Here is an 81,469-nt window from a genome sequence, read left to right on the forward strand (position 1 = left end):
GGACGGCCGCGGCGACGCCGACGAGGACGGCGAGGACGGCGACGACCCCGGCACCGCACGCCACGTCGGCCGGCACCGGGGAGCCGAGGAGGTGCCCGATGTCGGACCCCACTGAGGCCACGGCGCAGGGCCGCAGCGTCATCCACGACCTCGGCTACCGGCCGTACACCGGGCCGCGGCTCGGCCCGGGCGCCATCGCCCGCTCGCTGGCGCTCACCGGTTTCCGCAACGCGTTCGGGCTCGGGCGCTCGGCGCGCTCGAAGGTCCTGCCCTTCGTCCTCCTCGGGCTCAACCTCCTGCCGGCCGTCATCGTCGGCGGCGTGATGGCCTTCGGCGGCCTCGACCGGCTGCCCATCGGGTACGCCGAGTACGCGTCGACCACGCAGGTGCTGCTGGGGGTGTTCGTCGCCTCGCAGGGGCCGGTGCTCTTCTCGCGCGACCTGCGGCACGGCACCATCGCGCTCTACATCGCGCGGCCGCTGCGCTCGAGCGCCTACGCCGTGGCGCGGTGGGTGGCCCTGCTCGCGGCGACGCTGGTCTTCCTCGTCCTGCCGATCGTCATCCTCTACGCGGTCGCCCTGCTCGTCGAGCTCGACGTCTCGGACCAGACCCGGGAGGCCGGTATCGCCCTCGGGCTCGCGGTGCTGCTGGCCCTGGCGCTCACCGGGGTGGCCGGGCTCATCTCGTCGTGGTCGACCCGGCGCGGCTTCGCGGTCGTCGCGACGATCGCCCTGCTCGTCATCGGCAACGGCGTCGTCACCGCCGTCCAGGGCATCTCCAGCGACGAGGGCCGCCCGCAGGTCGGCGAGATCGCCGGGCTGTTCTCGCCCTACTCCCTGTACCGCGGGCTGATGGCGGCCTGGACCGACGCCGACGCCCTCACGCCGCCCACGAGCACCGGGATGCAGCTCGCGTACGTCGGCGTCCTCGTGGCCATCGCCGGCGGATGCCTCGGCGCCCTCGTCCTGCGCTACCGGCGGGAGGCGACCTCGTGAGCGAGCTCGTCCTCGACCAGGCCTCGCGCTGGTACGGCAACGTCGTCGCCGTCAACGGCATCTCGATGACCGTGCGCCCCGGCATCACCGGCCTGCTCGGCCCCAACGGCGCCGGCAAGACCACTCTCATCGCCCTGATGTCCGGCTTCGTCGCACCGTCGGCCGGCAGCGTCACTCTCGACGGTGACCCGTTGTGGCGCAACACCTCCGCGTACCGCACCATCGGCCTGGTCCCCGAGCGCGAGGTCAGCTTCGGCTACCTCACCGGCCGCCAGTTCGTCCTCGCCAACGCCGAGCTGCACGGCCTCCCGGACCCGGGCGCCGCCACCGAACGGGCGCTCGAGGTCGTCGAGATGGTCGAGCCGGCCGCGCGCCGCATCGGCACCTACTCCAAGGGGATGCGCCAGCGCGTCAAGCTCGCCTCCGCGCTCGTCCACGACCCCGCCGTGCTGCTCCTCGACGAGCCTTTCAACGGCGTCGACCCGCGCCAGCGCCTCCACCTCATGGCCCTGCTGCGGCGGATGGGGGCCGAGGGCCGCACCGTGCTCTTCAGCTCGCACATCCTCGAGGAGGTCGAGCAGGTCGCCCGCCAGATCGAGGTCGTCGTCTCGGGGCGGCACGCCGCGTCCGGGGAGTTCGGGGAGATCCGGCGGCTGATGACCGACCGGCCCGTCCAGTACGTCGTGCTCGCCGACGACGACCGCACGCTCGCCTCGCGGCTGATCGCCGAGCCGTCCGTCGTCGCGGTCTCGCTGCGACCCGAGGGCGGTGTCGCCGTGTCGGTCGCTGACTTCGGGACCTTCGCCGTCCGGCTTCCCCGGGTGGCCCGCGACCACGGCATCCGGGTCCTCGAGCTCGCGCCCACCGACGACTCCCTCGAGAGCGTCTTCTCCTACCTGGTGGGTGGCTGACCGTGAACCGCACGATCCTGCGCCTCTCGCTCCAGGCGGTCCTCGGCCGGCGCCGCGGCCTGGTGCTGCTCCTCGTGCCGCTGGCGCTCGTCGCGCTGGCCGTCGTCGTCCGGCTGCTGACGGGGGACGACACCGGCCTCGACGCCACCGTGGGGCTCGGCCTCACCCTGGCCCTGCCGCTCGTCGCGCTGCTCGCCTCGACCGCCGTGCTCGGCCCGGAGATCGACGACGGGTCGGTCGTGTACCTGCTCGCCAAGCCGGTGAGCCGGCACGTCATCGCGGTCAGCAAGTACGCGGCCGCCTGGCTGACCACGATGGTCCTGGGCGCCGTGCCGCTCGCCCTCGTGGCCCTGCTGCTCGACCCCTCCGAGCCCGGGCGGGCGGTGGCCCTGCTCGTCGGTGGGGCGGTGGCGGGCACCGCGTACGCCGCCCTGTTCCTCGCCCTCGCCGCCCTGACGCGCCACGCGGTGGTCGTCGGCCTGCTCTACACCCTCTTCTGGGAGGGCCTGCTCGGGTCGGTGCTGTCGGGCATCCGGTACCTCTCGGTCGGGGCGTGGGGGCGCGAGGTGGCGCACGCGCTGAGCGACCTCGTCGACCCGGCCGACACCGGCACCGTGTACTCGCTGGTCGCCGCGGCCGTCATCACCGTCGGCGCGGTGTGGTTCACCGGCGACCGGCTGCGCTCGTTCACCCTGCGCGGCGACGAGTAGCGAGCGGGCCCGTGCCGATCCCCGACCCGGCGCTCGTGGTCCTCGTCGGCGCGTCCGGGTCCGGCAAGTCGACCTGGGCCGCCGCGCGCTACCGGCCCGAGGAGGTCGTCTCCTCCGATGCGCTCCGCGCGGTCGTGGGCAGCGGCCCGGCCGACCTCGACGCGTCGGACGACGCCTTCGCGGTCCTCGAGGCGGTCGTCGCGGCCCGCATCGGGCGCCACCTGACGACCGTCGTCGACACCCTGGGGTTCGACCCGGGCCGGCGCCGGTCGTGGCTCGCCGCGGCGCGGGCGAGCGGGGTGCCCGCCGTCGCGGTCCTGGTCACGGCTCCGGATGCGGTGTGCCGCAGCCGTAACGCCCTCAGGGACCGCCCGGTGCCCGCGAAGGTCCTCACCCAGCAGCTGCGACAGTCGGCGCGGGTGCAGGCCGAGCTGGCCGACGACGGGTGGGACGAGGTCCTCGTGGTCGACACGGGTGACACCGAACCCTCGGCCGGCCCGGTGGCGCCGCCGCCCGGGCCGGCCCGCGCCACGCCGGGCGAGCGCACCGCATCGACCGGTGTCGAGGTCGTGCTCCAGCTCTCCCGCTTCCCCTGGGGCGAGGACCCGTTCGGGTGGCTGCGCGCGATGGCGCTGGCCGCCGACGAGGTCGGCTTCTCCGGCATCGCCCTGATGGACCACCTCGTGCAGGTTCCCCAGGTGGGTCGCGCGTGGGACCCGATCCCCGAGCCGTGGGTGGCGCTCGGGGCCCTGGCCGGGCTGGGGACCGGGCTGCGGCTGGGCACGCTCGTCACGCCGGTCACCTTCCGGCCGCCCGGGGTGACCGCCAAGGCCGCGGCCACGCTGTCGGCCCTGACGGGCGGCCGGACCTTCCTCGGGGTCGGGGCCGGGTGGTGGGAGCGCGAGCACGCCGCCTTCGGGGTGCCCTTCCCACCCGCAGCCGAGCGCCTCGACGACCTCGACGCCGCGATCCGCACCATGCGGGCGCTGTGGGCGGCCGGGACCAAGCCGTACGACGACGGCCACGTGGCCCTTCCCGAGACCACCTGCTACCCGCGGCCGACGTCACCGGTCACCGTCGTGGTCGGGGGCGGTGGGGAGCACCGGACCCTGCGGATCGCGGCCGAGCTCGGCGACGCGTGCAACCTCACGACGACCGACCCGGAGGTGCTCTCGCACAAGGTCTCCGTCCTCCGCCGGCACTGCGCCGACCTCGGGCGGGACGAGGCCGAGGTCGCCGTCACCGTGCTCGACGTGCCCGTCGTCGGGCGGGACCGCGACGACGTCTGGGCCCGGGTCGAGCGGATGCGGGGTCGGACGTCCGCCGCCACGTACGCCGCCCGGTCGCACGCCGGCACGGTCGGGCAGCACCGCGAGCGCCACGCCGCCCTGGCGGCCCTCGGGGTCTCCACCGTCTTCCTCACGACCCCGGACCTCGCCGGTCCCGAGGACGTCCTCGCCCTGGCCGACCTCGTGCGCTGAGGCCGGGGGCCTCCCCTCATGCGCGGAAGCGGTCCCCCCGACCGATCCGCACGGGGCCCTTGGCGCCCCGCTCCACCGGCTCGCCCTTCTGCAGCACGGTCAGCTCGCCCGCGTCCGCGAGGTCGAAGGCGTTCTCGCGCACCGACGCCGACAACGCGCGCCAGCCCTCTCCCCCGACGATGCGCGCCGCCTCGCTCGGGCAGGTCGTGCCCTCCGGCCGGTGCCGGAGCAGCGCCCGGAAGGCAGCCGCCACCCGCTCGGCCCGACCGGCCTCCGACGGCTCCTCCCACCACGGCTCGCCGCGCTCGCCCAGGGCGACCTTGGCGTCCTGCACCCGGTGCCGCACGGCGTCGCCCTCGGTACGGACGAGGCGGCGGGCATCCATCAGCTCGGCGACGAGCTCGGCACGCAGCTTCTCGGGGATGCCCGGGTCGCTCGCGCGCCAACGGCGCCCGTTCACCACGATGTGGCGGCCGTCGGGAGTGCGCTGCGGTCCGTCGTCCTCGCTCACCCCGCCGACGCTACGTGCTGCACGCTCCCCAGACGGGCGAAGCGCGCACGCCGGGCGGCCAGCCGGTCGGCGTCGGGGGTCGCGAGCAGGTCCGCGAGCTCGTGGGTGAGGACGGCACCCATCCGCAGGCAGAAGGCCTCGGGCTCGGTGGCCGCGTCGGGGCGCTCGGGCACGACCAGGTCGACGAGGCCCGCCCGCAGCAGGTCCGTGGAGCGAACGCCCTGTGCCGCAGCCATCTCCGGTGCGTGCTCGGTGTCGCGGTGCACGATCGCCGACGCGCCCTCGGGCGGGAGCGGCGAGAGCCAGCCGTGCTGCGCCGCGACGGTGCGGTCGGCCGGCACCAGGGCCAGCGCACCCCCGCCGGTGCCCGGGCCGAGCAGCACCGACAGGGTCGGCGCCTCCAGCTCGACGAGCTCGGCGAGGCAGCGGGCGATCTCGCCGGCCATCCCACCCTCCTCGGCCTCCCGCGAGAGCGCCGCACCGGGGGTGTCGATGACGGTGACCAGCGGCAGCCGCAGCTCGCGCGCCAGTCGCATCCCGCGGCGGGCCTCGCGCAGGGCGGCGGGCCCCATCGGGCGCTCCTCGGTCTGGCCGCGCCGGTCCTGGCCGAGGACGACGCACGGCACGTCGCCGAAGCGGGCGAGGGCGAGGAGCAGGCCGGGGTCCAGCTCGCCGGCGCCGGTCCCGCTGAGCGGCACCACGTCCCGGGCGGCGTAGCGCAGGAGGCGGCGGATGCCGGGCCGCTCCTTGCGCCGCGAGGTGGTCACCGACTCCCAGGCCGGGACGTCCTCGACCTCGCCGCGCACGTCGTCGGGCAGCGACGGCACGTTCGGCGTCCGGGAGGCCGTGAGGACGGCGAGGGCGCGGTCGAGGACGTCGGCGACCCGCTCGGGTTCGAGCACGGCGTCGACGATCCCGTGCGCGAAGAGGTTCTCCGCGACCTGGACCCCCTCGGGGAAGGGTCTGCCGTACAACGCCTCGTAGACGCGGGGGCCGAGGAAGCCGATGAGGGCCCCCGGCTCCGCGACCGTGACGTGGCCGAGCGAGCCCCAGGACGCGAGGACGCCGCCGGTCGTGGGGTTGCGCAGGTAGACGAGGTACGGGAGCCCGGCCGCCTTGTGGGCGGTGACGGCGCCGGTGATGCGGAGCATCTGGAGGAACGCGACGGTGCCCTCCTGCATGCGCGTGCCCCCGCTGACCGGCGCGGCGAGCAGCGGCAGCCCCTCGCGGGTGGCCCGCTCGACGGCACGGGTGAGCCGGTCGGCGGTGGCGACCCCGATGCTGCCGGCGAGGAAGGTGAACTCGCCGGCCACGACGGCCACCCGGCGGCCGCGCAGCAGCCCCTCGCCCGTGACGATCGCCTCGTCGACCCCGGACCGCTCGGCGGCGGCAGCGAGCTCGGCGGCGTACGCCGGCCCGGCCCCGACGTCGACGGGCGCCTCGTCCCACGAGGTCCACGAGCCGGTGTCGAGGACGAGCCCGAGCAGCGCGTGGGCCGACAGCCGGCGGGTCATGCGCGGTCCAGCCAGGCGAGGACGCTCTCACGGTCGCCGTCGAGGATCGGCGGCGCGGAGTGCGCGGTGCGGGTGGTCTCGGCGCCCGAGCCGTCGAAGAAGCGCAGCGGCGGACCGGGCAGCGTGACCGGCCCGAGGACGGCGTGGTCGACGTCGACGAGCAGGCCCTGCGAGCGCACCTGGTCCCAGGCGTAGACCTCGTCGAGGGTGCGGACCCGGCCCGCCGGGATGCCGGCCGTGGCCAGCCGCCCGAGCAGGTCGGCCGACGCGTACGGCGCGAAGGCCGCCTCCACGACGTCGATGACGGCGTGCCGGTTCGCGGCGCGCTGGGGGTTGGTGGCCATCCCGTCGGCGTGCGGGTCGAGGTCGAAGGCCGCGCAGAACCTCTGCCACAGGCCTTCGCTCCCCACCGCGATCTGCACCGCGCCGTCCTTGCAGCGGAACAGGCCGTACGGCGCGATCGACGGGTGGTGGTTGCCCTGGGCGAGACCGGTCTCCCCCGCGACGGTCTGCCGCGTGCCCTGGAAGGCGTGGATGCCGACGACGCCGGCGAGCAGCGAGGTCCGCACGACCTGGCCGCGGCCGGTGCGCTCACGCTCGAGCAGGGCGGCCAGCACGCCGTAGCCTCCCCACATCCCGGCGAGGAGGTCGGCGATCGGCACACCGACGCGCTGCGGGTCCTCCGGGCCGGAGCCGGTGACCGACATCAGGCCGGCCTCGCCCTGCGCGATCTGGTCGTAGCCGGCGCGTCCGCCCTCGGGGCCGTCGTGCCCGAACCCGGTGATGGACAGGACGACCAGCCGCGGGTTGAGCTCGAGGAGCCGCTCGGTGGTGAAGCCGAGCCGGTCGAGGACGCCGGTGCGGAAGTTCTCGACGAGGACGTCGGCCCGCTCGACGAGCGCGGTGAGCACGTCGCGCCCCTCGTCGGACTTCAGGTCGAGGGCGATCGACTCCTTGTTGCGGTTGCAGGAGAGGAAGTACGTCGAGACGCCGTCGGCGGGACCGGTGGCCGGCCAGTCGGCGGCGACGAACGGCGGCCCCCATCCGCGGGTGTCGTCCCCGTGCCCGGGCGACTCGACCTTGACCACCCGGGCGCCGAGGTCGCCGAGCATCATCCCGGCGTGCGGGCCGGCCAGGGCGCGGCTGAGGTCGACGACGACGGTGCCGCTCAGCGGGCCGGCGCTCACAGCCATCCGGGCACCACCAGCAGGCCCCAGGTGACGAGCGGTGCGACGACGACCAGGCTCATGCCCCAGCGCATCAGCTGGCGGAAGACGCCGTCACGGTCCTTGTCCTCGGCGTTGGCGACGCACAGGGCACCGTTGGTCGAGAACGGGCTGATGTCGACCACCGAGGACGAGATGGCCAGCGCGATGACCAGCCCGACCGCACCGACCTGGCCGGTGAGCAGGAACGGCACGGCGAGCGGGATGAGCGCGCCGAGGATACCGGTGGTCGACGCGAACGCCGAGACCACGGCGCCGATGACGCAGATGAGCAGCGCGGCGACGAGCGGTGCGCCGACCGCGGCGACCTGCTGGCCGAGCCACTCGACGGTGCCCTGGTCCTGCAGGAGCGATACGTAGGTGACGATGCCGCCGACGAGCAGCACCGTCCCCCAAGCGATCTTGTCGACGGCGCCCTTGGCGGACTGCGGGAAGACCAGCGTCAGGACGACCGCCACGCCGAGGGCGGTGAAGCCGACGTCGAACTTCAGGAGCAGGGCCGAGATCGCGAGGAAGGCGAGCCCGACGAGGGTGAGGATGCGCTCGGGGTTGAGGCGCGAGTCGTCGTCCTCGGGGTCCGGGGCGGTCGTCGTCGGCGCCCCACCCGTGCGTGCGTGCTCGACGGCCGACTCCGGCGTGCCGGTCACGGTGGTGCGGGTGGCCGTGCGGCTGGCGGCGGTCGCGGCCTCGCCGATGTGCTCCTCGGCCTCGGCGTCGCGGCCCCGGCTCATCAGCTCGCGGCCGCCGAAGAGGACGAAGGCCACGACGGTGATGACGAAGCAGGCGAGGACGGACATCGCGAACAGCAGCGCCGGGTTGCCGGGGAGGTCGTTGTCGGAGACGACGCCGTTCGTGATGGCACCGAAGATGCCGATCGGCGAGAACGAGCCACCGGTGGCGCCGAGCGTGATGGCCATCCCCATGAGCACCGGGCTGATGCGGTAGCGGGCCGCGAAGCCCATCCCGACCGGCGCGACGATCGCCACGGTGGCCGGGGTGGCGGCGCCGATGCCGGCGATGACCGCGCAGATGCCGAACATCGCCCACGGCACGAGGGCCACCCGGCCGCGCACGGCGCGGACGCTGGCGTGGACCATCCAGTCGACCGTGCCGTTGTTCTTGGCGAGCGCGAAGAGGTAGGTGACGCCGACCAGGATGACGAAGAGCGAGGCCGGGAAGCCGCCGACGACCTCGTCCGGGCCGACCCCGAAGACGGTGACGCCGACGACGGCGGCCGACACCAGCGCGAGGGCGCCCATGTTGATCGATCGCACGGTGGCGACGAGGAAGACGAGGGCCAGGACCCCCAGGGCGATGACGTCGTGCATGCGAGCTCCTTTGCTCGGGCCGACCCGGCGGGTCGCTCGTGGTTCAGTGGCCTAGCCTCTTGGCCAACGAGCCATCTGTCAATAGATTGACCTCATGACGTGCGCGCGGAGCCCGAGGACGGTGCGATGACGAGCACCGACCCGCAGGCTGCCCTCACCGACGTCGGTGCAGGTCAGGGGACTGCCGGGAGCGGCCCGAAGCCGCTCGCCCGACCGCGCCTCTACGAGCAGCTGGCCGATCACATCGGCGACTTCATCGAGGCCCAGGGCCTCTCCCCCGGCGACCGGCTGCCCCCCGAGCGGCGGCTGGCCAAGGACCTCGGGGTCAGCCGCGCCACCCTCAGCCGGGCGCTCGTGGCGCTCGAGGTCCGCGGCCGGCTCGAGGTGCGGCACGGGGACGGCGCGGTGGTGCGCGACCCGCAGGCGCGAGTGGTCCTGCCCCCGCTCGACGACGCCCCGCTCCACGAGCTGCGCCGGGCCCGGGCCGCGACGATGGCCGCGCTGGCCGCCGAGGCCGCCGGCCACCCGGACGCCGCGCTGCGCTCGGCCCTGCTCGCCGACGACGGCGGCGTCCGCGGGCTCGACGACGTCTGGTCGTGTGTCCTGCGGCTCGTCGACGACGGCTCGCTCCTGGCGCGGCTCGACCTCGCGCTCTCCGAGCGGATGCGCCAGCTCGGCGACGCCGGCGCCGACCCCGCAGCGGTGCGGGCCCTCGCCGAGGCGGTCCGCCGGGGCCGGGTCGAGTCGCTCCCGGGCGCGGTCGCCGCGGTGCTCGGCGGCTGAGGGCGGGCGGGTGGAGGCCGCGCAGGTCGTCGCCGTCCTCGCCGCCGGCCTCGTGGCCGGGGTGCTGACCTCCACCGTGGGGGTCGCCTCGCTCGTCAGCTTCCCGGTGCTCGTCGCGGTGGGTCTCCCGCCCGTCGTCGCCAACACGTCGAACACCCTCGGGATGGCACCCGCCGGCGTCAGCGGGTCCTTCGGGTACAGGCGCGAGCTGCGTGAGGCGCCCGCCCTGACCCGGGTCGTCCTCGTCACGTCCGCGCTGGGTGCGGTGGGCGGTGCGGCGCTGCTGCTCGGCCTGCCGGGGTCGGTCTTCGAGGTGGTCGTGCCGTGGCTCGTCCTCGGCACCTCGCTGCTCGTCGGCGTCCAGCCCCGGCTCCGGGCGTGGGTCGCGCGGCGTGCCGGTGGACCCGCTGCGGACCCGTCGTCGGTGTCGCGGGGCACGCGGGTGGCGGCCGTGCTGACCGGGGTCTACGGCGGCTACTTCGGCGCCGGCTCGGGGGTGATGCTGCTCGCCGTGCTCGGGCTCGGCACAGCGGTGGAGTTCCGGATCCTGAACGCGCTCAAGACCTTCGGCGTCATGGTGGCCAACCTGGTGGCCGCGGTGGTGTTCGTCCTCGTCGCGCCGGTCGACTGGTCGGCCGTGCTGCTGCTCGCCGCCGGGTCGGTCGTCGGCGGGTACGTGGGCTCGCACATCGGCCGGGCGCTGCCCGAGGCCGTGCTGCGGGCCCTCGTCGTGCTCGCCGGCACGACCGCGGCCGTCCTCCTCTGGCTGCGCTGAGCCGGGTCAGACGACGGGGTCGGCGAGCAGGGCGGTCAGGGAACGACGCTGCTCGGGGGCCAGCGCCCCCGGCTCGCCGGTGAGGGTCGCGAGCGCCTTCCACAGCGCCCAGCCCCTCGCCCGGCGCCACGTCGCCACGTCGAGACCGACGGCGTCGGGCAGGGCGCGACGGGCATCGGCGTCGCACCAGGTCCAGGCGATGACGAGGTCGCAGGCCGGGTCCCCGATCCCGCTCTGCCCGAGGTCGATCAGGGCTGTCAGGTCGCCCTCGTCGTCGACGAGGACGTTGCCGGGCGCGAGGTCACCGTGGACCCAGACCCCGGGGCGCGTCCACGCAGAGGTCATCGCGTCGTGCCAGATCTCGCGGCCGAGCCCCGGGTCGATGGGGCATCCGGGCTCCTCGAGGTACTCCTGCACCTCGTCCGCGTAGGCGCTCGGGTGGCAGCCGCGGTGGAAGGAGGCGGCACCCGCCCACGGCCCGCCGTCGGTCGGCGCGGCGTGCATCGCCCCGAGGGTCTCGCCGAGCCTGCGCGCCACGCGGATCCGGTCGGGCACCGTGGCATCACCGAGCGTCGTGCCGGGGATCCAGCGGCGGACCGACCACGGCCGGTCGAAGGCCGGCGAGGGCTCACCCCGGGCGAGGACCCGCGGCAGCCGCACGGGGAGCCGCCCGTCGAGCAGGGCGAGCGATGCCTCCTCGCGCCGCACCCCCGGCACGTAGCCGGGCGCACTCGGCAGCCGCACCGTCATCTCGTCGCCGAGGCGGAAGGTGCGGTTGTCCCAGCCCTGGCGCGGCACCGGCTCGACGGCGAGGTCGCCCCACTGCGGGAACTGCTCGCGCACGAGCCGGGTCACGAGCTGCGTGGTGATGTCGTCGGCCACGGCCTCGACGCTGCCACAGGGGGATCTGGCCCGCACCCGCTTTCCGGGCCGGGCCGTGGCACCGGTCAGCGCCGCATCCTCCGGTGCGCGTCGCGGTACACCTGCCAGACCCACCCCAGCCCGACGACCACGTAGGCGGCGAGCGCGACGAGGCCGAGCACGGCGATCCCGACGACCGCCTCGCGGCGGAGCGACTCGCGCAGGGGGATGAGGAGGACGAAGACCCCGAAGATCGGGTACGGCGCCAGGACCAGGAACCGCCACATCCGGCGGTGCCGCTCGCGCCAAGCAATGTCGAGGACCTCCGAGCCGTCGCGCTCGTCGGTCATCGGACCGGCCCCGCGGACGCGGCCCGTCGCCGGGCCCGGTGGTCCTCAGGGGGCCCGGCGAGCAGCGCCCCCACGCCGGCGAAGAAGGACGCGGCGGCCAGTGCTGCGGCCTGCGAGCGGGCCACGAGCGACCGGTAGCCGTCCTCGTCGAGGCATTCGCGCGTGCCGTGGTCGACCTGGACGAACGGACAGGCGCGGTCCGCACTCCGTTCTGGGACACCGCCGGCGAGTCCCGTCAGACCCACCACCAGCACGACCCACGCCCCGAGCGCCAGGCCGCCGATGACCACCACCCGCGCCGTGGACGGGTGGCCCAGGAGCGCACGCAACCCCTTGCCCGACCGGTCCCCGCGTTGCGGCCCGGCCGTCCGCCGCACCACGGCCACTAACCCGTGGACGAAGGACACGGCGGAGGCCGCCGCCACGAGCGCCAGCACGGCCGTCGGGGGGCGGCGCGAGGCGGCCAGCACGGAGAGTGCCGCCGCGAGCGCAGCCACCGCGACGACCGCCCCGAACGACCTCCTCACCGCGCGCCCTCGTCCACAGCGCCCGTAGCGGAGCCGGGTGGGGAGTGGCCCTCGGCACCGACCACGCGGAGGGTGAGGACGAGCTGCTGACCTGCCTCCACGTCCAACGACTCGATCTTCACGACGTCGCGCCCGTCGGGTCCGGCGAGCGAGCGGGAGTCGGTGCGGTCGGGGAGGAGGCGGCCGGCATCCTGCGTCACGGTGCACGCACCTCCTGGGTGACCGAGTGCGGGAAGAACCAGCGCGGCCGGCGGAGCAGGGTGATGGTCACGCTGGCACCGAAGCAGACGACGAGGAGGACGAGCGACCAGAACGCCGCGCGCACCCAGAAACGGTAGGCCTCGGCCGTCGAGCCCGCGCCGTAGCGCTGCTCGGCAAGCAGGAACCCGAGCAGCCCCAAGCCCTCAGAGACCAGCCCGACGCTCAGGGGCAGCATGCCGCCCACGGAGCCCTCGGCAGTGGCCGGCGACACCACGCCGGAGAACGCCGCGGCGTTCCGGCGCCAGACCCGCTCGCTGCGGTGCGACGCCACCCACAAGGTCACGCTCGCCAGCCCGAGCAGCGCCAGCGCGGCCGCCCCGAGAACCTCCATGGGCAGATGGTGCCACCTCGGGAACCACGGGCGCCGAGCGTCGGGTCAGCGCAGGCTCAGGGCCCGGACCCGCTCGCGCAGCACCTCGACCTCGCGCCCGACGCGCTCTGCGGCCAGCGCGTGCGGGTCCGCCCGCCAGTCCTCGAGCTGCGGCCCCCACGCGACCGGAGGCAACCCGAGGGTCAGGAACTCCACCCGGGAGCCGGACCGCGTCGTCATCACCACGTGGCCTCCGAGGTCGTCGACGATCTCCGTCACATCGTCCCAGGCAACCTCCCTGCGCGAGAACCTGACCCGCTGCGTGAGTCCGGCGGGCGTGGCGAGGATGGCGCCGCTCCCCCCGAGCCGCCGTGCGAGCGGGTAGACCAGCACGAGCGCGAACAGCAGAGCCACCCACCCCCCGGGGCTTCCCTCGCCCAGCGCGGTCACACCGGCCCACAGGAAGAGCCCGAAGCACGCCACCATGACGACGATTCCCGGGATGTCGCGGATGAACGACCGCACCTCGATGCCGCCCCGTCGCACTCGAACCATTGAGCGTGTGGATCGGTGGAACAGCGTCCAGAGGGCTTGTGGCACAGGCGTCAGTGTGCCCGAGGAGGGCCATTGGCAACGCGATGAACGGTTGTGGGCGAGCGTCAGGAGAGGAACCACTCCCCGAGCAGCTCCCGCATCGCGGCCACGTGTGCCCCACGGTCGCCCGCGGTCATGCCCTGCGGTACGGCGCCACCGCGCCCGCTGGTCCGCACGCGCTCGACCGGCGTGCCCGTGGGGCGTACGGTGGCGGGACGGTCGCACGCGTCGAGACACGGCGGGTGGCACCGGGTCCGGAGCCGCTGATGTCCGACACGACCGCGTCCGAGCGTGCCCTCGCCGAGCACGTGGCCGGCGTGGCGGCAGCGATCCTCACGGCCGAGCACGAACCCGTCTCCCCGGACCTGGTGGTCCGCCTGGCCGGCATCGCCGTCCCCGACGCCGGGCACGCCGGGCTGACCCTGCTGCGCGGCGAGCGGCACCCGGTGACGGTCGCGGCGTCCGGCCCCGTGCCCCTGGCGGTCGACGAGCTCCAGTACGCGAGCCGTGAGGGGCCCTGCCTCGACGCGGCCGCCGGTCCGACGGTCACCCTGTCCGCCGATGTCGGGGCCGACGACCGCTGGCCGGACTTCGGCCCGGCCTGCGTGCGCGACACCGGGGTGCACTCGGTGCTCGCGCTCCGGCTCCCCCTCGGTGGCACCGACCACGCCGCGCTCAACCTCTACGCGGAGGCCACGGACGCGTTCTCACCCGCCGATGTCGTCACGGGGTCGGTCCTGGCGCCGCTCGCCGCCCTGGTCCTCGAGGCACACCTACGCCGGCAGGACGTCGGCAACCTGCGCGCGGCACTGGAGTCCAGTCGCACCATCGGGATGGCCGTCGGCATCCTCATGGCCAACCACCGCGTCGGGCGCGACGAGGCGTTCAGCCTCCTGCGCGAGGCGAGCATGGCGCTGAACACCAAGGTGCGCGACGTCGCCGCGGAGGTCACCGACACGGGCACCCTGCCCGAGGTCCCCGACTGACGAGCCCGGCGTCAGTCCGGACGGTCGAGCCGGTCGGCGCGCTCCTCGGCCGCGTCGACCGACACGACGTAGGGCGTGCCGGAGGCGACGGCCGAGGAGACCGCCTCGCGCCATCGTGGCGGCATGTCCGTGAAGCCCCCGGCCGCGAGCGCGCGGTCGACCTCGGCCAGCACCTCGCCCTCGGGGCGTCCGTGCAGGCGAGCGGTCAGGTCGTCCAGCAGCCGTTGGAGCGCGACCTCGCGCACCCTCCGGTCGGCCTGGTCCTGCCCGTCCGGGTCCTCGTACGGTGATCCCTGGTCACTGGCCACGTCGTGCCTCCTCGGTACCGGGTCGCGGGCGCCGGTCGGGCGCCTCGTCGAGCAGTGCGGTGCCCTCGAGCGGGTTCCGCCAGCCGGGCGGGGGTGGCGGGTCCCGCAGCAGCGGTCCCTGCTGCGAGAAGACGGGCGCACTGCCCGGCTCCTCGTGGTCGGTGTCGGGCTCGGCGACGTCCACCACCGTGTGTCCTCCTCGGGGGCCGGTCCGTCCCGACCCACGAGGTCGACTACCCCGGAGGTGGCATGACCAACCGGGGCGACCTCGGCGACCTCTCAATGCGGCAGCCGGCCCGTGTGCACGACGTCCTCGGCCACGTCTCGCAGCTTGCGGTTCGCGGTCGAGCTCGCGTCGCGCAACAGCCGGAACGCGTCCTCGTCGGACAGCCGGCGGCTCGCCATCAGCACGCCGACGGCCATGCCGATGGTGCGGTTGGTGCGCAGCGCCACCTCGAGGTTCTCGGCCCGGGACCGCTCGTGCTCGGCGGCGCGCACGTCGGTGAGCAGCGCGGTCAGCTGCCGCGCGAGCAGGGTCACGAACGTCTCGTAGGGACGGTCGTCGGGGCGGTAGGGGTTCAGCCCCACCGAGAGCACCCCCTCGAGCGGGCCGTCGGGCGAGCACAGCGGCACGTGCACGACGTCGGTCGGCACGAGCGCGCCGAGCGGCGACGGCTCGGCCACCAGCTCACCGTCGATGGTGTGCACGGACCGGGGACCGCGGGCGCGCGCGGCGTCGGCCACGGGATGTGCAGCGCCGGACGGAACGCGCTCGGGCAGTGCGCGGCTGCCGTCGACGATGCCGTGCGCCGCGGCGCGGACGAGGTCACCGCCGGGGTCCGGCAGGTACAGGGCCGCGAAGGGCACGGCCCGCCGGTCCCTCGCGAGCACGGGCTCGACCCGGTGGACGAGGTCCTCCGCCGACCGGATGGCGGCGGTCGACACGACCGCGAGCTCGTGGACGGCCGCGAGCCGGTAGCGCTCCACCTCGGTCGCGGTGACCTCGGTGGTCGCGACGAACACCCCGAGGACCTCGCCGTCCATCGAGCGCACCGGGCTGAACGAGTAGCGCCAGTACGTCTCCTCGACGTAGCCGTAGCGCTCGAGGAAGAGCAGCAGCGCCTGCTCGTGGTCGGACTCCCCGAGCCCGACGACGCGCCCGACGCGCGGCCCGAGCTCGGCCCAGGCCTCGGGCCAGCACTCGGCCGCCGGCTGTCCCATCGACCGCGGGTGCTTCACGCCGCAGATGGGTCGGTAGGCGTCGTTGTAGACCTGCACGAGCTGCGGGCCCCACCACAGGAGCATGGGGATGCTCGCCGGCATGACCGTGCGGATGGCCGCGCTGAGCTCGGAGCTCCACGCCGACGGGTCGCCGAGGGGCGTGCGGGCCCAGTCCGTGGCCCGGGCCAGGGCCGAGGTCTCGTCCGTTCCCGGGAACAGCGAGTCGAGCAGCGTGAGCCGGGTCGGCTCGGCGGTGGTGCGGGGGCGCCCAGAGGTCGTCACGGGTGTCCTCAGGTGGTTCCGGGGGCGGCTGAGCCGTGGTTGGACCCGCACACCCTCCGGGCCACACAGTAGGCGACGACGGTGCCGTGGAGCACATCGGACGACGAGGTCTCGACAGCGCGGTGGGGCGGCGGTTCAGACCACGAGGCGCAACGGCGGCCGGCCGGTCAGCTCCTCCCACGGGCGGGCGGCGGCGGCCGCCGCCCGCAGGTCGCCCAGACGCACCTTGACCGACGCGGGCAACGCCGCCGGGCGCGGCAGCCGCGTTGCCCTGCACCGGCACTGACGCTCCGACTCGTACCAGTGCACGGCCGGCTCGACTCCGGGGGTGAACGACAGCTCGGCACGCAACGTGGCCACCACCCGCCCACAGGAACGGCACGAGGCGATGCCGACGTCGCTCAGCCGGGCGGGGCTCATCCTGCGCCTCCTCGTCCTGCACCGGCCGGGGCGCCGGGGCGGACTGGAGGTACCCCGGGCTCGTGGACGGGAAACGCCCGTCGGGCGGGCACTCGTCGCACCGGGTGCAGGAGGGGCTCAGGCGGCTGCGACGGCGAGCGAGCCGCGGAGGTCGGCGAGGATGCGGGCGAGGATGCGCGACACCTGCATCTGGCTCACCCCGAGGGCCGAGCCGATCTCGGCCTGGGTCCGTTCCTCGACGAACCGCATCCGGACGACGCGGCGGTCGCGCTCCCCGAGTCCCGCGACGGCCCCGCGGAGGTCGAGGTGCAGCTCGAGCCGGCCGACCTCGTCGTGCCCGTCGCCGAGCCGCTCACCCTCGGACCCGCCGCCCAGGGTCGGGGCGTCGAGGGAGACGGGACGGAAACCGCTGCCCGACCGGCGCGCCGACTCCACGTCGACGGCATCGCACCGCAGCAGGGCGGACAGCTCGTCGACCGTCGCCTCGCGCCCGTGACGGTGGCGCAGCGACTCCTCCGCGACGGCGACCTCGGACCGCAGCTCCTGGATGCGGCGCGGCGGTCGCACCACCCACCCGCAGTCGCGGAAGTGGCGCTTGAGCTCGCCGGTGATCGTCGGGACGGCGAAGGCGACGAAGCCGGCGCCGGTGCCCGAGGCCGCCCGGTAGCGCTCGACGGCGGCCACGAGGGCGGTGCGGGCGACCTGCTCGAGGTCCTCGCGCTCCATGCCGCGCCCGACGTACCGGTGCGCGAGGCCGTCGGCGAGGGGGAGGTGGGCGGCGACGACCTCGGTCCGCAGTCGGGCGCGGGCGTCGGGATCGGTCGCCGTGAGCAGCTGCCCGAGCAGCTGCTCGACGTCCTCGTCCCGGGCACGGGTGGTGCGGGGTCGGCGGTCGGCGGACACGGAGGTCGGTCCAGTGGGCATGACAGGGCTCCATCACCAGAAGGGAGGGCTCGCTGTCTGACCCGTGCGGCCGGGGCTGGACCGAGGTCCCGAGACTCCCACGCCCCGGGGGCGGGCAGGGCTTCCGCGACGAACCCTCGACGGGGTCACGCGTGGCGCAACGCCTCGCGGACTGCGTCGAGGGCCGCGCGCAGCTGCTGGCGGAAGCTCACCCCGACGGGCACGGCGGCGGCGGGCCCGACCTCGGCCACCAGGTCCGGGACGGAGCCGAGAGCCGTTGCCGCCCAGCGGATGTCGAACTCGTCGTGGGTGGCGACGTAGCGCGGCACCGTCTCCTCCTCACCGTGTCGGGCGTGTCGGACGAGCGCAGCGGCCACGACGCCCAGACGGACGGTCGATGTGGCACCGTGCGCCCCGAGGTCCTCGAGGAGCTCCACCGCGGTGACGAGGTCCTGCTCCGGGCGGCCGGACGTCGACTCCCCCGGCGGTGTGAGTGCCACGCGCTCCGCGGCGACGTGCACGGCGACCACGCGCAGCAGCCGCTCCACGGCCTCGGCCCGCTGCCCGGCTCGGGCGCGGGCCGCCGCACGGAGCAGGTCGCGCAGCTGCGCGTGCTGGTCCACCAACGCGCCGACGAGGCGGTCCTCGACCGTCACCGGGCAGCTACGCTCGCCGGCCGTGGCGTCGGACCGTGTGCCGTCAGCGGACACGATGCACCGTCCGGGGTACGGCCCGGCCACGCGAGGGGCGTCCCGGTGGTCGGCGCCGCTGCCACCCGAGGACGTCCTCGAGGAGGGCCACGAGCACCTCGCCCCGGCGGGCGGGGCTGACGGCATCGCGCAGTGCGCGGCTCCCGCAGGTGGGTGTCACGACCACGCCTCCTTCCGACCGTTGCGTTCCCGTGCAGGTACCCGCCGCCGTCGGCGCCATGCGCGGGGGGCCACCCTCAGGACGCCGGGTACGGCTCGGCCCGGAGCAGCCGCGCCAGATGCGCGGCGTTGGCCGCCGCCGTGGCCGTGGCCGACGCCGTGGCCTCCGGCGTCTCGTCGAGGTCCTGGTAGTCGGTCCCCGTCATCGCCTCGCCGTTCCAGAACGTGCAGCCGTTCGCGGGGATCGTGAACCCGACGTCGTCGAGCGCCTGGTAGAGCACCGCGCAGATGTGGTGGGCGCCGTCCTCGTTGCCGACGACCACGGCGAGCGCGACCTTGCCGAAGGTCCGCAGGCGTCCCTCGTCGTCGGTCTCGGACAGCTCGGCGTCGAGGCGCTCGAGGACGCGCTGGGCGACGCTCGAGTGCTGGCCGAGCCAGGTCGGCGTGGCGAGGACGAGGATGTCGGCCGCCATCACCTGCTCCCGGATGCGCGGCCACTCGTCGCCGTCGCCCATGGCGAGCTCGACGCCGGGGCGGACGTCGTGGTCGACGACCCGGACCGAGGACCCGGTGACGCCGTGGCCGGCGAGCTGCTCGAGCAGCTGGTCGGCGAGCAGCTGCGTGCTCGACGCGCCGGGGGACGGGGTGAGGGTGCAGTTGAGGACGAGGGCGGTGAGCTCGGGCACGGGTGACCTTCCGTCGGGCGGACCGGGGCCCTACCCGCCGGCCCGCCGGACGACACCCCGAGGACGGCCGCCCTCGGGAGAGGCCCGGCGCACCGACTCGAGAAGGCGGGCGGACGCCGCGCGAGGAGCGCGCGTCCGGCGCGCGTGGCGGACCCGCCGGGTGGGTAGGCCCGCGCAACGACAGGCCCTGCCCTGCCCGACCGGAGAGGAGACCGGATGAGAGGCACCACCGATCCCGGCGACGCTGCACGCGCCGGCCGGAACGGTCCCGAGGAGCGCACCGGCGACGTCCTCGGCGTCGTCGCCGACCTGCTCACCGCGACGGGCCGCGAGCCGCACGACCGCAGCACCCGCCGGCTGATCGGCGACCTCGTCGCGCGAGGCACCGACCTGGTCCCCGGTGCGGACTGGTGCAGCATCACGCTGATGCGCTCGGAGTCCCTGCGGACGCTCGCCGCGTCGCACGACGAGGCCCTCCAGGCCGACGAGGTGCAGTACGACATCGGGTCCGGCCCGTGCGTGGACGCCGTCGTCAAGGACCACGTCTTCGTCACCGGCCGGGTGCAGGAGGACCCGCGCTGGCCCGAGTACGGCCGTCGCGTGCACGAGGAGGTCGGCGTCGGCAGCGTCCTGGCCCAGCGGCTGACGCTCCCCGACGGCAACGACGTCGTCGCCGCCCTCAACGTGTACTCCCGCCGGGACGACGCCTTCGGTGCGCTCGCCCTGCGAGAAGGCCTCCTGCTCGCGACACAGTGCTCCCTGCTCGTCGCCGCGCACCTCGCGCACGACCGTGCCGAGAACCTCTCGAAGGCCCTCGCGAGCAACCGCACCATCGGCGTGGCCATCGGCATCCTCATGTCCCGGCACCGCATCACGCGCGAGGAGGCGCTCGCGATGCTGCGCGTCGTCAGCCAGGACACGAACCGCAAGCTCGTCCAGATCGCCGAGGACGTCGCCGAGGCCGGGGACCTGCCGGCCGGGGAGCCCGCCTGAACGCAACCGCGTCGGACGGGTTTCCGTCCCGCGGGTGCAGGGCAGGACACAGTCAGGGTGGCCACCCCGGCGGTCGAGCAGCCGGCTCCCGGCGGTGGTCACCCGCCGGGGTTTCGCATCGGACCGCCCGGGTACCAGCCGCCCATGCCCGTTCCCCCGGTCCGCCCCTCGACCGACGTGGGCATCCTGCTGCTCCGGCACGGGTACGGCTTCTCGTCCGTCCTGAGGGGCCGCTCGGGCATCGGGTCTGCCTCTGCTGCACCGGTCCTCGAGATCCGACTCGGCGGCGCGCCAGTCGTCCTCCTCGGGGGGCCCGAGGGGGTCAGGGCCTTCACCGACACCGCACGGTTCGCCCGAGGGGAAGCCACCCCGGCTCCCCTCGCCCGCGTCCTCCTCGGGCGCGGCGCCGTGCACGGCCTCGACGACGAGGAGCACCGACGGCGCAAGGAGCTCTTCGTCCAGGCCCTCGACACCCGGGCCGTCGACGGCCTCGTCGCGGACGTCTCGCGCCGATGGCTCGAGCTGGTCGCCACCCTCGAGGAGGGCTCGACCCTGCCGGTGCAGCGGACGAGCGCCCGCCTCGTCGGTCGCGCGGTGCTCGAGTGGGCGGGTGTCCTCGTCCCCGACCACGAGGCCGACGACATCGCCGACCGCTTCGCCACGGTCGTCGACGGCTTCGGCGTCGTCGGGCCGGCCTTCGTGCGGGCCGCCACCGCCCGCCGTCGCTCCGACCGGTGGGCCGCCGACGTCGTGCACCGGGCCCGGTCCGGCGCGCCGCACCCCCCGGCGGGCAGCGCGCTCGAGGCGGTCGCACGATGGCGGGGACCGGACGGCGACCTGCTCGACGCGCACACCGCGGGCGTCGAGCTGCAGAACATCCTCCGCCCGACGGTGGCCGTCTCGCGCCTCGTGGCCTTCGCGGCCCGGACGCTGGTCACCGAGCCCCGGTGGCGCGGCGTCCTGCGGACCGAGTACGCCGAGGGTCGCTCGGCCCTCTCCGAGGGGCACCGGGGTGTGCATGCCACCGCGTTCGCGCGCGAGGTGCGCCGGCTCGCGCCGTTCGTCCCGCTGCTCGCGGCCCGCTCCCGCACCGACCAGACCGTCCTCGGGGTGCACGTGCCCGCCCGCCGGCGCGTCCTCCTCGATGTCGTCGGCACCCTGCGGGACCCGGACCAGTGGCCGGACCCGCTCTCCTTCGACCCCGCGCGCTTCCTCGGGGACCGGCACGTCGTCGCCGACGCCCTCGTCCCGCAGGGTGGCGGCTCCGTGGCGAACGGCCACCGGTGCCCCGGGGAGGACCCTGCCCTCGGCATCCTCGCGAGCTCCGCGACAGCGCTCTCCCTCGTCGCGGAAAGCCCCGTCGGGCCGGTGCGGCCGGTCCGCGAGCGCCGCCTCCCGGCCGACCCCGGCCGCGGTGTGCCGGTTCGCGTGGGGATGGTCCCCGCACGCGTGGCCGCCCGCACCCCGGGGTAGGGGCCCTCCATGGCGGACACGGCGATCCTCGACGTCGACGGCACGCTCGTCGACACCAACTACCAGCACGCGCTCGCGTGGTTCCGCGCGCTGCGCCGCTACGGCATCACCCTGCCGGTGTGGCGGCTGCACCGGGGCATCGGCATGGGAGGCGACCAGTTCGTCGCGGCGGTGGCCGGGCGGGATGTCGAGGAGGAGCACGGCGACGCGCTGCGGGCCGCGTGGTCGGACGAGTTCGACGAGCTCCTCGGCGAGGTCCGCCCCTTCGACGGCGCCCACGAGCTGCTCGTCGAGCTCAAGGACCGCGGCTTCCGCCTCGTCCTCGCGAGCTCGGGCCAGGCCGACCACGTCGACGTCTTCCTCGACCTCGTCGAGGGCAAGGAGCTCGCGGACGCCTGGACCACCTCGGACGACGTCGAGCGCAGCAAGCCCGAGCCGGACCTCGTCTCGGCGGCCCTCCACAAGGTCGGTGGTGGCAGCGGGGTCATGGTCGGTGACTCCGTCTACGACGCGCAGGCGGCGGCGCGGCTCGGGGTGCCCACGATCGGCATCCGCACCGGTGGGTTCTCCGTCGGCGAGCTGCACGAGGCGGGTGCGGTGCAGGTCTTCGACTCGCTCGTGGCCCTGCGCGCCGCGCTCGACGGCACGGCCCTGGCGAGCCCGAGCCGCTGAGCCCAAGGTTCGACAGACGGTTTGGCCGGGCGCCGACTGGGCAGGTCCACCCCACGACGGGCGCCCCGGCCGGGGTCTGCCGTGCGCGCGAGGACGACGGAGGAGACGGTGTGAGCACCATCGACCCCACGGTGGAGGCCACCGACCTGCTCGGCGCCGGGGCCGACGGGCAGGTCCTGCTCGACGAGGTCGACGTGCTCCTCGAGGACGTCCTCGCCGAGCTGCGGGGCATCCTCCTCGAGGTCGGCGAGACGCCGGAGGACGCCGACGGACCCGTCCACGTCGACCTCGTCGGCGAGCTCGCCGACCGCGCCCGCCACCACGGCAAGCGGCTCCGTCCGCGCCTCGCCCGCTGGGGGTGGACGGCCGCCGGCGGCGGTGACGCCACGCGCGCGCGCCTCGTCGACGTCGCCGCGGCCCTCGAGCTCCTCCAGCTCTTCGCGCTCGTCCAGGACGACGTCATGGACCGCTCGGACTCCCGGCGGGGGCGCCCCACCCTGCACGTGGTCACCGCCGCCCGGCACCGCCGCGCCGCCGCCCTCGGGGACGCCGACCTCTTCGGCGACAGCATCGCCGTCCTCGTCGCCGACCTCGCCCTGAGCGAGGCCACCCTCCTCGCCTCGCGCGGGCACCCGCGCGTGGCCCGCACCTGGCGGGTGATGGCCACCGAGCTGGTCCAGGGGCAGGTGCTCGACCTCACGCACACCGCAGGACGCGGCCGCGACCTCGCGACGTCACGCCGCATCGCCCGCCTCAAGAGCGGGCGCTACACCGTGGCCCGTCCGCTCCAGCTCGGCGCCGAGGTGGCCGGTGCAGCACCGGAGCTCGTCGAGCGGCTCGGCGCGTGGGGCGACCTCGTCGGCGAGGCCTTCGCGCTCCGCGACGACGTCCTCGGGGCCTTCGGCGACCCCGCGGCCACCGGCAAGCCAACCGGTGACGACCTGCGCTGCGGCAAGCCGACGGCCCTCCTCGCCTGGGCCGAGCAGCTGCTGCCGCACGCCGACCGCCCCCTCCTCGCGGCGTGCGACGCCGGCACGCTCGACGACGACGGGGTCCACCGGCTCCAGGCCGCGATGGAGGCGGCCGGCGTCCGTGAGCTCGCGGAGGACGCCGTCGCCGACCTGGTGGACCGGGCCGACGAGGTGCTCGACGGGTTGGCGGTCGACGACCGCTCGCGCACCGCCCTCGGCGCGCTGGCCCGGGCCGTGGCCTGGAGGTCGGCGTGAGGGTCCTCGTCGTCGGCGCCGGGCTCTCAGGGCTCGCGGCGGCCTGCCACCTCACCGCCGCCGGCCACGACGTGACGGTCCTCGAGCGCGAGGCGGAGGTCGGGGGCCGGGCCGGAACCCTGCGGATGGGTGGCTTCCGGGTCGACACCGGCCCGGTCGTCATGACGATGCCCGAGCTCCTGCACGCCCCTCTGCGGGCCGTCGGCGCCGACCCCGGGCAGCTCGTCCCGATGACGCGCCTCGACCCGGCGTACCGCGCCGTCTACGCCGACGGCAGCGAGCTCGCCGTGCGGGCCGAGATGAGCGCGCTGCGAGAGGAGGTGCGCCGGCTGTCCGGCGAGCGCGACGCGGCTGGCTTCGACCGCTTCGTCACCTGGCTCGAGGCGCTGTACGCCGCCGAGTTCGACACCTTCGTCGACCGCAACATCGACGGCCCGCTCGACCTCGTGCGCTCGCCGCTGGCCGCGGCCCGGCTGCTGCGCCTCGGTGGGCTGCGCGCCCTGGGGCCGAGGATCGCCTCGTTCTTCGAGGACGAGCGGCTGCACCGCATCTTCGGCTTCCAGGCCCTCTACGCCGGCGTGGCCCCGGCGACGGCGCGCGCGGTCTTCGGCGTCATCACCTACATGGACACCGTCCGCGGCGTCTTCCACCCCGAGGGCGGGATGCACGCCGTCCCCACCGCGCTGGCCACCGCGCTCGTCGCGGCCGGTGGGTCCGTGGAGACCGGGGTCGAGGTGACCGAGGTCCTGCGCGGGGGCGACGGGGCCGTGGCGGGTGTGGCCGTCGCCGACGGCACCCGGCTCGCCGCCGACGCCGTCGTGTGCACCCTCGACCTCCCGGTCGCCTACGCCCGGCTGCTGCCGGGCGTCCCGCCACCGCGCGTCACCCGCCACGGCCGGTACTCGCCGTCGGCGGTCGTGTGGCACGTCGGGGTGCGGGGCCGGCCCGGCCCGGCGGTGCGCCACCACAACATCCACTTCGGCCGCACCTGGGACGAGGCGTTCGAGCACCTCGTCGACCGGCAGGAGCTGATGCCTGACCCGTCGCGCCTCGTCACGGTCCCGACCCTGTCCCAGCCGGACATGGCACCGGATGGCCACAGCCTGCTGTACGTGCTGGAACCGGTGCCGCACAACGGGTCCGGTCTCGACTGGCGGCACGAGGCGGGCCCGATGCGCGAGCGGCTGCACGCCTTCCTCGACGCCGAGGGCTACCCCACCGACGTCGTCGAGGAGCGGCTCGTCACCCCCGACGACTGGCAGGAGCAGGGGATGCACCTCGGGACGCCGTTCGCGCTGGCCCAAACCTTCCGGCAGTCCGGGCCGTTCCGCCCGCCCAACGTCGAGCGTCGGGTGCCGGGCCTCGTCCTCGCGGGCTCCGGCACCACGCCGGGCGTCGGCATCCCCATGGTGCTCGTCAGCGGCCGGCTCGCGGCCGAGCGGGTGGAGCAGCACGCCGCGCGCACGGCGCGGCGCGCACCGCGGCCCGTGGGGGTGGCGTCGTGACGGTCGTCGCGGACCCGCATCTCGCCGCCGGGTACGAGCAGTGCGCACGGGTGACGCGCGAGCACGGCACGACCTACTACTGGGGGGCCCGGCTGCTGCCCGCGCAGGACCGCCGTCACGTCTTCGCCGTCTACACCCTGGCCCGCCTCGCCGACGACATCGTCGACCTCGCGGGGCCGGACCCGGGCGCTCCGGTGGCCGACGCCCTCGACGCCTTCCGCGGCCGGTTCGAGGAGGCCGTCGCGACGGGGACCTCCCCGGACCCCGTGCTCGCCGCGGTCGGGACGACGGTGCGCGAGAGGCGGATACCCCAGGCCTGCTTCGACCGGTTCTTCGCCGCGATGCGCTCCGACCTCACGCAGCGCAGCTACCCGACCTGGCCCGACCTGCTCGCCTACATGGACGGCAGCGCGGCGGTCATCGGCGAGATGATGCTGCCGGTGCTGCACCCGACGGCCGACGCGCTGCGACCGGCCCGTGCGTTGGGGCAGGCGTTCCAGCTGACGAACTTCCTGCGCGACGTCGACGAGGACCTCGACCGCGGGCGGGTCTACCTCCCCCAGGAGGACCTCGACCGCTTCGGCGCCGACCCGTGGGCGCGCCGGGCCACCCCGGAGTGGCGCGAGCTCATGGCCTTCCAGGTGGCCCGCAACCGGCGGCTCTACCGGGAGGCCGACGAGGGCCTCGCCGCGCTGCCGGGGGCCTCGCGCCGCTGCGTCGCGACGGCGCGGGTGCTCTACGCGCGCATCCTCGACCGGATCGAGGATGCCGGGTACGACGTGTTCGCCGGCCGTGTGCGCGTGCCGACGCCCGCCAAGGCGGTCCTCGCCGCGCGGATGGTCCTCGGGCGTGACCCCGAGCGGGCGGTGCGGCGGGACCGGGCCGCGCGGCGGGACACGACCGGCTGGCGGGCCGACGACGACGTGGTCCTCGTCGACGACACCGGGGCCGCGGTCGGGGCGGCGCGCAAGTCCTCGGTGCACCACGACGCGACGCCTCTGCACCTGGCCTTCTCCTGCTACGTCGTCGACGACGCGGGGCACCTGCTCCTCACCACGCGTGCCCACCACAAGCCGAGCTTCCCCGGGGTCCTCACCAACACGGTCTGCGGCCACCCCCGGCCCGGTGAGCCGCTCGAGGACGCGGTGAGGCGTCGCGCCCACGACGAGCTCGGGCTCGCCCTGGCCGACGTGCGCGTCGTGCTCCCCGGCTTCCGCTACCGCGCCACGATGGGCGGCCTCGTCGAGCACGAGGTCTGCCCGGTGCTCGTCGCGCGCGCCGCCGGCCCTGCCCGCCTCCCCGACCCCGACGAGGTGGCATCGGTGGAGTGGCGCCCGTGGGCGGGCTTCCGCGACGACGTCCTGGCCGGGCGGCTCGCGGTCTCCCCGTGGTGCGCCGAGCAGGTCGCCCAGCTCGCGGCCCTCCCGGGCGACCCGCGGGGCTGGGTCGCCCGGCCCGACGACGAGCTTCCGCCCGCTGCCCGGACGGTGGCCGCCTGATGGGACTGCCCGACCACGCGCAGTACCTGCTCCTCATGGCCGGCTGCCTGCTCGTCACCCTGCCCCTGGAGTGGGTGCTGCGGGCCCGCGTCTACCGCCGGCCGCGCCGGCTGCTCCTCGCGCTCCTCCCGGTGGTGCTGATCTTCCTCGCGTGGGACGTCCTCGGCATCGCCCGGGGCCACTGGTCGTACAGCGAGCGGTACACCACCGGCGTCGTGCTGCCGCTCGGCGTGCCCCTCGAGGAGGTCGTCTTCTTCGTGGTCGTGCCGCTCTGCGGGCTGCTGACCTATGAGGCCGTGGGGACCGTGCTCGCACGGCTGCGACCGAGGGGGGACGATGCCTGAGTACACCGCCCTCGCCGTCCTGTCGGTGCTCCTGACCCTTGCCGCAGAACGGTTCTGGCTACGGACGGGGGTCCTGCGCACGGCCCGCTTCTGGGCCGCGATGGGCATCGTCGCCGTCTTCCAGGTGCTCGTGGACGGCTGGCTGACCAAGCAGTCGGCGCCCATCGTGCTCTACGACGCGTCACAGACCCTCGGCGTGCGCCGGCCGTGGGACATCCCCGTCGAGGACTTCCTCTTCGGCTTCAGCATGGTCACCCTGACCATCCTGCTCTGGGTGCGTGCGGCCGGCCGCGAGGCGCTGCACGACCCGGCCGGCGCCGTGGCCGACGACCGCGACGAGCCAGCCGGCGGCGACGTCGACGACGTAGTGCTCGCCGGTGTAGACGAGCGTCGCGGCCATGAGCAGCGGATACGCCAGGACCACCGGGCGGACCCACCGCGGCACCGCGGGCCGGAGGAACAGCGCGACGAGGAGCGCCGCGCCGGCGTGCAGTGACGGCATCGCCGCCACCGGGTTGCTGCCCGCCTGTCCCAGCTCGGTGAGGGCGCCGACCCACTCCAGGGCCGGATGGCTCCAGCCGAGCGTCGAGACCCGCTCCACCACCGGCACGGCGCCGAGGTCGGCCGCCATCCACGGGGGTGCCGCCGGGTAGAGGACGTACCCGGTGAACCCGAGCAGGCAGGTCGTGAGGACCCCGACCAGCCACGGCACGAAGCGCGGGCGCAGGACGAACCAGGCGAGCGCCGTGACGAGCGGGATGGCCACGTAGTGCGAGACGTAGACGACCGCGGCGAGGGCGTCCCACCACCGGGGGTCGTCGGCGAGCAGCCACCCCTGCAGCCGGACCGTCGGCAGCGCGCCGAACACCCACGTGTCGGCGCGCGCCGGGCCCACTACGTGCACACCGGCGCCCAGCCGGTTCGTCGGCCCGCCGGCGGCCAGCGGCGCGCTGACCCACTGCGCGAGCCAGTAACCGAGCAGGACCAGCCCGAGCGGTGACCACGCGATGAGCAGCTGGGCGACCGGCCCGTGCCGGCTCTCCCTCACGCCCGCGCCGCCCGTGCGGCGAGACGCTCCAGCAGGAGCTGGGTCCGGAACCGGTTGTAGCGCTGGATCACGATGAACGGCGCGTTGACGAGCACCCCGTACGCGACGAGCAGGGCCGCGGGCAGCGGCGGGTTCCAGAGCACGAAGAGCGGTCCGCAGGCCATCGCCCACCAGTGCGCGAGCTCGGCGCGGCGGGTCTCGCGCACGAGCAGCTCCAGGCCCGCGACGTCGCGCGTGGGGATGCTCCGCTTGCTCACCCCGCCGGCGAAGAGCGCGCCGGCCTCGGGCAGCGCGTCCTTCCACCGGTCGACACGCAGGACGCGGCGGTACACGCGCCCCCCGGCCTCGACCCGGCGGGCGCGCAGCAGCGGGCCGTCGGCAGCCAGGCGGTCGGCGGGGAGGCGGTGCGCCGTGTAGCCCGTCGCGGCGTGGAAGAGGCCCCACGCAGCGACGTCGAGGACCACCGTCACCGCCTGGGGTGCGACGTACCTCAGCACGCCGGGCCCCCGTCGGCATCGGGGCGGCCGCGAACGGGGACCACGCGCCCACGCCAGCGCACCGACCCCCCGAGGGTCCGGACGAGCGAGGCGAGGAACACGGCGTCGAACACGAGCAGCGGCACGGGGAAGATCGCCCACGTCCACCACCGGAAGGAACCGACCCGGCGCAGCAGGTGGCGCAGCTGATGGGCGGTGGCCGGCCAGGCGAGCGCCCACAGGACCGGACCGCCGGCCGGCTCGGGGAACCGTCCCGGCGCCAGGGCGGCGAGGAGGGCGGCGAGCGCACCGACGGCGACGGCGTGCTGCGCGCACAGCCAGGCGAGGGTCGGGACGAGGGTGCGGGGGCTCGTCGCACCGGCACCGGAGGCGATGTTCTTCGTGAAGCCGGCGACCAGCCGCCCCAGGCCCTCGGGGTGGCTGCGCATCCGCACGAGGTCGCCGCCGACGGCGCACGTGACGGAGAGGCCGGCCCGGTCGTGGGCGAGCGCCAGGCCGACGTCGTCGAGCACGTCCCCCCGCACCGCCGCGTGCCCACCGGCGCGCTCGAGGTCGGACCGGGAGACGAGCAGGCACGGCCCGAAGGCCATCGGGGGCCGGGTCGGACGAGCGCGGAAGGCGCCGCTCGCCAGCAGCGGCACGAGGTGGAGGTGGGCGGCCAGCTGCTCGTGCGGGCGGCGGACGTCGTCGAAGGGCTGCACCGACACCAGCCCCCCACTGCGGGAGTGCTGTTCGAGCAGCGCCGCGACGGCCCCCGGTGCCAGGGTGACGTCCGCGTCGAGGAAGAGCAGCAGGTCGCCGCTGCTCGCCTCGGTGCCGACGCGGCAGGCCCACGCCTTGCCCGTCCACCCCGGCGGCGGCGGGCCGGCCGCCAGCACCACGGCGCCGCGGGCCCGGGCGACCTCCGCCGTGGCGTCGCGGGAGCCGTCGTCGACGACGAGGACCTCCCCCACCGGGTCCTCGAGCGGGGCGAGGGAGCCGATGAGGTGGCCGATCCCGCGTTCCTCGTCACGGGCGGGGACGACGACGGAGACGGCGGAGGGAGGGGCGGCACCTCGAGAAGAGGGCCCCGTGGGCAGGGTGCGCAGGTCGCGCAGCCCGTGGTGGGCGGCCAGCCCGGCGACGAGCAGCAGCACCGCGAGGGCGGCGGTCGTCATCCGGTCGTGCCCCGGCGCCGGAGGACGAGCGGCATCCCACCCCGGGGGTGGACGGCCACCCCCACCTCGGGGGCGGGCCGTCGCCAACCGTCCGGGAGGGACACGTGCGCCGCCGCGAGCAGCCGGTCGAGGACGACGAGCATCTCCCCCAGCGCGAAGTCACGCCCGATGCACAACCGCGGCCCGAGGCCGAACGGCAGGTAGCCGCTGCCCGCAGGGACGCCGCCGAGGAAGCGCTCGGGCCGGAACCGCTCCGGCTCGGGCCACGCGTCCGGGCGGCGGTGCAGCGTCCAGGGGCTGATGATCGCCAGGCTGCCCGCCGGCAGCTCGAGACCTGCGACGACGTCCGGCTCCACGGCCTTGCGCGAGAGCGCCCACGCCGGCGGGAAGAGGCGCAGCGACTCGTCGACGACGGCCCGGGTGAACGGCAGCTCGTCGGACCGGTCGAGCATCGTCACCGGGCCGGGGTGCGCGGCGAGCTCCTCGCGCACCCGCTGCTGCACCTGCGGGTGCTCGGCGAGCAGCATGAGCGTCCAGGACAGGGCCGCGGCCACCGTCTCGTGGCCGGCGACGACCATCGTCACCAGCTCGTCACGGACCTGGCCGTCGGGCATCCCGCTGTCGAGCAGCAGGCCGAGCAGGTCCGCTCCGTGGTCGTCCGTCGCCGAGCGCGCCACTCGCGCACGACGTTCCGCGACGAGGTCGGCGGCCACGGCATCGAGGCGGCGGCGGGTGGCACGCAGCCGCAGCGTCGTCGGGGTGGGAACGCGGTCGGCGAGCGGCAGCACGGAGCGGCCGAGGCGCACGACGAGGGAGGCCGCGGCGCTCGTCGCGTCGAGGAGCAGCCGGGAGCGCTCGGAGAGATCGGTGGAGAACAGGGCGCGACCCACGGCGTCGAGCGCGATGCGGTGGGCGAGCGCCGCGACGTCGACGACGTCCGCCGTCCCCTCCGGCACCCGCCGCATCCGCTCCGTGACCGCCTCGTCCGCGGCCGCGGCCACCTCGGCGCTGACGGCGGCCAGCCGCTCGTGGTGGAAGGCACCGGCCGCGACCCGCCGGTGCCGGATCCACGTCGGCTCCGCGGAGGCGAGCAGCCCGGGGCCGGTGACCCGGGCGAGCGCCGCGTACTGCACGGTCTGCTTGCCCCAGGAGCGGCCGGAGGTCCGGAGCACCTGGCGGGCGGCCGCCGGGTCGTTGACGAGCAGGGCCGGCGCCCCGGGGACCGGGAAGGCGACGAGGTCACCGTGCCGCTCGACGACCTCGCCGAGGAACGCGAGCGGGTCGCGGCGCACGCGGCGGAAGGCCCGCACCATCTCGCCGGTCGAGGGGCCGGGCAGGCCGAGGGTCGTCGCCGCGCCCGTCCTCGGTGCTGCTGTCGTCCCCACGGGTCTCCTCGCTGGCTGCGGCGGTCGCACGGCGACCCGCCCACCGGCCCGGCAGGCACCCCTGACCTACCCGACCGGCGGCCGGCCAACCGCGCGGGCCGACGGGCACGCGACACGCCGTGGCCGAACGGATGAACCCGAGGGCCGTTCGGCCACCCGTCACCCACCCGGACCCGCCCGCCGGAGCGCGTCCGTAGCGTCGTTGACGAGGCCTTTTCCCGTTCGTGGCGGCCGCCACGGTCGGACCGGGTGGCGCCGAACCCCACCAGCACCCGGTGGCCATCGCTGTCCCTCTGTTGTGGTGGGGGCGGGGCGCCCACGCACTTGGAGCCGCTCCTCGGGGTGAAGTCCTCAGGCGAGGACGGGGCACCGGAGTCCCAACCCGACAGGTCACGTTCCGTAGGCGGTCGACCCGGAAGGAACCCGTCCCATGTCCGCCCTCAGACGCCCGCTCACCCTGCTGCTGGCCCCTCTCCTGACCCTCGCCGTGCTCATCGCCGCCGCACCGACAGCGGGCGCCGCCACCTCCTCCCTCGCGTGGGGTGGCTACTCGAACGGCAAGATCCCCTCCTCCGCCCTCTGCGCCATCCCCTGGGACACGTCGGACCGGATGCGCTGCGACGCCACGGTCAAGCTGATCGCCCTCAACACGCTGTACAAGGCGAAGTGGGGCAGCAACCTCTGCATCAACGACGCCTACCGCTCCTACGACAAGCAGGTCGCCCTCTTCAAGAAGTACGGGTCGCCGCGCGCCGCCAAGCCCGGCACCTCGACGCACGGCTGGGGCCTGGCCCTGGACCTGGGCTGCGGCATCAACGTCTACACCGACGCCCGGCACAAGTGGCTCTCGAGCGTCGGGCCCAAGTACGGCTACGCCCAGCCCTCGTGGGCGCTGGCCAAGGGCTCGAACCCCGAGCCGTGGCACTGGCAGTACTTCGGCACCTACAACCCGGGCTCGAGGCCCCCGGCCCCCAAGCCCCCGACCCCGACTCCCGCTCCGCCGCCGGCGCCCAAGGTCGCGACGACCGCGACCGTCGCCGTCACCGGCCTCTGGCCGCGCACCGCGACCGTCACGCTGAAGTCCAAGACCACCGGCAAGGCGCTCGCCTCCGCCCCGGTCCTCATCGCCACCCGTGCGGTGGACGCCACCGCCTTCTCGTACGTCCGCACCGTGAAGACCAACGCTGCCGGGCAGGTGGCCTTCGTCGACAGCCCCGACCGCCCCACGGTCGCGCGCTTCACGTACGCAGGGACGACGACCACCCTGCCCACGTCGGCGACGGCCACGCTGACCACGGTCACCGAGCTGTCCGGCTCCTACGTGCGTGACCGCCGCGGCCCCGTGGTCAGCGGCCGGCTCACCACCCCCGACGACGTCGCGGTCAGCAACCAGACCGTCGCGCTCCAGCGCCGCCTCGCCGACTCCACGACCTGGACGACCGTTGCCTCGCTGCAGTCCGACGCCCGCGGCGCGGTGTGGTCCGAGGTGCAGCGCGAGAAGGACTCCTACTACCGCTTCTCGTACGCCGGCAAGAGCGGCCAGTACGTCGGTGACGTCAGCCGCGAGGTCAGGGTCCGGATGAAGACCCCCGTCACCGGGCGCGGCTGACCCGGACGACCACGCGAGCCCCCGGCCTCTGCCCGGCCGGGGGCTCGTGGCGTCGGTGGTCGGTGCGCCGACCCCGGACATGGGTCCGGGGACCGGACCGTCGTGCGGCAGGTCCGGTCCCCGGAGGCGATGGGGGGAGCCCGGCCCCATAGAGGGGGACAGGGGACCGGGCTCCCTGACCGTCGGGGGGTTCCGGCCCCCGTGCAGGGGTTCGGGGGCTGGAGTCCCGTCGTGTGCCTCGTTGGACCGCGTCCCCCGTGCAGGGGTTCGGAGGACGCTGTCCTCGAGGCGTGGCTCCATCCTCGCCGCTCACCGTGAGCGACCGACAGATGCGGCTGTGCCCACTTCCCTGATGCACCTGCATCAGCCGGACGGATCTCAGGCCCGGGCGAGGACCAGGGAGACCGCCGTGCCCCCTCCCGGAGGGCTCTCCACGCGCAGCCGTGCACCGAGGTCGTCGGCCCGGGTGACCATCGACGTCATGCCGAGGTGGCCGGGCTCCGGACTGGCCCGCGCACCCCCGACTCCGTCGTCGACCACCGAGAGGACGACGTCCCCGTCCTGCTCCTCGAGGTCCACGACCACCCTCGTGGCCCGAGCGTGCTTGCGGGCGTTCACCAGCGCCTCGCGCAGGATCCGGTAGGCCACGCCCTGCGCCTCCACCGCGAGCGGGCCCGCCAGCTCGTCGACCACCTCGACGGTCGTCGGCGTCCCCATGAAGATGCCGTCGGCGAGCGTGCGCAGCCCCTCCCCCAGACCGTCGCTGAGGTCGGGCGGGCTGAGGGCCGCGACGAGGTTCCGGAGCCGCTCGACGGTCTGGTCGAGCAGCGAGGTGACCTGCTCGACCGGTTCCCGCGCCTCCGGGGGCAGCTGGGGCTGGAGGACGTCGAGCCGCAGCATCGCCGCGACGATGAGCTGGAGCGGCTCGTCGTGCACGACCTCGGCGAGCAGGGTGCGCTCGCGGGCCTCGATGCGCTCCTCGGCCTCGCGGCGCCGGCGCTCGGCCTCGCGCTGGTCAGTGATGTCCTCGACGAAGCCGCGGTAGCTCTGCAGCTCGCCCGTGACCGAGTACCGCGGGGTCAGCACGGCGCGCACCCACACCGTGCCGCCGTCCCGCCGCCGCATCTGCGCCTCGATCATCCGGGGTCGTCCGCCCGTCTCGCTCGCGAGCCCGCGGACGCGGTCGTCGGGGTCGACGTAGAGGTCGTTCGCACTGGCCACGTTCGCGAGCAGGTCCTCGGCGTCGCCGTAGCCGAGCAGGTGGGCGAAGGAGTCGTTGACCACGAGCAGGTCGCCCTCCGGAGAGGTCTCCTTCCAGCCCTCCGCCATGGTGTCGAGGAGGTCCCGGTACCGCAGCTCCGCCGTGCGGGCGCGCTCGAGGGCCTCGCGCAGGCGGTCGGGGACCCCGTGCCCGGCACCGGCAGGCCCCTCGTCGACGAGGACCGTCACCCCGTCGGCGGTCGGGTAGAGGCGCCGGCGCAGCCAGCGACCCACCCGCGGGGCGAAGGACTCGAACTCCTCGACCTCCCCGGAGGCCAGGGCCAGGTCGAGGTAGTGCACGAAGTCGAGGTCGCGGCTCTGTGGGGCCAGGTCGTACACGCTGCGCCCCACGAGGTCTTCCCACGACGCCCGCGCCAGGGAGAGGATCGCGCGGTTGACGTAGAGGACCGTGCCGTCGCGCGCCACGGAGAAGACCCCGCCGACCATCCGCTCGAGCGCCTGCTCGGCGGCGGCGCCGTGCGTGGTCTCGTCGTCGGCCATCGGCCCTCCCCGGGGGCGTCGCGAGTCACCCCTTGGCTCGCCATGCTAGAGGGCCCGCGCTCCGACCGAAAGACCCCGACGACGTCACTGAGCAGGCAGTTCGTGCCGCAGGAGGGCTTCCCGCAGCGGTGCGAGGCGCCCGCTCTTGACGACGTAGTCGTCCGCGCCGGCCTCGAGCATCCCCCGGCGCACGGCGGGCTCCGCGTGCGCCGAGAAGACGACGATGACGAGGTCGGGGTGCTCGGCGCGGACGGCGGCGGTGAGCGCCGGCCCGCCACCGGGGAGGCTGACGTCCTGGACGAGGACGTCCGGCCGGTCCCTCCGCAGCACCTCGAGGCAGGCGTCACCGTCCTCGGCCACGCCCACGACGGTGAACCCCGGGACCGACTCGACGGCCTGGCGCACCGCCTCCCGCACGTCACCCTGGTCGTCGCAGAGGACCACCCGCCGCGTCACGTCGCGGTCCGGGTCCGAGGGGCCGGGGCCGGCCGGGCTCATGGGCCGCTCACGATGTTCTCCCGGAGGGCGACCGTCACCGCCTCGAGCTTGGTGTGGGCGCCCAGCTTCCCGATGACCGACTGGATGTGGTTGCGCGCCGTGGCGTACGAGATGAACAGCCGCGCCGCGATCTCGCGGGTCGTGAGCCCCTGGACGAGCAGCCGGAGGACGTCGCGCTCCCGCGGCGTCAGATCGTCCCCGAGGGCCGGGCCACCCGCGCCGGCCGAGGGCAGGAGCCGCTGGACGTCCCGCGCGCTGAGGATCGTCACGCCCTCGACCGCCCGCAGGATGGCCTCGCGCAGGGCCGAGGCCCGCTGGCCCTTGTTGACGATGCCGACCGCGCCCGCCCGCACCGCCTGGTGCAGCACGTCGAGGCTGTCGTCGCCGGTCACGAGGAGGACCTTGGTGTCGGGGCTGGCCTCGAGCAGCCGGGGGACGAGGTCGGTCCCGAGGCCGTCGGGCAGCCGCTGGTCGAGCAGGCACACCCGTGGGCGGTGGCGACGCACCTCCGCCAGCCCCTCGGCACAGGTGCCCGCGACGGCGACGACGGCGATCCGCTCGTCGGCACGCAGCCCGGACGCGACGGCGTCGGCGACCATGAGGTGGTCGTCGACGATCACCACGGTGATCGTCGCGGTGCTCGGCCGTACCGCCGGCGCCTTGGGTGGCATCGTCCACTCCCCGTCGTCGCTCACCCTGATTCTCCGCCTCCGCGCACCCGCCCCGACAGACCCGTGTGCACCACCCGCAGTGGTGCAGATGCATCAGGTGGACGGACGCGCAGGCTGCCCCCGACGCCGGTCGGCGGACCCCCGGACGGGCCCATGACCTCGGCGTTCACGCTACCGCGGACGAGCAACGACGTCGATGGTCGGGCGACCGGCATCCGTCGTCGTTCCCCCGGACGACGAGCAGGCCGGGCCGGCCTCAGAGGATCCCGGTGAGCGCCCCGCCGTCGGCACGCAGCGCCGCACCGTTGGTCGCCGACGCCAGGGGGCTGGCGAGGTAGCCGACCAGGGAGGCGATCTCGTCGGGCTCGATGAACCGCCCCAGCAACGAGGTCGGGTTCCCGGCGGCGATGGTCTCCCTCATCGCCTCGACCGGCACCCCGCTCTGCCCGGCCACGTGCTCGACCGCGGCCGCCACCCCGTCCGACCAGGTGGGGCCACCCAGGACGGTGTTGACCGTCACCGCCGTCCCACGGGTGAGCTTGGCGAGCCCGTTGGCCACGGCCAGCGAGGCGGCCTTCGTGGCGCCGTAGGGGACCATGTCGGCCGGAACGTTGACCCCGGACTCGCTGTTGACGAAGACGACTCTCCCCCAACCGCGCTCGAGCATCGGTCCGATCAGCCGTCGCGAGAGCCGCACCGCGCTCATGACGTTGACTTCGAAGTAGGTGCGCCAGAGGTCGTCCGGGACGGCCGCGAACTCCTCGAGGCCGAAGATCCCCACGTTGTTGACGAGGATGTCGACCGGCCCCAGCGAGTCGAGCAGGGCCTCCACCGGGTCCGGGTCCGCGAAGTCCGCGGCGAGACCGTCGACCCTCGCCCCCGGTACCTCCGCCCGCAGCCGTCGGACCGCGTCGTCGACGCCGGCCCGGCTGCGCCCGTTGACCGTCACGGCCGCGCCCTCGACGAGCAGCCGCCTCGCCACCGCGTACCCGATGCCCCGGGTCGAGCCGCTGACGAACGCCTGCCGGCCCTCGAGTCCGAGATCCATGTGCCCACTCCTCCTGTGTCGCCGAATTACTTGCTCAGGCAAGTGACGATATGCGGGAACACTTGCCCAGGCAAGTCACGCAGGCCTCGCTGTGCGGTCCGACTGCGTAGGCTGCGGGCATGCCGGAACCCCGCACGCCCGAGCGCCTCACGGGCGAGGCACTGGAGACGTGGGCGTCGTTCGCGACGGTGCTGGAGTGGCTGCCGGCCGCCCTGGACGCCCAGCTCCAGCGCGACGCCGACCTCACGCACTTCGAGTACGGCGTCCTCTACGCCCTGGCGAACGCCGACCGGCAGGAGCTGCGCCTCAGCGTCCTCGCCGGGTACGCCAACAGCACGCTCTCGCGGTTGTCCCGAGCCGCGACCCGGCTCGAGGCACGGGGGTGGCTGCGGCGCTCGCCCGACCCCCGGGACGGCCGCTACACGCTGGCGACGCTGACCGCGGCCGGACGCAGGAAGGTCCAGCAGGCCACACCCGGCCACGTGCGGCTCGTGCACGACCTCGTCCTCGACCGGCTCACCGCGGCGCAGGCCCGCCAGCTGCGCGAGGTCAGCCGCCGCATCATCCGGGCCGTCCGCGAGGACGGCGACTGGCCGCTGCCGCCGGAGGTGGCGCGGGACTGAGCGCCGGCGCCGCCGGTGACGTGTCGGTGCCCGCTGGTAGACGTGGAGGGGTGAGCGATGCACCCCTTCCCCTCTTCGGGGGCGACGAGGAGGGACCGCGCGCCCGGCGGATGCACCTCGACGCGCACTCGTGGGTCGAGCACGTCCCCGAGTGGGTCGCAGCGGCCGACGACCTCTTTCACGAGCTCCTCGGCACCAGCGCGTGGGAGCAGCGCTCTCGGTGGATGTACGGCCGGAAGGTGACGGAGCCACGCCTGACGGCCGAGCACCGCGACCTCGCCACCGCGCCCGGGATGCTTCGCGACCTCGCGCGGAGGTTGACCGAGCGGTACGGGGTCGTCTACGACCGCCTGTGGCTCAACCTGTACCGCGACCACCACGACAGCACGGGGTGGCACGGCGACGGCGCGTCCGCCCGTCGGCGCGAGTGCGTGGTGCCGGTGCTGAGCCTCGGTGCGGCGCGCCGCTTCCTCCTCCGGCCCACCGGCGGCGGCCCGAGCACACGCCTGCGCCCCGTGAGCGGCGACCTCGTCGTCATGGGCGGCCGGTGCCAGACCGACTGGCGCCACTGCGTGCCCAAGGAGAGCACTCCTGCCGGCCCGCGGATCAGTGTGAACTTCGCGGCGTCGAGCCAGTCCGTCCCCGACTGACGCGGCGCGTGGGGTCGAGGGCGTCGGCACCGGGGCCGGGGACGGCGCCGACCGTAGACTCTCGGCGCGTGAGCACCCCTCCCGAGTACCCCACGATGGAGGACGTCATCGGCGATACCCCGCTGGTGCGCCTGCAGCGCCTCCCGGGGCCCGAGAACGACCGCCGCGGCAACGTGCTCCTCGCGAAGCTCGAGGGCAACAACCCGGCCGGGTCGGTCAAGGACCGGCCGGCCATCAGCATGATCCGGGGCGCCGAGCAGCGGGGCGAGATCTCCCCCGGCGATACGCTCCTGGAGGCCACCTCGGGCAACACCGGCATCGGCCTGGCGATGGCGGCGGCCATCAGCGGCTACCCGCTCGTCATCGTGATGCCCGAGGACGCCTCCGTCGAGCGGGCCCAGACGATGCGCGCGTTCGGTGCCGAGCTCGTCCTCACGCCCGCGGCGGGTGGCATGGAGGAGGCCCGCGACGTCGTCACGCGGATGGAGCAGGAGGGCCGCGGCCGGGTGCTCGACCAGTTCGGTAACCCGGACAACCCGCGGGCCCACGAGCTCGGGACCGGCCCCGAGCTGTGGCGCCAGACCGACGGTCGCATCACGCACTTCGTCTCCGCGATGGGGACCACCGGCACCATCACCGGGGTCTCGCGGTTCCTGAGGTCCCGCAACCCCGACGTGCAGATCGTCGGCGCCCAGCCCGCGGAGGGCTCGAAGATCCCCGGCATCCGTGCCTGGCCACCGGAGTACGTGCCGAGCATCTTCGACCCCTCGGCGGTGGACCGGACCGTCGAGGTCACCCAGGCCGACGCCGAGGAGATGGCCCGCCGGCTGGCTCGCGAGGAGGGCATCTTCGGCGGCCCCTCGGCAGCCGGAGCCTGCTGGACCGCGCTGAAGGTGGCCGAGGAGGTCGAGAACGCGACGATCGTCTTCGTCGTCTGCGACCGCGGTGACCGCTACCTCTCGAGCGGCGTCTTCCCCGCCTGACCGTCCTCCGCGCAGCACCGGAGGGATCCGGTTGTGGCTCAGGGCATCCGCACGAGGCAGGTCGTCGTGGCGTGCGCGAGGAGGCGACCGCTCGAGTCGAGGAGGCGCCCTTCTGCGGTGCACTGCGTGCGGCCCCGGTGCAGCACCGTCCCGACGGCGCGGACCTGTCCCGTGCCGGGCCGCATCGCGCGGAGGTAGTGGACGTTGAGCTGGGCCGTCGTGTAGTCGGCACCGGGCGGCAGGGTCGTGTGCACCGCGCAGCCCATGCAGGAGTCGAGGAGGGTCGCCGCGATGCCGCCGTGGACCGACCCGAGCGGGTTGAGCATGCGGTCGTCCGGGGTGAGCACGAAGCCGGCGGAGCCGTCCTCGACCGACTCCAGGTCCATCCCGAGGAGGGTCGCGATGGTCGGGGGCGGCAGCAGGCCCGCCGCCATCCGCTGCATCACCTCCAGCCCGGAGAGCGTCGAGAGGCTGTCGGCGGTGGTGCTCACGGCTGCGCCCCGGCCTGGAGCGCGGTGGTAACCGGGTCGTGGGCCGCCCGGCGGCGGGGCAGGGCGAGGGCGGCGGCCGACGTCAGCACGCCGCAGACGACGAGCATCACCCAGACGCCGTGGAAGTCCCCGGCGGCGGTCGTCGGCGTGACCGTGCCGAGGATCGCGACGGTGAGGGCGACGCCGAAGGTCGCGCCCAGCTGCCGGATCGCCTGGTTGACGGCGGCGCCGGCGGCGAAGTCGTCCCGCGGGAGACCTTGCACGGCGGCGCTCGTCAGTTGCGGGAGCACCAGCGCCACCCCGAGCCCCGTGACGAGGGACGCGGGGAGCAGCTCGGTGAGGTAGGCGGGTCGGTCACCGAGCCCGGTGAGGAGCAGCAGCCCGCCGCCGGCGTAGAGGAGGCCGCCGGGCACGAGAAGGGCGCGCTGGCCGTGGCGGGCGGCGACGCGGCCGAAGACCGGCGCGAGTGCCATGACGACGACGGGGCCGGGCATCATCGCCATCCCCGCGCGCACGATGCCGTAGTGCCACACCGCGAGCGTGAACTGGACGAGGGCGAAGAACATCGCGGTGAAGCCGATGGTGAAGGCGGCCGTGGCGATGTTCGCCCAGCGCACCGACGGGGTGGCGAAGATCGTCAGGTCGAGCGCCGGGTGCGGGACCGCGAGGGTCCGCCGGACGAAGACGGCGAGAACCACGAGACCACCGGCGAGGACGCCCAGCGTGGTCGGTGAGGCCCATCCCCACGGGTCGCTCTGGACGATGCCGAGCGCCAGCAGGGTGAGGGCGCCGGCGAGGAGGACGATGCCGAGCGGGTCGGGGAAGCGGGCCCGCGCGGCCTCCCGCGACTCGGGCAGGAGGCGGGCGCCGAGGACGAGGGCGAGTGCCCCGACGGGGACGTTCACGAGGAAGGCCGCCCGCCAGTCCCAGGTCTGCACGAGCAGCGCCCCGAGGGCGGGGCCGGCGGCCGCGGCGAGCGCACCGGACGCACCCCAGACGGCCACGGCGACCGGGACCCGGGCGGGCGGGAAGACCGAGAGGACCAGCGCGAGCGAGGCCGGCACGAGGGCGGCGGCACCGAGCGCCTGGAGGACGCGCAGCGCCACGAGCAGGGCGGCCGACGGGGCCAGCGCGCAGAGGACCGAGGCGAGCGTGAAGGCCACGAGCCCGACGAGGAAGACGCGGCGCCGCCCGAACCGGTCGGCCATCCGGCCCGCGGGCACCAGCGCCGCCGCGAGGGCGATCGTGTAGGCCGACAGCGTCCACGACATCGTCGCGAACGACACCGACGGGAAGCTGCTGCGCATGTCGTCGAACGCGACGAAGAGCACCTGCGCGTCGAGGAAGACCATGAACACGGCGAGGCTCGCGACGGCGACGACCGCCCAGGGGCTGACCGGGCGGGGTGCTCCCGCGGCGTGGGCGTCCATGGACGGGGACGCTAGACCCTTTCGCTTGAGAAAATCAACCACTTGATAGAGGAAATCAAGCGTCATACGATGGCCGCATGCCCGGCAAGAGCTACGACCAGTACTGCGGGATCGCCGCCGCGCTCGACGTCGTCGGCGACCGCTGGACGCTGCTCGTCCTGCGCGAGCTCTCCTTCGGGCGGCGGCGCTTCACCGACCTGCGCACCTCCCTCCCCGGGATCGCGTCGAACCTGCTGACCGACCGGCTGAGGGACCTCGAGGGCGCCGGCCTCGTCGAGCAGCAGGAGCTCCCCGCGCCGGCCGCCCGCACGGTCTACGCGCTGACGAGCGAGGGCCGGCGCATCGGCCCGGTGCTGGGGGCTCTCGCGAAGTTCGGCCTGCCCTTCCTCGCGGATCCCGTGGACGGTGGGGTGCGCCCACGGACCGCCGTGCACGGGATGCTGGCTCCGCTCCTCGACGGCGCCGCCGCCGCGGGGCGCGACCTGCTGGTGCGGTTCGACCTCGACGGCGAGGAGCTGTGGCTCCAGGTGCGCGGGGGCAGGCTCGAGCGCCCCGACCGCAGCGCCGACCCCGACCTCGTCCTCACCGGCTCGGCCGCCGCCCTGGTCGAGCTCTGCCGGGGCACGGCGGACCTCGAGGCCCTGTCGCCGCGGCTGACCGTCCGCGGCAGCCGGGCCGCGCAGAGGACCTTCCGCGAGCTGTTCCCCGCGGCCCGGGTCGTGCCGACCGCCTGACGCCCGCGGCTGGGACCGGCCCCCACCGGAGCCCGGGTCAGCGGGCGCCGATCCAGACCATGTGGTCGACGAAGTGGTCCAGCTCCGGGCGGTCGCCGCTGATCACCGTCGTGGCCGGGCCGTCCAGCGGACGACGCCGGCTGAGGACACCGAGCAGGTCGACGGCGTCGCCCTCGATGGCGACGGTCACGTCCGAGTCGAGGCCGGTGGGTGCGGTCGACGCTGCGGAACGCTCCAGCTCGAGCGGGGCGTCCGTACGACGGACGAGCCAGCTGCGGTCGGCGTCCCGCGCCGACCACCGGATCGTCTGGCCGCTCCCACGCATCGCCTCGGCGAAGCCGGGGACCATGGCGGCCCAGCCCGCTGACGTGACCGTGGACAGCCAGTCGTCGACGGCCTCGCTCGCCAGGGCCGGGGCCAAGGTGTAGGGCTGGCCGACGCTCAGCGCGACGTCGAGGCGATGCACCGAGACCTCGCCGAAGAGGCGCGCGGACCAGAAGGACAGACCGTCGCCCGTCCGGCCCGGGTCGAAGACGGCGACGTCGGCCGGCGCCCGGTCGATGGTCGACACGGCGGCGGTGGCGCCGTCCTCGAGCCACGCGGCCCACTCGCCCGGGTCCTCGGGGGCCTGCTCCCACGGGATCGAGAACGCGACCGCCGGGTCGGTGGCCCGCTCCTCGACGAGCCGGGTCACCCACCGCTGCGTCGCGCCGATGTGCTCGACGAGGTCCCGCACGGACCACTCCGGGCAGGTCGGCACGGGTGACCGGGGGTCGACGCCGGCCACCAGTGAGGCGACCTCACGGGTCTGGTCCAGCACGGAGTCGGTGAGCATCATGACGTCTCCTTCGGGTCCCCGGACGGAGGCCGAGGGCGGTTGGTGCTGCTGTGGTGAGAGAGACCCGGGACGTCGTCGGAACTCATCGGGATCGGACCGGGCACGTCGCAGAACGAGCGCCGGGTCACGTCACGACGAGGTGGTGACCACGAGCTTGCGTCCTGAGACCCCTCGCTCCAGGCGCCCGATCGCCACGGGAACCTGCGCCAGCCCGTCGCCGACGACGTCGGCCGGGGGCGCCGGTCGGAGGCTGCCGTCGGCGAGCGCCGAGGGCAGCAGCTGGGTGTAGACGATGCGGCCGAGGTCGCTGCGGGAGAGGTCACCTCCCCAGATCGCGGAGACGTGCACGCCGTACCGGCGGGCCAGGAGCCCACGGACGGTCGTCGCGGGACCCGGCTGCGCGGAGGACACCCGCACCGGGTCGCCGTGCGGGCGGACCGACCGGACGACGCGCAGGGTGGGACCGAGCGACGGCGGCGCGACGGCCAGCGCACCGACGAGCCGGTGGCCTCCGCGCTCCAGGACCTCGACGGCCGCCGCGACGGCGTCGGGAGCGTGGTGGTCCAGCACCTCCTCCGCGCCGAGGCCGCGCACCAGGTCCTGGTTGTGCGGCGCCGCGGTCGCCACCACGCGGTGACCGGCGAGTCGGGCGAGCTGGATCGCGCTGCACCCCACGCTCGTCGACCCACCCCAGACGAGCACCGTGCCTCGCTCGGTCCCGGGCGCATCGCCCGGGAGGTCCAGGTCCAGCCGGTCGGGGTGGAAGAGACCGACGGCCGCGGTGGCGACCGCCAGGGGCAGGACCACCGCGTCCGTCAGCGCAAGGCGGTCAGGCAGCGCGGTGGTCAGGTCGGCATCGAGGACGACGTGGTGCTGGAAGGCCCCTCCCTCGGGTCGGTTGCGGTCCCGTTCCTGGCCGGTGGCCAGGCCGATGACGCGGTCGCCGACCCCTACGCCCGTGACGTCCTCGCCGACCTCCACCACCCACCCGGCGACGTCCACGCCGAGCACGGTCGGGTAGCGCAGCCACGGGTACACCAGCCAGCGCACCGGCGGGGGCATCGTGTCGACGGGGTTGACGGCCACGGCGCCCGTCCGCACCACGACCTCCCCGCGACCGGCGGTGGGGTGTGGGGCGGAACCGACCCGTGGTCGCGACCACCGGGACCGCACCCACACCGCCTCGTTCTCTCTCGTCATGTCGTCGTCCTCCTGGTGCGTGTGACCGCGCGTGGGTGGATGGGATCCGTCGTGCCGGCCGGGTGCTAGAGGTGCGTGGTCTCCGGGTCACCACCCCACAGCCGTCCCCCGCGACGACCGAGCCCCGTGATGGCGTCCATCTCGGCCTCGGTGAGCCGGCCGACGGGGGCGAGGTTCTCACGCTGTCGGCCCGGGTCGGCGGACTTCGGGACGGGGTCGGCACCGAGCTGGTGGTGCCAGCGCAGGACCACCTGTGCGGGGGATGCCGACAGCCGCTCGGCCGGGCGGGTGACCTCGGGACGCTCCAGCAGCACCCGGCCGCGACCCAGTGGGCTCCACGACTGCGTCCGGATGCCGAGCCGCTCGTGGACCGCTCGCTGCGCGGCCTGGGGCAGGTGCGGGTGCAGCTCGACCTGGTTCACGGCAGGCACGACACCGGTCTCTCCGACGAGCGTCTCGAGGTGGGCCGCAGTGAAGTTGGAGACCCCGATGGACCGCACCTCACCCTCGTCGCGCGCGGCGACCAGGGCCTGCCAGGTCTCCACGTACCGGTCGAGACGCGGGTTCGGCCAGTGGATGAGGTGCAGCCCGATCCGGTCGACGCCGAGGGTGCGCCGTGACTCGGCGATGCTGCGTCGGGTCGCGTCGTAGCCGTGGTCACGGGCCCGGATCTTCGTGGCGACGACGACGTCCTCCCCCGGCACCTCACTGCGACGGACCGCCTCGCCGACCTCCCACTCGTTCCCGTAGCCGACGGCCGTGTCCAGCAGCCGGTAGCCGAGGCCGAGGGCGGAGACGATGGCTGCGATCCCTGCTTCCCCGGTCAGCCCGAACGTTCCGAGACCGATGGCCGGCAGGTGATGGCCGTCGTTGAGCCGGAGCGGTTCTCGCGAGCCGCCGTCGTCGCTCACGGGGCCGTCCGGCCGGCGGAGTACTCGGCGTCGGTGACCGCGTCGCCGAAGGCGACGTCGCCCTCCTGGACGGCGACGTAGGTCATCCGCTCGTCCTCGCGGGCGCCTTCCCAGTGGCGTGGACCCGGCGGGCACCACACGAGGTCACCGACGCGGATCTCAGCGACGGCCTCCCCCTCGACCTGGGCCCACCCGGTGCCGCTGGTCACGACGAGCGTCTGCCCGCGGGTCGTCGTCTTCCACGGGGTGCGGGCACCCGGCGCGAACGCCACGGCCGCACCCACGAGACGGCTCGGCGCCCCTCGGCGGAAGTACCCGCTGATGGTGACCTCCCCGGTGAAGGTGGCCTCGGGTGCCGGGGTCCCGCTGTCCTCTGCCTGGCGATGGATGTCCATGGTCTCTCCTCCGTGCGGTGTTCGACGTGCGGCGGACCGGGTGGTCAGCCGCTCTCGGTGGGACGTCGACGGCTCTCCGCCGACGCGCTATCGGGTTGTGCCACAGTGCCGTCGACGATCTCCAGGACGCGGTCCGCGACCGACAACGCGGTCGGGTCGTGCGTCGTCACGAGCGTCGTCATCGACCTCTCCCGTGCGAGCCGGGCGATGAGGTCCATGACCTCGGCCCCGGTCTCGGAGTCGAGCTGGCCGGTCGGCTCGTCGGCCAGCAGCACGCCGGGGTCGGCGACGAGGGCCCGGGCCAGCGCGACCCGCTGCTGCTGGCCACCGGACATCTCGTCCGGCCGGTGCCCCGCGTGCCCGGCGAGGCCGACGTGGTCCAGCGCCTCCAGCACGCGGCGCTCACGCTCGTCGCTCGCGGTCCCCCGCAGCCGCAGCGGCAGGCCGACGTTCTCGCTCGCCGTGAGGATCGGGACCAGCCCGAAGGACTGGAAGACGTAGGACACGAGCTCCCGGCGCAGCCGCAGGAGGCCGGAGTCGGCCATGGCCGTCACGTCGTGCGGGCCGAGGTGGACGGACCCGCCGTCGGGGCGGTCCAGGCCGCCGATGACGTTCAGCAGGCTGGTCTTTCCCGACCCGGAGCGGCCACGGACGGCCACGAGCTCACCGGGCTCGACCCGGAGCGAGACCCCTCGCAGGGCATGGACCGCGTTCTCCCCCAGCCCGAACGTCCGGACCACGTCCCGGACCTCGAGCACCGGCCCGGTCACGATGCGTCCCCGGGGTCGCGCCGGGTCGCGGGCCAGACGCCGATGTGGTCGGGCTCGAGGTCGAGGCGGACCCGGTCCCGCATCGACAGGCGGGAGGTGAACCTCGACGGCAGCTGCAGGCGGCCGGACCGGTCGAGGACCGCGTACTCCTCGGCGACGACCTCGCCGGCGGCACCGTCTCCCCGACGAAGCACCTCGGTCGAGGTGCGCCCGTCACGGATCCTCACCGTCCGGGTGACCTGCTCGCTGACCAGGGCGTCGTGCGTGACGACGAGCACGGTCGTCCCCAGGTCACGGTTGGCGCGGCGGAGGGCGCCGAACACCTCCTCGCTGCTACGGGTGTCGAGCTCACCGGTCGGTTCGTCGGCCAGCAGCACCCGGGGTCGGTTCGCGACGGCGACGGCGAGGGCCACCCGCTGCTGCTGACCACCCGACAGCATCCCGGGACGACGGTCCCCGCAGTCGGCGACCCCGAGGACCTCCAGCGTCTCCCGTGCCCTCAGGGCACGCTCGCGCCGTCGCACGCCGGCGAGCAGCATCGGCAGCTCCACGTTCTCGTTGGCCGTCAGGTACGGCAGGAGGTTGGCCGCCGCCTGCTGGAAGAGGAACCCCACCGTCGAGCGGCGGTAGGCGAGGCGCTCGCGGCGTCCGAGGTGCGCGAGGTCGTGGCCGGCCACGAGGGCCCTCCCCGCGCTCGGGGCGTCCAGCCCGGACAGGATGCCGAGCAGCGTCGACTTCCCCGACCCGGAGGCACCCACGAGGGCGACGAGCTCGCCGCGCTCGATCCGCAGGTCGAGTCCCTGGAGCGCGACGACCTCGATGCCCTCCGCTCGGAAGATGCGGACCAGGTTGTCGCAGAGGACGTCCGGCGGTACGTCGGGCTCACGGTGGGTGGCCGGAGCGGTGCTCGTGGTCATGCGGTGGCTCCTCTTCTCAGGTGTTCGGCGAGGGCTCCGCCGCGTGCGTGTGCGGCGTCCACGACGAGGGCGAGCACCGCGACGACGAGGACCAGCGCTCCGGCCGCCAGGGCGGGCGCGACGTGTGGTTCCAGCGGTGGCCTCCCCAACCCGCCGGTGACCGGCGAGAGGTCGACAGCGGGCCCGACCAGGACCGGCGCCAGGGAGCCGACGACCACGCCGGCGACGGTCGCGACGAGGACGACCGGCAGCACCTCGGTCCAGGCGAGGGACCGCTCGGCGCCGTGCGGCAGTCCCATCGTCCGCAGGCGGATGACGAGCGTGGCCCGTTCGTGACGCGTGCCCTCGAGGAGCAGCGCGACGGCGAGGAGGATGAGCAGGACGGCGAGGGCCGCCCCGACCGCGTAGGTCCACGCGACGAAGCGCGGCAGGGCGAGGTCACCGACCCGCTCGACCACGTCGGTGGCGGCGCGCACACCGGTGACGCGGTCGCTCGGCGTCACCGTGGCCGGGTCGGCGGACAGCAGGTCCTCCGTGCCGCGGGTGTCGGCGGCGACGAAGGCCGTGTGGGGTCGGGCGAAGGACACCGCCTCGCCGAGCCGGTCGAGCGGGACGAGGACGGCGGGGACCTCCCGCCCGCCGGACCTGCGGACGAGCGAGGGGTCGACGGCGGTCGGCTCGATGTCCACCCGGACCCCGCCGACCGAGAGCTCGCGCCCCTCCCCGACGCCGGGGCCGACCACGGCCGGCAGGCGCGCCGCGTCGCCGGTGCCCTCGGCGGGGACGGCGGCGAGGGGGGCCGCCGTCCCCGCGAGCAGGCGTGCGTACGCGGTCGGGTCCGCCCCCACGACGAGCACCTGCGTGGTGACCCCGCGGTCGATGACGGTCCCCTCCTCGACGTAGGCGGGCACGACGTCCATGACACCGGGGCGGTCGAGCAGCGCCTCGACGTCGTCCGGGTCGACGCGGACGGCATCGACGCGAACCGGTCCGCCGACGTCACGGAGGGCGGCGACGTCGCGCTGGTCGCGCACGGAGATCACGAGCGAGGCGGACAGCGCGAGGACGGCGGCACCGACGACCACGGCGACGACGGGCAGGGCGCTCGCGCCGCCGGTCCGGGCCGACCGGCTCAGCCCCAGGAAGGCCACGAGCCCCCGCCCTCGGCGGGCGAGGCGAGCGGCCGTCCGCACCGGCCACGGGAGGACCCGTAGGGCGATGACCGCCCCCGCCGCTGCGACGAGGACGGGGGTGAGCGAGACCAGCCAGTCCGTGCGACCGCTCGCGATCTCCTGCCCCCGGGCCCGGGCCGTGGTCACGGCGAGGACCGCACCGGCGAGCACGGCGACCTCGCCGACCACGCGGCGCGCGCGCCGGACGAGGACGGCCCGCCGGGCCGCGAGGTCGGTGGAGTCGGCGTCCTCCGCCCTGCGCAGGTCGAGGACGACGGCGCCGACCGCGGCGAGCACGGGAGCCAGGGCCAGCAGCACGAGCTCGAGGACGGTGAGCCGGTCCCATCGCCCCGGCAGCAGCCACCCGGTGACGGCCGAGACGACGAGGACCGCCGAGATCGCGGCGGCAGGACCGGCAGCGGACGGCACCAGGACCTGACCCACCGACCCGCCCCGGGCCCGGAGGAGGCGCGCGCCGGGCCGCCCCAGCCGGACCGCCGTCACGGCCGTAAACGCCAGGAGAAGGGCGACGAGGGCGGTGAGGCCGGCGCCCACGAAGGACCGCAGCACCGAGACGCTCCGGAGGGCGGCGTCGTAGCGGTCGAGGACACCGGGCAGCCCGCTGGTCGTCGTGAGGGTGCGGCTCGTGAGGCCGTCGAGGCGTGGGTCGGTGTCGAGGCGCGCCATCAGGGCGCGCAGCACGGGCACGTCCTCGGCGTCCACCCTCGACGGCACGAGCGGGTAGCGCCAGGAGGCGTCCAGGGCCGGCGAGCCGGACCGTCCGGTGTCCGCGCGCCACACGGAGTCCGACACCGCCCCGTAGGAAGCGGGTGCGGCCACGAGCGCGGCATGGGCCTCGACGGCGCCCAGGGGAGTGGCGATCACGGCGACACCGACCATCCGGCGGTCGGCCTGCCAGAAGCCGTCCTCGGGATCACGCGGGGCGTAGACCCCGCTGACGACGGCGGCGGCCGGCGTGAGGTCGCCGGGCCCCTGGAGGTGCAGCTCGTCCCCCGGTTTCAGGCCCCAGTACTCCGCCGTGCGCGCCGGCACCGCGACCGGGACCAGGCGAACCGTGTGCGGGCCGCGGGCGGTGGTGATCGTGCGGCGGGCGGTCGGGGCCCCGGGTGGCCCGCCCTCCAGCCAGTCCACCCGCTGGAGCAGACCGCTCTGGATGCGGATGACCGACCGCGCACCCAGCGGCAGCGCCGCTCCCGGACGGGTCAGCACGCCCAGGTCGGTCGTGGCGGCGACGCTCGGGTCGCCGAGGAGCCGGAGCACGTCGTGGCCCATGACCTCCCGCACCGCCGCGTCGACCGCGGCGAACGGCGCCGAGGGGCCGGGGCCGGTCCGGGTCGAGACCGCGGGCCGGCCCGCGACCTTCGCCGGGTCGGTGTGCAGGCGGACCTCCCGCTCGGGCGCCGCACCCGCCGTCAGGGCGTCCACGACCCCCCGGTCGGCGACCCGCGCCTCGACCCGTGGGGTCACCACGAGGAAGCACGTCGCGACGGCGGCCACCAGGACCATGAGGGACGTCGTCCCGGCGCCCGCCCGCACCGACCGGCGCACGAGCCGGCCGACACCGAGGGCACCCTGTCGCGGCCTGCGCGCGGCGCGCCCGACGCTCACGTCGACCACCCGCCGCGCAGCTGCTCGACCGAGCCACGGGGCGCCCTGCCGAGGACGGCGGCGGTCACACCCCACAACGCGGCGGCGAGTGCCGTCGCGTACGCGGCGAGGAGGCCGAGCGGGAGGACGACCCGGACGGGCGGTGCCTGCGGGTGGCCGTCACCGCCGACGAGGAACGGGACGACCGCGACCGCGGCGACGGCGCCCACACCCACGCCGAGCAGGACGGTGACGGAGACGACGAGCGCGCGCTCGAGGAGGAGCACGGAGCGGATGCGGGAGGGGGGCATGCCGAGGGCGTGGAGCACGGCGTTCTCCTGCCGGCGGGCACCCGCGAGCGCCGCGGTGCCCGCAGCGACGCCGACGGCGGCCAGCAGCGCGGAGGCCGACGCCACGAGGAGCATCGCCGACATCAGGCCGCTGTTGACCGGGTCCGCACGCCGGCTCGCGACGAGCTCTGCGCGCTGGACGACGGTCGTGCCGTAGGCCGACCCGGCAGCCAGCGCCGCGGCTGCTGCGCCGGGGTCGCGTGGGTTCGCCCACCACTCGTCCGGCTCGATGACCGCGCGGCTGCGCTCCTCGACGCCGTCCACGCTCACCGGCGCCGCACCGAGACTCGGGAGGTCGAGCAGGACGCCCTTGCCGGGGACGTCGGCCGTCGGGAGGACGTCGACCACGCCGACCACCCGGATCGGCACCTCGCGCGGACCGAGGGCGAGGCTGACCGCACCGCTGCCGGAGGAGCGGAGCGCCGCCTCGACGTCGGGGGTGACGACGGCCGCGACAGGGCCGGCTGCGGTCGGGGCCGCGTCCCACCAGAGGCCCTGGAGCGTCGAGTCGTCCGAGAACCCTTCCGTCCCAGCCACCTCCGCCCCGTCGACCGCGACCCGCGACACCGACAGGGCGGTGACGTCGTCGGCATCCGCGCCGAAGCGGACGATGTCGGGCAGGGGGACGGCGATACCGACGAGGGTGGCGGGGCCCTCGACCTCCGTGAGGTCGGCGACGAGGCGGGTGTCGGTGCCGCGCACGGCACCGAGCGGCACGTCACGGACGACCCCACGGGCGTCCCTGAGGTGGGCGACGGCCGCGTAGCCCTCGGTCGCCGGTCGCGGCAGCGTCGTGCGGGCGGTCACCTCCAACCGACGACCACCGACCGGCAGGGCGGCCCCGGCGCCGACGTCCCGCGCCGCGGCGAGGCGGCCCACGACGGCCGGCCACACGCCGGCGGCGACGGTGTCCGGCCGCACGTCCATCACCCTCCCGGCGACGGCGGTGTCGGCGGCGAGGACCGTCACCGTCCCCAGTGCGCCGAGCCCTGCGCTCCCCCGCCAGACCGGCATGACCTCGTCGTCCCCGACGATGCGCCGGACCAGGGACTCGGTGTCCCCGGCCCCCTCGCCGACCCCCCTGACGACCCGCAGCGCTGCGCCGCTCTCGAGCGCGGACTGGTCCTCGAAGGCCCGCTGCGTCGTGGCCGAGTGCCCGAGCGCGATCGTCCCCAGCGACGTGGCCAGCACGACGAGGAGCACGGTCACCGTCTGCAGGGCGATCCTCCCGCCGAGCTGCCAGCCGGCCCAGGCCGCGCCGAGTCCTCGGCGGTTCGCCGCCCACGCGGCGAGCGCGCGCGCCGCCCGCGGCAGCAGCCGCAGGCAGAGCACGGCCAGCCCGGCGACGACCAGGGCGGGCGCCGCCGCGGTCACCGGGTCGAGGGACGTGCTCCCCGTCGCGGCGTAACGGCGCAGCTGCACCGCCGCGACGACCCCGAGACCGACGAGCGTCAGGTCCGCCCCGGCCCCGGCGAGGACCCGCAGCCCGCCGCCGGCGTCCCTGCCCCCGCGCCGGTGCGTGGACGCCCCCGCCCCGACCCACGAGGTCGTCACGGTGACCACGAGCACGGTGAGCACCGTGAGCGGGATGAGCACCCGCCAGAGCATCGGGTCGGGCAGCCCGGACGGGCTCGACGCGGCCGGAACTCCGGGGGCGAGGGCCCGGGCCGCGACCGGTGCGACCAGCACCGTGCCGCCGACCCCGAGGAGGGTGAGCGCCACGGCGTCCGCGAGCGCGAGGGCCGCGAGCCGCGCCGCCGAGCCGCCGCGCAGCCCGAGCAGCCGGGTGTCCCGGGAACGCAGCGACGCCAGCAACGCCGAGGTGCCGACGAGGGCCACGGCCCCCATCAGGCCGACGAGCAGCGTCGGCGCCAGCGTCGAGACGGTGATCCGCCGCTCGACGACCTGGGCGGAGCGGACGAGCCCGGGGAGGTCGGACAGGACCCGGGGGCTGCTCACCGGGAGATCGGTCGGGCGGGCCGAGTCCGCGGCCCCTGGCTCGACCGGCAGCCCCACGGTGCGGCGCAGGTCTCGGACGGTCTCGTCGACGCTGCGCGAGAGCGCCGGGAGCGCGGCCGCGTCGGTGGTCGTGAGGTCGACGGCGGCCCGCCACGTCACGGTGGACGCACCGACCAGCGATCCGTCGAAGGCGCCGGGCGGGACGACGAACGGACCGTACGTGGTGAAGTCGGACGCGGAGACGCCGACCAGCCCGAGCGGGAGGTCGACCCACAGGGCGTCCTCGGGCGACCGGGGCCGGAAGAGCCCGGTCACCACCAAGGTCGCCCCCGGGGCATCCTCGTCGACGACGTCGGACACCACGAGCCGGTCACCGACCGCCAGTCCCAGGGCCCGGGCCGCGGTCTCCGGGAGCGCGACCTCGACCGGGACACCGGCCGGCCGGCCGTCGTCGGAGGAGGCCCGCGGCCACCGTCCCGAGACGAGGTCGCTCGCGGCCTGCGTGCCGTCGACGTCGGCGAGCAGGGCACGGTCGGTGGCGAGCCGTCCGGGCAGCCCCCGCGTCGTCGTCGTCGCCACCCGCGTGACGCTGCTCTGCCGCAAGCCGGCCAAGGACCGGCGGACGGCGGCGTCGACGGGTGCGAGCGAGCCCGGGCGGAGCCCGGCCGACACCACGACCGACCGGTCCTTCGCGGGGACGTCGAGGGTCGAGCGGACGCCCGACGTCGAGATCTGGGCGGTCAGCAGCTGGAGCACGGTGACGACGGCGACCGAGGCCAGGACGGTGGCGGCGGTCGCCGCGACGGCCACGGGATGGGCACCGACACGACGGCGCAGCAGGCGGGCGCTGCGCACTGCTCACCCCCGCCCGGGGGAGGACGTCGGGGTCACCCGACACCGGCCGTCGCACCGCCGTCGACGACGAGCTCGGCGCCCGTGACGAAGCGGGCCTCGTCACCGGCGAGGAAGAGGACGGCGGCGGCCACGTCCTCGGGTTCGGCGATCCCGTCCAGCGGGCTGAGGGCGGCCGCCGCCTCGAGGAACTCCTCGACGCCCACCCCGCTGTCCCGCGCGTCGGAGACGACCATGGCGGTGCGCACGCTCGTCGGGTAGACGGAGTTGACGCGGATGCCCTGGCCGGCGAGCTCCATCGCGGCGACCCGCGACATGGCCCGGACGGCACCCTTGGTGGCGGAGTAGGTCGTCATCGCCGCGACGCCGACCAGCGCGGCGGCGGAGGACACGTTGACCACGGAGCCGCCTCCGGAGCGGGCCATCGCGGCGGTGCCGTGCTTGAGGCCGAGGAAGGTCCCGCCGGCGTTCACCGCCATGAGCGCCTGCCACTCGGACAGCGGGCTGTCGGCGAGCGGGCGCCGGTAGGGCAGCCCGGCGTTGTTGACGAGCACGTCCACCCGCCCGTGCTCCTGCTCCACCGCCTCGATCGCGGCCTCCCACGAGGCCTCGTCGGCCACGTCGAGGTGGACGAAACGACTGCTGGGCGAGGACGCCCGCGCCTCGTGCGCCACGGCCTCACCGCCCTCGGCGTCGATGTCGCACACCACGACCACGGCGCCCTCGACGGCGAACCGCAGGCTCACCGCGCGGCCGATCCCCGCCGCTCCTCCGGTGACCACCGCCACCTTGTCCGCCAGCCGTCCTCCACCCATCACGGGCTCCTTTCGTCGTCGTCGTCGCGACCGCGGCCGCGACGCCTGCTGTCGGTGCGTGGTCAGCCCAGGTCGGCGAGGACCGAGATGAGGGGCGCGGGCAGGTTGACCACGACGTGCACGATCACGCCGGGCCACACGGACCCGGTGCGCCGGAACAGCTCCGCCGTCACCAACCCGACGACGAACGCGCCGGGCAGGACCGAGTTGATGCCGTGGTAGAGGGCGAAGACCGCCGCGCTGCCGACGACCCCGACGACGGGGCCGTACCGCAGCAGGGCGTTCGTCACGACGCCGCGGAAGAGCAGCTCCTCGCCGAACGGGGTGAGGAGCCCGAGGAAGACGGTGGCCAGGACGAGCGCCACGACGCCGCCACCCGCGCCCTGGGCGTACTCGGCCTGCGGGTTGGAGGTGTCGCCGCTGAGGTAGATCCAGGCCGCGGACGCGAGGCTCTTGACCACCAGCGTCGCGACACCGAGACCCACGGCGACCAGCACCCACCGCCGGGTGACCGGACGCAGGCCGAAGGCCGGCACGGAGCGGATGCGGAGCCCGAGGGCCGCCGCGAACCCGAGCAGCCCGAAGATCCCGGACAGCGAGGTCAGGACGAGGCCCGTGACGACGGGATCCAGCTCCAGCTCCCTCAGCCGGGGAACGAGGACCCTCACCGCGACGGTCCAGACGAGCAGCCCGACCACGATCTCGGGGACGCCGGGACGCATCCGGCCGGAGCCGTCCGTCCCGTCGGTGGGCCGAGGGGCCGGCGCGCCGGTCGGCGGGCGGGTCTGGTTCTGCGACACGGGGGATCACTCCTACGGAGGGGATGGGGACAGGCGCCGGCCCGTCCGGGCGGCACGACTCCCGCCCACTCGACACGTGGCCGCGGCGGCCACCTCAAGCGTGCTGTCGTGTGATGTGGGTCACGTCCCGGCGTGCGACCCTCGAGGTCACGGCGCACGTCACCTCCCGTGACGCCCACGCGTGACCTACGATGCTTAGGTCAACACCGAGCACCAGTAGGAAGGAGCGCTCGTGCCCCGAGCCGGCCTCACCCCGGACATCCTCACGACCGCGGCCGCCGAGCTGGCGGACGCCGAGGGCATCGACGCGGTCACCGTCACCACGCTCGCCCGCCGGTTCGGCGTCTCGACCCCGAGTCTCTACGCACACGTCGGCGGCACGCAGGACCTGCGCGTCCGGGTGGCCGTCCTCGCCATCGGTGAGATCGCCGACCGGGTGGCGGAGGCGCTGGCGGGACGCTCCGGGCGGGACGCCGTGGAGGCCCTGGCCCTCACGATCCGCACCTACGCGCGAACCCATCCCGGCCGGTACGCCGCCTCCCGGACACCGCTCGACACGAAGACGGCCGAGGCGAGCGCCGGCCCCCGGCACGCGGCCCTGCTGCGAGCGGTCCTGCGCGGGTACGACATCACCGACCCCGCCGAGACGGTGCACGCGATCCGCGTGCTCAGCGCGCTCGTCGTCGGGATGGTCGACCTCGAGGCGGCCGGCTCCTTCGACCACAGCCGGCCCGGGACCGACCGGTCCTGGGAGCGGGTCGTCGACGTCCTCGACACCACGCTGCGCACCTGGCCCCCCGTCCACCACACCGATCCCGACCCCGACCCGAGAGACCGTCATGGCCTGGAGCCCACGCGAGCTCGGTGAGCTCGCCGACACGAGCCGGCGCACCGTCCGCCACTACCACGACATCGGCCTGCTGCCCGAGCCCGACCGCCGTAGCAACGGGTACGGGCAGTACGGGGTGTCCCACCTCGTCCGGCTCCTGCGCATCCGCCGGCTCGTCGACCTCGGCCTCACCCTCCCGGAGATCGCCGCGCTCGGGACCGCCGACGAGCACCCCGCCGCGGCCCTGCGCGCGCTCGACCACCGGCTCGCCGCCGCCGTCGACGAGCTGCAGCAGACGCGGCACGAGCTGGCCACGATGCTCGAGCGAGCCACCCCGACCGACCTCCCGGTCGACGCCGCCGCCGATGCCGCACGGCTGCCGGCGACCGAGCGCGCCTTCCTCGTCGTGCTCAGCCGGGTCATGGCCCGGCCCGCCCTCGAGGCCTACCTCGAGCTGATGCCGGACTACCGCTCCTCGCCGGCCGTCCTGGCCTTCGACGCCCTGCCCGAGGACGGCGACGAGCGCCTGCGCACCTCGATCGCGCGGGGGATCGCCGACCACCTGGAAACCCTCGCGGTGGAGCGGCAGGACCTCTTCGAGCAGCTGGAGCTCGACCCTGCGTCCGCCTCCCCCGCGGCGCGCCGGACCCTCCGGCTGGCCGTCGCCGACCTCTACAGCCCCGCGCAGCGGGACGTCCTGTCGCGGGCCGCCCGGACCCTCGGGCGCCCCGCGGACTCCTTCGCGCAGTAGCGGGCGGTCATCACCGCGTGCTGCCGACCACGTTCTGCCGGACGGCATCCCGCACGGGCGTTCGGCCACCGTCGAGCTCGAGGACCTGGCGCGAGATCCCGGGTTCGTGGACGATCTCGGCGATCGTCGCCGCGACGTCGGCCCGGCCGACCTCCCCGTGGACGACCGCCGGCCCCAAGGTGACGGCGTCCGTCGCCGACCCGTCGGTCAGGAGCGAGGGGCGCAGCACGACCCAGTCCAGGGACGACCTCGTGACGTCGACGTCGGCCCGCTTCTTGACGTGGAAGTAGTGCTCCTCGTCCGGCGGCAGCTCCCTCTCGCGCCACGCCTCGGGCAGGACCGAGAGGAGGAGGAACCGGGGTACCCCCGTGGCGACGGCAGCGGCCAGGGCCGTGCACACGCCCTCGCCGTCCACGGCGTCGGTCACCTCACGAGCCCCGCCGTTCGACCCGGCCGCGTAGACGACGACGTCCGCGCCGGCGAGCATCCCGGCCAGCGCGCCGACGTCGAGGTCGGCGATGTCACCGCGCGTCACCACGACACCGGCCTCCTCCGCCGCGCGCCGACCGCGGTCGTCCCGCACGAGCCCGCGCACGACGTCTCCGCGGGAGACCAGGTCCCGGGCGAGGAGGAGCCCGGTGCGTCCGGTGACACCCACGACGAAGACCTGCATCCCCACGACCTCCTCGGCCGGCACCGCGCGCCTCACCGTCCTACTTCTGCTCGACCGACAGGCCGGGACCGGCGGCCGCGACGGCCTCCGGCCAGGGGTCTCCCCCGAGGGACAGCGCGGACCGGAGGTAGGCCAGCGCCGCCGTGCGGATGGCGGCCACCCGCTCCGGGCTCTCGTCGGTCGTCTCGGCGGCGTCGTAGCCGGAGACCCCGCCGAGCATGTGCTCACCGCCGTGGACCATGAGCAGCGACTTGGGCGCCGGGCTCTGGGTGTAGGCGTCCCAGCGGTAGCTCAGCCGCTCGGAGAACATCGGGTTGAGGTCCCGGTCCCCCGCGACGACGAGGGCGTCGGCGGTCATCGTCGAGAAGTCGCAGTGCCGCAACCACGGGTAGGTGGTCGCGGCCCACTCGGCGAGGTCGCCGTTCCCCGGCGCGGCCAGCACCACTCCGGCCGAGACCCGCTCGATGCGGCCGTCGACCATCTCGCCGCTGTCGGGGTCCTGTATCCCCGCCCCGAGGAGCATGCAGGTGGTGAGCCCCCCGAGGGAGTGCCCGATGGCCGCGATCCTCGTCCGGTCGACACGTCCGGCCAGACCCGGCACCGCCGCCTCGATCCCGGCGAGCGCGTCGACGATGCGGCGCATGTCGTCGGCGCGGGAGCGCGCGTAGAGCGGCGCGTCCGGGTCCTCCGCCTCGCGCAGGCCGAGGGTGCCGGAGTCCAGGTGGGTCGGCTGGAGCACGACGAAGCCCTCGGACGCGAAGAAGTCCGAGAGCGGGCCGTAGCCGTGCAGGGAGGACAGGAAGACCGACGCCCCGTGACCGTGGGAGAGGAGGAGGACCGGGAGGTCCTCACCGGTCGCCGGGGCGGACACCTTGAGGGACAACGGGACCGCGCGGCCCGGGACGTCGAGCACGACCGGGTGGTAGGTGAGGACGGGCCGGCCCGCGAGCGGTGGGCCGGTGTGGGTCTCTTCGGTGATGGTCGTCATGACGGTCCTTTCGGTGGAGTGGTGCGGGAGGTCGTCCGGGCGCTCAGGTGCCACCCGTCAGGAGGAGCGAGACGAGCAGGGCGACGACCACGGTGTTGAACGTGAAGGCGATGACGCTGTGCACCGTCACCTCCCGGCGCATCGCGGTGGAGGTGACGGTCACGTCCGAGGTCGCGAACGTCGTGGCGACCTGGACGGAGAGGTAGGCGAAGTCGTCGAAGGACACTTCGGTGTCCTCCCTGCCGAGGAACTGCAGCCCACCGGTGTTGGCCTGCTCCCGGGCGTAGTGCACCGCGTACACGGTGACGAGGAGCACCCACGTGGCCGCCACCACGAGGATCGCGAGGACGGTGGTCAGGGTGTTCGCCCGCAGCTCGGGGAGCAGGGCCGTGCAGAGCACCGCCGCCAGCGCGGCGACGCACAGCACGACGGCCGCCGAGGGACCGCCGGTCCCGTACAGCGACTCGCTGCGCCGCCGGGCCCGGCGTGCCTGCACGTCCTCCCGCAGCGAGTCGGCCAGCCGCGAGCCGTCGAGCGTGCGCATCACCCGCCAGGTCAGCGCGGCGTAGAACCAGCAGAACAGGATCCACATCGCGAAGTAGAAGACCGCGAGCCCCTCGACCGTGGGCTCGGGGGACACCCCGCGCCCGACGGTCGCCACGACCGCGCCGACGACCGTCACCAATAGGGCCGCGGCCGTGCTCGTCCAGTACCGGGCTCCGTCCGACTCCAGGCGCCGACGGGGTGCCCGCGGCGCGCCCTCGCCGGGCGAGGCCGCCGGCGCACCCCGCGCCCGGGACTCGGGCCGACGCCTCACAGGGCGCACCGCGGGTCGGCGGCGGGAAGGGCCAGGTCGATGAGGTAGTCGTTGACGATGTCGTCCACGCAGGTGTTCCCGGCGACGTACGCGGCGCCGTGCTGCGAGCCCTCGACGGTCAGGTGACGGGCCCCGAGGGTCTTCGCCAGGGCGGCGCTGCCGGCGTAGGGCGCGGCCGGGTCCCCGGTGACGGAGACGACGAGCGTCGTCGGCAGACCCTCGATGCCGGTGGCGTAGGGGTAGCCCAAGGTCGGTGCGGCGGGCCAGCTCTCGCAGGAGTCGCGGGCGGTCCGGTTCCTCCCGTCGTCCATGAAGGGCGCGGCGGCCAGCATGCGTCGCCGCATCGCGGTCTCGGCCTCGGGGTCCAGCCGCTCCTTGTCGTTGCAGTGGGTCGCGAAGGCGCCCTCGAGGAAGGTGCTGTAGCTGCCGTCCGGCTGCTTCTGGTGGGCCGCGTCCCGGGCCGCCAGGAGCCTGTCCCCCTTGCCCTGACCGAGCTCGGTCAGACCGGAGACGATGGCCGGCCAGCCCTCGGGGTTGTAGAGGGAGAACAGCACGGCCTCCATCGCCGCGCGGTAGGTCAGGCTCCGCCCGCCGGCCACGGGCACCGGGCGGTCGACCAGCGGACGGACGATCTCCTGGAAGCGCTGGTCCACCCGGTCGGGGTCGGTGCCGAGGGGGCACCCCTTCGCCTTCGCGCAGGCGGCGGCCATCGTGCGGAACGCGGACTCGAAACCGCCGTACTGCTGCTCCATGCGCGCCGGGGTGTCGAGGTTCGGGTCGATCCCCCCGTCGAAGACCATGCTGCGCACGCGGGACGGGAACATCTCCGCGTAGACGGCTCCCAGCCGGGTCCCGTAGCTGGCACCCATGAAGTTCAGCTTCTCCTCCCCGATCACCGCGCGCAGCACGTCCATGTCCCGGGCGGTGTCCCGGCTGCCGAGGTGGCTGACCACGTCCGCGCCGCCGGAGTCGCGGGCGCACTGGTCGGCGACGCGCTTCGCCGTCGCGGCGTCCCAGCTGTCCCCGCCGAAGAACCACGTGGCGACGAGGTCGTCCCCGTCGCGATGCTCGTCGGTGAGGCAGTCGACGGTCGGTGTCGACGCGCCCGTGCCGCGCATGTCGAAGCCGACGACGTCGAAGTGCTCGCCCAGGCGCTGGTAGCCGGGAGTGCCCGTGATGATCGCCGCGAACGACGTCCCGGGTGACGCGGGCCCCCCGGGGTTGACGACGAGTGCGCCCTGGCGCTCACCCGTCGCACGGATCCGCATGACGGCGATCTGCGCCGTTCTCCCCGTGGGGTTCTCGTAGTCCAGCGGCACCTCGAGGCGGGCGCACTGGAGCAGCTCGCGGCCGTAGAACTCCGCGTCCGACGCCGTCGTCGCGAAGTCCGTGCAGGACCCGTACGTCAGCTCCTGGTCGTAGAAGACGCGCATCTCCTCCGACGGTGGCGGCTGCGGCCCGCGGGCCGAGGCTCCCTCCGTGGTGGGGGGCGGTGCGTCGGCGCCGGTCGAGGCGGCGCATCCCGTCAGGGGCAGGGCGACGGCGGCGAGGAGCGCGCACGTTCGTCGGATGGTTCGGCTCATGGTGGTCCTCCGGGTGCTGGTGTTGCCTCCACCCCACACCTGGCCGTTACGGCCACCACAAGCCCGGCGCCCCGCGATGGGCACCGGTGGACAGCAGTGGGCACGGTACGCCGGCGCCCCCGGGCACGACGAGGCCGCAGGGTGGTTCGTGTGCCGGGGCGGTCCCGGTCCAGTGAAGCCGGCCGGGAGGCCCGCGCCGGCCGTGAGGAGCGAGCGATGATCTACCACCACAACCGGTTCACCGTGAAGGCCGACGCCGACCCGGCTGCCGTCGAGGTCGCCCTCGAGAGCCTGCGCACCCAGGGACGCGAGATCCCTTCCGTGGAGCACTTCGTCGTCGGCCGAGACCTCGGCGGGGAGTTCGAGTACGGCGCGGTCTTCGCCATCACCGACATCGACGGCTTCTGGGAGTACCTCGTGCACCCCGCCCACCTCAACACCGACCGCGTCGGCCTCCCGATCGTCGACTCGTTCGTCTCGTACGACACGACCGACGACGCCGACCCGGAGATCGGCGACAAGATCGAGGCGCTGCACGCCCGCCGCTACGCCGAGATCGCGGACGTCCGCGACCTCGTGGCCAACCTCCCCTCCTACTCGGGTGCGGCGAACCCCCAGCAGCAGTCGTGACCTCCGCCCGCGAGCTCGCGGGGACCCCTCCACGACGCCATGGGTCACACTGTCGGCGTGGACGGGGGACGAGACACACCGGAGGTGGGTGACCACATCCGCCGCGCGCGGGACCGCGCGTTCATCGGCCGTGCGGCCGAGATCGAGGTCCTCGGCTCGGCGCTGGACGGGGCCCCCGGCGCGGCCCGCGTGGTCTGGGTCCACGGCCCCGGCGGGATCGGCAAGACCTCGCTCCTGCACTGGGTGGACACCCGCGCCCGGACGCTCGGGCGCCCTGTCCTCATGGTCGACGGACGCGACCTGCGCAGCCCGGACGACCTCGCGGCCGCGTTCGCGCGAGCCGGGCAGGACCCCGGAGCCGTGGTGCTCGTCGACACCTTCGAGCAGTGCCAGTGGCTCGAGTCCTTCCTCCGGGACCGCGTCCTGCCCGGCGTCCCGGCCGACGTCCTCGTCGTCATCGCCGGGCGAACGGGCCCGGACCTGCAGTGGGTCATCGACCCGGGGTGGGCCGGGACGATGCACGAGCTCGCCGTGGGACCGCTCTCCCGCGATGACGCGCACCGGTTGCTCTCTGCCGGAGGCCTTTCGCGCAGCGTGCACGACGCCGTCATCCGGTTCGCCGGGGGTAACCCCCTCACCCTGTCCCTGGCCGTCGCCGTGGCCGGTTCGGAGCGCACCGACGGCGCGGACTGGGCGCCGTCCGCGGAGGTCCTGCGCTCGCTGCTCGGCCGCCTGGTCGGCGACGTGCCCGACGACGCTCACCGCCGCACCCTCGAGGTCGCCGCGCTGGCCGCCACCACCACGGAGGCCCTGTTGCGCGTCGCACTCCCGGACCAGGACACCTCGACGCTCTTCGCCTGGCTGCGGGACCAGCCGTACATCGACTCCTCCCCCACCGGCCTCTTCCCCCACGACGTCGTCCGGGAGGCGCTCGTCGCCGACCTCAAGTGGAGGGACCGCCGCGCCCTCGACGCGGTCCGGACGCGACTGGGCGAGCACCTGCTGAGCCGCGTCCGCCTCAGCGGGGAGCGCGAGGCGGCCGAGGTCATGGGCGACCTGCTCTACCTGCACCGGGACCTGCTGTCCGACGCCTTCGGCTGGGACGGGAGGGGCGGGGTCGCCGACGAACCCCTCGCGAGCGCGGACGAGCACCTGGTCCGCGAGCTGGCCGCTCGCCTGCTCGGCCCGGAGATGGCCGCCCTCGTCGACCACTGGCTGCGCCGTCAGCCGCACGCCTTCGTCCTGTACCGGACGACGGACACCCTTCGGCCCGTGGGCTTCTCGACGCGCCTGACCTTCGCGGCGCCTCCGGAGGAGCAGGACCTCGAGCGCGACCCGGTGCTCCGTGAGGCCTGGGCCTACTGCCGCGCGGTCGGCCTGCGCGAGGGCGACACCTTCGCGATGGCGCGCTTCGTCGTGCACGACCCCGCCGAGCCGGCCGCGGCCCACGCCCGGGACCTCACCTACTGGCTGGCCCTGGCGCGGGTGGCCCGGAACTCCGCCATCTGTGCCGGGTTCCTCGTGTACGCCGACCCACCGGCCTGGACCCGCCGCCTCGGGGGCGCCATGCTCGACACCGGCGGCCGAGTCGAGCTCGACGGCCGCGAGTACGCCCTCTTCGGCCGGGACTGGCGCGGGTACCGCTTCGAGGACTGGCTCCTCGAGGTCGTCGGCGCCCAGACGAGCGAGGACGCGCGTCCCGCGATCGAGCGACCCGACCTCGACGACGCCGTCCGGGAAGCCCTCGGGCTGTGGGGCCGCCCGCTCGCCCTCGCCGGGACCACCCTGGGTCGTGCGGTCACCCCGTCGACGAGCTCGGCTGAGGGGGAGGCGGATCCGCGCGCGGTGGACGCCGCCGTGCGGTCGCTGGTCCGCTCCGCCCTGGCCTCGATGCGCGGCGACGAGCGGGCCCTCCAGGGCCACGACGCGGTCGTCGCGACCTACCTGTCTGGCCCCGCCACCCAGAAGGGGGCCGCGCGCCGGCTGGGCGTCCCGTTCAGCACCTACCGGAGGCACCTCTCCCGCGGCCTGGACGCGCTGACCGACGCCGTCTGGGCCGTTCTGCGCGGTGGCGTGGCGGGCAGCTCCGAGCACCACTGAGCAGCTGGGACCCCTGCCGGTCGGGCAGCCGCCCGAGGCATCGTCGACGGGTCAGGACTCCGCCACACGAGTCGCCGTCCACATCGGAGCAGCCATGCCCCCTGAGCCATCCCGCCGGCCCGGCGTCGTCGCGGACCGGACCGTCGACGCCACCCTCGCACCGCCCCCCGTCCCGGGTCGGCTCGTGGTCGCCACGCTGCTGGCCGCCTCCACCCTGACCATCATGGCGGCGGCGGTCATCTCGCCCAGCCTCCCGCAGCTCGGTGCCGCGCTGGGCGCCGGTCCCGACGCCGACGTGCTGGTCCGCCTGGCGCTGACCATCACCTCGCTCGGCATCGCCGTCACGGCACTGGTCGTCGGCACGGTGTCGGACCGGGTCGGTGCGGTCCCGGTGCTCGTCGGTGGGCTCGTGGTCTACGCCGTCGCGGGCGTGGCCGGAGCCTTCGTGCCGTCCCTCACCTGGCTGCTCGTGACGCGGGTGCTGCTCGGAGTCGGTGTGGCCGGCGTGATGACGAGCGTCAGCACGATCATCACCCAGGCCTTCCGGGGGGAGCGGCGGAGCCGACTGATCGGCCTGCAGCAGACCTTCGCCAGCCTCGGGGGTGTGGTCTTCCTCCCGCTCGCGGGCTGGTTGTCGACCCTGGCGTGGAACGCGCCGTTCTGGATCTATGCCGCCGGTGCCCTCGTGCTCCCCCTGGCCCTCCTCGCCTTCCCCCCGGCGCGGTGGACGCGCCCCGCTGCACCGCCGACGGCGCCGTCGGGCGACGGCCGCGCCGCCGGCCGCCGGACCGGAGCGCGCGTCGCCCTCGTCTACGTCGTGGCAGCCCTGGGGACCCTCGTCTTCTTCATGGCCCCCACCCAGCTGCCGTTCCTCCTGACCGACCGGGGCGTCCCGGCGACGACCATCGGCGTGGTGGTCGCGGCCAGCACCGCCAGCGGCGCCCTGTCCGCCACCCTCTTCTCCCGTGTCCGCGCCCGGCTCGACCAGGTCGGCGTGACCACGCTCAGCCTGGTCCTGCTCGGGGTGGGCTGGCTCGTCGTCGGCACGGTCCCCACCACGGCGGGCGCCGTGGCCGGCGTGCTCGTCGGAGGCCTCGGGGTCGGGCTGGTCGTGCCCAACCTCAACCTCTGGGTGGCCGACCTCGTCCCGCCGGCACGGCGGGGCCGGGCCCTCGGCGGCCTCGTCTCGGCGATCTTCCTCGGCCAGTTCCTCTCCCCGGTGCTCCTCGTCCCGATGATCTCCGCGCTGGGTGCAGCCCGGACCTTCGCCGCCCTCGGCGCGGGACTCGCCGTCCTGACCCTGGCCGGCCACGGCGCCTTCCGCCTGACGCGTGCGAGGGCCTCGTGACCGGCGCAGCCGTGCCGCACTCCGACGTGGTCGTCGTCGGGAGCGGGTTCGGCGGCGCCGTCGCCGCGGCCCGCCTCGCCCAGGCCGGCCAGGACGTGGTCGTCCTCGAGCGTGGACGACGCTGGGCCCCGGGATCCTTCCCGCGCGACCCGGACCTCGATGCGGGATGGCTGTGGGACAGGGGTTCCGGCCTCTACGACATCCGATGGTTGGACCGGATGGCCGTCGTCCAGGCCGCCGGCTGGGGCGGCGGGTCCCTCGCCTACGCGAACGTCTTCGCCCGTCCGGCGCCGAGCGCCCTGGATCCCGCGGCGGCTCCGTACCTGGGGCGGGAGCTGCTCGACCCGTACTACGACCTCGCCGCCCACATGCTCCAGGTGTCCGTCATGCCGCCGGACCCCCTGACCGGCCGGGACCCTTTGCGCACAGGCCTGTTCGAGAAGGTCACCGACGAGCTGGACATCCCTGACGCGAGGGTCCGTCCACTGCTGGCGGTGACGTTCGGCGATCCCGCCAAGGAGGCGCCGAACATCCACGGGGTCCCACAGCGAGGGTGCAGCTTCGTCGGGGAGTGCGTGATCGGGTGCAACCAGGGCGCGAAGAACAGCCTGGACCACACGTACCTCGCGGTGGCCGAACGGTCCGGGGCGCGGGCCGTCACCGGTGCCGAGGTCGTCCGGGTGGAGCCGGACCCGCGCGGGTGGTCGGTGTCCTTCGTCGACCCCGCCGACCGGGCCGCCGGCGTGCGCCGCCGCACCGCGACGCGGCTCGTCCTCGCCGCGGGCGCGGTCGCGACGACCGAGCTCCTGCTCCGGGCGCGGGACGTCGACGGCACCCTCCCGCGGCTGTCCCCCACACTCGGACAGGGGTTCTCGGGCAACGGTGACTTCCTCGCGACGACGAACCAGCGGCATGGCCGCGGAGACCTCACGACCGGGCCCACCATCACGACCACGACCGTCCTCGACGTCTGGGAGCGGGGCCGCCCCGTCTGGTTTCAGGTCCAGGACGGGGCCGTCCCGCTCCCCCTCCAGCGGCTCCTCTCCACCCTGCTCCCGTTCCCGCGAGCCCGGGCGCTCTGGACCAGGGTCCGGCCCACGGACCCGCACCGGACCTTCGCCCTGCTGGCCATGGGGCGCGACTCCGCCGACGGCCTTCTCCGGCTCGACGAGCGTGGTCGCGCGGTCCTGGACTGGTCCAACGCGCGGCAGTCCCGCCTCTACCGCGCCCAGCGTCGCGTCGGGCCGGCGATGGCCCGACGCCTCGGCTCCCCCGTCCGCACCGCGACCACGTGGACCCTCCTGCGGCGTCCGGTGACGGTGCACGCCCTCGGCGGGGTCCCCGTCGGGTCCGACCCGGACCACGGCGTCGTCGACCACCTCGGCGAGGTGCACGGGTACCCGGACCTCTTCGTCCTCGACGGCGCCGCCGTCCCGGGTGCCACGACGGTGAACCCGTCGGCGACCATCCTCGCGGTGGCCGAGCACCACGTGGAGGCGCTCGTCCGCCGGCTGACCGGCGACGCGGCCTGGCGCGCCCCGGAGTGGACCGACGTCCGCCCCAGCACCCCACCCGAGGACCGCGCGGCCCACGCCATGGCGGTGCGTCGCGCGGCCACCGCCGGTGACGGGGTCCACTTCAGCGAACGGATGGTGAGCCGGGCCGGGCCGGCGGCCGACCTACGGCTGCGAGCGCACGTCGAGAGCCTGGACCGCTTCCTCGAGGACCCGGACCACCCGGTCGCGGTCCACGGCCGCGTCCGGGTCCACGGGCTCGTCGACGCCGAGGCCACCGGCACCCTGATGCTCTTCCCCCGGGCCCCGGTCGCCATGGCCTACCGGCTCGACCTCGTCGACGACGCGGGAGCACGCTGGAGGTTCGAGGGGACCAAGACCGTCCGGCGGCGCGCTCCCGCGGCGCTCCTGCGCGGGCTCACGACGTTGGACGCGCGGGTGGTCCGGGCCGATGGACCCGCGGGTGGGCGCGACATCGTCCTCCACATCCCCGTGACCGAGCTGGTCCGGCTCCTGGGCTCGCTCGGGGGCGAGGGCTTCACACGGGGCAGGCGCCTGCGCGCCCTGGCTCGCTTCGCCCTGTTCTTCACGAGCCGGGCTGCGCGACACCGACCCTGACCAGACCCGACCGCGGGCGCCCGACCTCCGGCCCGCTCGTCACCCACCACCGAGGAGACCGACATGGACATCGACACGACCGCACCCGTCATCACGCGCGACGACATCCTCGTCCGCGCACCCCTCCGGACGATCTGGGAGATCCAGACCGCGGTGAACGCCTGGCCGACCTGGCAGCCGGACGTCACCCGCGCGGACGGGCCCGGGAGGCTCGCACCGGGCTCGACGTTCCACTGGCACGTCTCCGGGCTCGACATCGTCTCGACGGTGCACGAGGTCGACCCACCGCGACGCATCGTCTGGGGCGGCCCGGCCGCCGGGATCACGGCCATCCACGTCTGGGAGCTGACCGAGACCGGGGGCGGGGTCGTCGTGGCCACGCGGGAGTCGTGGGCGGGCCCGGCCGTCGACGCCGACCCGCCGGTCATGCAGGCGGCCCTCGACGCCTCGCTCGCCGACTGGCTGCGCAACCTGCGGGACACCGCCGAGGCCGCAGCCGGCTGACGCCCGGGCGTCAGTCGAGGGCGGAGGCGCCGTCCAGGACGGGGACCACCCGCCGGAGCACGTCGTCCAGGTCGACCGACTCCTCGTTCGTCAGGGCGACCACCGTCTCCCCCGTGTCGGGCAGGTGGGCGACGAATGACCGGTACCCCGGGTTGTCACCCGGGTGCATCCAGGCGCGACGACCGGCGAGCGAGCCGAGGAAGCAGCCGTACCCGTATCCCTGCTGCAGCACGGGACCGCCCGGAGGAGAGTCCGTTCCGACGGCGCCGTGCGGATGGACGAGACGAGCGTGCGACGTCCCGGTCAGCACGCCTCCCCCGTGGAGGGCCGTCGTCCAGCGGGCGAGGTCGTCCACCGTCGACCAGAGGTCCCCGGTGCCGGGCAACCACGCGTAGTCGTCGACGTCCACGCGCCTCCCGCCGCGGTACCCGCGAGCCACGTCGCCGTGCGGTACCGCGCCGACGGTGGTCGATGCGAGCCCGAGCGGCTCGAGGAGGCGCGAGGCGACCAGGTCCGGCCACCGGCGCCCGGTGACTGCTTCCACCACGGTCGCGGCGAGCAGGAACCCCGGGGAGGAGTAGGTCCACGCACTTCCCGGGACGTGGCGCAGCGGCAGCGCCGCCATCCGCTCCAGCAGGCCCTCCCGCTCGCCGGGTCGCACCGGGTCGAAGCCCGGCAGGGCCTGCCAGTGCTCGATGCCCGAGGTGTTCGAGATCAGGTGGTGCAGCGTCAGGTCCCGCCACGCGGCGGGGCAGCCGCCCAGCATCGTCCCGATCGGCCGGGCCAGGTCCACCACGCCTTCCTGGACCAGCAGCAGGACGAGCGCCGCGGCGAACTGCTTGCTCACCGAGGCGATCTGGAAGCGGGTCTGTGGCGAGCACGTCGTGCCCGCTTCCCGGTCCGCCGGGCCTCCCTCCGCGCGGTACAGGACCTCGTCGCCGCGGGCCACGAGGACGCAGCCGGCGAACCCGTCCGTGCGGTCGACCCCTTGTCCCGCAACCGGTCGCTGCATGCAGTCGATGCTAGGCCCGACCGACGCCCCCGCCGGCGCGGAGGCCCGGCGGGGTGGCGTCAGGCGATCCGGGTCGCGGCCCAGGTCGGGAAGTCGGTCACGGCGATGCCGAGGTCGAGCGCGTCCTGGGGACGGCCCGGCTGCCCGGCCCGGTTGAGCCACTCGTGGGCGACCAGGGCGGGCGGCATCCCCGCCGCGATCGCCTCCACGTGGGAGAACGCCGGGGCCTGCACCCTCTGCCCGGACACCTCGGACAGGACCGCCGCGATGTCGCGCACCGAGCGGCGGTCCCCGGTCAGCTCCAGCGCGACGCGGTCGAAGCGCTCCGGCTCGAGGACGGCCGCGGCGGCCGCGGCTCCGATGTCGTCGACCGCGACCAGGGACAGGACGGTGTCCGGGTCGAGGACGGTGACCAGGCCCCCGTCGAGGCCTCGCGGGAACATGAAGCCGGTGGTCGGCAGGAAGTTCTCCATGAACGTCCCGGGCTTGAGGAGGGTCCAGCGCGCGAAGCCTGCTGCACGGACGAGGTCCTGGACGGCGGCCTTGGCGGTGAGGCTCGCCTCGACCGCCCATCGTCCCGGGGCCCAGTCCGGATGGCTCGTGTGGTCACCGGCGCCGGCGACGGTGGACTGCACGAACTGGGGCACCCCGGCAGCCGTCGCCGCCTCGACGAGAGCGGTCGCCTGACGGACCTCCCCGCCGAAGTCGGCCCCGGAGTCCGTCATCACGGGCATCTGGACCGAGAACACCGATCGCACGCCGTCCACGGCAGCCGGCAGGGACCGGGGGTCGTCGAGGTCCCCGACCACCACGGTGGCGCCGAGGGACCGGACCGCCTGCGCGCGTGGGGTCTCGGGGTCGCGCACCAGCGCCCGCACCGGGACACCGGCTCGTCGGAGCGCCCGCACCACGGCGCCACCTTGCTGACCGGTGGCGCCGGTGACGAGGACCGGGGCAGAGGGCATGGTCATGGTTCTCCTAGGATGGGACAGTAAGTGGCGGGGACCGCCACTTCAACGATATGGCGGGGTCCGCCACTTAGCAACTCGGAGGTGCCGTCGTGGCCCCACGCGCCGATGCCCGACGCAACTACGCCCGGATCCTGGCCGTCGCCGACGACGAGGTGGCCACCCACGGACCGCAGGCCTCGCTCGAGCAGATCGCCCGGGTCGCGGGGGTCGGGTCCGCGACCGTGCGTCGTCACTTCCCCACGCGGCAGGCCCTCGTCGAGGCCGTGTCCCGGTCGCGCGTCGCGGCCCTGTCGGATCGCGCCCGGGCCCTGGCGTACACGCATCCCGGCGCCGAGGCGCTCGTGCTGTGGCTGCGGGAGGTGGTGTCCTACTGCGTCGACGCCCGAGCCCTGGCGACGGCCCTGAGCTACGAGAGCGTGGACGATGCGGCGGGCGGCGACAGCTGCTCGGCCGAGCTGGCGCAGGCGGCAGGGCCCTTGCTCGACACCGCGATCCGCGATGGTGCGGTGCGTGCGGACGTCACCGCGACCGACCTCGTGGCCCTGGCGGTGGGCGCCGCCCTGGCCACGGAGTTCCACGCCGACCCCGCCGGCCGCGCCGACGCGCTGCTGCGCCTCTCGCTCGCCGGCATCGGCCCGGTCCGGCCGGCCCGCTAGCGCGGGACCGGTGGCCAGCTGCGCAGGGACGCGTCGAGGACGTCGACGACGCAGGGCCAGGACTCCTCGGGCGGCGGGTCGCTGTGGTCGAACGCCCCGGCGGCCTCCAGGTCGACGACCCCGTGGAGCAGGCCGCTGAGGACGCGGATCGCGTGGACGGTCTCCGCCGGGTCGGTGATGCCGTACCCCGGAGGACCGCTCGCAGGAGGTCGCTCTGGCGCGGACCCGCGCCGTCGACGGCCGTCCGCAGGTCCAGTCGCGTCCGGGACGCGGCGTAGCGGCCCGGGTGGGCCCGGGCGTAGGACCGGAGGGTGTCGGCGAGCGCCTCTACCGCGTCCCGGGTGGCACGGCCCACCAGCGCCGCCGCCGACCGGTCGGAGATCTCGGCGAGGGCGAACAGCGCGACGCGTTCGCGCAGGTCCCGCTCGCCGTCGACGTGGGCGTACAGGCTGGGCGCCCTGATCCCCAGCCGGCGGGCCACCGCGGCCATCGTCAGGGCGGGCAGACCCGACTCGTCGGCGAGGTCGGCCGCGGTGCGCGTCACCACGTCGGCGTTCAGCCCGGCCCGTGCCACCGCGCCCTCCGCCCGGGCCGTCACGACATGACCCGGTGGACGAAGGCCAGTGCGTTGCGCCGCAGCCGGTCGACGCGCTCGTCCACCGACAGCGTCTCCTTGACGAAGTTGGCCCCCGGAGGCTTCAGCAGACCCCGCGCGTACTGCTCGCACTCCAGCGCGGCGCACATCTCGAGGCCGACCGTGTTCCCGTCGCGCCCGGCCTTCCCGGCCCGCGGCGCGACCATGAGCGCCGCCCCCTGCGCGCTGTGCGTCGTCGCGCACAGTGCGCACATCCGTGCCCTGCGGCTGCTGCCGTCGTTCGCCGAACGCCGCAGCTGCACACCGACGAGGCCGTCGGTGGTCGGCATCACGAGGTACCCGCTCAACGGCGACTTCGGGTCCAGCCACGCCAGCTGCGCGGAGTCCTCCCACGACCGCTCGAGCAGGTCACGGGGCATCCCCAGTCGGCGGGCCTCACCCTTCGTCGCGTTCACGAAGCTCGCACGGATCTCCTTCTCGGTCACTGCGTCCATACGACCATCATGAAACTACCTATGCTCCATAGGCAAATGACTTAGCAATGTAGCATCGAGGACGTCGAGGGTCGGCAGGAGCGCGGGGTCGGGCACGGCGGCCGTGGCCCAGCAGGCGAGAGCAGCCGCAGGTGGGCAGGGAGGTGACGGAGTCGGCGGGGGACTCGAACCCCCAACCCCCCGTTTACAAGTCACCGCCCGGATCGCGCCTCACCCGCGCTGACCTGCGGATGTGCCGACAGACGACGGCACCGTGACCATCGCGTGCCGTGCCCGTGCCGTCCCCGCGTCGCCGTATGCCTCGTCCGGGTTCCGTGTGCAGGCCGACACGTGACGGCCACGAGCACGCCGCCGGTCATCCGAGAGGCCCTACACCTCGCCGGCCTCCGTCAGCATCTCCCGCAGGTCGACGAAGGTGATGTAGCGACGATCGTGCTCGACGTCGGACATCAACGCCTCCACGTCCTGCCGAGAACCCGCCAGACCCAGCGTCACGCCGGCCTGGGTCGGGCGTCCAGCCGGAATCCGTGCCCCGGGTGTCGGGGCGTGGGCGTCCCTGATCGCCTCGGTCTCGTCCCAGACGTCGGCCCCCAACCCTCGGGCCAGGGCCAGGTCACCGAGGTGGTCCAGGTCGGTCTCCGACGCGCCGAGAACCGTCACTCCCCACGTCGCGATCCCGGATCGCTCCACCCGGTCGGTCTGCCGTCGACCGCTGACCACGACGCCGTGCCTGCGCAACACCTCCACCCGTTCGTGACGGTGCCCGACGAGGTCGCCGAACCGTAGCGGGGAGTCGGGGGTCGGCACGCTGGTCACCACGCCGAGACCGTCGCCGGCTGCTCGAACCCAGACGAAGCCAGAGCCTCGAGCGTCCTCGGACCGCAGCAGCAGCACCGGGTAGTCGTCGACATCCTGCACCCTGATGCCCTCCTCGACGCATGCCTGTGGGATGTCCCGCGCCCCTCCAGGCCTTGTTGCGTCAGCACGTTGCGGCGCACCTGCACGGTGCCCTCCACCGTACCCCCGGTGGGCCGGGTGCGCGCTCAGGAGGCGAAGACGACGGTGTTGTCGACGTAGTGCCCGCTCACGGGGTCGATGTCCCCGCTGCACGTGATGAGACGCAGCACCGGGCCGGGGGCGGGGCCGTAGACGCGTGCGGTCGGGAAGTCGTCCTTGGCGAAGCTCTCGAGCCGCCGGACGGTGAAGGTGAGGACCGTGCCGTCCTTGCGTTCGACCTCGATGTCGTCACCCGGCCGGAGCTCGCGCAGCCGGGCGAACACCGCGGGCCCCTCGTGGGTGTCGACGTGGCCCGCGATGACCGCGGGGCCGCGCTCCCCCGGCGCCGGGGCGGCAGTCAGCCAGCCCGCCAGCGACGGGTCGGCCGGGACCTGCATCGTCCCGTCCTTCGCGATCCCGAGGTCGATCAACCGCGACTCCACCCCGATGGCCGGGATGCGGACCGCGACCGGCTGTCGAGCCGACGGGGTGTCCGAGCCGGAGGCCGGCACCGGGATCGAGGCGTCGTTCGACCCGGCGTCCCGGGCCCCGCCCGCGGGTGCTGCGCCCGCACCCTCGGAAGGGGACGGACCCGGGGACGTCGCCGTCGGCGACGGCGGGACGCTGCGCTCCGGGACCGGCGCGAGCCGCGCCGGCTCGGGGTGCGTGGCCGCCTGCGCCGCGAGCGCGACACCACCCACGAGCGCGAGCGCGGCGAGCACCGCGGCGACCTTCGCGAGCGGCCCCATGGCCGGAGCCGAACCACGGCGGGCGAGTACGGCGCGCCGCCGGGCGGCCGGTGGCCGGCCGATGCCCACGGCCCAGCCGGTGACCCGCAGCAACGCCTCGAGGACGATGCTCCCACTCATCTTCGAGGTGCCCTCGGCACGCTCGGTGAACGTGATCGGGACCTCGGCCAGCCGCAGCCCGAGCCGGCGCGCGACGTACGTCGACTCGATCTGGAACGCGTAGCCCTCGCTGACGAGGCTCGCGGGGTCGACCGTCTCGAGCGCGGAGCGCCGGAAGGCCCGGAAGCCGGCGGTTGCGTCGCCCACGCCGAGCCCGAGCGCCAAGCGGACGTAGAGGTTCCCACCGCGGGACAGCAGTCGTCGGGGCAGCGGCCAGCCCTCTGTCGCACCACCGTCCACCCACCGGGAGCCGATGACGACGTCGGTGCCGGCGAGGGCGTCGAGCAGGGCCGGGAGCCGGTCGGCGGGATGGGACAGGTCGGCATCCATCTCGACGACGGCGTCGTACCCGCGCTCCAGCGCCCACGCGAAGCCGGCGCGGTAGGCGCTGCCGAGGCCGCCCTTGCCGCTGCGGCGCAGGAGGTGCAGTCGCTGCTCGTCGGCGGCGAGCGCCTCGACGACGTCGGCGGTCCCGTCGGGGCTGCCGTCGTCGACGACGAGCACCTCGGTGCGTGGGTCGGCGGCCAGGACTCGGGCGACCGCGCGCTCGACGGACTCCCGCTCGTCGTAGGTCGGGACGACGACGAGCGCGGACGTCACGGGCGTGGAGTGGTGGGTCATCGGGTCTCCTGCTCCCGGCAGGTGATGCCGAGGGTCGTCGGGTCCTCGAGGAGGTCCTCCCCGAGGGCGGCCCAGGCCGCGCCGTAGTAGGTGCTGGCGCGGGTGTCGAGGTCGGCCGCCGCCCGGAGCAGCTGGCCGGCCGCGCCGGACGCGCCCTCGGCGTCGCTGACGGCGGCCGCCGACACGAGCGCGACGGGGTGCTGCCAGTCGACCCTCGCGGTGCCGCCGAGGTCGTAGACACCACGGACGTCGGAGCTCGCGGTGGGGACTGCACCGCCGAGCCGCCCGACGAGGGCGCGGTCGTCGGTGTCGCACGATGCGGCGTAGCGGACGGCGATGCGCTGGGCGTCCAACCCGTAGGCCACGTCCCCTCCTCCGGGCGGCGGCATCGCGTCGACCGTCCCGTCGGACCGAACCTGGGCCCAGTCCGGTGGCAGTGGTGCCTGGTCGAGGAGGGCGCCGAGCACGGCCCGGTCGCCGTCGGCGACCTGCGCCCACCGGGCGTCACCGGTGGCCCGGCCCAGGACCGCGTAGGCGGCGGGGGCCGAGTAGCTGGGGTTGACCCGGTAGGGCTCGGTCTTGGCCCACTGCCCGGCGAGCAGCACCCGGCCCAGCGAGGTCTCGGCCGTCTCGTGGTCCAGCACCGCGGTCGCCAGTGTCTTGCCGGCGCCGGTGAGGTCGGGCCGGCCGAAGCGCTCTCCGGCGACGACCAGGGCGTGGGCCGCGTCGACGTCGGCGTCGGCGGCGGAGTTGGCGTCGACCACGGCGCCGTCCGCCCAGGTCCAGGACAGCAGGCCGTCGGGGCGCGCGAGGTTCGTGCGCGTCCACCCCCAGACCCGGTCGAAGGTGTCCTCGTCGTCGGCCGCGACGGCCAGGAGCATGGCGTAGGCCTGCCCCTCGCTCACGGTGTCACCGCCCTGGTCGCGCCGGACCACCCGTCCGTCCGCGTCGACGTAGGCGTCGACGAAGCGGGCGGCGAGGTCCGGGCCCGCGGGCAGGGCGGTCCCCGACCGCGACGGGTCCGTGCTCGGCGCGGCCGTCGGTGGGGCGTCCCGGTCGGGGGACCGCCCGGTCACGACGAGGGCCAGCACGGTGGCGACGGCCACCGAGAGGACCGCGACGAGCACCAGCGGCGCCCGGACGCGCCGCATCAGCCGGAGCGTGTCGACGAGAGGGTCAGGCGCCGACGCGCGGTCAGGACGAGGAGCGCCGAGGCGCCGGCAGCCGCGAGGCCCAGCCCGCCGACCAGGCGCGGGTCGACCGGGCGCGTCGCGAGGCCGCCTCCTCCGGTCTGGACACCGTCCTTCGGCGCGGTGGGGACGCCTTGGGCGTCCACGACCGCCTTGAGGGTGACCCCGTTGCCGCTCGCGGAGTCGAGGACGAGGAGGGTGTAGACCCCGCCGCTGGCGAGGTCGACCGTGCCGGTGGTGCTCATCCCCTGCATCGAGCGGCCGCCGCTCGTCGCCGTCGTGCTGACGTCGAGCGTCCACCGCCCGTCGGGTACGGCGGCGTACCCGGTGGGCCGGCCGAACATCGCGTCGTCGGCGACGGTGGGGCCGTTCTTCGCGGCGACGCTGACCGCCGAGGCCCGGGTGGCGGCCGGGAGCAACCGGACGCTCGCGGTCCCCGCCTTCGGCGGACGCAGGTCGTCGGACAGCACCTGGATGCGGGGGGACGCCTTGCTGCCCACGGCGGCCAGCGTGTAGGCCTGGTCCGCCTTGGCGTCTACGGTGCCGGTCAGGACCGGCGGGGCGTCGACGGCAGCGCCCGCGGGGCGGACGGTGACGGTGTAGAGGCCCTGCGGGACCTGGCGGTACTCGCCCGCCGTGCCGTAACCGGCCGCCGGCTCGACGACGCGCGTGGCGCCGTCCTTGTCGGCCTCGGGGACACCGGGTTTCGTGACGTCCCCAACCGCCTCGCCCGCGAACGGCACGAGGCTGATGGTCATCTCCCCCATCCCTGGCACGAGATGGGCCGCACGGACCCAGGCGGTGGCCATCCCGTCGGCGGTGGGGGCGGAGGCGGCAGCGGACGCCGACGGCGCGAACGCGCCGAGGGCGAGGGCCACCGCGGTCGTGAGGACCGCGAGGACGCGGGGCGTCCGGTGTGGCGTGGTGGTGTGCATGGTGTTCCTCTCTCCGGTGGCGGACAGGTCGCGCGTCGCGGACCTGGTGGAACGGGTCGGGGTGGCGGGAGCGGTGCTCATCGGTCGGCCCGGGGCCAGGACAGGACCAGGGCGGGCGGGGTGCCCGGCCCGGCCTCGGTGAAGCGGACGTCGGCGGCGTAGGGGGCGGACCGCTCGGCGGACACCCGCGCCACCTCGGCGGCGGGCGCGGCGTCCGGCGTGGCGGGACCGCCGTCGACCTCGGTGATGGTGACGGTGCGCCGTGCGGCGCCGGCGGCCTCCTCCGCCGCCGGCTGGGGCAGTGACCCGAGCGTGACCGTGTGCTGCGCGCTCACGGACGCGAGGACGGTGAGCAGTCGCGGGTCGACGCGGCCGGACAGGAGGGCGTCGCGGGAGGCCGGCGAGGTCGTGATGGCCGGGTTGGCGACGAGCTGCTGGCCGGCGGCGGCCGCTGCCGCGCGCTGGTCGTCCAGCACGGCCGGGTCGGTGCCGGACGGCCCCACCCGCAGGATCTCCACGCGGCGCTCACCGGTCCCGAAGGCCGCGACGGGGACACTGCGGTCGAGGGCCTCGGCCAGGGTCGGGAAGGAGCGTGGGTCGCTGCGGACCGAGTCGGTCGAGACCACCCACTGGTAGGAGTCGGCGCCCTTGGGCACGGCCGGGTCGGTGTCGGGCTTGTAGAACCAGACGACGTCGCCGCGGGCGCGGCCCTGCTCGACGAGGTCGACCCAGAGGGCGTCGTCGGTGAGGATGCGCTCGCCCGTCGGCACGTTCTGCGCGATCCACGCGGTCGCGTCGGACATCGGCTGGTCGAGCGGCGCGATCATCAGGCCGCGCAGCTGGCCGGCCCAGGCGGGCGTGGCGACGGCGGTGAGGCCGATGCCGACGGCGACCAGCGCGGCCCCCGCCGCTCGACCGACCCGACGACCCGCGAGGCGGGTGGGCCGGCTCTGCCAGAGCGTCGTCGTGACGGCCGCGACGAGCAGCGCCCCGAGCGGGAGCAGCGCGACGACGAACGGCACGGGCAGGTACCCGGGGCGCACGAGCATCGTCAGGAGGATCAGCATGGCGACGGCGAAGGGGCGCAACCGGCCCACGAAGAGCGCCAGCAGGGTCGCCACGACGGCGACGACGGGCAGGACCGTGTCGAGCTGCAGCCAGATCGACACCGTGCGGTGGCCGAGGGACTCGGGGTCGAAGATGCTGCCGCTGCTCTCGCGGCCGGACACCTGGTAGAGCACGCCGCCGAGGAGGCTGGTCCGCCCCTGACCGGGGACCACCTCACCCTTGAGAGCCGCGAAGAGGACGTAGAAGGTGCCCATGAGCACGAAGAGGGTCGCCGAGACCGCGACGGCGTAGCGCCGGGTCCCGCCGCGGCTGCGGCGCCACAGCAGGTAGGCGAGGACCGGGAACAGCAGGAAGGTCGTCTCCTTCGAGAGCACGGCGACGGCGAAGCACACCGCGGCGGCCGCGAAGGCACCGAGCCGGCGTCGCGGGCTCAGGGCCAGGACGAAGGCCCCGAGGAGCCACGGCGTCGCGACGTTGTCGAGGTAGACCGTCCGGTGGAACTGCACCGCCAGGGGCGACAGCGTGAAGAGGGCGACCGCCAGCCCGGCGCCCCAGCGCGGCATCCGCAGCCGGCGGGCGAGGACCCACAGCAGGGCGGCGCTGACCAGGGCGAGCAGCACCATGAGCTCGCGGCCCGCCCCGACGGCGTTCGGGGCGCGGTCGAACGCGCCCGTCAGCTCGGTGTAGAGAGCGATCTGCAACCACCCGAGCGGCGGGTGGTCGTACCAGTAGGTGTAGTGGGTCAGCTCGCCGAGGTGGAAGACGGCCCAGGCCTGGGCGACGTACGTCCCCTCGTCGTCGATGCGCTGCGGGGCGCTGTAGAGGCCGATGCGCATGACGACGCCCGCGAGGACGAGCAGCGGCCCGAGGACGACGAGGTCGCCGCGCGGGTTGCGGGCACGGTCCCAGACCCGACGCAGGCGGGAGGGGCGGGGAGCAGGCTCGACGGGGGTCGGCTCGGTGCTCGTGGTGGGGCGGTCGACGACGGTCATCAGGAGGCCTTCCGATCGGCGAGCTCGACGACCGGGGCGAGGGTCGGCGCCGGGGTGCGGTGCAGGTTGCTGTGCTCGGTCTTCTCCCAGCCGCGCTGGCCGCGCTTCTCGCGCCAGACGGCGCGCACGGCGGCGCCGGCGAGGAGCACCTGGTACGGGAAGGCGCCCACGACGAGGACGACGTAGTCGCGCAGGCGGACCTTGACGTCGTAGGCCCGGCCGAACTCGTGCAGGCCCGCGGCCTCGACCGCGAGCGTCACGAGGGTCGGGACGAGCGGCAGGAACGTCACGAGGCTGACCCAGGTGGGGACCTTCGCGAAGAGGACGAGCGCGATCGAGACCGGGATCATCAGGCCGGTGAAGGCTTGGAGGAAGGGCATCGAGAGCGTGTAGCGCGCCAGTAGCCGCTGCCGCGCGGTGGGCAGGTCGCGCCACACGCCCTTGGCGAGCACCTGGAGGAAGCCCTGGTTCCAGCGGGTGCGCTGCTTGATCAGCGACGGGAGGGCGCCCGGGGTCTCCTCCCGTGTCACGAGCTCGGGGTCGTAGGCCACGGCGACGGTCGCGCCGCGGGTCGAGACGCGCACGCCGATCTCGCAGTCCTCGGCGAGGCACTCGGGGTCCCACCCGTCGACCTCGCGCAGGAGGTCGGTCCGCATGAAGACGGTGTTGCCGCCCAGCGGGATGAACCGCTGCCCTGCGTGGAAGTGCAGCCGGCTGCGGAACCAGAAGTAGTACTCGAGGCAGTTGCGCATCGACCACCACGTCGTGTGGACGTTCATCAGCTGCACGCCGCCCTGGACGATGTCGGCCTTCGTCTCGTGGAAGCGCGCGTCGATGTGCGCGAGGAGGTCGCTGTGCACCTCGTCCTCCGCGTCGAAGACGCCGACGACGTCCCCGGTCACCTCGCGTAACGCCGTGTTGAGCGCCTTCGGCTTGTTCTTCGGGACGCTGGAGTCCACGACCACCCGGACGCGCCCGGGATGACGGGCCGCGGCAGCTCGCGCGACGGCGGCCGTCCCCTCGTCGTCGTCCCCGACGATCGCGATGATCTCGAGGTCGCCGTAGTCGAGGGCGCTCAGGGTGTCGAGGGTGTCGCCGAGGACCTGCTCCTCGTGGCGCGCTGGGACCAGGAGGCTGAAGCGCAGCGGCTTCTCTCGGCTGGACCGACCACCGAACCGGGTGGCGCGCAGGCCTTCCGGTGTCCGCCAGGCGTGGAGCATCCACGCGAGGGTCGTGAAGGCCACCCCGGACAGCAGGAGGGACACGAGGACGAGCAGGAGCACTCCGGTCCACCCGAGGACACTGGACGGGTTCTCGGACGGCTGCGTCTGCGCCGTCACGTCGTCAGGTGTGGCCGGCGCCGTCGACGGGTCGTCGACGGCGGGGATGCCCCCGCCCAACGGGTCGGTCAGGGAGCCACCCTGCTCGGGCAGCACCGGTTCGGGGGTCGCCGCCGAGAGGGTCGTACCTGGAGAGGCCGGCCGGGGAGAGTCCGCAGCCAGGGCCGCGGAGGACGGGAGGAGGAGGGCGAAAGTGGACAGGACAACGAGACACGTTCGGTTTCGCACGAAAAGCCCCTGCTGATCGGTTGCGAGTGACGTCCGGCGCCGTTGCCGGGCGGCGTCACGCCCCTGCTGGTTGAAAGACGCGACCGGTCGTGAGGGGCTTCGAGACCACCGCGCCGTCCGGATTGGACTTTCCGAACATTCGGTACCGACGGCCGATGCGCCGCCCCTCCGGTCGGCCGACGGCCCGGCCCCCATCCGGAGGCCGGTGGCCACCCGCGCAGGGGCGAGTCGAGGACGTCGACGACGGGGCTCGGCGCCTGCGCGTCCTGGTGGCTGGACATGGGTCGGGGCCTGCCGCTCCGCCGTGGACGGAGGGGCAGGCCCCGCAGGGTCCGGGACGGCGGCGCCCAGGGCCGCGCCGCCGCGCCGGGGTCAGCGGCCGACGGTGTGCTGGTTCACCGCACGGCGGAGGAGGGCGAGGTTGGTGTTGGCCTTGTTGGCGGCCACGTAGAGGAACGTCGTCCCGCCGTCCATGACCTTGATGAGGTGGAGCTGGTCGCTCAGCGTGAGGAGCATGTCCTCGAGCTCGGAGTCGAGCCCGAGGGCCTTCATCGTCTTGAACTTGCCCTTGACCATCTCGCTGTTGTAGGCGCTCGCGACGTCGAGGTCGAAGTTCGAGACGGCCGAGCGCGACGCCAGGGACATCCCCGACTCGAGGTCGACGATGGTGGCGCCGATGAAGCCGGTGACGTCGGTCTGGATCGCCTCGATGATGCTCTCGTAGTCAGCCATGATCTGTGTTCCTTCGGTGTCGTGACCCGGGGGGTCGATAGGTGGTGCGGTGTGGTTGGTGCTGGTCGGTGACGCGCTGCCCGGGGGCGAGCTCGTCACCTCGATCACGACGCCGGCGGACGTCGATGCCGTGGTGGAGGAGGCGGGGCCGCGGCTCGGTGCGGCGGTGTCCTCCTCGGTCGGTGAGGCCCGAGCGAGCCCGAGGGCCCGGAGCAGACGGCTCACCGCGCGACGGAGGCCAGCTTCTGCGTGAGGTCCTCCGCGGTCCTGCGGGTCTCGACGAGGAGCACGGCGTGCTGGATGTCCGACGCCTGGGCTCCCAGGACGAAGTCGCCGACGTCCGGGAGGTGCACGGAGACGAGCACGGTGTGCGTCTCCTCGGCGGAGAGGTGCACCGTCAGGCCCGCCGAGTCCGCCTGCGCGGCCTTGCGGAGCGCCATGGCGACGCTGAAGATCGAGCTCGTGAGCGCGGACAGCCGGCCCACGTCACGCTCGTAGACCCCGAGCGTGCAGAGGTTCAGCCCGTCCGCGGTGCAGAACAGGATGGTCTCGATGTCCGGGACCCGCTCACCCAAGGCTTCGAGCTCGGGCTGAGCCACCACTCCGAGGGTGCGCGAGAGCGCGTCCCAGTCCCCCACCTCGAGCCGGCTCCGCAGCTCGTGCGGCTCCACCCGTGAGCCGAGGGCCGCCTCGACGACGGCGCTCACGCCGGGACGCCCTGTGGCACAGGCACTTCACGGCCGAGTGCGAGGGCGACGACACGCTGGACGTCGACCTTGTCCCGAGGATCGGCGGCCATGAGCCGGATGCCGGGACCGAAGGAGTCCAGGAGCGGCCGGTAGGCGTCCAGGTCCGGGTGCGGACCCGGCTCGTCCAGCCGGCTGACGGCGACCGTGAGGTTGGCATAGACCGAGGCGTCCTGGACCCCGAGGTAGCGCAACCACTCCTCGGCCTCCTCCAAGGCGTACTCGTTCTGGCCGAACAGCCACAGCACGACGTGCACCGAGAACGACATGGTCGAGGTGCGTACGGTGTCGAACCGCACCTGCCCCGGCGTGCCGTACACGGCGACGTTCGAGCTCGCGCCCTCCTGCCACTCCCCGTAGTCGATGCCGACGGTCGTGGTGGTCTTGTCCGACCGCGACTCTCCACCGTGCCGGCTGTTCGCCTGTCGCACATCGGTGTTGGCCACCTCGACGTCCGAGATCGCCCGCACGGCCGTGGTCTTCCCGACGCCGAGCGGGCCGCAGAACACGACCCGGTCCTGGGCCACCGCCCCGACCACGGCCTGCAGCCGCCCACCCGTTGCCCCTCTTCGCTTCCCCATGCCCAGAAGTGCAACAGTCAAGAATGGGTGAAGAAGATGCATCACGGCGGGGTCGTCCGAACGGACGACCTCGCTGCGCCGGAAGGTGCGCCCCCACCCTCGTCCGTCGGGACACGACCCGCCGGCCGACCCATCCGACCAGGGCGACGTCTCCGATGGCGTCCTCGTGGACCATCCCTCAACGAGGTGACCACCGGGCCCGCTCCCTCGAGTCGTGGGTCACGCAGGTGGTAGCTGATGCCCAGGGCGTCCCCACGCGGTCAGGTCGGTCCACTTCTGGCCACCTGGGTGCAGCGAGCGACGCGCTGACGGGCATGCCTTCGCACGTGAGAACAGGGGCTCAACGTCGCGAGAAGAGAGCTGGCGGGGGGACTCGAACCCCCAACCCCCTGTTTACAAGACACCGAATGACTCACCGCACATGGACCCTGACCTGCGACGATCCCGCCTACGGTGGCAGCACTTTGGTTTTGTGCCATCCCCGTGCCATCCCGAAGCCACCGCATGTCTTGTCATGACCATTTAACCCGTCGGCTCGAGCGGGGGAACGGTGAGCACGTCGTGCTGGGGCGCTACTCGCGCTCGATCCCCATCACCATCTCCACCATGTCGAGGCAGCTGACATAGCGGCGATCCTGCTCGAAGTCGCACATCAACGCCTCCACGTCCCGCCGGGAACCCGCCAGCCCGAGCGTCACACCGACCTCGGTCGGGCGTCCGGCGGGGATGAACGCACCGCGAGCCAGGTCGTGCGCGTCGCCTGACGTCCCGGCCCCGTCCCAGACGTCCGCCCCCAGCCCCCGCGCCAGGGCGAGATCGCCGAGGTGGTCGAGGTCGACCTCCGAGGCGCCGAACACGGTCACGCTCCAGGTTGCGGTCTCCGACGACCGCACCCGGGCGTCCTGGAGAGGCCCCTTGACCGACACCCCGTGCGCATTCACCAGCTCACGCTGCTCCAGCCCGTGGGAGATGAGGTCACCAAACCGCAAGCCGGAGACGGGCTACGGAACGCTCGTCACGACGCCCAGACCGGCCCCCACCCCTCGGACCCACACGAAGTTGGGACGGGGCTCGATGCCCGGACCATCGACGGCACGCGGCAGCAGCACCGGGTAGTGGTCGTCCTGCAGCATCGCATCGACCTCCTCGGGTCAAACTTTAAGGGCGGTCGACGGCTGCGCCATCTGATCGGGCAGCCTCCCGCGACCCTTGGCTCTGCCACTAATGGTGACCTTCCTGGGGGGGGGGGGGGGGGGGGGGGGGGGCGGGGGGGGGGGGGGGGGGGGGGGGGGGGGGGGGGGGGGGGGGGGGGGGGGGGGGGGGGGGGGGGGCGGGGGGGGGGGGGGGGGGGGG

The 81,469-nt window shown here is 74.8% G+C and carries 83 protein-coding genes and 2 pseudogenes (1 of these 85 cut by a window edge); 29 read left to right on the forward strand and 56 right to left on the reverse strand.

The features are described 5' to 3' along the window. The 5 genes in view from ACQZ2A_RS06245 to ACQZ2A_RS06265 are tightly spaced (at most 11 nt apart) and all read left to right on the forward strand, a layout consistent with a single transcriptional unit that may run on beyond the window. Window positions 1–115 carry the 3' portion of an ABC transporter ATP-binding protein gene (locus ACQZ2A_RS06245; protein WP_430208444.1) on the forward strand. The gene continues 947 nt to the left of window position 1, outside the view, so the window shows 115 of its 1,062 coding nt (coding positions 948–1,062); the start codon falls outside the window, past its left edge; it ends in the stop codon at window positions 113–115. Then, complete coding sequence (locus tag ACQZ2A_RS06250; RefSeq protein WP_430208447.1) at window positions 99–995, forward strand: ABC transporter permease subunit; 897 nt, start codon at window positions 99–101, stop codon at window positions 993–995. The genes ACQZ2A_RS06245 and ACQZ2A_RS06250 overlap by 17 nt, the downstream gene beginning before the upstream one ends. Beyond that, entirely contained in the window at window positions 992–1,906 is a 915-nt protein-coding gene (locus tag ACQZ2A_RS06255; protein WP_430208448.1) for an ABC transporter ATP-binding protein, read from the forward strand. The genes ACQZ2A_RS06250 and ACQZ2A_RS06255 overlap by 4 nt, the downstream gene beginning before the upstream one ends. A gap of 2 nt (window positions 1,907–1,908) precedes the next feature. Further along, a complete protein-coding gene (locus ACQZ2A_RS06260; RefSeq protein WP_430208450.1) occupies window positions 1,909–2,616 on the forward strand; it encodes an ABC transporter permease in 708 nt (235 codons plus the stop codon). Between the two features lie 11 nt (window positions 2,617–2,627). Beyond that, on the forward strand, window positions 2,628–4,097 hold the full coding sequence (locus ACQZ2A_RS06265) for an LLM class flavin-dependent oxidoreductase (RefSeq protein WP_430208452.1): 1,470 nt from the start codon (window positions 2,628–2,630) through the stop codon (window positions 4,095–4,097). Window positions 4,098–4,113: 16 nt separating this feature from the next. Here the strand turns inward: ACQZ2A_RS06265 and ACQZ2A_RS06270 are convergent, their stop codons facing one another. Genes ACQZ2A_RS06270 through ACQZ2A_RS06285 form a run of 4 tightly spaced genes read right to left on the reverse strand, consistent with a single transcriptional unit; the run spans window position 4,114 to window position 8,676 of the window. Next, window positions 4,114–4,608 (reverse strand): DUF3253 domain-containing protein, encoded by a 495-nt coding sequence (locus ACQZ2A_RS06270; RefSeq protein ID WP_430208453.1) that lies wholly within the window; start codon window positions 4,606–4,608, stop codon window positions 4,114–4,116. Next, window positions 4,605–6,122 carry a carboxyl transferase domain-containing protein gene (locus tag ACQZ2A_RS06275; RefSeq protein ID WP_430208455.1) on the reverse strand — a complete coding sequence of 506 codons (1,518 nt, stop codon included), beginning with the start codon at window positions 6,120–6,122 and terminating at the stop codon, window positions 4,605–4,607. Before ACQZ2A_RS06275 ends, ACQZ2A_RS06270 begins: the two co-directional genes overlap by 4 nt. Continuing rightward, a complete protein-coding gene (locus ACQZ2A_RS06280) occupies window positions 6,119–7,315 on the reverse strand; it encodes a CaiB/BaiF CoA transferase family protein (RefSeq protein ID WP_430208457.1) in 1,197 nt (398 codons plus the stop codon). The genes ACQZ2A_RS06275 and ACQZ2A_RS06280 overlap by 4 nt, the downstream gene beginning before the upstream one ends. Further along, window positions 7,306–8,676, reverse strand: a complete 1,371-nt coding sequence (locus ACQZ2A_RS06285; RefSeq protein WP_430208459.1) for an SLC13 family permease — start codon at window positions 8,674–8,676, stop codon at window positions 7,306–7,308. Before ACQZ2A_RS06285 ends, ACQZ2A_RS06280 begins: the two co-directional genes overlap by 10 nt. A 126-nt stretch (window positions 8,677–8,802) precedes the next feature. On the opposite strand from ACQZ2A_RS06285, the gene ACQZ2A_RS06290 reads away from it, so the two are divergent. Next, window positions 8,803–9,459 (forward strand): FadR/GntR family transcriptional regulator, encoded by a 657-nt coding sequence (locus tag ACQZ2A_RS06290; RefSeq protein WP_430208460.1) that lies wholly within the window; start codon window positions 8,803–8,805, stop codon window positions 9,457–9,459. Between the two features lie 10 nt (window positions 9,460–9,469). Further along, on the forward strand, window positions 9,470–10,234 hold the full coding sequence (locus ACQZ2A_RS06295) for a sulfite exporter TauE/SafE family protein (protein ID WP_430208462.1): 765 nt from the start codon (window positions 9,470–9,472) through the stop codon (window positions 10,232–10,234). 6 nt (window positions 10,235–10,240) lie between these two features. On the opposite strand, the gene ACQZ2A_RS06300 is transcribed toward ACQZ2A_RS06295, so the two are convergent. From ACQZ2A_RS06300 to ACQZ2A_RS06325, 6 genes are all read right to left on the reverse strand, one after another. Next, window positions 10,241–11,116 (reverse strand): aminoglycoside phosphotransferase family protein, encoded by an 876-nt coding sequence (locus tag ACQZ2A_RS06300; RefSeq protein WP_430208464.1) that lies wholly within the window; start codon window positions 11,114–11,116, stop codon window positions 10,241–10,243. Window positions 11,117–11,181: 65 nt separating this feature from the next. Then, the gene (locus ACQZ2A_RS06305; RefSeq protein WP_430208466.1) at window positions 11,182–11,445 is read right to left on the reverse strand and encodes a hypothetical protein; all 264 of its coding nucleotides are present in this window, start codon (window positions 11,443–11,445) and stop codon (window positions 11,182–11,184) included. Continuing rightward, window positions 11,442–11,972: a hypothetical protein gene (locus ACQZ2A_RS06310; protein WP_430208468.1), complete on the reverse strand. Its 531-nt coding sequence runs from the start codon at window positions 11,970–11,972 to the stop codon at window positions 11,442–11,444. The genes ACQZ2A_RS06305 and ACQZ2A_RS06310 overlap by 4 nt, the downstream gene beginning before the upstream one ends. After that, a complete protein-coding gene (locus ACQZ2A_RS06315; RefSeq protein ID WP_430208469.1) occupies window positions 11,969–12,172 on the reverse strand; it encodes a hypothetical protein in 204 nt (67 codons plus the stop codon). The genes ACQZ2A_RS06310 and ACQZ2A_RS06315 overlap by 4 nt, the downstream gene beginning before the upstream one ends. Continuing rightward, entirely contained in the window at window positions 12,169–12,564 is a 396-nt protein-coding gene (locus ACQZ2A_RS06320) for a hypothetical protein (RefSeq protein WP_430208470.1), read from the reverse strand. Before ACQZ2A_RS06320 ends, ACQZ2A_RS06315 begins: the two co-directional genes overlap by 4 nt. 45 nt (window positions 12,565–12,609) lie before the next feature. Beyond that, the gene (locus ACQZ2A_RS06325; RefSeq protein ID WP_430208472.1) at window positions 12,610–13,098 is read right to left on the reverse strand and encodes a hypothetical protein; all 489 of its coding nucleotides are present in this window, start codon (window positions 13,096–13,098) and stop codon (window positions 12,610–12,612) included. Between the two features lie 305 nt (window positions 13,099–13,403). Between ACQZ2A_RS06325 and ACQZ2A_RS06330 the strand changes: the two genes are divergently transcribed. Then, complete coding sequence (locus tag ACQZ2A_RS06330) at window positions 13,404–14,123, forward strand: ANTAR domain-containing protein (RefSeq protein WP_430208473.1); 720 nt, start codon at window positions 13,404–13,406, stop codon at window positions 14,121–14,123. Window positions 14,124–14,134: 11 nt separating this feature from the next. Here the strand turns inward: ACQZ2A_RS06330 and ACQZ2A_RS06335 are convergent, their stop codons facing one another. From ACQZ2A_RS06335 to ACQZ2A_RS06365, 7 genes are all read right to left on the reverse strand, one after another. Further along, window positions 14,135–14,431: a hypothetical protein gene (locus ACQZ2A_RS06335; protein ID WP_430208475.1), complete on the reverse strand. Its 297-nt coding sequence runs from the start codon at window positions 14,429–14,431 to the stop codon at window positions 14,135–14,137. Then, window positions 14,421–14,615, reverse strand: a complete 195-nt coding sequence (locus ACQZ2A_RS06340; RefSeq protein ID WP_430208477.1) for a hypothetical protein — start codon at window positions 14,613–14,615, stop codon at window positions 14,421–14,423. Before ACQZ2A_RS06340 ends, ACQZ2A_RS06335 begins: the two co-directional genes overlap by 11 nt. Before the next feature lie 95 nt (window positions 14,616–14,710). Beyond that, complete coding sequence (locus tag ACQZ2A_RS06345; RefSeq protein WP_430208478.1) at window positions 14,711–15,934, reverse strand: GAF and ANTAR domain-containing protein; 1,224 nt, start codon at window positions 15,932–15,934, stop codon at window positions 14,711–14,713. 135 nt (window positions 15,935–16,069) lie between these two features. Continuing rightward, window positions 16,070–16,354, reverse strand: coding sequence for a hypothetical protein (locus tag ACQZ2A_RS06350; RefSeq protein ID WP_430208479.1), 285 nt, complete (start codon window positions 16,352–16,354; stop codon window positions 16,070–16,072). A gap of 117 nt (window positions 16,355–16,471) precedes the next feature. Then, entirely contained in the window at window positions 16,472–17,278 is an 807-nt protein-coding gene (locus ACQZ2A_RS06355) for a sigma-70 family RNA polymerase sigma factor (protein ID WP_430208481.1), read from the reverse strand. A gap of 125 nt (window positions 17,279–17,403) precedes the next feature. Continuing rightward, window positions 17,404–17,913 carry a hypothetical protein gene (locus tag ACQZ2A_RS06360; protein ID WP_430208483.1) on the reverse strand — a complete coding sequence of 170 codons (510 nt, stop codon included), beginning with the start codon at window positions 17,911–17,913 and terminating at the stop codon, window positions 17,404–17,406. Between the two features lie 290 nt (window positions 17,914–18,203). Beyond that, window positions 18,204–18,812: a flavodoxin family protein gene (locus ACQZ2A_RS06365; RefSeq protein WP_430208486.1), complete on the reverse strand. Its 609-nt coding sequence runs from the start codon at window positions 18,810–18,812 to the stop codon at window positions 18,204–18,206. A 216-nt stretch (window positions 18,813–19,028) separates the two neighbouring features. Between ACQZ2A_RS06365 and ACQZ2A_RS06370 the strand changes: the two genes are divergently transcribed. From ACQZ2A_RS06370 to ACQZ2A_RS06405, 8 genes are all read left to right on the forward strand, one after another. Then, on the forward strand, window positions 19,029–19,805 hold the full coding sequence (locus ACQZ2A_RS06370) for a GAF and ANTAR domain-containing protein (protein WP_430208489.1): 777 nt from the start codon (window positions 19,029–19,031) through the stop codon (window positions 19,803–19,805). Window positions 19,806–19,949: 144 nt separating this feature from the next. After that, window positions 19,950–21,278: a cytochrome P450 gene (locus ACQZ2A_RS06375; protein ID WP_430208492.1), complete on the forward strand. Its 1,329-nt coding sequence runs from the start codon at window positions 19,950–19,952 to the stop codon at window positions 21,276–21,278. Window positions 21,279–21,287: 9 nt separating this feature from the next. Beyond that, on the forward strand, window positions 21,288–21,950 hold the full coding sequence (locus ACQZ2A_RS06380) for an HAD family hydrolase (protein WP_430208493.1): 663 nt from the start codon (window positions 21,288–21,290) through the stop codon (window positions 21,948–21,950). Window positions 21,951–22,060: 110 nt separating this feature from the next. After that, window positions 22,061–23,176: a polyprenyl synthetase family protein gene (locus ACQZ2A_RS06385; protein WP_430208495.1), complete on the forward strand. Its 1,116-nt coding sequence runs from the start codon at window positions 22,061–22,063 to the stop codon at window positions 23,174–23,176. Beyond that, a complete protein-coding gene (crtI, locus tag ACQZ2A_RS06390; RefSeq protein WP_430208497.1) occupies window positions 23,173–24,681 on the forward strand; it encodes a phytoene desaturase family protein in 1,509 nt (502 codons plus the stop codon). The genes ACQZ2A_RS06385 and crtI overlap by 4 nt, the downstream gene beginning before the upstream one ends. Continuing rightward, window positions 24,678–26,180 (forward strand): isopentenyl-diphosphate Delta-isomerase, encoded by a 1,503-nt coding sequence (gene idi / locus ACQZ2A_RS06395; protein ID WP_430208500.1) that lies wholly within the window; start codon window positions 24,678–24,680, stop codon window positions 26,178–26,180. The genes crtI and idi overlap by 4 nt, the downstream gene beginning before the upstream one ends. After that, window positions 26,180–26,524 (forward strand): lycopene cyclase domain-containing protein, encoded by a 345-nt coding sequence (locus ACQZ2A_RS06400; RefSeq protein ID WP_430208502.1) that lies wholly within the window; start codon window positions 26,180–26,182, stop codon window positions 26,522–26,524. Before idi ends, ACQZ2A_RS06400 begins: the two co-directional genes overlap by 1 nt. Then, on the forward strand, window positions 26,517–27,020 hold the full coding sequence (locus tag ACQZ2A_RS06405) for a lycopene cyclase domain-containing protein (protein WP_430208505.1): 504 nt from the start codon (window positions 26,517–26,519) through the stop codon (window positions 27,018–27,020). Before ACQZ2A_RS06400 ends, ACQZ2A_RS06405 begins: the two co-directional genes overlap by 8 nt. On the opposite strand, the pseudogene ACQZ2A_RS06410 reads toward ACQZ2A_RS06405, so the two are convergent. The 4 genes and pseudogenes from ACQZ2A_RS06410 to ACQZ2A_RS06425 form a co-directional block, all read right to left on the reverse strand. Continuing rightward, window positions 26,901–27,572: pseudogene (locus tag ACQZ2A_RS06410) on the reverse strand (phosphatase PAP2 family protein); the annotation flags it as partial. The gene ACQZ2A_RS06405 and the pseudogene ACQZ2A_RS06410 sit on opposite strands and share 120 nt — an antisense overlap. Continuing rightward, the gene (locus ACQZ2A_RS06415; RefSeq protein ID WP_430208508.1) at window positions 27,569–28,069 is read right to left on the reverse strand and encodes a hypothetical protein; all 501 of its coding nucleotides are present in this window, start codon (window positions 28,067–28,069) and stop codon (window positions 27,569–27,571) included. The gene ACQZ2A_RS06415 and the pseudogene ACQZ2A_RS06410, both read right to left, overlap by 4 nt. Next, window positions 28,063–29,226, reverse strand: coding sequence for a glycosyltransferase family 2 protein (locus ACQZ2A_RS06420; protein ID WP_430208511.1), 1,164 nt, complete (start codon window positions 29,224–29,226; stop codon window positions 28,063–28,065). The genes ACQZ2A_RS06415 and ACQZ2A_RS06420 overlap by 7 nt, the downstream gene beginning before the upstream one ends. Beyond that, window positions 29,223–30,611 carry a cytochrome P450 gene (locus tag ACQZ2A_RS06425; protein ID WP_430208514.1) on the reverse strand — a complete coding sequence of 463 codons (1,389 nt, stop codon included), beginning with the start codon at window positions 30,609–30,611 and terminating at the stop codon, window positions 29,223–29,225. The genes ACQZ2A_RS06420 and ACQZ2A_RS06425 overlap by 4 nt, the downstream gene beginning before the upstream one ends. Before the next feature lie 430 nt (window positions 30,612–31,041). Between ACQZ2A_RS06425 and ACQZ2A_RS06430 the strand changes: the two genes are divergently transcribed. Continuing rightward, window positions 31,042–32,220 (forward strand): M15 family metallopeptidase, encoded by a 1,179-nt coding sequence (locus tag ACQZ2A_RS06430; RefSeq protein ID WP_430208517.1) that lies wholly within the window; start codon window positions 31,042–31,044, stop codon window positions 32,218–32,220. A 378-nt stretch (window positions 32,221–32,598) separates the two neighbouring features. Here ACQZ2A_RS06430 and ACQZ2A_RS06435 read toward each other — a convergent pair whose 3' ends face one another. From ACQZ2A_RS06435 to ACQZ2A_RS06450, 4 genes are all read right to left on the reverse strand, one after another. Further along, window positions 32,599–33,981, reverse strand: coding sequence for a PAS domain-containing sensor histidine kinase (locus tag ACQZ2A_RS06435; protein WP_430208520.1), 1,383 nt, complete (start codon window positions 33,979–33,981; stop codon window positions 32,599–32,601). Between the two features lie 84 nt (window positions 33,982–34,065). Further along, window positions 34,066–34,479: a response regulator gene (locus tag ACQZ2A_RS06440; RefSeq protein ID WP_430208523.1), complete on the reverse strand. Its 414-nt coding sequence runs from the start codon at window positions 34,477–34,479 to the stop codon at window positions 34,066–34,068. After that, window positions 34,476–35,174 (reverse strand): response regulator, encoded by a 699-nt coding sequence (locus ACQZ2A_RS06445; protein ID WP_430208525.1) that lies wholly within the window; start codon window positions 35,172–35,174, stop codon window positions 34,476–34,478. Before ACQZ2A_RS06445 ends, ACQZ2A_RS06440 begins: the two co-directional genes overlap by 4 nt. Before the next feature lie 232 nt (window positions 35,175–35,406). Next, window positions 35,407–36,198, reverse strand: coding sequence for an SDR family NAD(P)-dependent oxidoreductase (locus ACQZ2A_RS06450; RefSeq protein ID WP_430208528.1), 792 nt, complete (start codon window positions 36,196–36,198; stop codon window positions 35,407–35,409). Window positions 36,199–36,317: 119 nt separating this feature from the next. On the opposite strand from ACQZ2A_RS06450, the gene ACQZ2A_RS06455 reads away from it, so the two are divergent. The 3 genes from ACQZ2A_RS06455 (at window position 36,318) to cysM (ending at window position 38,454) form a co-directional block, all read left to right on the forward strand. Beyond that, window positions 36,318–36,821 (forward strand): MarR family winged helix-turn-helix transcriptional regulator, encoded by a 504-nt coding sequence (locus tag ACQZ2A_RS06455; protein WP_430208530.1) that lies wholly within the window; start codon window positions 36,318–36,320, stop codon window positions 36,819–36,821. 50 nt (window positions 36,822–36,871) lie between these two features. Then, entirely contained in the window at window positions 36,872–37,471 is a 600-nt protein-coding gene (locus tag ACQZ2A_RS06460) for an alpha-ketoglutarate-dependent dioxygenase AlkB (RefSeq protein ID WP_430208533.1), read from the forward strand. Between the two features lie 68 nt (window positions 37,472–37,539). After that, window positions 37,540–38,454 (forward strand): cysteine synthase CysM, encoded by a 915-nt coding sequence (gene cysM / locus ACQZ2A_RS06465; protein ID WP_430208536.1) that lies wholly within the window; start codon window positions 37,540–37,542, stop codon window positions 38,452–38,454. A 38-nt stretch (window positions 38,455–38,492) separates the two neighbouring features. Here the strand turns inward: cysM and ACQZ2A_RS06470 are convergent, their stop codons facing one another. Both ACQZ2A_RS06470 and ACQZ2A_RS06475 read right to left on the reverse strand, forming a co-directional pair. Continuing rightward, a complete protein-coding gene (locus ACQZ2A_RS06470) occupies window positions 38,493–38,945 on the reverse strand; it encodes a PaaI family thioesterase (RefSeq protein ID WP_430208539.1) in 453 nt (150 codons plus the stop codon). Then, window positions 38,942–40,375: a DHA2 family efflux MFS transporter permease subunit gene (locus tag ACQZ2A_RS06475; RefSeq protein ID WP_430208542.1), complete on the reverse strand. Its 1,434-nt coding sequence runs from the start codon at window positions 40,373–40,375 to the stop codon at window positions 38,942–38,944. The genes ACQZ2A_RS06470 and ACQZ2A_RS06475 overlap by 4 nt, the downstream gene beginning before the upstream one ends. A 77-nt stretch (window positions 40,376–40,452) precedes the next feature. Between ACQZ2A_RS06475 and ACQZ2A_RS06480 the strand changes: the two genes are divergently transcribed. Beyond that, window positions 40,453–41,109, forward strand: coding sequence for a winged helix-turn-helix transcriptional regulator (locus ACQZ2A_RS06480; RefSeq protein ID WP_430208544.1), 657 nt, complete (start codon window positions 40,453–40,455; stop codon window positions 41,107–41,109). A gap of 37 nt (window positions 41,110–41,146) precedes the next feature. Here the strand turns inward: ACQZ2A_RS06480 and ACQZ2A_RS06485 are convergent, their stop codons facing one another. The 10 genes from ACQZ2A_RS06485 to ACQZ2A_RS06530 all read right to left on the reverse strand — a co-directional run bounded on the left by ACQZ2A_RS06485 (window position 41,147) and on the right by ACQZ2A_RS06530 (window position 53,696). Next, window positions 41,147–41,947 carry a maleylpyruvate isomerase family mycothiol-dependent enzyme gene (locus ACQZ2A_RS06485; protein ID WP_430208546.1) on the reverse strand — a complete coding sequence of 267 codons (801 nt, stop codon included), beginning with the start codon at window positions 41,945–41,947 and terminating at the stop codon, window positions 41,147–41,149. 129 nt (window positions 41,948–42,076) lie between these two features. Next, complete coding sequence (locus ACQZ2A_RS06490; protein ID WP_430208549.1) at window positions 42,077–43,147, reverse strand: zinc-binding alcohol dehydrogenase family protein; 1,071 nt, start codon at window positions 43,145–43,147, stop codon at window positions 42,077–42,079. 65 nt (window positions 43,148–43,212) lie between these two features. Next, window positions 43,213–44,058, reverse strand: a complete 846-nt coding sequence (locus tag ACQZ2A_RS06495) for an aldo/keto reductase (protein ID WP_430208552.1) — start codon at window positions 44,056–44,058, stop codon at window positions 43,213–43,215. Beyond that, window positions 44,055–44,453, reverse strand: a complete 399-nt coding sequence (locus ACQZ2A_RS06500) for a cupin domain-containing protein (RefSeq protein WP_430208555.1) — start codon at window positions 44,451–44,453, stop codon at window positions 44,055–44,057. Before ACQZ2A_RS06500 ends, ACQZ2A_RS06495 begins: the two co-directional genes overlap by 4 nt. A gap of 44 nt (window positions 44,454–44,497) precedes the next feature. Beyond that, window positions 44,498–45,223: an ABC transporter ATP-binding protein gene (locus tag ACQZ2A_RS06505; RefSeq protein ID WP_430208558.1), complete on the reverse strand. Its 726-nt coding sequence runs from the start codon at window positions 45,221–45,223 to the stop codon at window positions 44,498–44,500. Further along, window positions 45,220–46,140: an ABC transporter ATP-binding protein gene (locus ACQZ2A_RS06510; RefSeq protein ID WP_430208561.1), complete on the reverse strand. Its 921-nt coding sequence runs from the start codon at window positions 46,138–46,140 to the stop codon at window positions 45,220–45,222. Before ACQZ2A_RS06510 ends, ACQZ2A_RS06505 begins: the two co-directional genes overlap by 4 nt. After that, a complete protein-coding gene (locus ACQZ2A_RS06515; protein WP_430208564.1) occupies window positions 46,137–48,941 on the reverse strand; it encodes a hypothetical protein in 2,805 nt (934 codons plus the stop codon). Before ACQZ2A_RS06515 ends, ACQZ2A_RS06510 begins: the two co-directional genes overlap by 4 nt. Further along, complete coding sequence (locus ACQZ2A_RS06520) at window positions 48,938–52,084, reverse strand: FtsX-like permease family protein (protein WP_430208567.1); 3,147 nt, start codon at window positions 52,082–52,084, stop codon at window positions 48,938–48,940. Before ACQZ2A_RS06520 ends, ACQZ2A_RS06515 begins: the two co-directional genes overlap by 4 nt. 32 nt (window positions 52,085–52,116) lie before the next feature. After that, window positions 52,117–52,896 (reverse strand): SDR family NAD(P)-dependent oxidoreductase, encoded by a 780-nt coding sequence (locus tag ACQZ2A_RS06525; RefSeq protein WP_430208570.1) that lies wholly within the window; start codon window positions 52,894–52,896, stop codon window positions 52,117–52,119. 62 nt (window positions 52,897–52,958) lie between these two features. Continuing rightward, window positions 52,959–53,696: a CPBP family intramembrane glutamic endopeptidase gene (locus tag ACQZ2A_RS06530; RefSeq protein WP_430208573.1), complete on the reverse strand. Its 738-nt coding sequence runs from the start codon at window positions 53,694–53,696 to the stop codon at window positions 52,959–52,961. A gap of 232 nt (window positions 53,697–53,928) precedes the next feature. Here ACQZ2A_RS06530 and ACQZ2A_RS06535 point away from each other — a divergent pair, with 232 nt between their 5' ends. Together ACQZ2A_RS06535 and ACQZ2A_RS06540 are read left to right on the forward strand one after the other, a co-directional pair. Continuing rightward, on the forward strand, window positions 53,929–54,564 hold the full coding sequence (locus ACQZ2A_RS06535; protein WP_430208576.1) for a TetR/AcrR family transcriptional regulator: 636 nt from the start codon (window positions 53,929–53,931) through the stop codon (window positions 54,562–54,564). After that, entirely contained in the window at window positions 54,536–55,276 is a 741-nt protein-coding gene (locus tag ACQZ2A_RS06540) for a MerR family transcriptional regulator (RefSeq protein ID WP_430208579.1), read from the forward strand. The genes ACQZ2A_RS06535 and ACQZ2A_RS06540 overlap by 29 nt, the downstream gene beginning before the upstream one ends. 10 nt (window positions 55,277–55,286) lie before the next feature. Here ACQZ2A_RS06540 and ACQZ2A_RS06545 read toward each other — a convergent pair whose 3' ends face one another. The 4 genes from ACQZ2A_RS06545 to ACQZ2A_RS06560 are packed head-to-tail and all read right to left on the reverse strand — an operon-like array spanning window position 55,287 to window position 59,337. Next, window positions 55,287–55,985 carry an NAD(P)H-binding protein gene (locus tag ACQZ2A_RS06545; RefSeq protein ID WP_430208581.1) on the reverse strand — a complete coding sequence of 233 codons (699 nt, stop codon included), beginning with the start codon at window positions 55,983–55,985 and terminating at the stop codon, window positions 55,287–55,289. 4 nt (window positions 55,986–55,989) lie between these two features. Further along, on the reverse strand, window positions 55,990–56,937 hold the full coding sequence (locus ACQZ2A_RS06550) for an alpha/beta hydrolase family protein (protein ID WP_430208583.1): 948 nt from the start codon (window positions 56,935–56,937) through the stop codon (window positions 55,990–55,992). Between the two features lie 43 nt (window positions 56,938–56,980). After that, window positions 56,981–57,754 carry a DUF1345 domain-containing protein gene (locus ACQZ2A_RS06555; RefSeq protein WP_430208586.1) on the reverse strand — a complete coding sequence of 258 codons (774 nt, stop codon included), beginning with the start codon at window positions 57,752–57,754 and terminating at the stop codon, window positions 56,981–56,983. Further along, window positions 57,751–59,337 (reverse strand): alpha/beta fold hydrolase, encoded by a 1,587-nt coding sequence (locus ACQZ2A_RS06560; RefSeq protein WP_430208588.1) that lies wholly within the window; start codon window positions 59,335–59,337, stop codon window positions 57,751–57,753. The genes ACQZ2A_RS06555 and ACQZ2A_RS06560 overlap by 4 nt, the downstream gene beginning before the upstream one ends. A 216-nt stretch (window positions 59,338–59,553) precedes the next feature. Between ACQZ2A_RS06560 and ACQZ2A_RS06565 the strand changes: the two genes are divergently transcribed. From ACQZ2A_RS06565 to ACQZ2A_RS06585, 5 genes are all read left to right on the forward strand, one after another. After that, window positions 59,554–59,967, forward strand: a complete 414-nt coding sequence (locus ACQZ2A_RS06565) for a Dabb family protein (protein ID WP_430208591.1) — start codon at window positions 59,554–59,556, stop codon at window positions 59,965–59,967. Between the two features lie 57 nt (window positions 59,968–60,024). Next, window positions 60,025–62,067 (forward strand): hypothetical protein, encoded by a 2,043-nt coding sequence (locus tag ACQZ2A_RS06570; RefSeq protein ID WP_430208593.1) that lies wholly within the window; start codon window positions 60,025–60,027, stop codon window positions 62,065–62,067. Window positions 62,068–62,161: 94 nt separating this feature from the next. Continuing rightward, entirely contained in the window at window positions 62,162–63,415 is a 1,254-nt protein-coding gene (locus ACQZ2A_RS06575) for an MFS transporter (protein WP_430208595.1), read from the forward strand. Continuing rightward, window positions 63,412–65,547 carry a GMC oxidoreductase gene (locus ACQZ2A_RS06580; protein WP_430208597.1) on the forward strand — a complete coding sequence of 712 codons (2,136 nt, stop codon included), beginning with the start codon at window positions 63,412–63,414 and terminating at the stop codon, window positions 65,545–65,547. Before ACQZ2A_RS06575 ends, ACQZ2A_RS06580 begins: the two co-directional genes overlap by 4 nt. Window positions 65,548–65,610: 63 nt before the next feature. Then, window positions 65,611–66,051 (forward strand): SRPBCC family protein, encoded by a 441-nt coding sequence (locus ACQZ2A_RS06585; RefSeq protein ID WP_430208600.1) that lies wholly within the window; start codon window positions 65,611–65,613, stop codon window positions 66,049–66,051. 10 nt (window positions 66,052–66,061) lie between these two features. On the opposite strand, the gene ACQZ2A_RS06590 is transcribed toward ACQZ2A_RS06585, so the two are convergent. Next, a complete protein-coding gene (locus tag ACQZ2A_RS06590; RefSeq protein ID WP_430208603.1) occupies window positions 66,062–67,063 on the reverse strand; it encodes a serine hydrolase domain-containing protein in 1,002 nt (333 codons plus the stop codon). Window positions 67,064–67,122: 59 nt separating this feature from the next. After that, on the reverse strand, window positions 67,123–68,028 hold the full coding sequence (locus ACQZ2A_RS06595; RefSeq protein WP_430208606.1) for an NmrA/HSCARG family protein: 906 nt from the start codon (window positions 68,026–68,028) through the stop codon (window positions 67,123–67,125). A gap of 95 nt (window positions 68,029–68,123) precedes the next feature. Between ACQZ2A_RS06595 and ACQZ2A_RS06600 the strand changes: the two genes are divergently transcribed. Further along, window positions 68,124–68,690 (forward strand): TetR/AcrR family transcriptional regulator, encoded by a 567-nt coding sequence (locus ACQZ2A_RS06600; protein ID WP_430208608.1) that lies wholly within the window; start codon window positions 68,124–68,126, stop codon window positions 68,688–68,690. On the opposite strand, the pseudogene ACQZ2A_RS06605 reads toward ACQZ2A_RS06600, so the two are convergent. The 13 genes and pseudogenes from ACQZ2A_RS06605 to ACQZ2A_RS06665 form a co-directional block, all read right to left on the reverse strand. Next, a pseudogene (locus tag ACQZ2A_RS06605) lies at window positions 68,687–69,180 on the reverse strand (TetR-like C-terminal domain-containing protein). The gene ACQZ2A_RS06600 and the pseudogene ACQZ2A_RS06605 overlap by 4 nt on opposite strands. 104 nt (window positions 69,181–69,284) lie before the next feature. Next, the gene (locus tag ACQZ2A_RS06610) at window positions 69,285–69,779 is read right to left on the reverse strand and encodes an FBP domain-containing protein (protein WP_430208611.1); all 495 of its coding nucleotides are present in this window, start codon (window positions 69,777–69,779) and stop codon (window positions 69,285–69,287) included. 369 nt (window positions 69,780–70,148) lie between these two features. After that, complete coding sequence (locus ACQZ2A_RS06615; RefSeq protein WP_430208614.1) at window positions 70,149–70,673, reverse strand: hypothetical protein; 525 nt, start codon at window positions 70,671–70,673, stop codon at window positions 70,149–70,151. A gap of 149 nt (window positions 70,674–70,822) precedes the next feature. Then, complete coding sequence (locus tag ACQZ2A_RS06620) at window positions 70,823–72,304, reverse strand: class F sortase (RefSeq protein ID WP_430208615.1); 1,482 nt, start codon at window positions 72,302–72,304, stop codon at window positions 70,823–70,825. Next, complete coding sequence (locus ACQZ2A_RS06625) at window positions 72,301–73,455, reverse strand: glycosyl hydrolase family 8 (RefSeq protein WP_430208619.1); 1,155 nt, start codon at window positions 73,453–73,455, stop codon at window positions 72,301–72,303. The genes ACQZ2A_RS06620 and ACQZ2A_RS06625 overlap by 4 nt, the downstream gene beginning before the upstream one ends. Next, window positions 73,455–74,429: a DUF4397 domain-containing protein gene (locus tag ACQZ2A_RS06630; protein WP_430208622.1), complete on the reverse strand. Its 975-nt coding sequence runs from the start codon at window positions 74,427–74,429 to the stop codon at window positions 73,455–73,457. Before ACQZ2A_RS06630 ends, ACQZ2A_RS06625 begins: the two co-directional genes overlap by 1 nt. A gap of 77 nt (window positions 74,430–74,506) precedes the next feature. Beyond that, on the reverse strand, window positions 74,507–76,489 hold the full coding sequence (locus ACQZ2A_RS06635; RefSeq protein WP_430208624.1) for an ArnT family glycosyltransferase: 1,983 nt from the start codon (window positions 76,487–76,489) through the stop codon (window positions 74,507–74,509). Continuing rightward, complete coding sequence (locus tag ACQZ2A_RS06640; RefSeq protein WP_430208626.1) at window positions 76,489–77,925, reverse strand: glycosyltransferase; 1,437 nt, start codon at window positions 77,923–77,925, stop codon at window positions 76,489–76,491. The genes ACQZ2A_RS06635 and ACQZ2A_RS06640 overlap by 1 nt, the downstream gene beginning before the upstream one ends. 504 nt (window positions 77,926–78,429) lie before the next feature. Beyond that, window positions 78,430–78,789: a hypothetical protein gene (locus ACQZ2A_RS06645; protein ID WP_430208628.1), complete on the reverse strand. Its 360-nt coding sequence runs from the start codon at window positions 78,787–78,789 to the stop codon at window positions 78,430–78,432. A gap of 221 nt (window positions 78,790–79,010) precedes the next feature. Further along, entirely contained in the window at window positions 79,011–79,496 is a 486-nt protein-coding gene (locus ACQZ2A_RS06650; protein WP_430208630.1) for a hypothetical protein, read from the reverse strand. Next, entirely contained in the window at window positions 79,493–80,116 is a 624-nt protein-coding gene (locus tag ACQZ2A_RS06655; RefSeq protein ID WP_430208632.1) for a GTP-binding protein, read from the reverse strand. Before ACQZ2A_RS06655 ends, ACQZ2A_RS06650 begins: the two co-directional genes overlap by 4 nt. 572 nt (window positions 80,117–80,688) lie before the next feature. Further along, window positions 80,689–81,057, reverse strand: coding sequence for a hypothetical protein (locus ACQZ2A_RS06660; RefSeq protein WP_430208635.1), 369 nt, complete (start codon window positions 81,055–81,057; stop codon window positions 80,689–80,691). A 60-nt stretch (window positions 81,058–81,117) separates the two neighbouring features. Continuing rightward, a complete protein-coding gene (locus ACQZ2A_RS06665; protein WP_430208638.1) occupies window positions 81,118–81,249 on the reverse strand; it encodes a hypothetical protein in 132 nt (43 codons plus the stop codon). Window positions 81,250–81,469 lie beyond the last annotated feature (220 nt).

This window comes from Phycicoccus avicenniae, from assembly GCF_050496545.1.
GTDB classification, from domain to species: Bacteria; Actinomycetota; Actinomycetes; order Actinomycetales; family Dermatophilaceae; genus Phycicoccus; species Phycicoccus avicenniae_A.

Excerpts from the sequence above, each read along its gene's own strand:
- ACQZ2A_RS06285 (WP_430208459.1), bottom strand. The coding sequence starts at position 8,676 with ATGCACGACGTCATCGCCCTGGGGGTCCTGGCCCTCGTCTTCCTCGTC.
- ACQZ2A_RS06275 (WP_430208455.1), bottom strand. The coding sequence starts at position 6,122 with ATGACCCGCCGGCTGTCGGCCCACGCGCTGCTCGGGCTCGTCCTCGAC.
- ACQZ2A_RS06590 (WP_430208603.1), bottom strand. The coding sequence starts at position 67,063 with ATGCAGCGACCGGTTGCGGGACAAGGGGTCGACCGCACGGACGGGTTC.
- ACQZ2A_RS06500 (WP_430208555.1), bottom strand. The coding sequence starts at position 44,453 with ATGGACATCCATCGCCAGGCAGAGGACAGCGGGACCCCGGCACCCGAG.
- ACQZ2A_RS06635 (WP_430208624.1), bottom strand. The coding sequence starts at position 76,489 with ATGACCGTCGTCGACCGCCCCACCACGAGCACCGAGCCGACCCCCGTC.
- ACQZ2A_RS06355 (WP_430208481.1), bottom strand. The coding sequence starts at position 17,278 with ATGCCCACTGGACCGACCTCCGTGTCCGCCGACCGCCGACCCCGCACC.
- ACQZ2A_RS06435 (WP_430208520.1), bottom strand. The coding sequence starts at position 33,981 with ATGGCCGACGACGAGACCACGCACGGCGCCGCCGCCGAGCAGGCGCTC.
- ACQZ2A_RS06585 (WP_430208600.1), top strand. The coding sequence starts at position 65,611 with ATGGACATCGACACGACCGCACCCGTCATCACGCGCGACGACATCCTC.
- ACQZ2A_RS06280 (WP_430208457.1), bottom strand. The coding sequence starts at position 7,315 with ATGGCTGTGAGCGCCGGCCCGCTGAGCGGCACCGTCGTCGTCGACCTC.
- ACQZ2A_RS06375 (WP_430208492.1), top strand. The coding sequence starts at position 19,950 with ATGCCCGTTCCCCCGGTCCGCCCCTCGACCGACGTGGGCATCCTGCTG.
- ACQZ2A_RS06450 (WP_430208528.1), bottom strand. The coding sequence starts at position 36,198 with ATGGATCTCGGACTCGAGGGCCGGCAGGCGTTCGTCAGCGGCTCGACC.
- ACQZ2A_RS06370 (WP_430208489.1), top strand. The coding sequence starts at position 19,029 with ATGAGAGGCACCACCGATCCCGGCGACGCTGCACGCGCCGGCCGGAAC.
- ACQZ2A_RS06250 (WP_430208447.1), top strand. The coding sequence starts at position 99 with ATGTCGGACCCCACTGAGGCCACGGCGCAGGGCCGCAGCGTCATCCAC.
- ACQZ2A_RS06645 (WP_430208628.1), bottom strand. The coding sequence starts at position 78,789 with ATGGCTGACTACGAGAGCATCATCGAGGCGATCCAGACCGACGTCACC.
- ACQZ2A_RS06665 (WP_430208638.1), bottom strand. The coding sequence starts at position 81,249 with ATGCTGCAGGACGACCACTACCCGGTGCTGCTGCCGCGTGCCGTCGAT.
- ACQZ2A_RS06325 (WP_430208472.1), bottom strand. The coding sequence starts at position 13,098 with ATGGTTCGAGTGCGACGGGGCGGCATCGAGGTGCGGTCGTTCATCCGC.
- ACQZ2A_RS06490 (WP_430208549.1), bottom strand. The coding sequence starts at position 43,147 with ATGACGAGAGAGAACGAGGCGGTGTGGGTGCGGTCCCGGTGGTCGCGA.
- ACQZ2A_RS06625 (WP_430208619.1), bottom strand. The coding sequence starts at position 73,455 with ATGCGGCGCGTCCGGGCGCCGCTGGTGCTCGTCGCGGTCCTCTCGGTG.
- ACQZ2A_RS06330 (WP_430208473.1), top strand. The coding sequence starts at position 13,404 with ATGTCCGACACGACCGCGTCCGAGCGTGCCCTCGCCGAGCACGTGGCC.
- ACQZ2A_RS06655 (WP_430208632.1), bottom strand. The coding sequence starts at position 80,116 with ATGGGGAAGCGAAGAGGGGCAACGGGTGGGCGGCTGCAGGCCGTGGTC.
- ACQZ2A_RS06430 (WP_430208517.1), top strand. The coding sequence starts at position 31,042 with ATGTCCGCCCTCAGACGCCCGCTCACCCTGCTGCTGGCCCCTCTCCTG.
- ACQZ2A_RS06305 (WP_430208466.1), bottom strand. The coding sequence starts at position 11,445 with ATGACCGACGAGCGCGACGGCTCGGAGGTCCTCGACATTGCTTGGCGC.
- ACQZ2A_RS06475 (WP_430208542.1), bottom strand. The coding sequence starts at position 40,375 with ATGGACGCCCACGCCGCGGGAGCACCCCGCCCGGTCAGCCCCTGGGCG.
- ACQZ2A_RS06630 (WP_430208622.1), bottom strand. The coding sequence starts at position 74,429 with ATGCACACCACCACGCCACACCGGACGCCCCGCGTCCTCGCGGTCCTC.
- ACQZ2A_RS06290 (WP_430208460.1), top strand. The coding sequence starts at position 8,803 with ATGACGAGCACCGACCCGCAGGCTGCCCTCACCGACGTCGGTGCAGGT.
- ACQZ2A_RS06550 (WP_430208583.1), bottom strand. The coding sequence starts at position 56,937 with ATGACGACCATCACCGAAGAGACCCACACCGGCCCACCGCTCGCGGGC.
- ACQZ2A_RS06485 (WP_430208546.1), bottom strand. The coding sequence starts at position 41,947 with ATGATGCTCACCGACTCCGTGCTGGACCAGACCCGTGAGGTCGCCTCA.
- ACQZ2A_RS06440 (WP_430208523.1), bottom strand. The coding sequence starts at position 34,479 with ATGAGCCCGGCCGGCCCCGGCCCCTCGGACCCGGACCGCGACGTGACG.
- ACQZ2A_RS06480 (WP_430208544.1), top strand. The coding sequence starts at position 40,453 with ATGCCCGGCAAGAGCTACGACCAGTACTGCGGGATCGCCGCCGCGCTC.
- ACQZ2A_RS06560 (WP_430208588.1), bottom strand. The coding sequence starts at position 59,337 with ATGAGCCGAACCATCCGACGAACGTGCGCGCTCCTCGCCGCCGTCGCC.
- ACQZ2A_RS06400 (WP_430208502.1), top strand. The coding sequence starts at position 26,180 with ATGGGACTGCCCGACCACGCGCAGTACCTGCTCCTCATGGCCGGCTGC.
- ACQZ2A_RS06380 (WP_430208493.1), top strand. The coding sequence starts at position 21,288 with ATGGCGGACACGGCGATCCTCGACGTCGACGGCACGCTCGTCGACACC.
- ACQZ2A_RS06350 (WP_430208479.1), bottom strand. The coding sequence starts at position 16,354 with ATGAGCCCCGCCCGGCTGAGCGACGTCGGCATCGCCTCGTGCCGTTCC.
- ACQZ2A_RS06595 (WP_430208606.1), bottom strand. The coding sequence starts at position 68,028 with ATGCCCTCTGCCCCGGTCCTCGTCACCGGCGCCACCGGTCAGCAAGGT.
- ACQZ2A_RS06610 (WP_430208611.1), bottom strand. The coding sequence starts at position 69,779 with ATGGACGCAGTGACCGAGAAGGAGATCCGTGCGAGCTTCGTGAACGCG.
- ACQZ2A_RS06420 (WP_430208511.1), bottom strand. The coding sequence starts at position 29,226 with ATGACGACCGCCGCCCTCGCGGTGCTGCTGCTCGTCGCCGGGCTGGCC.
- ACQZ2A_RS06320 (WP_430208470.1), bottom strand. The coding sequence starts at position 12,564 with ATGGAGGTTCTCGGGGCGGCCGCGCTGGCGCTGCTCGGGCTGGCGAGC.
- ACQZ2A_RS06455 (WP_430208530.1), top strand. The coding sequence starts at position 36,318 with ATGCCGGAACCCCGCACGCCCGAGCGCCTCACGGGCGAGGCACTGGAG.
- ACQZ2A_RS06525 (WP_430208570.1), bottom strand. The coding sequence starts at position 52,896 with ATGGGTGGAGGACGGCTGGCGGACAAGGTGGCGGTGGTCACCGGAGGA.
- ACQZ2A_RS06620 (WP_430208615.1), bottom strand. The coding sequence starts at position 72,304 with ATGACCCACCACTCCACGCCCGTGACGTCCGCGCTCGTCGTCGTCCCG.
- ACQZ2A_RS06575 (WP_430208595.1), top strand. The coding sequence starts at position 62,162 with ATGCCCCCTGAGCCATCCCGCCGGCCCGGCGTCGTCGCGGACCGGACC.
- ACQZ2A_RS06565 (WP_430208591.1), top strand. The coding sequence starts at position 59,554 with ATGATCTACCACCACAACCGGTTCACCGTGAAGGCCGACGCCGACCCG.
- ACQZ2A_RS06405 (WP_430208505.1), top strand. The coding sequence starts at position 26,517 with ATGCCTGAGTACACCGCCCTCGCCGTCCTGTCGGTGCTCCTGACCCTT.
- ACQZ2A_RS06510 (WP_430208561.1), bottom strand. The coding sequence starts at position 46,140 with ATGACCACGAGCACCGCTCCGGCCACCCACCGTGAGCCCGACGTACCG.
- ACQZ2A_RS06540 (WP_430208579.1), top strand. The coding sequence starts at position 54,536 with ATGGCCTGGAGCCCACGCGAGCTCGGTGAGCTCGCCGACACGAGCCGG.